Origin of the sequence: Octadecabacter algicola (assembly GCF_021532625.1) — a bacterium.
Lineage (GTDB): Bacteria > Pseudomonadota > Alphaproteobacteria > Rhodobacterales > Rhodobacteraceae > Octadecabacter > Octadecabacter algicola.
This window is the reverse complement of sequence record NZ_JAKGAR010000002.1, coordinates 511947-627031: the sequence shown is the minus strand read 5'-3', so window position 1 is coordinate 627031 and position 115085 is coordinate 511947. Positions and strand designations below refer to the sequence as shown.

The window sequence follows — 115085 nt, the reverse complement described above, 5'->3', positions numbered from 1 at the left end:
TGCGCAAAGCCTACATCGCCGGAGAATGAGAGTTCGCTGTTTGCCATATTCCCGCACACAGCGTCGCCACGATCATATAGCGCAAGCGCCCCTTCCAAGGCCGGAAGCGATGGATCCACAAAAAACGTCGTGCGTGAAAAATAACGCCCTGGGCCAGTTATCTGGGTTGTCGTGATCGCATCGCAAGTATCAGTCGCGGCGTCATATTCGGAACACTCATAGGGACGCCCTTCCGTTTCCGCCAAGACTTGCGAAAACGGGATAACTTCCTCTGGGGACGGCAGGGGCGTCATACAGGCAGTCAGTGCTGTCAGGCCGATAATTGGAAAAACGAACTTCATTACATTTACTTTCTAAAGGGAGTGAATTCTAAGTTACGCGAATTGTTCGCGGATCAGTCTTTCCTCTAACCCGTGACCGGGGTCGAAAAGGATACGGTGTTCGATCTCGGGGGCGGACCAGACATCAACCGATGCCACGTTTTTGACCGACACCCCATCGGCGTCCGCGTTCACGGGGCGCTTTTCGGGATTGGTGACTTCAAACGTCACGCGGGCAGCTTTAGGTAATAACGCTCCGCGCCATCGGCGGGGCCGGAACGGCGCCACAGCCGTCAGCGCCAAAACATCAGACCCAATCGGAACAATCGGCCCGTGAGCAGAGTAGTTATAGGCCGTGGACCCCGCTGGGGTTGACAGCAACGCACCGTCACACACGAGTTCTTCCATCCGCAAACGCCCATCTACGTGGATACGAAGTTTGGCCGCCTGTGGCCCAGCGCGCAGCAAAGACACTTCGTTGATGGCCAGCGCCTTATGTTCGGAACCATCCATGCAGGTTGCCAGCATATGCAGCGGATTTATGGTTTCTTCTTCTGCCGCAGCCAAGCGATCCCGCAAACCATTTTCTGAGTATTCGTTCATCAAGAAACCAACCGTGCCTCGGTTCATTCCATAAACGGGTGCAGGCAAATGCTGGGTGCCGTGCAATGTATGTAACATAAACCCGTCCCCGCCCAAGGCCACGATAATGTCGGCATCTTCTATGCCCACGTCACCATATTGAGCGACCAGCGCTGTCTTGGCGTCTTGTGCAATTGGCGCATCACTGGCCACAAAAGCTAGCTTGGTTTCGGCGGCCATGGCGCATCCCTTATTCAATCGACCCAATGTCCACTGCGCCCCACCAAAAGGCAAGCAAAACGCACCACCGACGTCATGAGCCGCAACACATAAAGAACATGACGCTTTTGGGCTTTATGAGCCGCAATCGAGGGCCTATGTATCGCCCAAAGTCTGCGACCAAAGGAAGACCCATGACTGATGCAACCAAAGACACAGGTTTCTTCACCGAAAGCCTGTCCACGCGTGACCCTGAAATTGCAGCCGCGATTGATGCTGAATTGGGTCGCCAACGCAAAGAAATCGAACTGATCGCGTCCGAAAACATTGTCAGCGCCGCCGTCATGGAAGCGCAAGGCAGCGTCATGACAAACAAATACGCCGAAGGTTATCCAGGTCGCCGCTACTACGGCGGGTGCCAACACGTTGATGTTGCAGAAAACCTTGCCATTGATCGCGCAAAACAGTTGTTCGATTGCGGCTTTGCCAACGTGCAGCCGAACTCTGGTTCTCAGGCCAACCAAGGTGTGTTCCAAGCGCTGTTGCAGCCTGGTGATTCAATCTTGGGCATGAACCTTGCGTCCGGTGGTCACCTGACACACGGTGCCCCGCCAAACCAATCCGGCAAGTGGTTCAACGCTGTTCAGTATGGAGTGCGCCGTCAGGACAACCTGCTTGATTATGACGAAGTGCAAGCGCTCGCGACAGAACATAAGCCAAAAATGATCATCGCAGGCGGATCCGCCATCCCACGTGTCATCGATTTTGCGAAAATGCGCGAAATCGCGGACAGCGTTGGCGCAATCCTGCACGTTGATATGGCTCACTTTGCTGGTCTGGTTGCTGCTGGGGAACACCCTTCACCGTTCCCACACGCCCATGTTGCAACAACGACAACACATAAAACATTGCGCGGCCCACGTGGCGGCATGATCCTGACCAACGATGAAGCCATCGCCAAGAAGGTTAACTCGGCTATCTTCCCCGGTATTCAGGGCGGCCCATTGATGCATGTGATCGCCGGTAAGGCTGTAGCCTTTGGCGAAGCCCTGCGTCCCGAGTTCAAAACCTACATGCGTCAGGTGCGGGCCAATGCGGACGCATTAGCCGATCAGCTGATCAAAGGTGGCTTGGATATCGTGACGGGCGGGACTGATACGCACGTGATGCTGGTTGATCTGCGCCCTAAAGGTGTAACAGGCAACATCACAGACGCTGCCCTTGGCCGCGCGCATATCACCACCAACAAAAACGGCATCCCGTTTGACCCAGAAAAGCCAACTGTGACGTCAGGCATTCGCCTTGGCACACCAGCAGGCACGACACGCGGGTTTGGTGAAGACGACTTCCGCCAGATTGCCGATTGGATCGTTGAGGTCGTAGACGGCCTTGCGGCAAATGGCCCTGACGGCAACGACGAAGTCGAAGCCAAAGTGCGCGGCGAAGTTGAAGCCTTCTGCGACAGGTTCCCGATGTATCCGAACCTGTAAGTCAGGTCGAATTCTTTGCAAAGGGCGTGCCATTTGGTGCGCCCTTTTGCGTTTGCAAATGTCCTGCACAAACCTGCAGTGGACTTTGCAGCCGCATTTGGCGCATTTAGCCCCATGACCAGCACACCAAGCTTCGAGACATCCTTTGCCCCTATCGTGCAGCGCGCTCTGCCCGCACCTTTGTCAGGCGTGGTGCTGTTTGTACTCAAACACCTTTGGGCAGCATTGTTTGCGGTGCTCATACTTGGCTCAGTGATTTTCACAAATGCAATCTGGAACGATGCGTGGCCCGTGGCCCGATATGACGCACTGTTTGCCATCGCCGTGTTAACGCAGGTCGCCATGCTGTTCTTTAAGCTGGAAACATGGGACGAGGCCAAGGTCATCCTGCTGTTCCACCTCACCGGCACCTGCATGGAATGGTTCAAGGTGAACGCCGGATCATGGGGCTACCCCGAAGATGCTGTTTTCATGGTCTTCAATGTACCGCTGTTTAGCGGATTCATGTATGCCTCTGTGGGCAGTTACATCGCGCGGGTGATCCGCCTGTTTGATTTACGGTTTACGCCCTATCCACCCTACTGGACCACAGTGGTTCTGGCCGTGGCGATCTATGTGAACTTCTTTTTGCACCACTACTGGTACGATATCCGGCTGGTCCTATTCGCGGCCACGTTGGTCTTATTCTGGCGCACTCAGGTCCGTTTTACCGTGGGGCGCAGACTGTCTGTACGATTGCCTTTGGCCGCGCTTTGCGCGAGCTTCGCACTCTGGATCGCTGAGAACATCGGCACACTAACGGGCACATGGGTCTACGCGGGCGGAGCCGAGTTCGACTGGACGCCAATTTCAAAAATGGGAAGCTGGTATCTGTTGATCTACGTGGCCTTCGTTACGGTAACACTGGTCATACGCGCGCCGCTGGACATCAAAGATAGCCACGATACCACATATAAAAAATAAACGCGCCAAGAACGATAATCAGATTGAAGCTCACCGCGCCAGCCAATTGAAGAAGTCGCGTTTTGCGGCGTTCCTTTGGATCAATAGATTTTAGGTGTTCCACTAATGTTTGATGTGCTTTAGCGACCTTTGCCTCATCGATCATCAAACGCAGCTTTGGGTGGCCCAAATATTGTTCTGCGTGGACCAGATAGGTGCCTTCACGTTGCGCCCATTTCGGCAACAACCGCCCTGCCTTGGCCAATGCCTTTTCCAAGGTTCGCCCTTTAACCCTGAGGCGTTCCTCGATAAGGGTGCGGACTTCATCGCTTTGCCTATGTATCGTAGCACTCGTCATACTACATGTAGTAGCGCGAGCCGATCTGGCTTTCAATTCTCCTTTGGGTGGTCTAGTCAAAAACGATGCTGAATATCCTCACTCACGGTGACCCTGCGGCACCAAAACTTCTCATCGCTCATGGGCTTTTTGGGTCTGGTCGGAACTGGAACGTGATCGCCAAAAGACTGTCAGACCAATACTTTGTGGTGTGTCCAGACATGCGAAACCACGGGTCCAGCCCACGGTTCGACACGCACAGCTATTTCGATATGGCCGATGATCTTGCGGAACTGTTGGACGGTCCGTCCTATGTTGTTGGTCATTCCATGGGCGGCAAGGCGGCAATGGTGTTAGCGCTGCGCCATCCAGAACTGGTGAAACGCCTGATCGTCGCTGACATCGCGCCGGTAACTTACAGACACACGCAATCCCAGCACATCAATGCCATGCGCTCTGTGGACCTGAGCGCGATAGAACGGCGTTCTGAGGCTGGCAAAAACCTAGACCCAGAGGTGCGAGACTTTCTATTGCAATCCCTTGATGTCAAAGAAAAACGCTGGCTGTTGAACTTGGATACCCTTGAGGCAGAGATGCCCAAGATCCTGAGTTTCCCAGAAGTAAGCGGCAGCTATGACGGTCCGGCGCTCTTCCTGTCCGGGGCTGACAGCGATTACGTGCAGCCCGAACACCGCCCCGCCATCAAAAACCTGTTCCCGAACGCCCATTTCGCCAAACTGCGCGACGCGGGCCACTGGTTGCACGCACAAAAACCGCGCGAATTCGAAGCCGCGGTGCGGGCGTTCTGCGTCTAATTCATCGAAGACGTGAGAAAGACCAACAAGCTCGCGCCACCGACGAGCGCCAGAAAGATGTGCGGAAGATAGGCCATGTCACAGTCCTTAGAATGAGTTTCTAAGGGTGATACGCACGAGCACGGACATTCCGTCGCTCTCACTAGAAATCATTTAGCCTAACGCCCCATCGCGCGGCTGATGAACCAGACGGCGGGCAGCGCCAACACCGCCCCGAAAGCCGCAACGCCCAAAAGCGGCCAAAGCCCAGAGACGCCGCTTACAAGTGCGACGACCACGAAGGTGCCTGCAAGGGTCGACGCAATGACGCCAAACAGCGCCAAAGCAACGGGGTTCACCCGCGCTCCACGATGGCCTTGGCGATGAACCACGACGCCGGAATGGACACGAGGAACCCAAGGGTCACTGCGATAACGATCGGCTGCGCGGTGTCATAACCCATGACCAGTGATGCGATCATGAATGTGCCGGCAAGTGTGGTGCCGATAACGAAGAAAAGAATGCCTGCGAGTCGTGCCATTGGGGCCTCCGGAAATGTGAATGATCCGAGATTGCCATGAGTCGATCCCTCATGCGTTGATTTGGGTCAAACCACCGCGCGATCAGGCCATACAGTTCTTACACAGCGGAGCAGCAGGCAACAGTTCAAGCCGCTCATCCGAAATCGGGTCACCGCATTTCGCGCACTCGCCATAGGTGCCCGCATCAACCCGTGCCAAGGCCGCATCGATCCGCTTCAGCTCAGCAGCCTCGGTGTTGCCCAAAGCCTCAAGAACCTCGTCCCCCTGCCGCTCTGACGCGCGGTCCTCCCAATCGGCGGGTGGCGTATCATCCAACTGATCCTCGACTTCCGTGAGGTGCTGCATGATCTCTGCGCGCTGCGCGAGAAGGATTTGCTTTTGAGTATCGACGTTCATTCCGGCTCTCCCTTTAGGTGGGACGAGCATGACGCAGCGTGTTGGGACGCGCTTTGATTTGGGTCAAGTGGTGGGGGAGCGTCTGTGACGAGGTCGCGCCCGAGCCGAGGGGACGGTGCGAAGCGCCCGCCCCGTGGAGGCGGATCGGGCGCTGACAAATCGAAGATTTGGCAGCAGCCGCTTTCGTTTCTTCAATAAACGCTATTCACTCTGATTCAAAACAAGTGGCCAAGATTGAAAAAAGAAACCCGTTTCGCTCGAGTAGAACACAATTCCATTTGAAGTTGCTGCGATAATAGATGCGTCTCTACTAACCGAACCGACCTCTTGGACTAGTTCATTTTTCAATTGTCCCACCTTTAAATAGCCCGATGTTGCAGACGCAATTGCTAGACTTGAAACCAAAAGTAAGACATCATCGAGATCGACTTTGCTAACTGATCCATTTGAATCGCTTCGCCAGAAGCCCCAGGATAAATCAAAGCGGAACCTAGTATTCACGTTAGAATAGTTAATCGACGCCAAGGCAAAAATTGACGTCGCGAGACAAACGATCAAGCCTCGCCAAACACCTAAATATGCGATTGAAAAAAGGGCAATCCCGGAAAAAGCCGTGAATGCTGCCCTATTTTCTTCATAGAAAACAACGCCACTGCGTGCTTGAAATAACTTCTTTTTTAGGTTCGCCAGACGGGCTTCGTTTCTTCCGAATATTGAAGCTTTTCTAAAGTGCTCCGCGACGCTGCCGTCGTTCTTAAAGCTGCGCCCGTTCTTTCCAAGTCCAGTAAAGCCAACATAAGCGCGGCGATATCCACGTTGAAAGTAAGACGCCTCAATCGACATTGAGTGCCACCAAGCAGCCAGTCCGAATATCGCCTGGGGTAGATACCTAGCTACGAAAGCAACCAAGACAGCTACCACTGTAAAGTTTCCGGAAAAGGATACTTTAAAGGATGCATCTAACAAACTTCGAAATGGTGAAGGTATTCCAATTGCAAAGGCTGCTAAGTGAAGGGGAATAATCGCTAAAATCGCTAAAGCTACGAAAAGGGATTTCTTCGTATCAATACTTGCGAAATCAAAACCCATGCCACTTCTCCCCAATCTAATAGCTTTGTGCAACTCAAGGAAAAAGCTTAGCTGTCCATTTTAAGTGCGGAAATAAACGCCTCTTGCGGGATATCCACCTTACCGAACTGGCGCATCTTCTTCTTACCCGCTTTCTGCTTGTCCAACAGTTTGCGTTTCCGTGACGCGTCGCCGCCGTAACACTTCGCCGTCACGTCTTTGCGCATGGCGGACAGGGTTTCGCGGGCGATGACTTTGCCGCCGATGGCCGCTTGGATCGGAATTTTGAACATGTGGCGCGGGATCAGCTCTTTCAATTTCTCAACCATAGCGCGGCCACGGGCCTCTGCGCGGTCGCGGTGCACCATCATGGACAGCGCGTCGACCGGTTCTTCGTTCACCAGCACGGACATCTTGACCAGATTATCCTCGCGGTAGCCCGTCAGTTGGTAGTCAAACGACGCATAGCCCTTGGTGACGGATTTCAGACGGTCGTAAAAGTCGAACACCACTTCGTTGAGCGGCAGGTCGTAAACGGCCATGGCGCGCGACCCTGCATAAGTCAGGTCTTCTTGGATGCCGCGGCGGTCTTGGCAAAGTTTCAGAACCTCGCCCAAGTATTCATCCGGCACAAGGATCGTCGCCTTGATGCGCGGTTCGGCCACGTGATCGACCGTCGTGATGTCGGGCATGTCGGCAGGGTTGTGCAGGTCGATCTGCGTGCCGTCCTTCATGTGGATGTGGTAGATCACCGACGGCGCCGTGGTGATGAGTTCGATATCAAACTCACGTTCGATCCGGTCGCGGATCACTTCGAGGTGGAGCAAGCCAAGGAAGCCACAGCGGAAACCAAATCCAAGTGCTGCTGAGGATTCCATTTCGAAAGAGAAGCTCGCGTCGTTCAGGGCCAGCTTGTCGATGGACTCCCGAAGGTCTTCGAACTGGGCGGAATCCACGGGGAACAAACCACAGAAAACCACGGGCTGTGCGGGCTTAAAGCCGGGGAGTGGTTCGACCTCATCGCGCTGATGGGTGATCGTGTCGCCTACCCGCGTATCGCGCACCTGTTTGATCGAAGCGGTGAGGAAGCCGATCTCACCGGGGCCAAGCTCATCCACGGGGGTCATTTCAGGGCGGAAGACGCCGATGCGGTCCACGTGGTGGATCGTGCCGTTAGAGATGAATTTGACCTTTTCACCCTTCTTCAGCTTACCGTCGATGATGCGCACCAGAACGATCACGCCAAGGTAACTGTCATACCAAGAATCCACCAACATCGCCTTAAGCGGCGCGTTGATATCGCCCTTGGGCGCGGGGAGTTGGGTGACGATAGCTTCGAGCGTTTCTTCAATGCCCTGCCCTGTTTTGGCAGAGACTGCGATGGCGCCGGAAGCATCAATACCGATAACGTCTTCGACCTGTTCTGCAACACGGTCAATGTCAGACGCCGGAAGATCGATCTTATTGAAAACAGGGACCAATTCGTGATCGGCCTCAATGGCGTGATAGACGTTGGCCAGCGTCTGCGCCTCCACCCCTTGGGTGCTGTCCACGACCAGCAAAGACCCTTCAACCGCACGCATGGAGCGGGAGACCTCATAGGCGAAATCGACGTGCCCGGGGGTATCGATCAGGTTGAGCACATAGGTCTCACCGTCTTTGGCGGTGTAATCGATGCGCACCGTGTTGGCCTTGATGGTAATACCGCGCTCGCGCTCGATATCCATGGAGTCCAACATTTGCGCCTTCATATCGCGCTCCGCCACCGTATTGGTGGACTGGATCAAGCGATCAGCGAGGGTGGATTTACCATGGTCAATGTGCGCGACGATGGAGAAATTGCGGATTTTGTTCAGGTCGGTCATGGTAAGGGGATATGGTAGGATTTATGGGGTTTGTCGAGGGGGTTTGACAGGCCATTTGTTAGGGATGATGTGAATGACGGATGTAGATATTTCGGATTTTGAGAGTCCCGAAAGATGGCTTCGGTCTCAGACCGATGAAACACGCTTTGCATTGGCCAGCCGGGGAGCATTGCGCGTAGTCGCAAACTTTCGCCCCGGATTAGATGGACCACTAAACGATCTTGATCTAGGGCTGTTTCGTGCAATCCTAACGTCTGCAGTTTATTCTCAACGCCACTCGTCAGACGTGAATTGGCGTTCTATTCTTCGTTCCGCACATTCCGCCGCTGATTCCGCCGCCACGGTAGCAGAAGACGCCTTTGGGGACTCTCATCCCGCCGCACTCTACGCCCGAGATTCCGTTGGTTCCATATCCAATATCTTTTCTGGCTATGGCGTTGATCCCTCCTCCGGTATTGCTGCTCAATGGGACGCCTCACATCTCGACGGGCTTTTCCGGCACCCAGTTTGGAAAGGGTCCAAGGTGCCTCAAATGATTGCTGAGAACCACACGACGCTTTTGGCCAAACTAAAGGCCGGCGCGGAATGGGTCTTTTGGCAACGGTTTTACGAAGGTATGTGGAACGGCACATTCGACGAGTGGGATTTGGCGCTTGAAGTGATCCAGATTGATAACGAGATCTGGAAGGAAGGCGTTGAGGCGGTTGCGGATGAGATTGCGAAGATTGAGGCGCGATTGAAGCCTGACCCGCTACCCGATGCAGAAGCGGTTAGGCTTGCACAGAAGATCGTCGCGAAGCCAGAAACCGCGATACTGGCTGCTGACGGCCTGGCTCAACTCATCGAAATGGCGACGCAAGAGTATAAGCGAGAGGTTTCCAATGCTCTTCCCGAAGAGTTGGAGCCGCTTGATAGCCTTCCAGCGATCCTAAACGACTTATCGCTCATTTTGACTAGTTCAAAGCCGAACACCGATAAAGAAGCCCAGCTTCAAGCCGCATTGAAGTTAACGGCAAGCACCGTTTTCGACCTAAACCGACGATTGAAAGCGGCGGCGACGGAACTCGAGAGCCTGCGGCGAAATGGAAAAGGGCGTAGGTTATTTGCAGACGCATTCTACGAGAAAGCGGGCGAGCGAACCGCTGAACTGATTACATCCAAAGTTCTTTGGGGCGGTCTGATGACAGGCGCTGGCTTTTTGCTTGGAGGCGGTTCTGCTGAGGCGCTGACGAATGGAGTTCAGGAATGTTTTCAGGGGATCATTCAGCCTGAAGCGAATGAAGCGGTGAAGCCCAGCATAAAACCAAAATAGGATTTTCGCACTGAACCTTCAGAAATTTCGCGCCCGAACCGAGGGGTGGGCGAGAAGCGCCCTCCCCGTGGGGGAGGTTCGGGCGCCGCCAAATCTTTGATTTGGCTGGGCTGACTGCATGGGGCGAGCATCTAGACATTGAGGGTCGGGGCGCGGTCCGGCCTTGCCGTCCCAAGGGGACGTGCGCCAAACCGTCGCAAAAGTGATCATCCTCCCCCTTCCCCAGCCCCCTGCTTTCCTTCATAATCACCCCAGCAGATAAACAGCCCAAGCCAAAATCGGCGGGCGATATGAGGTGGTAGTGATGCGGGTAATTCTTGCGATGACGTGTATTTTGGCTCTGACGGCCTGTGGTGGGAACCGCAATTCGGGGTCGACCCGTGGGGCGACGGGTGATATCAGCCGTGCCTGCCTTGCTGCTGACAGATCAGCCGCGACGACGTCTCTGTGCTCTTGTGTGCAGCGTGTCGCTAACAATGAGCTGAGCTCCAGTGATCGCAGCCGTGTTGCGCGGTTCTTTGGTGATCCTGAATTCGCCCACTCGATCCGCATTTCGGACACCACGGCGAATGATGCGTTCTGGCGTCGCTATCAGTCCTACGTGAGCAAAGCGCGCAGCCAGTGTGGTTAACGCGTTAACCCCGCGATAAGCCCATCCGCGCAAGCTTCGATCAAATCCAAACATCCATTGAAATCCCGCGTGTAATACGGGTCGGGAACGGCTGTGCCGTCTTGCCCGATGTGATCCGTGAAAAGTACGACAGGCGTAGGTGAGTGCGTGGGCCGCAGGGCTTCGATGTCGTCGGCGTTTTCGGCATCCATAGCGATGATTACGTCAAAATTGTCGAAGTCATCCGCCGTGAACTGGCGCGCGCGCAGCGGCGAAAGATCGTATCCACGCCCCCTCGCAGCCTGCTGCATCGGGCCATAGGGCGGGTCGCCGACGTGGTAGCCAGCGGTTCCGGCACTGTCCAATTGGAGATGCGGGGCCTTGGCGCGGGTCACGGCCTCGGCTGTGGGGGACCGGCAGATATTACCGAGACAGACAAAAAGAATACGTTGCATGAGGGAAGTATAGCTGGGCGCGTTAAAAGGCCCACTGTGATTTTGTCGGGCACATGAGAATGCGCCCGACAAGTATTGGTCTTAGTGATCTGAATGGTCAGAACCGTGATCCATCGTCCCGTGATCCATGCGCTCTTGATCGACTGGAATTTCGACGACAACGTCGCCGGCTTCTTCGAAGGTCAAGGTGATAGTGACGGTCTGATCATCCGCGAAGGGTTCGTTGAGCCCCATGAACATCACGTGATTGCCACCGCGTTCCATGGTGATGTCACCGCCTGCGGGAAGCTCAAAACCCTCTTCGACATGTATCATCTGCATCACGCCTTCGGCGTTCTCGATGTGAGTGTGCAGTTCTGTGCGTGCAGCCACATCAGAGGTGACAGCAATTAGGCGGTCATCAGTATCGCCATGATTGTGGATCAACATAAACGCGGCACCTGCCATCGCATTGGATGAACGTGCGTATTGATCGTGAACTTCAACCTCAGCAAAAGCCGCAGTTGCGAGGGGCAGTGCCATTGCGGCACCAAGAAGGATGGATTTGAAGGACATGATGTCTCTCCTGAATAGAAGTCTGAATGTTGGATAAGTGAAAGTCGGTATTCAGACCATCAGAGGAGGCGCGCGCGCAGGGTGTCCTTTGAGGAGTGACAGCCTAAATGCAGCCGTAACAGGGACCTGCACAAGTGTCTGCATGTGGATAAGCTGAGGATCAGCAAGGGTGGGTGGCGTGGACGTCTCAGCGAGCGTTAAGGCGCAATCAACGCAAGTATGTGCAATTTCGATCGGGTTGCCGTTGATGTCCAACGTGATGATTTCGCTGTCTTGGCCGGAGCACAGAACAAACTGCCCCATCGCGGACGCCATGATGCCACGCGCCTGCGCCATCTGAAGCGAGGTCATCGCAATCAGTATCGCAAGCGTCAGAGTCAAAAGGCGAGTCATCTTCGTCATCTCGGGAAGGATACCAGTGCCAGCGCGGGGCAAAAAGAGCAGAATGGTCGCAGCCCTAATCGTTTGAGATTTCTTCAAAGGTCAGGCGGTCATGCTTGGCAGAATTGATGGGGCGCCCCTGCCAGTTGATCTGACACTGTGTTTCGGTTTCGCTGAGTATTTGGCAATCCCGTGTCCATCCGATTGCGTATCCGTCTTGATAACTGGACACGTTGGAACACACGTATTCTTGCGTCGTGATATCACAAACACCGTCATAACAAATCCGAAAAACAGGTGGGGACAGTTCGCCTGAAAAGCTTCTCGTGAAATCAACACAACCCGCCCAAGCCGATTGGCTGATCAGCCCCTGAAACGTTGCTAGGATGAATTTCATAGACCAGTCCCTCATTACGTGAAAACACATCGCCATCTTACACCGTAGCCCAACCGCTAAACACAAAAAAACCCGAGCACTGAGGCTCGGGCTTTTCTAAATCAGTCAGGTAGAACGACTTATGCTTCGGCTGTTGCCTTGGCGATGTCTTTCTTGACCTTCAACGCGGCTGGGGACAGCTCAGCGTCTTTGGATTTTGCGAAGAACGCATCCAGACCACCACGGTGATCAACGGTGCGCAAAGCAGCGTTAGAGATGCGGAATTTGAAGCTACGGCCCAAAGTTTCAGACGCCAAAGAGACGTCCTGAAGGTTTGGCAAAAACCGACGGCGTGTACGGTTCTTAGCGTGGCTCACGTTGTTGCCCGTCATTGGGCCTTTTCCGGTCAGTTCGCAACGGCGAGACATGGCGTTTTCCTTGTTTATCAAGGGCCAGCTACATCGTGCGCGACCCGTTCTATCAAACCTGTTAGGCCCCGCACGCAGCAAGGCCTGAATTCATTTGGCGGGAATTAGGAGGATTCCTTGCCCCCGTCAACCCGTTTCCCCCAAAATGACGCCTATGCCGTGGCGTTTTCAGCGCGACTTGGGTGCGGATTGCGCAAATAGCTGAGCAATCAGGGTGTCGGCAGCCTGCGCAGGTCCAATTTTACCATTAGAAACATCTTCTTCCAATGTCGAAAGTTGCTGTTTCACGCTGGCATCGGATGTCAGGCGAGACAGAAGCCCCGCGCGGACTTCTTCTTGGAACCAGAACCGTGCTTGCTGCGTGCGGCGTGCGTCCCAAACGCCATTGTCTTTGCGCCATTTAGCAAGCGTTTGCATTTCCTCCCAAGCAGCCGTGATTCCGTTCTCTTCAAGGGCGGAAACAGCTACAGCCTTGGGGAAATCATCGGGATCTTGCGGGCGTTTACGCATAAGCCGCAAGGCACCGGCATAGTCAGCACAAGTGCGCGTCGCTTGTGATTTCAAATCGCCATCGGCCTTATTCACAAGGATCATATCGCAGGTTTCCATAATCCCCCGTTTGACGCCCTGCAGTTCATCCCCGCCAGCGGGCGCAAGCAAGAGCAAGAAAATATCAGACATTTCCGCCACTGCCGTTTCAGACTGCCCAACCCCAACCGTCTCAATCAGCACCACATCAAATTTCGCCGCTTCGCATAGGGCGATCGCTTCACGGGTGCGCCGCGCAACGCCGCCCAATTGCGACTGGCTCGGGGATGGCCGGATAAAGGCATTCGGATCGCGCGACAGCAAATCCATGCGGGTCTTATCCCCCAAGATCGATCCGCCAGATCGGGTTGAGCTTGGGTCCACAGCCAGAACGGCGACGCGTAGCCCCTGCCCTGTCAGCATTCGGCCAAAGGATTCGATAAATGTGGACTTACCAACACCCGGCGTGCCGGACAGCCCGATGCGCAGGGCTTGGGTTTTAGTCCCCAACTCCGAAAGCAATTCAGCGGCAACATCCCGATCTTGCGAACGGGTGCTCTCGACCAAAGTGATGGCACGGGCCAGCGCACGGCGATCTCCAGCGCGGATTTTCTGGGCGGTTTCGGCAATATCCATAGTCGCTTTATGCGCAGACTGTTGGCTCTCGTCCAGACAGGGCGGTTGTGTTTGGGGTTATTTGGCCAGATGAAGGGCGGATGAGTGATGCTTTGCCCATTGATGACGTCATTGACGACCTGCTCGCGGCGTTGCGGGGGCGTGGATGCGTCGTACTGCAAGCGCCGCCCGGTGCCGGTAAGACCAGCCGTGTGCCTTTGGCCATTCGGCGTGACATCACGGGCAAGATCGTGATGCTGGAACCGCGCCGACTGGCAGCCCGTGCCGCCGCCGAAAGACTGGCCCAGCAATTGGGCGAACCGATAGGTCAGACCGTCGGTTACCGGATGCGCGGCGATAGCATCGCAGGCACCAAGATCGAAGTCGTCACTGAAGGCATCCTAACCCGCATGATCCAAAGCGACCCCGAGTTGACGGGCATCGGGGCGGTGATCTTTGACGAATTCCACGAAAGATCACTGAATGCCGATCTTGGCCTGGCGCTCACCCTTGAAATCCGCGAAGCGTTGCGACCTGATCTGGCGCTTATTGTCATGTCTGCCACACTAGATGCTGGCCCCGTGGCGGAACTGATCAACGCAGACGTCGTCACGTCTCAAGGGCGTGCGTTTCCGGTAGACGTAAAATGGTTGGACAGACCACTACGCAAAGAAGTGCGGTATGAAACCGCCGTGGCGGATTTGGTCACAGAGGCGGTCGGTGAAACAGGCGGTGGTGTGTTGGTTTTCCTCCCTGGAGAAGGTGAAATTCGCCGTGTGCAGGGTTTGCTAGATGGCCGATTACCAGCAGATTGTACCGTACGCCCCCTGTTCGGGGCCTTGCCGTTCAAAGATCAACGCGCGGCGATTGCACCTGTGTCGTCTGGCCGCAAAGTGGTCTTATCCACCTCGATCGCAGAAACGTCGTTAACGATCGAAGACATACGAGTCGTTGTCGATGGGGGCCGCGCACGACGAGCACGATTTGATGCCGGTTCGGGCATGTCCAGATTGGTGACAGAACGCGTCACTCGCGCCGAAGCGACCCAACGCGCGGGTCGTGCAGGCCGTGTCGCAGAAGGGGTCGCTTATAAACTGTGGTCCAAAGGTGAAGATGGCGCCCTGATCGGGTTTGCCCCAGCCGAGATCGAGGCGGCCGATCTAACAGGGCTAGCGCTTGAACTGGCCGTGTGGGGCAGCGAAACCCTCCCCTTCTTGACGCCCCCGCCCGAAGGCACACTTCGAGAGGCACAAGAGTTGCTAGGCGCACTCGGCGCGCTGAAAGACGGCCGCATCACAAAGCACGGACGCGCCCTCGCAAAACTACCCGTGCATCCGCGCTTGGGCCATATGGTGGTGACGGGCGGAAAATCTGCCGCCCCCCTCGCTGCATTGCTGTCGGAACGGGACATCCTAAAGGGCGCACCCGCTGATTTATCTTGGCGGGTCAAAGCGCTAAACGGCGAACGCACCCCCTACACGTTACACCAAGGCGCCCTCGCACGGGTACGCCAAGAGGCAAAGCGCCTTGCCAAATCGGTGCCACAGCTCCCCACTGAACCACCCGAAATCTACGCGGCCTTCGCCTACCCTGACCGCGTCGCCCAGCGCCGCAAGGGCGAGGCTCCAAGGTTTGTCCTATCAAGCGGCAAAGGGGCCGTAATGGATGCAGCCGATCCCTTGGCAGGGCAGCCCTATCTTGTGGTGACAGACACAGACGGAAACCCGCGCGAGGCCAAAATTCGTGCCGCCCTTCCGATTTCGGAAAGCGATGTGCGCCGCGTAGCAGCCGACAGGATCGAGACCATAAACACTTGCCATTGGTCCAAACGCGACGGCCGTGTTCAGGCGCGGACCCAAGACCGTATAGGCTCGGTTATCCTGTCCGACATCCGCTGGAACGATGCCCCTGATGAGGCCATCGCCACCGCAATGCTGGCCGGCATCCGAGAGGTTGGCCTAAAGTTCAACGCCGCTGCTGAACGCTTCCGCGCCCGCGTCGCACTCGTGCGTGCCGTGCAACCGGAACTGCCGGACCTAAACGACGAAACCCTACTGAACACCCTTGAAGACTGGCTTCTCCCGCACCTCACTAAAGTACAAACAACTGCGCAATGGAAAGCCTTTGACGCCCTGCCCGCTCTGCGTGCGATCCTGACTTGGGATCAAATGCAAGCCGTTGACGCCCAAGCCCCGGCACAATTCACCACCCCTTTGGGCCGTCAGACTCCGATTGACTACAGCAGCGAAGCCCCTGAAATCACGCTGCGTTTACAGGAAATGTTTGGCACCATACGTCATCCGGTGGTCGCAGGTCGCCCCCTGCGCGTCACCTTCCTGTCCCCGGGTCAAAAACCAATCCAAACCACCATGGATGTGCCGGGTTTCTGGGCCTCGAGCTACGCAGACGTCCGTAAAGACATGCGCGGTCGCTACCCGCGCCACCCGTGGCCTGAAGACCCAACACAGGAAGATCCAACACTTCGCGCAAAGCCCAGATCGAAACCACGTAAATGATGTTGCGATTGCGCCCCGCAGGGGCGCCCGCCGCCCGCTGCAAGCGCTGATCGTCAGATCATCCGACCTACTTCAATCCCACCACGGCCCATGTTGACCGACACGTCCATCCAAGCGTTCAAACCCGTGACGCCCAAAGAAATCACGTTGCGCTTGAACCAAATCCGTCGTCCCGCGCTTAGTGCGCATTGTGTCAAAGAACGTCAGTGCAGATGTCAGTGCTGGCACCGCGTGGCCTGCCGTTAAGGCCGCTGACACGACCCGCCGCAAGCTTGGCGCTGCAGCCTTCAAAAGTGATACGAACCTTGGCGCAAAGATCAATTCCCCTTCAGGCAGGCCACTTCGGAACGCGGCTGCGATGTCGTCAAGCATGGCAGAACGAATGATACATCCCGCCCGCCAAACTTCAGCCACCCTCGCGTGATCGACCGACCAATCAAATTCCTGACTGGCCGCATCCAGAATGGAAAACCCCTGCGCGTAAGACATGATCCGACCACACAATAGAGCAACTTCCAGATCTTCTTCGGAAACTCCAAACGCTTCGTTCTGAGCACCAAAGAGTTCAGCACCCACGCTGCGCTTGTGCACCTGTGTTGACCAAGCGCGTGCTGCAACAGCCGCTTCGATGACATTGGCAGACCGCCCCAATTGGATCGCTTCAATCGCCGTCCAGCGGCCCGTTCCTTTTTGACCGGCGGAATCGAGGATGACATCCACAGCAGGCTTGCCCGTTTCAGAATCCTTTGCTTGCAGCACTTTGCCAGAAATCTCGACCAGATAGCTTTTCAGGCGGCCCTCATTCCAGCGCTCAAAGACTTGACCGATCTCATCGGGGGACTGGCCGCATCCATACCGCATCAGGCCATAGACCTCCGCGATAAGCTGCATATCTGCGTATTCGATGCCGTTGTGTACGGTCTTGACGAAATGCCCTGCCCCGTCTGGACCAAGGTGGTCGGCACAAGGCGCGCCTTGAAACTTGGCCGCGATCGCTTCGATCACGGGCCGGATCGCACCCCAAGCGGCAGGTGTTCCCCCAACCATCATGGATGGGCCATGACGCGCACCATTCTCGCCGCCGGAAACGCCCATACCGATATAAGTCAGGCCCGCTTTTTCGGCCGCCAAAGTACGACGTCGGGTCTCGCGGTAATCGGAATTTCCGGCATCGATGATCGTGTCCCCCTGCGCCAACAGCGGCGTTAGGGTTGCGATGGTGTCATCCACGGGCGCACCTGCAGGGATCATCATGATAATGGCACGGGGCACGGGCATCGCGGCGACCATCTCAACAAGGGTGTCGCTTGCGATTAAGGTACCGCTTAGGTCTTCGGCGGCGGCCTCAACCACAAAATCCTGTGTCATCTCGATCTCTCGGTTCGAAACGTGCAGCGTAAAGCCTTTCTCGAGGATGTTCAGCGACAGCGCGCTGCCCATCGTCCCAAGGCCAAACAGGCCTAGTGTTGCGGTGTCCGACATGATGGGTCCTTCCCCAGAAATGGCTACTTGCTAGAACGGACGGACGCATGCCGCCATGTGACACCAAACACTACTTATTGAGACAGAAACGCATAATTGCCTTTTGCGCGTGTAAACGGTTCTCAGCCTCGTCCCAGATCACCGAATTGGGACCATCCATAACTTCGGACGTAGCTTCGTCGTCGCGGTGAGCAGGCAAGCAGTGCATGAACAGCGCATCAGATTTGGCTTGCCCCATCAGGTCTGCATTCACCTGATAGCCACGCAGCTGGTTGTGACGGCGTTCGCGGGCAGATTGTGGATCGTGCATGGAAACCCAAGTGTCTGTGACCACAAGGTCAGCACCTTGCACCGCTTCGTTGGGGTCACGCACTGTCGTGTATAACCCGTCCAGCGCGGCCTCTGGCTGCAGCGTTTCTGGGCCCGTAAACACGAGATCAAAGTCGAATTGTTTTGCAGCGTGGGCAAAGCTGGCAAAGACGTTGTTGCCGTCACCTGACCAGACGACTTTCTTGCCTTTGATAGGGCCGTTGTGTTCTTCGAACGTCATGATGTCCGCCATGATCTGGCAGGGGTGCGTGCGGTCCGTCAGACCATTGATCACAGGCACAGACGCATATTCTGCCATTTCCAGAAGAGTTTGTTCTTCGAATGTGCGGATCATGATCAGGTCAACGTAACGCGATAAGACACGTGCCGTATCCGCGATGGTCTCGCCGTGGCCCAACTGCATGTCAGAGCCGGACAGAACCATGGTTTCGCCACCCATTTGGCGCACACCGACATCAAACGAAATGCGCGTCCGCGTCGATGGTTTTTCAAAGATCAACGCAACCATATGCCCCGCGAGCGGCTGGTCAGCGTCTGGCGTGCCCTTGGGCTGGCCTTGGCGGGCAGATTTCATTGCGGTGGCATTGTCGATTATGCCGCGTAGATCGTCGGCGTCTGTTTTGTGAATATCAAGAAAGTGGGTCATAGGTTTCGCTTTTGATTGGTGCAGATGGGGGCTGGCCCCGTCTTGCGTAAACCCCTGAAGTCTTTGTGAAACAAAGGCTGGGGCAAAAAGGGTTTGAAAAGATTTCGTTAAATTGCCGAGGCGACCTCTGTGGCGGCTCGTTCAAGGCGGGCGACGGCATCATCAATTTCAGCGTCCGTCAGATTGAGCGGCGGCAAAAGGCGGATCGCATTGTCTGCCGCTGGTACGGTAAGCAGTTCTTGGCCGTAGGCAGCGGTAACAACGTCCATGTTGGTCGCATGGCACTTGATGCCAAGCATTAGGCCAGCGCCTCGCACCTGTTCAAACACTGTCGGATGGCCTGCAACCAGCCCTTCAAGTTTTTGGCGCAGCAAACCGGCCTTGCGGTTTACCTCAGTAAGGAAGGCGGGGTCGGAAACGATCTCCATCACTTTACATCCAACGGCACAGGCCAACGGGTTACCGCCATAAGTCGACCCATGTGTGCCTGCAGTCATGCCTGAGCTTGCGTCCTCAGTCGCAAGAACCGCACCAAGAGGAAAGCCACCGCCAATACCTTTGGCGACCATCATGATATCTGGCGTCACCCCTGCCCATTCATGGGCAAACAGTTTGCCAGTGCGACCAACGCCACATTGAACTTCGTCCAAGATCATCAGGATACCGTGTTCATCGCACAGATCGCGCAGCCCCTTAAGGCAAGCATCCGGAAGCGGGATGATGCCACCTTCGCCCAAGATCGGTTCAACCAAAATCGCACCCACCGTAGGCGATTTTGCAGCCTCAGTCAGGGCGTCATGGTCCCCGAACGGCAAGTGGATGAAATCCGGCAAAAGCGGACCGAACCCCTTGGTCATCTTTTCGGACCCAGCAGCGGCGATCCCCGCAGCGGAGCGGCCATGAAACGAACCATCAAAAGTGATGATGTCGGTGCGGTCCGGTACGCCTTTGTCAAAGTGGTATTTCCGCGCCATTTTCACAGCCAACTCACAGGCTTCCGTCCCAGAATTGGTAAAGAAAACGGTATCGGCAAACGTATGTTCAACCAACATATCCGCCAACTTTTGCTGGGGTTCGATGTGATAAAGATTGGACGTGTGCCAAAGCTTGCCCGCTTGATCCGTCAATGCCGCGACCAGTTCAGGGTTTGCATGGCCCAGCGAATTCACAGCAATACCAGCGCCGAAATCCAGAAAACGTCGGCCATCTGCCTCAACCAGCCAAGTGCCTTCACCACTGACAAAGGTCAGCGGGGCGCGGTTATAGGTCGGAAGGACAGAATTGATCATGGGATCACCCTTTTCAAAATGAAGGCCCTTAGGTGCGTGAGCGCGGGCCAAAAGTCAACGATGTGAGGAATGTAGAAGGAATTTAGACAACAGAGGTCGCGAAACGGATCAATAGATCAGCGTCGGCGTCGGTTTTCTGTCTGTGTCAAATTCATCTTCATGGGGCCGTTTTAGGGGAAAAGGCGCAAGCTTGGCAAGAGCGGATACCAGCCAAATTGGTTTAACCGTCAGCCCGCAAACAGGCACGAATCCATTTCGCTGCTGATCGATAGTGCGATGGCCCAGCGGCCTCTGCCCAGCGCCCGGTTGTCCACGCATTATTGCCGCCCTTCATTGGGGCGCCATAAAGATCATCGCAGGGAAGAGAATTGATAAATTGGACAAGTTTGGTGTGGTTTGCGTCCAACTGATCGCAAGCTTGCGCCCAAGTCATGCCGCTTTGAACTTCACGTAGTGCCGCATTGTAGGCTTTGAGTTGGTTCCATTTGTACCCTTTGGCCGGGATTTGAACGTCGACGCCCGCTTGTCCCTCCCGATACCACCTCAGAAACAACGCAATCCAATGAGCGCGGTGACCAACGATGTCCTTAATAGACGTATCATCCCCGCGCTTGCGCATCGCCTGATCTGGCGTAACCTTGGCCATGACGGCGCGCAGCTTGGCATAGTCCTTTTCGGTTACTTCGATGAGGTCGGCTTTGTTCGTTGCGGCAGGCATTTGGAACTCCTTCAACTTCCGGTATCACGCCCCCAAGACTCGTGCCTTGATCCAAGACAAGAGCCGTGACATTGCAAGATATGTCTCACAAAGAAGCACCCCTTACCGCCGTTCTGTTGATGGTCACTGCGACCCTATTCATTGCAGGAACGACTTTGGCCGCCAAGGCTTTGGGCACGGACACGTTGGGGCCAAAACTTCATCCGCTTCAGGTCACGCAAGGGAGGTTCATTTTTGCCTTTCTGGGACTGCTTGTTGTCGCCGCCGTCATGCGGCCAAAAATCTCAAACCCGAATTTGAAACTGCACGGCGCGCGAACGTTTTGCGGTGCGATCGGTGTGACGTTGATGTTTTCAGCGGTGGCATTTATCCCGCTGGCAGACGCGACCGCGATTAGTTTTCTAAACCCCGTCTTTGGGATGATCTTTGCCATTCCGTTCTTGGGCGAAAAGGTAGGACCATGGCGATGGCTGGCCGCTGGATTGGCCTTCCTTGGCGCGGTAATCTTGTTGCGGCCGGGGCCTGAAACATTTCAGATTGCGGCCCTGCTGGCACTTGGCGCGGCGGTGATGTTGGGGCTGGAACTTATCTTTATCAAAAAACTGGCCAATCGGGAACCGCCGATGCAAATTCTGCTGATCAACAACCTGATTGGCTGCATCCTAATTTCCATCGCGGCGGTTGCGGTTTGGGCCCAGCCCACGTTGGCACAGTGGGGCGCACTGGCGGCGCTGGGATTGATGATGGCCGCCGCACAAACCTGTTTCGTCAACGCGATGGCGCGGGCGGATGCGTCGTTTGTGACCCCGTTCAGCTATCTGACCCTGATCTTTGCCGCCCTTTATGACTGGGCCATCTTCAGCGCGGTTCCCGACCGGGTTAGCATCTTGGGTGCGGTTATCATTGTCTCTGGTGCCGCGCTTTTGGCTTGGCGCGAGACTGTGAACCGCAATCGGTTGCGGCGCGTGCCCCATTCAGGTGGCGGGCGAATATAGGTGTCAAAAAGTTGCCATGAAGAACAGATTCAATCTGGGGATGGCAGAAGACTATGAACATCAGCTAAGCGGACGCCGACCCGTCATGTGGTTGGTCTTAATGGGCGTGTTGGGCTTTATCGGTGTTGCGTGGGGCGAACCTGCGCCGATCTTTTTTTGGGTCATTTTGGCCGCAACCCTCGGGTTGGTGCTGTGGTCGCTGATCGCAAACCCGATCTCAGGTCTGCGGATTTCGGGAGACCGTTTGATCATTGCCCCACAGCAGCAAAACAACGAAATCTCACTCGCCAACGTTGATTATCTGAAAATTGACAATCGCAGCGACAGCACGGAATTTGTTCTGTACCTCAAGGACGGGGGTGGTCTCGCCGTGCACGAGAACAACTTCCCCTCGATCAAAGAAACCACACGCGTGTTCGAAGAACGCGGCATCAAGGTGGCGCGCCTTTAGGCCTTTAGTCGATACCCGATCTTCAGCCAATACCAGACCAACCCCAGTACTCCTGCCGCGCAGAGGGACACAACTCCCAAGCCCAACCAAGGGCTGCTGTCACTGACGCCGAGTGTACCAAAACGCACCCCGTCGATGATGTAAAAGAACGGGTTCCAGTGGGACAGAGTTTGCAAGACCGGTGGCAATGCCTCAATCGAGTAGAACGTGCCGGACAGGAACGCGAGCGGCGTAATGATAAAGTTCGTCATCGCCGAGAGCTGGTCAAATTTATTCGCAAACACTCCGGCGATCATTCCCAAACCGCCCATAAAAACAGACCCAAGCAGAACAAATGTCAGCGCCCAAACGGGATGGTGAATGGGCATGCCGATCAGCCAAACTGCCCCAATGGCAATTACAGCGGCAACAATCATCCCACGGGCCACGGCCCCGCCGATATAACCTATTAGCAGTTCAAGCGCAGAAAGCGGCGGCATCAGGGTATCAACAATATTGCCACCAACCTTGGCTGAAGCCAGAGAACTTGATGTATTGGCAAACGCGTTCTGGATCACTGTCATCGTCAAAATGCCCGGAGCAAGGAACTGCATGAACGGCACCCCCATCACGTCACCTCGGTTCGGGCCAATCGCAATCGTAAAGATCAACAAAAACAGGCCTGCGTTCACCAATGGGCCCATGATGGTCTGGCTCCAGACGTTCATAAACCGCAGGATTTCACGGCGGATCAGGGTATACGTCCCCAGCCAATTCACCGCGCCAAAACGGCGAACGCCCATATCTGTCTTGTTGCTGTGCATCGCAGTGATTCCTTTTTATCGGTGCAGTGGTTGTATCCCCCGCGTGGGTGCTTAGAATAGGGGATTGAATGAATTCTCAACCCCATACACCAAATGGGGTCTGACCCTTAGCCAGATAAGTGGAACAAATATGTCTTGGACCGACGAACGCGTCGAAGTGTTGAAGAAGATGTGGGGCGAAGGTCAATCCGCCAGCCAGATCGCCAAAGAGCTTGGCGGCGTAACCCGCAACGCCGTTATCGGCAAAGTGCATCGCTTGGGGCTCAGCAATCGTGCGGGCTCTGGCGGCGGTAGCAAAGCTGCTGCACCAAAGGCAGATGCGAAACCAAAGGCACCCGCAAAGCCTAAGGCGCCGCCTAAAAAGGCCGTGGCCAAAAAGGTCGAAGAGGAAGTGCAAGAACCACGCACTGAATCCGCATCCCCGCCGCCTCAACCGAAAGTGCCACACGCACGCCGCCAGATCATTCCAGCTGGCCAGCCGTTGCCACCGCAACCATCGGCCAATGAAATCAGCCCAGAGGCTTTGGCGAAGGTCAACGAAGTTGAGAAAACCGCCAAGAAAATCAGCTTGATGGAACTGACCGAAAAAACTTGTAAATGGCCTGTTGGCGACCCTGCGACAGACCAGTTCTGGTTCTGTGGTTTGGAAGTCAAACCAGGAAAACCATATTGCGAAGCACACGTTGGCGTGGCGTTCCAGCCAATGTCATCACGCCGCGATCGCCGCCGGTAATCCGGTTACAACGACTTAGACAAAGGGCTAGAAACGCATGATCTTAAAAGCGTTTCTAGCCCTTTATCGTTTGGCGTGGGTTCTTCTAACGCCGTTGGTGCTGATTTACCTTTGGCGCCGTGGCCGCCGCGACCCGGTCTACAAAGCGCATATTCGCGAACGCTTTGGCAGTTATGCCGCCCTTCCGCAAAATCCGATCTGGATACACGCCGTTAGCCTTGGCGAAACACGATCCGCCGTGCCTTTGGCCCGCGATCTGTTGGCCGCAGGTGAGACGATTGTTTTCACCCATTTCACCCCCGCAGGGCGCAAAGAAGCACATCGCGCCTTCGAAGCTGAAATCGCCGAAGGCCGCGTCGCGAGCGTTTGGGTCCCTTTGGATATGTTCTGGACATTCAGTCGGTTCTTTCGCGCTTGCCGCCCCAAGATGGGATTAAGCATGGAGATCGAAATCTGGCCGGCCATGGTCTTTGCCGCCAAGAAAAACGGTGTGCCGTTTTATATGTGCAATGCTCAGTACCCCAGCAAATCGCTGACCCGTGATTCTGGCGGCCTACGATTGCGTCAAAAAATTATGACAGGATTTGCGGGCGCCTTCGTGAAATCACAATTACAGGCGGATCGATTTGCCAGTGTTGGCGTGCCAAACATCCATATCACCGGTGAATTACGCTTTGATCAACCTATCGCCCCAGCGCTTCTGGCGGCAGCAGCGGCAGCGAAGCCCCACCTAATGGGCCGCCAAGTGGTAACCCTAGCCAGCGCGGTCGAGGGCGAGGACGACATTTACATCCAATTGATCAAAGACGTGTTAGCCCATGATCCGAGCACTTTGTTCATCTATGTTCCTCGCGCACCTGAACGTTTTGATGACGTGGCAAAGATGCTAATCTCGGCAGGTCTGCCCCCTGCGCGTCGCTCTGAGATGTTTAGTGATGCTCTCGACATGGCAATCCCAGGTCACGATTGGATCGACGAGGTTCAGGTGCTCCTCGGGGACAGTTTAGGCGAAATGTATTTCTACCTTTCACTCGCGGATCGTGTGATCGTCGGTGGCGGGTTTCATAGCCACGGGGCACATAACATTATTGAACCCTTGGCCTTGGCAAAGCCCGTTGTCACGGGCCCGACCACATATACAATCGAGTACCCCTTCGTTGAGGCCGAGGCCGCAGGTGTCGCTCAATCGGTTGAAGACGGCAATCAGATGGCCGAACTCCTGTCCGGCCCGACGTGGACCACAGAGGCAGACATCGAAGCATTCATCGCGGCCCATTCTGGCGCAAGTGCGCGCACCTGTGCCGCGATCAAATCGGAACTCGCCCACGCTTAGTGAGCAGGCTTGATAAACGTACCATTGCGAAGGTCACGGATCGCCGTTTGCAGTTCTTCCTTAGTGTTCATCACGATTGGGCCATGCCACGCGACAGGTTCTTCTATCGGGGCACCTGAAATCAACAGGAAACGTACGCCCCGTTCACCGGCCTGCACCGTAACCTCGTCGCCTTTGCCAAAGCGTATCAAAGTGCGATCACCGGACATGTCGCGAATGTTAACCTCTTCGCCCATAACCTCTTTCTCAAGCAACACACCTGTCGGGGCACTGGCATCGGCAAAAGCGGCCTGACCGTCAAACACATAGGCAAAGGCACGGCGATACGTGTCGATCTTGAAGGTCTTCTTAACACCAGCAGGCATCGACACATCAAGGTATTGCGGATCGGCAGCGATCCCATCCACAGGGCCACGTTTGCCCCAGAATTCACCCGTTATAACGCGCACTACAGTGCCATCATCATCCGTGATCTCGGGAATTTCCTTGGCTTCGACATCTTGATAGCGCGGGTCTGTCATCTTTTGTGCGGCGGGCAAATTCCCCCACAACTGGAACCCGTGCATCTGACCTTGTGCGTTTCCGGCGGGCATCTCTTGGTGCATGATGCCCGATCCTGCGGTCATCCATTGCACATCCCCAGCACCAAGCGTGCCGCGATTGCCAAGGCTATCGCCATGTTCAACCGTCCCGTTCAGCACATAGGTAATGGTTTCGATGCCGCGATGCGGATGCCATGGAAACCCCTTTTCGAAATGCGCGGGGGTATCGTTTCGAAAGTCATCAAACAATAGGAACGGGTCAAGCTCGGTCGGGTCTTGGAACCCGAACGCGCGGTGCAGGTGAACGCCTGCTCCCTCCATGGTGGCTTGCGCCTTGCGTGTTTCTAGAACAGGTCGGATCGACATGGTGGTCTCCTGTGAAAAAGGTGTCTCCAACCTAAGGTGATGCAAGGATGCAAGCAATCTTCGCCACATCACCCTTTATGTGCGGAAACGCACAGCACTTGCAGGGGCGCGCGTGCACGCCTAAACCGCCCCTATGCGCACGTTTGAAACCGCCACAAAGACTGACTGGATCGTTGATCGCGCCTTGCGGGGCATTATCGGGTCTGCCCTTGCCTTGCCCTACGCAACCCGCGTGCGCTGGTTTGGTGCCGTCATCGAAAAGGTCATTGCGCCTTTAGCAGGCTATCGCAAACGGGCCGAGGACCAACTAGCGTTCATCTGGCCTGACATGCCAAAGGCCGAACGCCGCACCATGGCCAAGGCCGTGTGCAACAACTTCGGCCGCACGATGATCGAAAATTATTCCGGCGCGGACTTTGCCAAACAGATTGAAACCGCCAAGGTCAGCGGCGAAGGGCTGGCGGCACTGGCGCGGGCCAAAGAAGAAGGCCGCCCCGTTTTGTTTGTTACCGGACATTTCGGAAACCACGAGGCGCCCCGTCAGGCTTTGGTGCAGCGCGGATACACGATCGGCGGATTATACCGACCAATCGCCAACCCCTATTTCAACGCCCACTACGAGAAGAACATGCTGGACATGTCGGGCGCCGTATTCCCGCAAGGCCGCAAAGGCACAGTTGGCTTTGTGCGGATGCTGCGAGACGGCGGTATGGGCACATTGTTGTTTGACGTGCGCGCAACGCTCCACCCGAAAATCCCATTCATGGGGCAGCCGGCCCACACGGCCACGTCGGTGGCCGATATTGCGTTAAAATTGAACGCATTGGTCATCCCCTATTTCGGCATTCGACAATCAGACGGGCTGTCGTTTGAAGTTGCCATAGAAGCACCTATTGCCCTTACGGATGCGGACCAAATGATGGCTGAAATCACGGCCCGCCTTGAGGCCCGTATCAATGAAAACCCGGAACAATGGTTTTGGGTCCATCGCCGCTGGGGTTAAGCGCTGGGGTGATCGCAAACGACCGGGTTTAAGCCCTTCAATCCAATCCGACTTGGTGAACGAAGTTCTTCTAACCATTTCTTGCGGCGAAAAAGGCCTTATAGTCCTCGATCCAACGTTCCTCGCACCACGCCTTTTCTCCATTTTTGATAATTTGGGATAGCTCACTTTCTTCCGTAATTGAGTTCACCCAAGGCAAGACCCTTTTCTCGACCAATTTTCTCAACTTATTAAGGTCATTTTTCAATGCGGCAGGGGACTTGTCCATGTAATTTAGCTCGCTAGCTGACCACCGGCCGGAATTTTCAGGATGATATTTCAGCCGAGGCGCCAACCACCCACTGAAGTCTTCAAAAGTTAGTTTTCTTGGAAAATCGTCGACGATTAGGTTCGCGTGGTTGGGATCATCGCTGCTAACTGGTCTCAAAAAACAGTGCCTAAAGCAGATTACTGTTCGAGCGACACCTGGGTGCGGCCACTTTCCTTGAATGCGTTTTATCCAAAGATCACGCGTACCATTCTGATATCGCAGTGACTTGGTCTTTCTAACAGGAACAAACCCTGCTCCAGTCAACGGATGCGCGAACACATCGTCGAACAAACCATTGAACTCTGTATGATCCAACTGAAGGCTGCTCCGCACTTTGTATCGGATTTATCTTAGCAGACATACACCGACGAGCAACGAATGATAGCAAAGCCCGCACAACCGACATCTAGCGTTTCCACGAAGTGCGTGGCACAAGGGCGGTAACAAAATGGAGACCTCCCATGAAAATCGCCAACCGTGAAATCGGCCCTGAACATCCGCCGCTTGTGATTGCTGAAATCGGCATTAACCATGGTGGAGATTTGAACGTCGCCAAAGAAATGGCCCGACTGGCCGCACTTTCGGGTTGTGAAATGGTCAAGCACCAGACGCATATCGTCGAAGATGAAATGACCGACGAGGCCAAGCAAATCTTTCCGCCAAACGCGGATGTTTCGATCTGGGACGTGATGGCGCAATGCGCCCTAAGTCGCGATGACGAAGCACAGCTAAAGACCTATGTCGAAGACTTGGGAATGATTTTCATCTCAACCCCGTTTAGCCGTGCCGCTTGTGATTTCCTCGAAACCCTTGACGTGCCCGCCTATAAAATCGGGTCCGGCGAGGCAGACAACCTACCGCTCATCCGCCACATCGCGGCAAAGGGTAAACCGGTGATCATGTCCACAGGCATGCAGACAATCGAAACGGTCCGCGCGTCGGTGAAAATCCTTGAAGATGCGGGCGTGGAATATGCTTTGTTGGAGTGCACCAACCTCTACCCCTCGCCGCCTGAGATCGTATCCTTGCAGGGCGTGACCGACCTGAAAGAAGCATTCCCCAACGCCGTCGTGGGTTTTTCGGACCACTCTATCGGGCCGGAAATGGCACTGGCATCGGTGGCGCTTGGCGCGTGCATTCTTGAACGTCATTATACTGACACGCGCTACCGCAAGGGACCCGATATCATTTGTTCAATGGACCCGTCCGAGCTGCGTCACTTGATAGATCGCTCTGCTGAAATTCACACTGCCCTGCACAACCCTAAACAGCGCACCGCCGCCGAAGAAGACGTTTACCGTTTCGCGCGCGCCTCCGTTGTTGCGGACGCCGATCTTCCATCAGGTCACACCATCACTGAAGCAGATATCTGGGCCCGCCGGCCGGGGTCCGGCGCTATTGCGGGTTACGATTTCGACAAGGTTCTCGGCAAAACCTTGAAGGTCGCGGTCACTAAAAACCAGCAACTGACGTGGGAAGATTTTGAGTGAGCCTACCCGAACGCAAAGGTCACGGCCCGTTTGGCCTGCTCACACGCATTCATGACTGGCAGTCCCAAACCACAGCGTTCCGCGGCCGCCCCGGCTCGGGAATGAAAACCGACCTTATGCGAGGCGACCTTCCGGTCATATTCCTGCATTCCCCGAAAACCGCGGGAATTTCGTTATCTCGCCTGCTTGGCGTTGAGCGGTTGTCACACAGTTGGGCGCGCAACAGGCTGAGCGAACGGCACTGGCTGCAAAGCTATTCGGTGACCATCGTGCGCCACCCGTTTGAACGGTTCCTGTCGGGCTACTACGATCATATTCTGAAACCAAACCGAAATGGTCTCGTCAAAATGTACGGCTGGGATATCAAAAACATCACGGCTCACGACTATCTTGATGTGCTGGCGGCGAACCCAAAGTACGGGGGATCGCAGTTATTTTGGACGGACTATCCGTCGAAGGTTAAACCGCGCGCTGACCTCGTTCTACGGTTTGAAAAAATCAAAAACTGGAAAGACGTCCTACTGACAGCAGGCATCGACGTCAGCAGTCGGGACCTTTCGCACAGAAACAAGAGTGAACGCGGAACATCTAATCATCTGGAACGGTTAGGACTGTCGGCGGACGGTTTTAAACAGCTGGAACGGGACGTTCAGGCGTTTTTTGCAGCAGACTACAAAGCCTTCGGTTATGAATGAGCGAGCCGACCGCCCGAAACCGTAGGCTTAGCCTGCTGAACGCTTTTCGCTAAGACCAGAAAAACCCGCTGGAGACCCCATGCAATCTGCTTCTCGATTAACCTGTATCTGCATCAAATGGGGAACGCTCTATCCGACCGAGCATGTGAACCGTTTGTATCGTGCAGTCTTGCGCAACACCAATCGCGAGGTCGATTTTTACTGCATGACGGAACTGGCGGACGGGTTGGACGACGGCATAACAGCCCTTCCGTTGGAAGAGCAGCCCTATGAAGCCCGAATGACCGCCACACAAAAGACGGTGAAAAAACAAGGCGCACTGCGTAAGATCGCTATGTTTAACCCTGCACTGTTTTCAAAAGACGTGGGGCCCGTGCTGGCGCTGGATTTGGACATCCTAATAACAGGGGATCTAGACAAATTGTCCGATTTTGCCCCGGGTCAGGTCACGATGCGTGGCCCCTTTGCGCCCGAAAGCGAACCGCGCACCTATGGCGAGGGGTCGTTCATCAAATTCGAACCAAAGCATCATGATTTTTTATACACCACAATGGCAGAGGCACCCGAAGAGTCCGTCGTGATGTGCAAGGGATCCGAGCAAACCTACACTTCCACGCTGGCGCACCAAAACGGGATGTTTACGCCCTACCCGTCAGAATGGATCGTGAGTTTTAAATACCATTGCCGCCCGAAACGCCCGATGAACCTCTTTGTGCCGCCAAAGTTGCCCGAAAATGCGCATATCGTTTGTTTTCACGGGCGGCCAAACGTGGACGAGGCGATGAACGGATTTAAATCTGACCCATTCCATACAACACGACCTGCTAAGTGGATTGCCGATAACTGGCGTTAACCAATTGGTAGGGTCAGCAGCTTTCCTGCCTCGCGGTCAAACTCGGGGCCGCCTGCTGTGTTGAACCCCGAGTCAGGAAAGAATGTGAGTTCGTTCAAAGCATAGCGCGTTGGCGTCGATAGGAAATCGACACGCACACAGTCAAAGTGCTGCCCTAGTTCCAATGCGACATCGCGCATTTTGTCCCACCCATAAACCTTTTCGACCGGATCCCCTGCCCCAGACGGAAACGGTGTCCAGTCTTCGGTCATATAGTTACGGGTCAACGTGCCATGGCGATCTTTGACCAGCAGCACAAAACCGATCTTGCCGTTCACCATGTGGATTTTAACATCGTCCGCACCCAAAGCATTGGGCGTCGGCAACAGTTCTTCGACCATTATGCGCGGCTTGATCTGCAGATACGGCCATTCGAATTGTCTATGCCCGTATTTGCGGCGCAGCCATCGGGCGCATTGATCCTGAAGGTCTGCCGCGTCAGCTGGATGCTCGGATGTCACGATCCGAAGCCAACCGGATCCATGGGTCGGCTTGATGACATAAGACGTAGGCAGCGCCTGATAGTCGATCCCGTCTGCTGTTTCAGATTGCTGCCAAATTTTAGCAAACAATCCATCGCAGGCGTCAGCCCCCATCAGTTCTTCTACAAGAATAGGCATTTCAAGTTTATCAGCCGCACGCACTAAGTCTTCACCACTAGAGTTAAGCTTCAGCCATTGAATTTTTTCATTCCAAGTTTGCGGGTTCTCGAGGTTCAACTCGTATCCACAAGTCTTGCGAAATTTCGCCTTAAGAAACGGAAAACCCAATCGCCGGTCTAAGCCAGACTTCAATCGGTCAAATCCGGTTTCTAGGAATTCGACTGGAATATGGACCATTTCGCACCTTGATCTTAGCCTGACGCAAGTGTTGCGACAGGTCACCCAATAATCTAGTCACATTCAAATGGAAACACATCGCTCTTTCTCCAAAACGATCCTCTTCGTAACCGGCACTCGTGCGGATTTCGGTAAAATGGAACCGCTGGCGATTGCCGCTCGGGATGCAGGGCATGACGTGCATTTTTGGGTCACAGGCATGCATATGATGGAGCGCTATGGCCTCACCAAGGTTGAGGTCGCCCGCACGCAAGGCGTCGGCGTGCATGAATTCGTCAACCAAGAAGAAGGCGACCCGCAGGATCAGATATTGGCCAAAACGGTCATGGGGTTTTCGGAATTTGTAGCACAGATGAAACCTGACCTTGTCGTGGTTCATGGTGACCGCATTGAAGCTTTAGCTTGTGCCCTAGTCGCCGCAACGAACTACATTCGCAGCGCCCACATTGAGGGCGGCGAAGTCAGCGGCACCATCGATGAGATTTTCCGCCACTGTAATTCCAAGCTCGCCAGCCACCATTTTGTCAGTTCCGTTGATGCCAAAAAACGGGTCATGGCCATGGGCGAACCCGCCGACGAAATCTTCGTGATCGGCTCGCCTGAGTTAGATTTCCATTCCGGCCCATCTGGCGTGACCATTGCTGACGTGCGCGCGCATTATGATCTGCCACAGGGTGATTATGGCATCGTGGTCTTCCACCCTGTGACCTCTGAGGCGGACACAATGGGGCAGCAAGCACAGGATTTGTTTGCGGCACTCGATACGTCAGGCAAACCGTTCGTCGTGATTGCACCCAACAATGATCCGGGGTCAGCTGACATCTTCACGGTTCTTGACCAACTGCCGAAGGATCAGTTCCGTATCCTGCCTTCTATGCGGTTCGCACACTTTTCCGAACTTATGAAAAACGCGGCTTGCATGATCGGAAACTCCAGCGCGGGCGTACGCGAGGCACCGTTCCTTGGCACACCGTCGCTTGACGTCGGCACGCGCCAAACCAACCGCGCACAGGCACCGTCTTTGCGCTCTGTTAATGCGGCCGATGGTGACGCAATTGCGGCGTTCCTTACTGAAGAATGGGGCAAACGCTACGAGCGCCATGATGCCTTTGGGCAGGGTGACGCAGCGAAACGGTTCGCCGATATCGTCAGTGACGATGCGTTCTGGCAGGGCGATTTACAGAAACGGTTCCATGACCTCTAAGCCACGCATCGGACCCATGCTCCGGCTCGTTCTCGGGGTGGGTTGGCTCCTCGCGCCATTCGCGCGCCCGCTCTTGAAACGGCGGTTGGCAAAAGGCAAAGAAGATCCCGCTCGTTGGAGTGAAAAGCTCGGCGAGGCGACGATGGCGCGCCCAGACGGGCCATTGGTCTGGATGCACGGCGTCGGCGTTGGTGAGGTCATGGCCCTACGTGGGTTGATTGATCAACTGGCCGAAACCCGCCCCGATCTGCAATTCCTTGTGACGTCCTCGGCACGGTCTTCTGGCGAAGTCTTTGCCAAAAACCTGCCTGCCAACACGCGCCACCAGTATTTACCGCTCGACCTCCCGAAACCCGTGAATGATTTCTTGGATCACTGGAAACCCGACCTCGCGATTTGGTCAGATCAGGAAATCTGGCCGCGTATGGCTGTGACCTGCGCCCGCCGCGGTATTCCCCAAGCCTATGTCGCCGCTCGCATCACCAAGGCCAGCGCCAAGGCCAAGTCTAGGTTCGGTTCGGCTTACGGTGACCTGTTCCGCCTGCTCGACACGCGCCATGCGCAAGACGCCGGAACAGCGGCGCATATGGCTGCACTAATGGCGGATGACACCCCTGTTAAGGTATCGGGATCCCTCAAGGCGGCGGGTGCGGCTTTGGTAGACGATCCAGCCGCGCGCGCTGCGTTTGAGGCAGCCGTCGGGCGCCGCTCGGTTTGGGTCGCAGCGTCTGCCCATCCAGCTGACATCGAACGTGTTTTAGAGGTGCAGTACGATGTTCGTCGAGAGGGAGGAAAGGATTGGCTTCTGGTGATTGCCCCCCGCAGGCTTGAAGATGCTGCCTTGGTCGAAAATGGCTGCCGCGACTTTCACCTGTCGTTTTGTCATCGCAGTCATGGCGTGTTGCCGGATGAGACGACCGACGTCTATATCGCAGATACCTTTTCTGAATTAGGCCTTTGGTATCGCAGCAGTTTTGTTACGCTCATTGGAGGCACATTTGAACCCATAAATGGCCACAACCCATGGGAGGCCGTGGCGCTCGATTGCCCAGTGTTGCACGGCCCCTATGTTGAGAATTTTCGCGCTGATTTTTCAATTCTAGATGAGGCAAACGCGGCAGTTGAGATCGGGAGGTATGGCAGCGATATCGGCGAAGATGTTGGAGACATGATTTCCGTTTTGAACAGTTTCGACTTGGCTGGATATGCCAAGCGTGCGCATGCTGTTAGATCAGTTGCAACAGATGGGTTAACGCAAATTGTAGCAGACCTGTTGGGCCTATTAAGAGGTTAAAACGCCATCTCAGCGGAGCCCGTAAACACCCGCTGTCCCCACGCATCCGCAATCAAGTCGCTCGATGTACGCATGTCGCTAAGGCGCGGCGCGAGCGGCGACAATGCTGCGTTTTCGTCTTCGATCAGCGCTAGCCAATCGCGCGTGATCGCTTGGAACATATCGTTTCGATCATATTCAAAGGTCAGCGTTTTCGGCCCACCACCGCTGTCCGTCGTGATCACGGCCGCCAGCATATCAAGACTACGTGCGGCGCGGGTTCCCGCCAGATCAGATCGGCGCAAACTGACAGGGGACAGATAATCCATCGCCACGGTCCCCATGCGCCCAATGCTGTCCGCCAACGCGATACGGCTGGCAAAATCGACGCCCGCAAATTCCGCATGGCCTACGCTTGCCACCGATTGCACTGCCAGATCAGGGAACAACGCCTTAGCAAGGTCAAGCTCGTGACACAGGTCCAGCAAAACGCCCCCGCCATCCGCTTTGGCGGCATAGCTTTCGGGGAAAGACCAGTTCTGCCGCCACTGGCGCACATCATGGCCGATCTCAAACGAAAACCCGTAGACATCTGACAGATCTTGTTCGGCCAGCGCCTGTACCACGGGATGATAGCGTGCCATGAACCCCAACATAGATCGACGCGCCAAATCCCCAGCAACGCTGTAAATCTCTGCGACCCCTTCGGACGTCCAATGTAGTGGTTTTTCAACGTAGAACGGCCAATTCTTTGCTGCGCACAATTGCACCAGTTCAAGCCGCACTTGCGTCGCTGTCGCGATCACCAAGCCTTTTACGTCGCTGCGTTTTTCCAGCGTTGCGCGGTCGTACTCCCGCCACGGGATCAACTCTGCATCCTCGCCCAGCGCTTGTAAATTCGCCACATGGCGGCGCCCGATAGACCCCGCCCCTATGACAAGGATCACCACGCGCTAAAGCCCCCGTCGACGTTGATCATCTGGCCTGTCATGTATCCCGATTGCTTGGACGCAAGGAACAACATCGCATCCGCGATTTCATCGGGTTCACACATGCGGCCCGCCATAATCAGTTCGCCCACACGCTTCTGGAATTCGTCCGAATGGCCATTAAACACCGCCCCCGGCGCAATGGTATTCACCGTCGCATCCCGCTTTGCCCAATAACCAGCAAGCCAAACTGTCAGGCCGTGAATACCAGCTTTGGTCACACCATAGGCACTGAAATTCTTGAACGGCATGCCATCGTAAATCGGATGGTGCGCCCCATTCAAAGCATACATAGACGCCACATTGATCAGCGTCGCCTTACGTTTCCCGACGATGTCACGATCCATCTGACGTGCGACTAAGAAGGCCCCCGTCAGGTTGGTCTTCATGGTCTTTTCCCAGTCCTCAAGAGTCGTATCCGCGAAATCAGGGAAAGTTCCACCTGCGCCCATCAACATCTCACCTGTGATTGCGGCGTTGTTAAGCACCACATCAGGTTCCCAACCATCCGCATGCACGGTCTTGAAAATCTCAACGATCTCGTCTTCCTCTGACACGTTCAACGGGTAGATCGCAAAGTCAGGATTATCGCCGTGCGCGTCTTTCAACCCGTCAAAACGGTGCCCTGGCAAATCCGTTGCCACGACCTTTGCACCCTGATCCAACATACGCCGCACATAGGTACTGCCCAACACGCCGCCCGATCCAGTGATAAAAACGGTCCGTCTTTCAAGCTGTTTCATTCAAGCGATCCTTCATCAAAAATTCTACAATCTTCCAATCCAACGGGTCATCCACATCCATGCAGCGATCGGCTGGCATAACAAACGGGATCACATGCCCCTCATAGATGGTCGACGCTTTGCGCAAATACTCCGGCGCAAGCACATAAGTGGACGCCGCATGTTCATAGACCACAGGTGCGTTTTGCCGTGCCCAAACACCCCCTGGAAGAGGCTTTGAAACACGCAAAGACCCTTCTTCATTCAGCTCGACCATGTTGAAATACGGATTCTTGTTGGCATGACAGCACGACATCACCATGTCCGGCGTTTCCGCTTGAAACAAATCAACCGCGCCATCGATGTCTTCCATCAAACGCAGCGGCGAAGTGCAGTCCAGATCAACAAAGGCTGTGGCTTTGCCCGCCAGAGCCTCAGAGGCCTCTAACGCATGCTGCCACACACCCCACTTGGGCGCGTCATCCGTGGCCAAATGAGCAGGCCGCAACCCGATAGCAAGCGCACCCTTGGCGACCGCATGATCATAGATATCTTGGCTGTCTGTGCTCACGACCACCGCATCAATGCGGCTGCTCTCAAGGAGCTGATCCAGCGACCAGTCAATCAGTGGCTTGCCGCACATGTCGCGAAAATTCTTATTCGGCACGCCCTTGCTGCCTTTACGTGCCCCGATATGCCCAATGATCACTTATGCTCACCTCTCAACGCTAGCGCGCCAGTGTTGTTATCTATTTCCGTCGCCTGCGCGAATATAGCCTGCGTCTAGCCAATCCCGAAAGCCAATTCCACGCTAAACCTCATTGTGGTTCACCGTGCTGTCCCACTTCCCGCCGCCGCAGAATCCCGCTACACGCCACTCATGTCTCAGAACCCACCCAATCTCCGCCCCGACTTGGCCCCAAAGGTCAAAATCCAAGAACCCACACGTAGCGGCCAGCCGACCATCGGTATGGTTTCGCTCGGGTGCCCCAAGGCCTTGGTGGACAGCGAACGCATTCTGACGCGCTTGCGGGCCGAGGGGTATGCGATCAGCCCCGATTACACGGGTGCCGAAGCGGTAATCGTAAACACCTGTGGGTTCCTTGATAGCGCCAAGGCCGAAAGCCTTGATGCGATTGGCGAGGCCCTGCAAGAAAACGGCAAGGTCATCGTCACGGGCTGTCTGGGGGCCGAGCCTGATTATATCCGCGAACATCATCCACAGATCCTCGCCGTGACGGGGCCGCACCAATACGAACAGGTGCTGGATGCAGTGCACGCAAATGTGCCGCCGAGCCCTGATCCGTTTATCGACCTGCTGCCTGCTAGCGGTGTATCCCTAACCCCACGCCATTACAGCTACCTGAAGATTTCCGAGGGCTGTAACCACAAGTGTAAGTTCTGCATCATCCCCGACATGCGCGGCCGCCTGACGTCACGCCCTGCCAAAGCCGTTTTGCGTGAGGCGGAAAAGCTGGTCGAAAATGGGGTGAAGGAACTCTTGGTGATTTCGCAGGATACATCTGCCTACGGCACCGACTGGCCGTCCGATCAGCGCCGTGGCCTGACAGAACAACCCATCACCACACTGGCCCGCGATCTGGGTGCCTTGGGGGCATGGGTGCGTCTGCACTACGTCTATCCCTACCCGAATGTGCGCGAACTTATCCCGCTGATGTCAGACGGTCTGATCCTGCCGTATCTGGATATCCCGTTCCAACACGCCCATCCCGAAACCCTGCGCCGCATGGCCCGCCCTGCCCACGCCGAACGCACTCTGGACCGCATCAACGAATGGCGAGCGGGATGCCCAGACATCACCCTGCGCTCAACCTTTATCGTCGGCTACCCGGGCGAAACAGAGGAAGAATTCCAAACCCTGCTCGATTGGATGGACGAAGCGCAACTGGATCGCGTGGGGTGTTTTCAGTACGAAAACGTAGATGGCGCCCGTAGCAATGCGCTGCCCGACCACGTGCCCGCTGAAGTAAAGCAGGACCGTTGGGACCGCTTCATGGAAAAGGCACAGGCCATCTCCGAGGCAAAATTGGCTGCAAAGGTCGGCCAAGTCATGGACGTGATCATTGACGATATTGATGAGGACGGCATCGCCACCTGCCGCACCAAATCCGACGCCCCAGAGATCGACGGGAACTTGTTTATCGACGAGGGAACGGACGGGTTGAAAGTTGGGGAGATCGTGAGTGTTGAGGTCGATGAGGCTGGCGAGTATGATCTGTGGGGATGTTTGGCCAAATGAGCGCCCATTTGCCTTATACTTTTCGGTCGGTGCATGCTTTAGGCTCAGGTTTCGCGCGAGAGGCGCGAAAACAAATTGCCCGCACAATTAATAGATGTATTCTGAACTCAATTAAGGATTTTAATTAAGAGAGTTTACGTGCCGTTCATCAAAAAATTCCTACGAGAACAGATCATTTTTCTCGTCGTCTCCTTCGTTTCCTTTTCAAGCGTTCCCGCTATTGTCTCAGCGCAGGAATATAACCCGATCCCTTTTGTCGAACCCCTGAACGTGTCACGCGGAAAGTTCATTCCGAATGGCCAAGAGGCCTACTCTTTTAGCAAAGCCGAATTATGTGCAATTTCGCGAGAGGAATGGGGTTGGGATGATTGTTCACATGTGGACGTCTACATAGAATACGCCGAGGGCGATCTTGGTAGTGTCATGATCGAATTTCCTGATTCATCGGGCTACGTAGAGTACGATGACTGGAGCTCCGAGGAGCGCGAAATTGTAATCCGCGAAATCGAAGAGAGCACACGGCTGGGAATTGCCGCACAAAGTGAGCAGCTGGGAATACCGATCAGCTTCACCGGCTGGTCCGTTTATCCTACACTCGATCAAGAAAAGAACATTTTATACTATGCGATTGAGCTTGATTGGAACGGCGACCGCACCATCAACGTTGACGCCAGTGTTTTTGACCGACGCGGGTATGTGACTGTTTCGATGGTTCCATATTTGGCCGAAGTGACCGAAGAAGAAATCAGACAAATGATTGTCGGTGTTCTTGGTCAATATGAGTCTTTTGAAAGCCAGTCCTATGCTTCCTTTGTTAGCGGAGACAAAGTCGCCGCTATCGGCTCTGTTGGTGTTCTGGCGGCTCTTGCTGGCATCCAGTATGGCAAGGGGACATCGGTAGGAATCTTTGCAGCAATCGCGCTATTCCTGAAGAAAGCTTGGTTTCTCCTGCTCTTGCCGTTCATCTGGGTGAAGAAGTTTTTTAGTCGTCGAAAAGATGACTGAGTTGTTTCTTAGTGTTCAGAAGGCCTTGGACTTGATCAGGCAGCTCTGTCAATGTTCATAAGACACCAAAGCAAGCTCTAAGCCGTCTCAATAGCAACAGCTTTTCGCGACGACCAGAAGGCTCGACTTGACGCCGTTACCCTTTGGGCTGCGGCAGCTCGGCGTCCATCAACGCCAAGAACCGATTGAGCCTTTCATTCACAACCGGGTTATCCGCAACGAAGGCCTGCTTTTGCGTTGTGCAAGCGGCGTCAGCGTTGCCTTCTCCACGAAAGTGAACAGGGCCGGTCGGCATTGAGGTGTTTGACATATTTTTCATACCCCTAACCTACCCACGAACGTCGCGCCGAATTAGGGGAAAACCCGATCGGACGCGTCAAACATGCGGCAGAACGCCATGACGTTGGGGAACACAAACCTCACCTACACCAAGTGGTTTCAGTCAGTCAGCCTGATCAAACCAAACCCGCACCGCATCCTGCACTCGGCGAAACCGATCCCCGCCCAGATGCACGCCACCAAACCAGCGGGTGACGACAACGATCTCACCCACGCGGCCTTCTCGTTCGAGCATCCGCAAGATTACCATTCCTGCGCCGGACTCTCCGTCGTCGTTCTTTAACGGGGTGCCGTCGGGCAAGATCACGGCCCATGTATTGTGCGTGGCCTTGGCGAATTTCTTGCGCTTACACAGAGCTTTGATAAAGGCCTTGGCTTCGGCGGATGAGGCGCATGGCCCACCGGACACCGCATATTTCGACCCGCGGTCGGTAAATATTCCTTCAAGCACTTGCATAGGGCCACCGTGGCGCAGCGCTGAGGCAAAGACAATTGTAACTATGCCGATGGACCCTGCCCCTAAAGACATACTGACGTGACGGCATCATTTTTCTGTAACGTTTCTGTCCTATCATCAGGTCATGAGCCACGAGGACCCATATCCTGACTTCACCAAAGGCGAGCGGATTGCCGATGCGGCTATGCATATCGCAGGCGTCGGTTTTGCAATTGCCGGAACGGTTGCGTTGGTCATTTGGGCGGTTGGCCAAACGGATGGCAACACCATCGCCAGCCTATCGATATATGGCGCGGCTCTTATCGCGTCGTTCATTGCCTCAGCCTGCTATCACTTCACCCCATGGGAAGCCCCACGCCACACCTTGCGCCGCATCGATCACGCGGCAATATACGTCAAAATTGCAGGCACCTACACGCCTTTGGTGGTGATGATTGGATCTGCGTTTGCGTACGGCGTGCTGGCGATCGTCTGGGGGTTGGCGATATTGGGCGCCGTTGCAAAACTGTTCTTTTGGGCGCGGCCTGGGCGGTTTGGTGCAGGGCTTTATCTTGGGCTCGGCTGGATGAGCGTCGCCCTCCTGACCTCTCTAGTCGCCGTTGTGCCGACAATCACACTTGTGCTGATCGTGATCGGCGGATTGGTCTATTCCATTGGCGCCGTGTTGTTCAGCTTTGATGAATGGCGGTTTCAGAACGCGGTTTGGCACGGGTTCGTGCTGGCAGCTTCTATCTGTTTCTTTGCGGCCATAACGCTAGGCGTCACCAGCGTTTGATTAGCCCGATGGGGCGGGATTTTGTGAGTAAGGAAACTCTGACCTGACGGCTCGAACGCTGTGATCTAGGGTGATCTTATTCAAACGATCATACCACTCAACTTTTTCAAAACCGACGGTCTGACAGGCAATTTCCGCCTGATTTCATCAGCCGTCACCTAATTTCAGGATCAATTTAATGCCCCCAGTCAATCTCACAATCCCGCCCGTTCTTTTCGATATTGTCGGCGTCGTTGGTTTTGCCCTCTACGTAATTAACTACGCCCTTTTGACGTTTCACCGCGTCACATCTAGTTCAAAGGTCTACTTTGTGATCAATATGTTTGCGGCCATTTTCGTCCTGATTGGGCTGACATATTCCTTCAACTTGGCGTCGGCTCTTATTCAAGCTTTCTGGATCGTTATGTCGATCACAGCGATCATCAGACGGCACCGATATTCAAAAACGTTGGACGGCCAGTTGGCCTAAAGGTTCGAAGCGGTCTGCAGGACCATCTGAACCCGTTCCGCATTGGGGGGATGGGTACCCAGGAATTGATCGCCAGGATCAGGCACACGGAAAAAGAACTCCGCGCCGCGCACAGGGTCATAACCTGCTTGCGCGGTGATGATCGTGCCGAGCCGATCTGCCTCTAACTCAAAGTCCTTGGAATAGCTGCGTGCACCAAGGGCAGCACCCAATTCCTGCGCTGAACGCACTGATTCCGCGCCGCCGCCAGTTACATCGGCCAATTGACCGAATACCGCAGCACCCAAAGTTGCATTGCGATGCTGTCGCTCAAGATGGTTTTCGATGTGATGGGCGGCTTCATGGGCCATAACAAAAGCAATCTCATCTTCATTTTGTGCATCCGCGATCAAAGCAATTGTGAATGCAATGATCGGGCGGCCATTGTCGTCAACGGTTTGAAACGCATTTGCGGGTTGGTCCGCGCGATCATCGACCACAATCAGGAAATCACAATTCATGTTATTGGTCCGACGACGGCATTCTCGTTCGGCGACGGGCTCAAGTTGGTTAACAACGCTTACGAATGAACGCGCCATTGCCCGCTGTTCCCTTGGTATTTGTACCGCCGGGCCTGCCACGGGGGTCGAGGCTTGCGAGGGCGTGGCGATTTTGTCGCTCGGCTGCACAACCGTTGCATCACAGCCCGCAAGCGCCAACATAACTACGGCCAGCCCCGTCAGAACGCGAAATTTTAAGATTTGCATCATGTATTCCTTGCCTCACCGACGCCTTGTCAGCGTGGTCTTTCACCCAATCTAGCAGGGAACGGCCTAGGGGCCATCCCACTAACGCGATTGTGCGCACTATTTCGCTACTTAGCGGTCCCTTGACGAAACGACAGTGCGAAAGGCAGGATAAACTGAACCAAGGGGGCCAAATGTTTACAATCGAACACGAATTTGACGCGACAGTGGTGACACTGGTGGACGAAGGCAGCGCCCCTTTGGGTGAAGACGTTGTCATTTCCGGATTTGAAGATTGCGTGACGGTCACACAAATCGACACCCGCACAGACATGCCAGTCACGGTTCAACTGTCGATGTCCCAATTGCGTGACTTGTCTATGGCGCTAGATTTACCCGAAGGGTCATACCGGCTTCGCCCAGAAAGGGACCCGACATGAGCACTGGTTTCTTTTGGGATGAGCGGTGTTTCTGGCATGGCGGCGGCAATTATGCAGGCACTCTGCCCGTGGGCGGATTGGTGCAACCCATGGCGAGCGGCGGCCTGCCAGAAAGCCCCGAAAGTAAACGCCGGCTCAAGAACCTGATGGACATTACGGGGCTGTCCGCAGAACTGGACCTGCGCAGCGCTGATGAGGCCAGTACCGAGGACCTGTTGCGCGTGCACCCTCAATCTTATCTGGATGAGTTCAAGGCAACATCGGACGTAGGAGGCGGGGAACTGGGCCGCCGCACCCCCTTTGGCCCCGGTGGCTATGAATTGGCCGCGCTATCGGCAGGCCTCAGCATCGCCGCGCTTGAGGCCGTGTTGAAAGGAGACCTTACGAATGCATACGCCCTGTCTCGCCCACCCGGTCATCACTGCTTGCCCGACTTTCCCAACGGTTTTTGCCTATTGGCCAATCTTGCGCTCGCCATTCAAGCCGCCCGCGCAAAGGGACTGGCGGAGCGGGTCGTTGTACTGGATTGGGACGTACACCACGGCAACGGTACAGAAGCGATTTTTTATGACGACCCAAATGTGCTCACGATTTCGATCCACCAAGAACGAAATTACCCAATGGACACAGGCGATTTTAGCGATCGTGGCACAGGTCGGGGCACTGGGTTCAACCTCAACATCCCGCTGCCACCGGGCGTCGGACACATCGGGTACCTTGCTACAATGGACCGCATCGCGGTTCCACAGATTCAAGCTTTCAAGCCAGACGTCATTGTCATTGCCTGTGGCTATGATGCCGCCGCGAACGACCCTTTGGGCCGCATGCTGGCAACCGCCGAAACGTTCCAAATGATGACGCGGCAGGTGAAGGCGCTCGCGCAGGACTTGTGCAAAGGCCGCCTTATGATGGCACACGAAGGTGGGTATTCAGAGGTCTACGTCCCTTTCTGCGGTCACCATGTGCTGCAAGAAATGTCAGGCAGCTCAATCACCGCCCCCGATCCATTCGCCGAAGTCTTCCCGCTGCGCCAACCCAACGCTGCCTTTGATCGGTTTGTCGATGGGGTATTGGATGACATGGTCGCGGCGCTTTAGGGCACTGCGACACCTGTCAGCCGCACGGGCTTTTCAAACTTGAACTGGCGCAACTTCACCTCGTTGCCCTGAATATAAATGCCCTTGCGCCACAAATCACCTTTCATGACACTCGGATAGCGTCTTGCGTAATCACGAAACAGATCATTGGTCACAGCAAACGAAGTCGGCAAATGCTTTAGACAACTCAGTACATACCCGTCCGCTTGTACGCCGCTGGGCACAATATAGATTTCATCGCGATCCAGTCCAAACAGCTCCATGATCACATGCAAAGAGTGCACTTGTCCCTGCGCAAACAGCCCGTTGTCTCTCAAACTGTAAAAGATGTTATTGTCGAAAAAGCATACAATTCTGTAGCCTTCAAATCGCAATTGTCGTGCAACCATACGCAATGGTAAAACCGATACGTCATTATCGAGGCCAAAGTGAAAGATATTGTTGCCATCAAACACTGCCGTCTTGGTGTCCAGCCTCAACCTTTCCATAAAACCTTGTTTGTCATTCTCCAGTAAGAAGTGCGGAGCGACTTTGTGTGGTTTTGGTCCAGTATCGGGCACAGCAATTCGCCATGACCAGATCAACGCGCCAACCATCCAGATCAGCAAGAGAAACACGAACACCAACCCGACACCTGCGAATTGCACCGGGTCATGAGACAACCAAACGATCGGCCCCGCGGTCAGCGCAGTCAAAACAATGACATTCGCCAATCGATAAGAAAGCGGCGCGGTTCCACGCGGTTCTCTGGCCTCTCTGGGCCGTTGGGTGGGGGCATTGGGCGACGTTATCACATCCCCTAAGAATATCGGCGTCTGGTCCATCTAATTAGCTGTTCCTGAAAAGAAAAATACTCAAACTCTTCCGCAAAATGGGTCAAAGTAACCCAACGTTCAAGGCGCCGCAGAACCGACTTTACACCCCACGGTTGTTGTGCGCTTTGCAAGTAACACCGCGCATGCCAACTCAACGCCCCAGCTAACTCAACAGCCCTTGCGGGATCGGCACTGGAACCCGCCCACGTGAGCACTTATGTCTTTCTCAACAAAAGGACACCGTTATGACCACCCGCAACCAAGCCGCCCTCGACTTTCTGCTATCCCGCAGATCCAGACCGGCCAAGACATTGACGACGCCGGTACCGACGCGTGATGAATTGGGTGACATCCTGACCGCCGCCGCCCGCACGCCCGATCACGGAAAACTAGAACCTTGGCGTTTCATCGTGCTGGAGAAACCTGCCCTATCCCGGCTCGCGAAAATGATCCCAGACCGTGCCGCAGCCCTAGACATCCCCGATGACAAGCTGGTCAAAGCCGTTGCGCAATACGCAAATGCGGACCTCGCAATTGTTGTGGTCGAATGCCCTGTGATTTCCGACAAAGTACCCGAAATTGAACAAACCTATTCAGCCGGTGCTGTCTGCCTGTCTTTGCTTAACGCTGCGTTGGCGTCTGGTTGGGGGGCAAACTGGCTATCAGGATGGGCTTCTCATGATACCACTTTCTGTCGCGACGGTTTGGGGCTCGCCGCTCATGAACGTGTTGCAGGCTTGATTCATATCGGGACCGAAACAAACGCCCCACCAGAACGCCCTCGCCCTGACCTTACCGCCAAAACGACTTGGGTAATCACTTGATCTTAAACGATTTTTTCAAAGCGGTCGCGCAATTGAACGACAGCGCATTCAAGCGCGTGTTATTCCTCGGCCTTGGCCTGACGATCGCGTTATTGATCGGCATCTACGCAGGCTGGCTCTGGCTTATTGAGACGTTCGCGGATGGTCCTTTGACCCTTCCGTTTGTAGGTGAAATAACGTGGATCGGCAATCTGGCGGGCTGGGGTGGACTAGCCTTGATCCTTTTGATGTCAGTCTTTCTGATGATCCCCGTCGCATCTGCAATCACGTCGTTTTTCCTCGAGGATGTGGCCGACGCGGTTGAGGCAAAACACTATCCGCTGTTGATGCCCGCGCCCAAGGTGCCCTTCGTGGATGCCGTTCGCGATACCATTATGTTCTTTGGCGTGTTGATTGGAGCGAACCTTTTGGCATTCGTCGCCTACGCGATAATGCCGTTTTTTGCGGTCCCGATCTTCTTTGCATTGAACGGGTATCTGCTGGGTCGAGAGTATTTCACCATCGCGGCCATGCGCCGAGAAGGTCGCGCAGGGGCGCGTGCGATGTATCGCCAGAATACTGCTGAAATTTGGATGGCCGGATTGCTAATGGCGGTTCCGCTTACGATCCCGCTCCTTAACTTGTTTGTTCCGATCCTTGGGGCGGCGACGTTCACCCACTTGTATCACCGCATTTCTGCGCGAAGCGGGGCTATTGGGTCGCGGTAACTTCGACTGGGTCCATCCGGCCGAACCAATCCAGATCACGTACGGAAACCCAGCCTGACAAGATTACAAAAGTCAGCACCGCCCAAATAGGTAACGCAAAATAGGTCGTGATCCGCGCTTTGCGTGCAACCTGAGCATCTGCCGGCGCGGATTTATGAGTGCCAGGAACGACGTCACCCGCTTCTTCTTGTGTGGTCATCCGAAGCGGTAGAACGATGAAAAACGTCATGAACCAGACGACCGCAAATAAGACGATAGCGGATGTAATGCCCATCAGACTTCTTCCAGTTCAATCAAGCAGCCGTTGAAATCTTTCGGGTGCAGAAACAAGACTGGTTTGCCATGGGCGCCGATTTTCGGATCGCCAGTGCCCAGAACCCGTGCACCTTCAGCTTGTAGTTTGTCGCGTGCGGCAAGGATGTCATCGACTTCATAGCAGATGTGATGGATGCCACCGGCTGGGTTCTTCTCGAGGAACCCGTTGATCGGGCTGTTGTCACCCAAAGGATAAAGGAATTCGATCTTGGTGTTAGGTAGCTCAATAAAAACGACCGTAACACCATGGTCCGGCTCATCCTGTGGTTCTCCAACCTTGGCACCCAAAGCGCCGCGATACTGCGCACATGCTGCGTCCAAATCCGGAACCGCAATCGCTACGTGATTCAATCGACCAATCATTGTCTACCCTTCCAATTCGTTGCTCGTCTTATCATGCAGGTCCGAACGCGGCGCAATGCCCCCCTTTGTCGCGGCATGGTTACTAAACCGTTTTCGTTAACCAAAGATTCACGACGAAACCGTTTACTGAGTCGCAACACATCACCGAAGGGGACATTCATGGACAGCTTGGACGACTTTATGCAAACCCGCCCTCCGACCTTGGCGCGGCCCCTTTTGGGGCTAACAGTGCTGGTGGTCGAAGACAGCCGCTTTGCGTCCGAGGCAATGCGACTGTTGTGCCTTCGTTCAGGCGCCCGCATTCGACGTGCTGACAGCCTGTTTCACGCCCATAAACATCTTGCCGTCTATCGCCCTTCCGCGGTGATCGTAGATATCGGTCTTCCCGATGGCTCAGGCGTAGACCTGATAAGAGAACTCACCAGCGTTCGCCCTCGTGTTGACGTTGTGCTTGGCACATCCGGCGACCCCGATGGTGAGGCGAAATCAATCAAGGCGGGGGCAGACGGGTTCCTTGCCAAACCATTGGCCAACATCGCCGAATTTCAGGCTGCTATCCTGACACATCTTCCGAGCGATCGGCAGCCCAAAGGTATTCGCCCCGTGACAGACGAAATCATCGTGCCTGATGTTGTTGCGCTGCGTGACGATCTATCTGCGGCAGCCGTTGCCCTTGAAGACACAACTGATCAACGCACCCTGCGCTATCTCACACAATTCTTGGGCGGATTGGCACGCAGTATTGATGACGACCAGTTAGAACAAGAAACGCACGTGCTGGCGGCGCTCCAAACCCAAGGCGACGCCGTCCACGGCCAAGTGGCGCGCATTGCAGGAATGGTCCAAGAGCGGATTTCCAACACAGCGCCAATTTAAGGGTTACGCAACCGGTTCTTGGGCGGGGTCGCGGTTTACCAACACCCGATCCGTTAGATCGCGCAAAGCCTGATATTGCTGGCCAGCACCATCAAAGTTATCCGGGGCAAGCCATGTTTCAAATGCACAACGCAGATCCGACCAATCCCCATCTGTTATCGCAAGCCATGCAGTGTCGCGATTACGACCTTTCACAATAAGATGCTGGCGAAAAATGCCTTCCCACGAGAAACCATAGCGCTGCGCGGCTCGCCGAGACGGTAAATTCAACGCATTGCATTTCCACTCATAACGACGATAGCCCGCTTCAAAGGCAGCACGCATCATCAGGAACATTGCCTCGGTTGCTGCCACCGTGCGCTGCAAGACAGGGGCAAAGTTAATGTTGCCGACCTCAATGCTACCCATCCCTGGAACGATGTTAAGGTAAAATGCATAGCCGACAGGGCCCAAATCCGGCAAGCAAATCGCGAAACCTTGCCAATCAGGTTTAGCCTTCGCGGCTTCAAGGATAGAAACAAGGCCCGCTTCGTCCAAGGGCGGTTCTTCATAAAGGTAGTCCCAGATGTAATCATGGCCATCCATATGCGACCAAATGGCGGGACCATGGCGTACAGGATCGATGGGTTCCAAACGCACGCTGCGCCCTTCCAAAACAGCATCTCCAACCTGTTTTGCCTCAACAAAATCGACGGATGGCCCCACGGGCCGCTCTTCGCCATTCATGAACATTCCCCTAAATCCACCCAAGCCGGACACAAGTCTGGCAGAAAGTTGCCCCATTTTCTGACCATACCATTGTCATGGGCATTGCCCACAGCAAGAGGAAAAACACCATGGAACGTTTCGTTAAGAAATTCTGGACCGAAGAAGACGGCAACGCCACTCTTGACTGGATGGTTCTGACGGCTGGACTGGTCCTGTTTGGTGCCGCGATCATGGCGACTATCGGATCCTAACCTCGGTCCCTTTTTGACAAAGCATACCGCATCGCACTGAGAGCGCTTTAGCTATCGCTTACAAAACCAGTCCTGGGTTTGCGCCGAGTTCTAATCCAGGGAAAACTGCCTGTTCCAGCACATCGCGCTGTAACCCCATGAGATCATGCATGACCCAAGCCGCATAAGCCCGAACGTCTCGTGTGGGCAAGAGATCGCGCCCATCATATAGGTCACCCTCGCCCAAACCCGGCCATTGGCCCAACACCTGTCCCCCACGCAATGCACCGCCTGCAAACAGCATTGCACCGCCAGTCCCATGATCCGTGCCCAAGCTGCCATTCTCATGCGCCGTACGCCCAAACTCCGTTACGCACAGCACCGCTGTCTTGTTCCAAACTGGCCCCAACCCAGCGCGCAAGGTCAAAATCGTATCCGTCAAAGCGGACGCGCCGCGTTGCATAGTGTTGCGTTGCCGCGCGTGGGTGTCCCAACCATTGATCGAAAACGATGCGATACGCGTATCGCCACGCAGACGTGACGCAGCAAATTCAGCGATTTCGATGTGTTCGCCAGACCCTTGGACAGCCTCCATCATTGGGCTGTTCGCCATCATCATTTCTGTTTCTTCTGCTAGTTCGCCTTGCATCGAGATTTGCTCCGCGATCTCAATCGCGTCCTCTGATGCATCTCGAAACAGCGGATCATCGTGATGCACTACATTCAAAAGAGCACGTGCATTGGGGGAAATCTGCAACCGGGCATCTGGCGACCAACGCGACGCGGGTGCTTGCCCTGACAACACCAACATCTGTTCGCGGCCAATTGCAAAAGCCACCTCGGCCTCAAGTCCGGGAACCACTTGCAGCATCCGGTTCAACCAACCATCGCGAAGTCCACCGTTGTCTAGGTCAGGGATACCGGCCTCTAGAATGTCTTGCCCGTCAAAGTGGCTTCGTTTGTCGCGATATGGTGTGGACACGGCATGTGCCGCGCCAAACTGACCAGCCCGCCACAATGGCATCAACGACGAAAAAAGCGGGTTAAGCGCATAAAAACCATCCAGATCGATGGCACCACCAGCTTCTCCGGTAAGTAAGCTCGGCCGCAATCCGGCCAACGCAGGATCACCGTAGGGTTGGATGACATCCAAACCATCCATCGCCCCGCGCAAAATCACCACAACCAAACGTGTATCCCAAGGCGCTGCCGCCATAGCTACGGGTGTCACAAACGGAGAGGCCGCAGCCGAACAGCCCAAGGCCGTACCACCTATCAGGAAATTTCTGCGATCCATCCTCTATCTCCTCTGAAACGCGGCAGAGGCGAGTACAATCCCCACGCCATCGGATACGGTTTCGGCAGCTCCGGCAGCGAAAATCACCTCATCTGCTGGCGTCGGTCCCAAGGCATCAAACACGAACTCGCGGGGATCTGGTAAATCCTGCAACATGTCTCGGGGCGCCTGCATCGACCAAGTGATCCGCCCAGCCATCCCTTGCGGTGTGATCCAGTTGTCTTCTTCTTCGGGCCAGCCGTCGGGGCCGACAGGGCTCTGCCAATCTTGCCCCATGACCGACAAAGGACGTTGAATCAAACGGCGGGTTTGCTGCAACGTTGCGCCTTGTATCACCTCCAATGGGATCCCCAGTGCGCGGACGGCAGAGCTAATAAAATCGAATGGTTGTTTGACCTTTTCCAGCTGGGCGCCCCACGCCGAGTCCGAACGCAACATCTCGTCGTACAAAGCCGTCAACTCGCCGTTAGCTGCCAGATAGGCGTCGGCCATCTCCTCGATCATGGCGGCGTCTGGTTCTGGTGCGATGAAATGCACCGCCAGCTTGCGGGCCAAATGACGCGCGGTGTCTGGATGCACCGCCAAATCCCGCAGGACCTCAACGACATGATCCATGGATTCCTCTCTACCGCCGTAAGTGATACCCAAAACGGTTTCGCTCCCGGGCTCCGCCATTTGCGAGCGATAGTACGCACCACGGCGGGCCGATGCGGTCAGACCGGTCAAAAGCTCGGCAAACTCACGCACATCGTTTTGTGAATAACGCCCCCCCACACCGAGGGTATGTAGCTCGAGGATTTCTCGCGCGAGGTTTTCGTTCAACCCAAGGCCATTTGATTGCGCTGCACGGCTGTTCGGTCCCATTGAGCGGTGTTGGTCCAGATACAGGATCATCATCGGGCTGCTGACGGCGGCCACAAGCATATCCGCGAAATTACCCGCCAAATAGGGGCGGATCGCCGTTTCGACATAAGGTGAAATCAGATTACGGCTGATCGCGTTCGACGCCCGGACGGTGAAATGATCGCCCCAAAACCGCACCAAACGTTCACGAAATCCGTCTGTGGTATGCGCGCTGCGTGCCAGCTCGGCTCGCAAGTATGCCCCGACGGCCTCGCGCCCTTCCGCGCGCATCGTCAAACGATGCTCTTCGGCAGCGGCCTCACCGTCAGTTCCGCGCACCTCGTTCAGAGCGATGGAAGCGAGGCGGTGGTCATTTGCAGAGGGGTAAACATCGGCGCTGGTCGGGATCTTCACCAGCGCGCCAATCTCGTCAGGTCCGCGCAATCGGTCCATCATTGCGTCAACAGACGACGGCGGTGCGATGTTTGGCGACAGGCCCACACCGAAACGAATTGCTGCAAGGGTTGGATCAAATGGCACGTGATTGCTCCGGTTTCATAGCCCTTATTTGGACCATATCGAGAGACAAACAAGCCAAAACAAGTGTTTTAAACGAAAATGGGCGGGGAATTGCCCCACCCATCTCTCATATCTTCGCAGAAGTCTTACGCTTCTGGTGGTAAGACCCGAAGACCCAATTCGCGCAACTGTTCGTTTGTCGGATCGCTTGGCGCATCCATCATCAAATCTTCGGCACGTTGGTTCATCGGGAACATCATCACATCGCGCAGGTTGTCGGCATCTGCCAGCAACATCACGATACGGTCCACACCCGCGGCACAGCCACCGTGTGGCGGGGCACCGTATTGGAACGCATTAACCATACCGCCGAAACGCTTTTCGACTTCATCTTTGCCGTAACCCGCAATTTCAAATGCCTTAAACATGATTTCGGGGCGGTGGTTCCGGATCGCGCCGGACACCAGTTCATAGCCGTTACACGCAAGGTCATATTGGTAGCCCAAAACGTCTTCTGGATTGCCTTCCAGCGCCGCCATCCCGCCTTGCGGCATTGAGAACGGGTTGTGTTCAAAGTCGATCTTACCGGATTCTTCGTCGCGTTCGTAGATTGGGAAATCAACGATCCAAGCAAATGCAAAACGGTTCGTGTCGGTTAGGCCCAACTCATCGCCGATAACCTGACGCGCCTTGCCCGCCACGCCTTCAAACGCCTTCGGCTTGCCGCCAAGGAAGAACGCCGCATCGCCGACGTTCAGACCCAGCTGTTGGCGGATCGCTTCTGTGCGCTCTGGTCCGATGTTCTTGGCCAGTGGCCCTGCGGCTTCTTCGCCCAAAGTAATCTCACCGGATTTGATCATCGCGTTCACTTCTTTGACGGTGATCCCGCGTTCTTGGGCAATGCTGTCCGCAGATTGCTTGCGCCAGAAGATGTAGCCCATGCCGGGCAGACCTTCTTTTTGCGCGAAGGCATTCATGCGGTCACAGAACTTACGGCTACCGCCTGTTGGCGCTGGAATAGCCCGTACTTCGGTGCCTTCGTTTTCAAGCAGTTTGGCGAAGATCGCAAAACCGGAGCCTTTAAAGTGCTCAGACACAACCTGCATCTTGATCGGGTTACGCAAATCGGGCTTGTCAGAACCATACCAAAGAGCGGCATCACGGTAGGAAATCTGTTCCCACGTCTGGTCTACTTTGCGGCCTTTACCGAATTCTTCGAAGATTCCCGTGATCACTGGTTGGATCGTGTCGAACACGTCCTGTTGTTCAACAAAGGACATCTCAAGGTCGAGCTGGTAGAAATCAGTTGGTGATCGGTCAGCCCGCGGGTCTTCGTCACGGAAGCACGGCGCGATTTGGAAATACTTGTCGTAGCCAGACACCATGATCAACTGTTTGAACTGCTGCGGCGCCTGTGGAAGGGCGTAGAACTTACCGGGGTGCAAACGAGACGGCACAAGGAAGTCACGCGCGCCTTCAGGGCTGGACGCTGTGATGATTGGCGTCTGGTATTCACGGAAGCCGCCATCCCACATGCGTTTACGCATGGACGCCACAACATCTGAACGCAGTTTCATGTTGTCTTGCATCTTTTCGCGACGCAGATCGAGGTATCGGTACTTAAGCCGCGTCTCTTCGGGGTATTCTTGATCGCCAAACACCATCAAAGGCAGTTCTTCTGACGCACCCAGCACTTCGATGTCACGAACGAACACTTCGATCTCGCCTGTCGGCAGGTTCGGGTTCACCAGGCTTTTGTCGCGGGCAAGTACGTTTCCATCAATGCGGATACACCATTCAGAACGCACTTTTTCCAGTTCGGCGAACACTGGGCTGTCAGAATCGGCGATCACCTGTGTTACGCCATAGTGGTCGCGCAGGTCGATAAACAAAACGCCACCATGATCTCGAACGCGGTGCACCCAACCGGATAGACGAACAGTGTCGCCTACGTTTGCTTTGGTAAGGTCGGCGCAAGTGTGGCTGCGATAGGCGTGCATGGGTCAATTCCTGCTAAATAAGGTTCGGGCTGATCAACCGCGCCACGCGGTCAAAGTCAAGTCCAACAGCCCCCATTTAGCGCATCTGTCATGCAACTTGACCTGCTTGGGCCAATATCCGACGGGGTGCCGCTGCGCGGCGGCGCATAAACGCCCAAGCGCCCCAAAGAACGATAATCGAAACATAGCCGTCCAGCGCATAGTGATATCCGGAATAGACCGACAAAAACATGATCACGGCCACAAAGCCTACGCCAATCAGACCCAGCAGGCGGGAACGGTCCCAAAGATAAAGCGCCGTAACCATCGCCATGGAGAGATGGACACTCGGGAATGCGGAGATGCCGAACCCAATGGATTGATCCGTTTGAGTATAGGCGATCCAAAGGCTCTCTTGGATATTGCCGAAATAATCGTTGATTGCGGGGGTCTGTGCGATGGCCGTTGTCAACGCCGCAAAATCATCTCCGCCATATAAGCGATCATAAAACACAGGACCTGCGGACATGCCCGCAAGCGCCAGCACGTTACCAATGAATATCCACCCAATCCCATACATCAACATCGTGCGTTTGATACGTTCTGCATCACGATCCGTTGCTGCAATAAAGAGCGGCAAACAAATCGAAGGCCAAACCCAAACATGCAGATAGAACGGAATAAATAGGTTCATCGGCAGGTGATCGGCCACCTTATGGGTCCAGACCCAAGGATCAACCCCGCCATGCAACGCGCGGTCCCAGCCCGCAAATGCGACATCCGCATAAAAAGGAATGATGTAGGGCATCGACGTTTTAAACAGAAAGAAACCGCCTTGCAGGAAAATTGACCCGAGAAAAGCCACCAAGACGGCCCATATAACCGCCCTTTGCGCCCCCGTTTTTGTCGTCAAAGCGACCATAACTCCAAGAAACACCATCAAACCCGCAACCCAACCGAAGACTTCGATCATCTCGCCTGATTTTACGGCAACGGTTTGCAATGCTTCAAATCCGTTGTCCCGTGTCACCAACACGACGACGACGGACATGCAAAAATATGCGATCGACAGCATTAGAAAGTTTTTCATAGGCCTGCTTTGGGTCTGACACTGCATTTGCCCCTCTTATTCTACGAGGCGTTAACGCAAAGCTCCCATAAAAATGTGGCGTAATTGGGAAATGACTAGGCCGATTATCTAATATTCCACCTATTTTGGACCATCTAAGAGCGTCAAAACGCAATCACCATGCCAAAACGCAGCCGCCCCCCCTTGCACCTGTCTGGACTCGCCCTATAACCCGCGAAGATTTGAACATAGGGGGCCGTCATGCCAAAAAGAACCGACATCCAATCGATCATGATTATTGGAGCGGGCCCTATTGTTATCGGCCAAGCCTGCGAGTTCGATTATTCCGGTGCTCAAGCCTGTAAAGCGTTGCGCGAAGAAGGCTACCGCGTCGTACTGGTCAACTCGAACCCAGCGACGATTATGACCGACCCGAACATGGCCGACGCCACCTATATCGAGCCTATCACACCGTCCGTCGTCGCAAAAATCATCCTGAAAGAACGCCCTGACGCGTTGCTGCCAACGATGGGCGGTCAAACAGGTTTGAACACAGCGCTTGCTGCGGACGAGATGACAATCTCTCAATTGTTTGAGGGCGCGGAGCTCGAAGCCGTTTTGGAAGAGTTCGGCGCAGATGCGGCCAACAAATCCATCCTTGAAGTTGCCGGCGTTGAAATGATCGGCGCAAAGCGCGAAGCCATTGAAATGGCTGAAGATCGCCAGCTCTTCCGCGAAGCCATGGACCGCCTCGGTATCGAAAATCCGAAGGCAACAATTGTTACCGCCCCGACCAAAGACAAAAACGCGCCGCGAGTAACCGACAAGTTCGATATTCCAGCAGGCATCGCGCTTGCGATGGAGGCCCTCGAAGAAATCGGTCTGCCAGCAATCATCCGCCCTGCCTTTACAATGGGCGGCACAGGCGGCGGCGTGGCGTACAACCGCGAAGAATACGAACACTTTTGCCGCACAGGTATGGAAGCATCCCCAGTCGCGCAAATCCTCGTTGATCAATCCTTGCTGGGTTGGAAAGAATACGAGATGGAAGTCGTGCGAGACACCGCCGACAACGCCATCATCGTTTGCTCCATCGAAAACGTAGACCCAATGGGCGTGCATACAGGTGATTCTATCACCGTGGCCCCAGCCCTGACGTTGACGGACAAAGAATACCAACTGATGCGGACGCATTCGATCAACGTTCTGCGTGAAATCGGCGTTGAAACAGGTGGCTCCAACGTTCAGTGGGCCGTGAATCCCGCAGACGGCCGCATGGTTGTCATTGAAATGAACCCACGTGTGTCGCGGTCCTCAGCGCTGGCGTCCAAGGCGACAGGTTTCCCGATTGCCAAGATCGCCGCGAAGCTTGCCGTAGGCTTTACACTCGATGAATTGGACAACGACATCACGGGCGTCACGCCTGCGTCGTTCGAACCTTCGATCGACTATGTTGTCACCAAGATCCCGCGTTTTGCATTTGAAAAGTTCCCGGGCTCTGAACCTTACCTCACCACGGCGATGAAATCCGTCGGCGAAGTGATGGCGATCGGCCGCACCTTCCATGAGTCCATGCAAAAAGCCTTGGCCTCTATGGAAAACGACCTGACAGGTTTTGACGAGATCGAAATCGAAGGTGCCCCAGACAAAGCGGCCATTACAAAAGCCCTCGCCAAACAAACGCCGGACCGCATTCGTGTGATTGCCCAGGCCATGCGCCACGGGTTGAGCAACGAAGATATTCGTGCCGTGACTGCATTCGACCCTTGGTTCCTTGATCGTTTCCGCGAAATTATCGACGCAGAAAACCGCGTAAAGAAAGATGGTTTGCCTAAGAACGAAACCGATCTTCGGGCCCTAAAGATGCTCGGCTTCTCGGACGCACGTCTTGCCCTACTTAGTGGCCGCGACGAAGATAATGTTCGCCGTGCTCGTCACAACCTTGGCGTCAAAGCATCCTTTAAACGCATCGACACATGTGCCGCCGAATTTGAGGCGCAAACCCCGTACATGTATTCCACATACGAAGCCCCGATGATGGGCGAAGTGGAATGCGAAGCCCGCCCGTCTGACCGCAAGAAGGTCGTCATCTTGGGTGGCGGTCCAAACCGGATCGGCCAAGGGATCGAATTCGATTACTGCTGCTGTCACGCCTGTTATGCGCTGACCGACCAAGGTTACGAGACCATCATGGTCAACTGTAACCCAGAGACCGTGTCCACCGACTACGACACGTCTGATCGTTTGTACTTTGAACCACTGACGTTCGAATCCGTCATGGAAATCCTGCGGGTTGAGCAAGAAAACGGCACGCTACACGGCGTCATCGTTCAGTTCGGCGGCCAAACACCATTGAAGATCGCTCAGGCCCTCGAAGACGAAGGCATCCCGATCCTTGGTACGACGCCAGACAGCATCGATTGGGCCGAGGACCGTGAACGGTTCCAAGCCCTTGTCAATGACCTAGACCTGCTTCAGCCAAAGAATGGCATCGCATCAACAGACGCAGAGGCCCTTGAAATCGCTGAAAGCATCGGCTTCCCGTTGGTCATCCGCCCATCCTATGTTTTGGGTGGTCGCGCCATGGAAATCGTACGCGACATGGGTCAACTTGAACGCTACATCTCCACAGCCGTGGTGGTTTCCGGTGACAGCCCTGTCCTGCTCGACAGCTACCTCTCTGGCGCTGTGGAAGTCGACGTTGACTGCTTGTCAGATGGCACAGACACCCATGTCGCGGGCATCATGCAGCACATCGAAGAAGCCGGTGTTCACTCCGGCGATAGCGCGTGCTGCCTGCCACCCCACACTCTGTCTGCCGAAATCATCACTGAGATCAAACGCCAAACCCGCGAACTCGCGCTTGCGCTGAAGGTCGTTGGCTTGATGAACATCCAGTTCGCGGTCAAAGACGGCGACGTTTACCTGATCGAGGTCAACCCACGCGCATCACGGACCGTACCATTCGTGGCCAAAGCAACGGATTCTGCCGTGGCCTCTATCGCGGCGCGCCTCATGGCTGGCGAACCTCTGTCCAACTTCCCACTGCGCGCGCCTTACGAAGCCGCTGAGGATCCGATGGACGTTATGCCGTTGGGCGATGCCTTCACATTGGCGGACCCGAACACACCATGGTTCTCCGTCAAAGAAGCCGTGCTGCCATTCAACCGTTTCCCGGGCGTCGACACGATCCTTGGACCAGAGATGCGCTCAACAGGTGAAGTCATGGGCTGGGCCCGAAACTTTGGCCGCGCATTCCTTAAGGCACAGATGGGCGCTGGCGTTGATCTTCCGACAACTGGCACGGTGTTCTTCTCCATCAAAGACAGCGACAAGACCCCACAGCTGCTTGAAACAGCGCAACTCGTCGTCGGCCTCGGCATGGACATCTGTGCAACACGCGGCACGGCCACGTGGCTCGCTGAACAGGGGATCGAAACAACTGTCGTCAATAAAGTCTATGAAGGCGGGCGTACGGTCGCTGACCTTTTGAAGGACGGCGAAATCGTACTGGTCTTTAACTCCACCGAAGGCACAGCCGCCGTGGAAGACAGCCGCTCAATCCGCGCCGTCGCGCTAAACGACCGCATCCCGTACTATACAACGCTTTCGGGATCACACGCAGCGGCACTGGCGATGAAAGCAAAGGTTGACGGCGAAGTGAACGTTCGGGCTTTGCAAGGCTAATTTTACTCTAAGAACCGATCCGGACCAGTGATCTACCCCAGAAATCGTTTTGCTTTCAAAACGGTTTCTGGGGCAAATGGCGGATGCTCAACAGGCTGGCGCAACCGCAACCGTTCAAGCGGTGTACTTGACAACGCTACAAGAAACTTGTCGTTTACTCGGATTAAACGATAACTTTTTGAACGGATAATTTGATGAAAACTATATTAAGCGCCCTCGCGGCGGGCATTCTGGTTGCGAGCGCAGCCCAATCTGCAACGTTTGACCTAACTGATAAAACCTTTGTTTCTGGTTCTGTCACATACGATACCTACAACCCAATAAATGGCTTTCAGGAGGAAGCAGACGGCGTCACCTTTACTTTTGCGACAGCAGGTCAATTTCGCAGTATCGGTGAATGGCTGGGCGGGGCAATCAACCCTACGGACGCCGCACTCTCATTTGGTGGCGGCGCAGGCAACCCAACCTCATTCACGATGTCGGTAGATACTGATGTGACGCTAAATGCCTTTCTTGGCTTTGACCAACTGTACAATACTGGTGCAATCTTCGATGTCGTCGGCGATGGCGTATCTTCTATCGGAAATACGTTTTCAACGGCGGCATTCCTGTCCTCTGGCGTGCCGGTCGCAGAGAACTTCGTTGGAGGCGGTCTGTCTTTGACAGCTGGAAGCATTTACTCGTTCACCGCCTCTAACGCCGGCGCCTTAACTCGGAGTTACTTCACCGGGTTTGATTTCACAAAGGCTGCTGTGACGCCCGCGCCTTCACCCGTTCCACTGCCGGCAGGCTTGCCGCTGCTGTTGGCGGGTTTGGGCGCGTTCAGTTTCGTAAAACGGCGCAAAACAGCCTGACCCTCAAGGTCTAGATTTGACGACAGACACGCGCGGCTCCTTCTCAAGGGCCGCGCGTTTTGCGTTTCATCTCCGCGGTTTGCTGGGGTGCTGTGCATAGTCAGCCGCCCAGCCAGATTCCGCGTTATCCCAACGCTGCGTCTTACTTGCATTTTGGCGCTCTTTAGGTCCCTATAACCGAAATTTGAATAGGGAATTACAGATGTTCAGCGCAGCGATTACCGGTACCGGTGTTTTTACCCCTGAGCACACCATCACAAACGATGAATTGGTGGTGGCATTCAATGCCCACGCCGATCTGTTTAACGCCGAGAATGCCGATGCTATTGCGGCCGGAACGGTGACTGCGAAACCCCATTCCAGTAGTGAGTTTATCCTCGCAGCATCTGGTATTGAACGGCGTTATGTTTTGGATAAGTCGGGCGTTCTGGACCCAACACGCATGTGCCCGAACCTGCCGTCGCGCAACGATGACGAACCCAGCCTAATGGCTGAAATGGCCGTTGACGCGGCATTGCAAGCCATGGCGCAAGCGGGCCGTGGCGCGGACGACATTGATGCTGTGATCTGCGCCGCGTCGAACCACGAACGTGCATACCCCGCGATTGCGGTCGAAATCCAAGACATGTTGGAAATCAACGGTTTCGCCTTCGATATGAACGTCGCCTGTTCTTCCGCGACATTTGGTATTCAAACCGCCTGCGATATGATCAAATCCGGCAGCATCAAAAGCGCGCTTGTTGTCTGCCCCGAGATTTGTTCGGCCCATTTGGAATGGCGCGACCGCGACTGCCATTTCATTTTTGGCGATGTGGCAACTGCTGTACTGGTTGAACGCGACGAAGACCTGCAAGGCCCACATTTCAAAGTGAAATCAACGCGACTTGCGACACAATTTTCCAACAACATTCGAAACAACAACGGCTTCTTACGCCGCACCCGCGATCAGATGGAAGACCGCCGCGATATGCAGTTCATGCAGAACGGCCGCAAGGTTTTCAAAGAAGTCTTGCCATTGGTGAGCAAACACATCGCCGACCACATGAGCGACGAAGATGTTCAAGCCAGCGAATTAAAACGGATGTGGCTACACCAAGCCAACAAAACCATGAACGACTACATTGGCAAAAAGGTTCTTGGGCGTGTCCCTGAAGAGGGCGAGCAACCCAATATCTTGCAAGACTATGCCAACACATCCTCAGCTGGCTCGATCATTGCGTTCTCGCAGTACTCGGCGGATTTAGAATCTGGTGATGTTGGACTAATCTGTTCGTTCGGAGCCGGTTATTCGGTCGGGTCTGTCCTTGTTGAACGCGCGTAAGGAAACATCATGAAAATCGCATTTGCCATTCTAGCCTTGACCAGCCTGACCGCCTGCGGTGTCCCATTCGTCCCGTTTATCTAACGAGACTTAATGGTTCTCTTCTTCGAGGTGCAGTTTCATGTCGATCAGCACCTTCTGAAGCTCTAGCGTTTCGCGCAGCAGGCGTTTGGCTTCGTTGACTGTGATAATGCCGTCTTCAATGGACTGCTGATATTCCGTCATCAACATCGCAAACCGCTGGCTCAGTGCAATGACATCAGAGTTGATTCCACCTTCGGAGTTCTTGATCGCCGCGTCCTTGTTCAAAGTCGCGCCATGCAGTTCTGCCAAGGCAGATGTTACATGTGGATAGCTGGCTGCGGCTTCAAGCTGGGCAACGGCATCAACTGGAATAAACCGATCAGAATGTTCTTCAGAATCAGAGTAGTATCGGCCGAGCGTCGCTTTAGATTTGCCAGTTAGCTCACACGCTGGCTCAATACCAACGTCCTTCACGAGCGCTTCTGTATGCTTCTTTAAGTAGCTGCCCATGCCAGCCATAATCTATTCCCCTGTTCCGATCGCGAGGGGAATGTCCTTAGACTTTTCCCATAACCCGCAACATCCATTCCTGACAGATATAACGTCAAAGGGAAGTTGAAAAGACAAATAACTTTCAAAGAGATCGGCGTCCCCAACGCCGAAGAGCCAAGGGACTGGACCCCATCCAAGGTCGAATGGTCTTCCATTTGCATCCCGGACCCTTGGCTCGTTGTTTCGTACGGGTGTGTTTGCCGCCCTCCCGCTCACGGGCGAAACTAAAAAGACTGCCGTCCGAGGCCTTGCAACAGCCTCGGCGGCGGTTCATTTTCCGCCACTATGGCTAAACTATATTTCAATTACTCAACGATGAACGCCGGCAAGTCGACAGTGCTTTTGCAGGCAGCGCACAACTACGTTGAACGCGGCATGAAACCTTACCTTCTGACCGCCCAGTTCGACAATCGTGCGGGCGAAGGTCGAATCGCCAGCCGAATCGGCATTGGCGAAGATGCGGATACGTTCAACATGAATGATGATCTGTTTCGTAAGATCGAAGCGAGATTAGAGGACGGCCCTTGTGCCTGTATCTTTATCGACGAAGCCCAGTTCCTGAGCAAAGAACAGGTCTGGCAACTGGCCCGTGTGGTTGATGATCTGAACGTTCCCGTAATGGCATTTGGATTGCGCGTCGATTTCTTGGGTGAACTGTTTCCCGGATCAGCGGCCCTGTTGGCGCTGGCAGATGAGATGCGCGAAGTGCGCACGATCTGCCACTGCGGCAAGAAGGCGACGATGGTCGTGCGCAAAGACGCGCAAGGTCAGGTCGTGACGGGCGGCAACCAAGTGCAGATTGGTGGCAATGAAACTTACGTCAGCCTATGCCGCCGCCATTGGCGCGAAGCGGTCGAAGACAGTGACGACACGTTAGTGTAAAGTTACGCCCTAGATGACACCGACTGCACTTCCTAACTAGTTCACTTGTTGAGGCGGTGTTTTGCCTTCTGACCACGCGATGATGTTATCCAGCGCCATTTGCCCCATCGCTTGACGGGTTTCTTGTGTGGCGGAACCGAGGTGCGGCAGCAGCACGCAGTTTTCCAACGCAATCAAGCGTTCTGGCACGTGGGGTTCGTTTTCGTAAACATCCAATCCCGCACCGGTGATTGCCCCTTTTTCAAGCACGTCAATCAACGCCGTTTCATCAACGACCTCACCACGGGAAATATTGATGAAAATGCCCGTGGGCTTCATCTCAGCAAGGGCCGCCGCGTCGATGAGCTTGGTCGTGCCAGCACCACCGGGGGTCGCGACAACCACAAAGTCAGCAGTTTCCATAACGGCCTGTAGGCTTTCCAATTGGCGCGCAGGGACCTCTGTCACCTTTGGGGACCGGTTATGAAACACAACATCCATGCCAAACCCGTAATGGCACCGCGCTGCAATTGCTTGGCCGATCCGCCCCATGCCGATCACGCCGAGGGTCTTGCCTGTCACGTGGGTGCCAAGCAGGCCTTTCACATCAAAGCCACCCCAAGCGCCAGACCGAACCATTCGTTCGCCCTCACCTGCACGGCGTGCAGTAGCCAAAAGCAGCGTCAGCGCGATATCGGCTGTCGCATCTGTCAAAACGTCAGGCGTGTTGGAAACGATGACCCCTGCCGCCGCGGCGGCAGCATCGTCGATATGATTGTAACCAACACCAAAATTCCCCAACATTTTGCAACGGATATCGCCCGCAAAGCTGGCCGCAGTAAAGGCATCGCCTAAAGTCGGCAGAATGCAGTCATACGACGCCAAGGCCGCAACGCACTCAGCTTCAGTCAGTGTACCACCTTCGTTAACCGTCACGTCAAACTTAGCGCGCGCCTGGTCCAACACAGCGTCCGCAATAGGGCGGGTAATCAAAAGCGTTTTCATGTCTTTTTTCCTTTTGTGTCAGCACATACGTTCCCCGACGGGGACTTCTTTGTCAGGCGCAACGAGGACAACACCACTAGCATCATAAGCCCCAAGCACCAGCACTTCGGACATGAACTTGCCAATCTGGCGAGGTGGGAAATTCACCACCCCCATGACTTGCCGCCCGATAAGTGTCTCGGGTGTGTAATGGTCCGTGACTTGCGCCGACGTTTTACGCTCGCCGATCTCGGGACCGAAATCGATCCACATTTTGATCGCGGGTTTGCGGGCTTCTGGATAGGGCTCTGCACGGATCACGCGGCCCACGCGGATATCAACCTTCATAAAATCATCAAAGGATATCTCGTTCATTTGGAAAGTTCCTTACTGCGATCCGTGGCGGCTTTGACGGCGCGGCGCAGAAGCGGCGGAAAGCCATTCCCCTCATCCATCAAGACCTCAAGGGCAGCCTGCGTCGTACCATTCGGCGACGTCACGTTGACGCGCAATTGGCTGGGTGTTTCATCCGCGTCTTCGGCCAGTTGCCCTGCCCCGCCAACGGTCGCCTTCGCCAGCTTCATCGCTAACTCGGCAGGCAACCCTTCGGCAACGCCAGCTGCCGCAAGGGTTTCAATAAGATGGAACACATAGGCCGGCCCAGATCCAGAAACCCCGGTCACAGCATCCATCTGGTCTTCGTCATCAAGACGCACCACCTGTCCCACGGCCTTCAGTAACGTTTCGGCCATATCCAACTGCATGTTTGTAGTATGGGTATTGCCGACAATCGCCGTGATGCCCCGCCCAACTGCGGCGGGTGTATTGGGCATGGCGCGAATGATCGGGCTTTGAGCACCAAGCGCGTTTTCAAAACTCGCGATAGATGTGCCTGCAGCAACAGATAGGAAAACTGTGCTGCCATTGCCAAGCGCCTGCATTGACGGAAGCGCCTCGCCCATCATTTGCGGTTTCACAGCAATCAACGCGAGCGCTGGATCCTTCGGTAGACCTGCATTCACGTGCACGCCCGTCGCCAAAAGCCAGTCGGATGGATATGGGTCCAGCACCCAAACCGCATCCGGCGCTAATCCACCGGACAGCCAGCCAGCCAACATTGCCGACCCCATTTTGCCGCAGCCTAGCAGCACCATGCCACGTGTTTCGATTTGCTCTAAAGACATGAAAACCCCCGCCTTGTTAGGCGCAGGTTATGGCGCACAAGACGGGGGTTCAAGCTGTTGTAGTTCCTGTATGAAACCGTCGCTTATGCGCGGCCGTATGCCTCCGAGATTGCGACCTGCAACGCCTCTTGTGGTGTGCGTTCGGCCCATGTCACCAACTGGAACGCTGGGTAGAAACGTTCTGCTGACAAAACTGCCGCGTTGATCATTGTGTCGATTTGGTCAGGTCCAGCAACCTGTTCACCCGCCAAAACCAACCCATAGCGATAAACCATCAGCTGCTGTTCGGCCCAGTAGGTAAACGCACCTGCCCAGCACATATCGTTAGTACGGTTCAGACATTCATAGAGCGCAGGCATCCGTTCGGCTGGCGGTTCCATCTCAAATGTGCAGATCAATCGCAGCGTCTGGTCATACGCAGACCATGCCAAAGTGATGGAATAGGTGCGCCACTGCCCCTCGATAGAAAACGCAATCTGGTCATCATGGATACGGTCGAAATCCCATTCGTGATGCTCTGCAATGTGTTCGCAAAGATCAATCGGATGAATATCATCGACGTTGTCGAAATGCTCGGTGAGTGCCATAGGCCTGCGCCTCCTGTCCAATCCAGACGGCCCTGGCAGGGGCTATATCTGGTGTCCCGCTCGATCGGGGCGAATACATAGTCCGTCCCTTGCTACATATCGTGCGCCGAGCGAACCACACCTGTAAAGACATTTCTTGGGGATAAGGTTCGCCAAACCGGAAATACACGGGGATAAGCCTAAATTTTCAGAGGTTTGTTAACCATTGCCAGTCTTAACCCGACGCCTAGCGGGACTCACCCTCTAAAAAGGCGGATTAGCTCCCGTTCGACCCCATTCCGAAAAGACCCGTCAGGCTGCGCTTTACGAGGCTGGTCACAGATGGTCGCCGCTCAGTGTTAAATGGCAGAGGGCGACAAACTTCCATCGCGGCAACGCCAACACGGGCGGTCAGCGCGCCATTGATCACACCTTCACCGAACCGACGCGACACTTTGGACAACACACCGCCCCCCGCAACCGACCCGATGAGATCATCCCCAACCGCAACGGCTCCAGTGGCCACCAAATGGGTCAGCACCTGTTTGGTCAAACGCCATGTCCCCAACGTCCCGGCGCGGCCCTCATAGATCTCGGCGATACGGCGGATCATCCGCATATTGGATGTCAGCGCAGTAAATACATCGGCCAGTGCCAGCGGCACAATCGCCGTTACGGTGGCAACTTGACGAGCTGCGGCCTCGACTTCCAGTCGCGCACGGGCATCGAGCGGCGCAAGGATTGTTGTCTCGGCCAACCCTAGTAATCCATCGGCGTCCAATATGTCCGCTTGCTTGCTGTTAAACTCCTCGCGGCCCCAACTGGTGTCATCTCTATTGCGATACAACGTTGTGATTTGACCGGTCACGCTGCGTGCACGGGTCAAATTGTTATCCGCCAACGCCTCAGCCGCGCCAGTCTGAATGCGGTCCACGCGACGCAAGCGCGCAAACGCCGCAAACTCGCGCACAGCAATCAACAACAGCACGCCGCAAAACAGCCCCATCAGGCCGATCGCGATCCACCCCAAGAAGGGTGAGCGCTCCAGCAGCCCCATGATGAAATCCCACGCGGCAACACCTACAAAGAACCCAACGAGAGAGACCAAAAGCCCCCAGAACCAACGCGCCAAACGGTTCGGGCGCGCAGCGGCAAGGCTGGCGACCCGTTGCATCGCGGCAGGTGTCGGTGGCAGGTCAACGTCAGGCACCGCGGGGGCATCCGCGGGCGACGTGCTGATAGGTTCATCAAGGTCAAACAAGACCGGACCCGTTTTTGGTGTGTCCGTCATAACTTATCCCCCAACAGGAACTGCACCGCTTTATCGAGCCGAATATGCGGCGGACCATCGCCGGGATTAAGGGTCAGTGGCGCTGGGGCAAAGCTCATGACTTGGTAATCGGCGTTCAGCCATTTATCCGCACCCGCGCGGGCGGGGCCCAGCAGATGTGCAGGGTCATCAGGCAAGGCACCGGGATAGAATGCCGCGTGCTTATCACTCCCCAGCAATTGTCCACGCACCACCCCCAATGCCGCGCCGTTGTGGTTACGGGTGTCTTCGACAGTGGTGCGAAGGGCTGCAATTGACATCGCTTGTGTGATTGCACCCGAGAATTCTGCGCGGTCTTTCGCATCGCGCAGCAAGGCCTGCGTGATGGCCGTCAGTTGTGGATGTTGTTGATGATGCAAATGGTCAGCTTTGGTCGCCGCGAACAGGACTTTATCGATGCGCCGCCCCTGAAACAATCGCGTCAGGAACGAGTTCTGCCCCGGACGGAACGCCGACAAAATATCGGCCATCGCGCCGCGCATGTCTTCGACGGCTTGCGGCCCTGCATGGATGGCGCCCAAAACGTCGACTAATACAATCTGACGATCCAAACGCGCGAAATGGTCCCGAAAGAACGGGCGCACGACATTACGTTTATAACTGTCATATCGACGTTCGAATTCTCGCCACAACGATTTGCGCGACGGGTTATTGACCAAAGGCAAAGGCGCGAACGTCAACACCGGCGATCCTTCCAGATCACCGGGCATGAGAAAACGACCGGGCGTGCAATCTGAAAACCCAGCCTCGCGCGCAGCGGTTAGGTGCGCGGTATATGCTGTTGCGATGTCTTGCGCTTGCGGTTCCTCAAACCCCTCTGACGGGTCGCAAGCGGCGAGTGCATTGGTGAACCCTTCAGCGGCAGGTCGGCCCGTGACACGGCCCAGCGCTTCAGTTGACCATGTGGCAAAATCTTTATCCATCAAGGACAAATCCAGCAGCCATTCGCCGGGGTAGTCGACAATATCCAGATGTATGGTGCGTGGCCCTTGGAAAGACCCGAGTAACCCAGTCGGTTGGACCTTCATCGACAGGCGCAATTCTGAAATCCGCTCTGTTCCTTTGGGCCAATGCGGTTCTTTCGCTGTTAGCGCGGCAAGGTGGTTTTCGTAATCAAACCGAGGGATCGTATCATCTGGCTGGGGCTGCAGATACGCCGCCTTAATTGCACCATTGGTTGCCGCCTGAAACTGCGTCATTCGCCCACGATTCAACAAGTTTGCGACCAAAGACGTGATAAACACGGTCTTGCCCGCGCGGCTTAACCCCGTGACTCCCAACCTAATGACCTGATCGCCAAACGGTGCTGTCAGCCGGTCTGTAATGTCGGCAATCACCACGACAGCCCCTTTCCCAATCCAATTCACAACAAGATAGGCGCGGCTTCCTGTGATGTGTAGGGATTGAATTAGTTCAAATCTCCCCCTAAGCCGCAAGTATGGCACGTTTTGCGTTGAAAATTGAATATGATGGCGTGCCATTCTCTGGATGGCAGCGCCAAAACGATGTGCCGTCGGTTCAGGGCGCGGTTGAGGACGCTTTGGCCAAATTGGAAAAGCGCGATCACAAAATCGCCGCGGCTGGCCGCACGGATGCAGGGGTGCATGCCTTGGGTCAAGTCGCACACTGCGACATGGAAAAACCGTGGGACCCATTTCGCCTGTCAGAGGCGTTGAACTATCATCTCAAACCGTCGCCTGTGGCCATTGTTGCATGTGTGCAGGTCGATGATGAATGGCACGCCCGCTTTTCCGCGGTTGAGCGGCGCTATTTGTTTCGGTTGGTGTGCCGCCGTGCGCCTCTTGTGCTTGAGGCCGGTAAGGTCTGGCAAGTGAGCCAGCTTTTGGATGGCGAGGCAATGCAGGCTGGGGCGGATCGCCTACTGGGGCGGCATGATTTCACGACATTCCGGTCTTCAATTTGTCAGGCCAACAGCCCGTTGCGTACCTTGGATGAATTGCGTGTTGAACAGGTCGCGCGCCGTGATGGGGCGTTGGAATTCAACTTCCACGTCAGGGCGCGGTCATTCCTGCACAACCAAGTGCGCAGTTTTGTTGGCACCTTGGAACGCGTCGGTGTGGGCGCTTGGACGCCCGATGATGTGAGTGCTGCACTTGAGGCCAAGGATCGCAGCAAATGTGGTCCCGTTTGCCCGCCCCAAGGCCTGTATCTGGCAGACGTCACTTACCCCAACGCGCCGTTCGCCTAATCATTGTCCGTCAGCCCAGCCCCCGCACCGCCCGCACGTGAACTTTCGGTTTCAGGCACGAGGATTTTAGCCGCTAAACTTTCTAGGTGTTTCAACAGCTCTTCCGGCATTCTGCGTCGCCCAAGGGGCGCGTGGCTTGCTGGCAACGCGTGATGAAACCTTTCAAATGCCGCGCCAGTCTCGGTTACCTGCCAATGCAACGTTTTGGCGAGACGTGTTTCGTAGGCTGTAACATAGGCTTGGATCACCGCGTGTTCAGCAACGACCGTGCGTGGCCCCCGTCCTGCCAATACCAAGTCCAGCGCCACCGGCACGTTCATTGCCGCGCTGTCCAAAATCGGGCAACGGGTCAGTACATCAAGGTTCATAAACTGTGCGGCTTCGGCCAAGTCCTCGCAATAGCCCAGCGGCACAGAACCACCACGCGCAGCCTTTAGGAAAAGGGTCGTGATCTCGTTTGCAGAAAGCTCCATCAGCTGCTTCCTGCGAAAGTGGGTAGCCACCAATCATCGGCGTTGCCAGCCGTCAATTCGTCCGCCAAGGGCGCGCCCTGACACAAGGTAACTCGTGTCCAGCGATCTGACTTTGGGTCGAATTTCGCGGCGCCAAAAAATGCCAACTTGCAGCGCAGCATATCAATTGGAAGACATTCCTCACCAATTAGATTGTCGCGAATTTCGCTGTAAGGTGCATGTGCGTGCGATTGAACGCGCCGCACGGCAGATCGGTGATGGGGATGGATCGCCAAAAAATCCGCGACGGTCCCTTTATGGGACAAGTCCTTAGTCAAACGACTGACCTGCCGTGCAATATCTAAGGGGCTTTCAAGTTCAGCGCCAGGATCTTCGTGGCGCAATCCAAAGCGCGGTTCAGCTTTGGCTTGGGACACGTACCAGAACTGTGAACAGGCCTCTTTTGCGTCGAAATCCCGCTCCGCCCATGCCCAATCACGCGTCAAGATTACGTGAAGTTCGGCGCAAGTCATCGCTGGGGCGAGTTCCGCGATTTGGTCGGTCGCCATCTCGTCAGTAAGATCATCCACCAACGCCCCAAAGGGCTCGATCAACAACGCGGCAAGCAGTTCTTGTGTGTCGATGGAAACGCCCGCCGCCGATTGCCACAGATGTTCCAAAGGATCTGCCCCCGACATTGCGTCCGGTGTCATGAGCGCCGCTACCTGTGGCCATTCACGGCGCAGCACATCGATTCTGGATTGGCCTATTGCGTCAGGCACGTCCCACTGTGCCAAGTGTTCGGCAGCACGAACGGTAAGTGTATAAATCCGTTCAACTTGATCGGATGATAACGCTGGGATCGCTCTTACCCGCGCCAATGCTGTTTCACGGGCCGTAACCCATGCGTTCAGCAATATCGGGTGCGACACAAGGAACGGCGCCATGCCCAACCCTGTCGAATTTCCGATCCCAAGGTGTCGCTTCAGGTTGGGGGCAAGCGTTGCGCCTCCGATATGTTCGACCAGATCATGGGTGAACTCGCGGATCAACCAAACGGTCAGCATTTCGGCCATGAACGGTCCGCTCAGCCCTGGCCTATCGGCGATGACGCTGCGGTCAGCGATGCCAAACTTGCCGTTTCCGTAAACAGCTGTGGTGCGCATGAGATAGCCTGTTTGCCGGACCAAATCCGCGTCAGGTTGCTTGCCGGCTTGCAGCCGTTCAATCACATGCGCAAACAGCCTAACCGATTTGTTGGCACGGCTCAGGACAAGGTCGCGTTCTGTAAAACGCGCGGCTTCTTGTTTCGGGGCGCGCGCGACGATCCGCGCAATTTCAGCGGGATCTGGCACCCCATCATATAGAACATAGGTCGTGTCCCATGCGGTCGCGATTACGCGGTCTGTGCGTTGCTCGGGCGGCAAATCTGTTGAGACCGCGACCAGAGAATACGTAAATCCGCCCAGTTCGACGCAATAGACCGCATGGCCAAACCCCTCAGCGTCGATATTCCAAACAGGACGCTTAATTTTAGCCTGCTCGGCGGCCAAACGCCGCAACAAGGTTCGCAGGAATGACAGTCGCGTCGGAAATGATGCTCCCATACGGCGCAGGCGCATTACGTCCGATGGAGGACGTAATTCAACTATTGCGGCCCCGCACGTCATCCTACCTCTGGGCCGAAATTCTCGGCGTAAAAGCGATGCCAGTTGTCACCCATGATCCCATCGATATCCGCTTGGGACAGGCCCACATCCAACAACCCCTTGGTCACGTTTCCAAAATCACGATTGTCATTGAACCACGCCGGCATAGGCGGGAACCCGGGAGCAGCAGCAGATCCTTCGCCATAATCCATCGCCTTGGACCACCGCCCAACTCGCATCCATTCAACGACGCTGTCTGGTTGATCTTGGCACAAGTCAGTGCCGATCCCGAGATTTTGAGCGCCGTAACGGTCAGCCGCTTCCGCGATCATCTGACAGAAACTGTCCAGAGTGCAGTCCGACCCACCTGCTAGGTGATGCGGATAGACCGAAAACCCCAGCATACCGCCGCGAGCGACAAGCGCTTTTAAAACGGTGTCATCAAAGTTGCGCAGCGCGGGGTGCCACCAACTGGGATTGGCGTGGGTAATGGCGATCGGTCGCGACGACGCATCTATGGCCTCCAGTGTAGATCTGTCGCCAGAATGGCTCATGTCGATGACCAGACCAACGCGATTCATTTCAGTGACAGCTTGACGACCAAATCTAGTTAGGCCCGTGTCGTCATCCTCATAACAACCAGACGCGAGAAGCGATTGATTATTATAGGTTAACTGCATGAACCGCACGCCCATTTGATGGACGATTTCAATCAGGCCGATGTCATCCTCAATTGGGCTAGGGTTCTGAAACCCAAAGAAAATTGCAGTGCGCCCCGTTGCACGCGCCGTTTCGACATCCGCCGCCGTGGTGGCGCGCATGATCAGGTTGGGGAATTGCTCGAACCGCTTGTTCCATGCCTCAAGCTGCAAGACCATTTCACGAAAGCTTTCGTGGTAGACGATCGTGACATGCACTGCGTCCACACCGCCCTCACGCATTTGGCGGAAAACTTTTTCGGACCAGTTCGCGTATTGCAGATTATCAATCAAATATCCCATGCCACCACCCTGCCCCCGACCGCGATGCAGGTAAAGAGCATGGGCGACGTCAAAACGCACGGAATCGTCATCATTGTGATCGGCAATGCGACGCTTATGGCTGCTTTGTCGTTTCACAGCCCGACACAGTGCGATAGGTAAGAACTAACAAACAAGTCAGGCGCGAGCGGAACATGCGCAGTTCACACAGAATATTAGCACTTTGCCTCCTGATCGCCCCTTCGGCGCTCGTGGCGCAGGATGTGACGTTAGAACTTCCGGACAATGCGGCCGATTTACGGTCGACGCTGCGCACCGCATCATTAACGATGACACTGGAAGACGAAGGCACTGAATCACCGCAGGATTATGTAGCCGCCGCCCGTGCTGACTATCGCCGTCTGTTAACCGGGCTTTACGCCGAAGGGTATTACGGCGGCACGATCTCGATCCTTGTGGACGGTGTTGAGGCCGCAAATCTTGATCCATTAATCACACGCAGTTCGGTTTCCACAGTTGTCTTGAAGGTTGACCCTGGCCCGCGGTTCACGTTTGGACGCACCGATATTGCCCCCCTCGCCAGCGGCACCGAATTGCCCGAAGCGTTTAGCACGGGCAGCACCGCACGGTCCGACACCATTGGCGACGCGGCTAGCGATGCTGTTGCCGCATGGCGCAGTAACGGTCACGCTTTGGCGCGAACATCTGGACAATCCATCACCGCACGCCACCCTGATCGTCAACTTGATGTCACCGTCACAATCGATCCCGGACCAGAGCTGACCTTTGGAACAATCGAAGTTGAGGGCAACTCGGCGGTGCGCACGGAACGTGTCCTTGCGATTGCAGGCATTCCTAAGAACGGTTTCGATCCTGCAATGATTGATCGCGCCGAAGACAACCTGCGCCGCGCGGGGGCGTTTAACTCTGCAGCCGTTATCGAAAGCGACACCGCGGTAGACGGCACCTTGCCACTAACCATATCAGTGGTTGAACAAACGCCGCGCCGTATCGGGTTTGGTGCAGAGTATTCTTCTGTATCGGGGCTAACACTGTCGAGCTACTGGCTGCACCGAAACTTGTTGGGCGGGGCCGAAAGGTTGCGCATCGATGGCGAAATCACGGGGTTGTCTGGCGGTACAGGCGGTATTGATTACAGCCTTGGGGCAACATTCCTGCGGCCCGCTACATTTCGACAAGATACAGATTTCTATATCAACGCGACGGCGGAACAGCTGGACGAACCCACCTACTTTGCCCGCGACGTCAGCGTCGAAGCCGGCATCATACGCCGCATCCGCGATGATGTGATCTTGGAGTACGGTCTAGGCTTCGAGGTCGGTGAGATTTCGGACGACTTGGGCGATCGCAACTACGAACTTATCTACCTGCCGATCGCAGGAACGCTTGATCGCCGCAACGACGCCTTTGATGCCACGTCAGGATTTTATGCCAATCTGTCCATCACACCATTTGCCGGTTTCAATGACACCGACAGCGGCGCGCGCGTCGTGGGGGATGGCCGCATTTATCGCAGCTTCGGACAAGACGACCGATTTACCCTTGCCGCACGGGGGCAGCTGGGTGCGATTATTGGCGCTGACGCCGAGAACGTCCCATCAAGTTACCTCTTCTACTCAGGTGGCGGCGGCACGGTTCGCGGGCAATCCTACCAGTCCTTGGCCGTTGATTTGGGAAATGGCGATGAAATCGGCGGCACCGCTTTTATCGGGACCCAACTGGAAGCACGGGTCAGCGTAACCGACACCATCGGATTGGTCGGTTTCTATGACGCCGGATATATCGGGGCAGACCCGCTAAACCTCGGGGACGGAGATTGGCACAGCGGTGCAGGTATAGGTGTAAGATACGACACAGGCATCGGACCAATACGGCTTGATCTTGCGACGCCCACCAGTGGGGACGATGCAGGCAAACAACTCGAAGTTTATATCGGTATCGGGCAGGCATTCTGATGCGCAGACTGCTGGCAGTTCCCGTGGTCATTTGTGTTGGCATCGCGCCAGACTTTGCCGCATCTCAGACCAATGAAGATGATCGTGATTTCATTACCGGACTGATTGAAGACACCGTTTCAAGCGATGACCTCACGGTTCGCCTGGACAACTTTCAGGGCGCGCTAAGTTCCCAAGCGACGGCTGACGCAATCACTTTGGCCGACGCTGACGGCGTATGGTTGCGCCTTGATGGGCTTACGATCACATGGGACCGATCCGCGCTTTTGTCTGGACGCGTCGAAATCGAAGAACTAAGCGCTGACCGCATCGAATTGTTCCGAATTCCGGTATCCGACAACGAAACGGATCTCTCGTCTGCCGCAGCAGAACCATTCACCCTTCCGGATTTGCCCGTCTCCATCGACATTGATGCGGTAACGGCGGATGAGATTATCCTGACAGAGGACCTTTTAGGTGAAGCCATTGCTGCTCGGTTTTCGGGCGAGATGGTTCTTGCGGGTGGCGCGGGAAGTGCGAAACTCCAATTGGAACGAATTGATGACAAAGTTGGCGCTTTTGAAATCGACGTCGCTTATGAAGATGAAAACCGCCAACTGGCCCTCTTTTTAGATGCCCAAGAAGGCGAAGATGGGATCGCGGCGCGAATGCTAGGGCTTCCGGACCGCCCCTCTGTGAGGTTGGATATCGCCGGCGATGCCCCACTCGATGATTTTCAGGCCGACATTGCGCTTGCCACGGATGACGTTGATCGGGTGACGGGCACCGTTGCCCTGTCGCGCGAAAGCGGATCAGTTGATCAGGATTTTGCAATCGACTTGAGCGGTGACGTGCGGCCACTTTTGGAGTCCCAATACGATCCGTTCTTTGGCACCAACTCCGTTTTACGACTTGAAGGCACGCAGTTTGGCGGCGGCGGTGTCGACCTATCTGACCTCACGATTGCTGCGGATCAGATTGCCCTACGCGGCACGGCCAGCTTTGATGCATCTGGGTGGCCAGAAGCAATTGATCTGCGTGGGCAAGTCGGGTCTGGCACCCAAGAACCCGTCCTTTTACCTATCGCAGGAAGCGAAACCGAAGTCCGCAGCATGTCACTGGACGTGACCTATGACGTCGAAGCCGGAAACGAATGGACTGGCGCATTTGATATCGTTTCGCTGGAACAAGACGGTTTATCTATCGATACTTTGGCACTTTCCGGAGGTGGCATAATCATCCCAGGTGCGGACGAAACGCGCGGGCGATTCACTGCTGACCTGAATTACGCGGCACGAGGGTTCGCGCTTGCGGACCCTGCATTATCAGAAGCGCTCGGGCAGGATATTTCCGGCACGCTGACGATGGGACGACTTGAACAGGAACCTTTCGTGATCAACGCCATCACTCTTGAGGGTGCGGGGCTTTTGGTAAGTGGCAATGCAATTGTCAAAGGGCCTGATGATCGGTTCTGGACGCGCGCACAAATGACTGTGGATGCCGCTGATCTGTCACGATTTTCGGAGCTTACGACCCTTGATCTTTCGGGTGCAGGACAGATCGAATTGTCCGGTGACGTACAGCCTTTTGATGGAATTTTTGAACTGTACATTGGCGGTCAGACGACGGACCTTGCATTTGGGATTGATCAGGTTGACCCATTACTGACGGGCGCATCGACGGTGGCGTTGCAAGTTGATCGCGACACCACCGGTACGCGGTTGCGGAACGTGCAAGTTCAATCACAAGGGGTCGAGGCATCAGGACGTGGCGAGATAACCCCAGAGAGCGCTACCGCGACACTTCAAGCCGCTCTAACGGAGCTGTCGTTGATTAGTCCGTCTTTGTCTGGCCCTGCGACGCTGAACCTAGAAGTTGAAACCGACCAAAATGGCGTCATCATCCTGGACACGTCGGCCTCCGCACCGCGGGTTGATGCGGCCTTTCGGGGCATCGCAACACCGCAAGACGAAGGTTACGTCGTTCGCGGTGATGGTACCGTTTCCGCCACAGACCTGAGCGCCTATAGCGCGGTCGTCGGGCAACGTATGGCGGGCGGGCTATCAGTTGATCTGGAGGGAACATACGTCACGCAAACTGGCGTGTTGGATGCGGATGTGACCGCCCAAACGCAAAATATTAAACTGGCGTCGACCGCGCTTGATCCCGTTTTTGCGGGGCTTGGCCGGATCAGCGCTGGCGTGAGCCTATCGCAGGCCCGTCGTTTGCGCATTGATGCTTTGGATGTGGTGTTCCCGAACTTAACGGCGCAAGGCGCGATCACGACAACAGGCAGCGATACAGTGGCGAACTTATCCGCCAGATTGCGCGACATTTCTTTGTTTGTGTCCGACTTTTCAGGACCAGTCGTGGCCGAAATCGCCGCCCAACAAGATAGCGCTGGTTGGCAAGTATCTGGCGACGCGACCGGTCCCAATAATACATCCGCGCGCGCAACGGGACGAGTTTCAAACGCGGGCATATTCGATATGTCTGTAGCGGGATCGGCTCTTATGGCACTGGCAAACATCTATATCGCGCCACGCCAAGTCAGTGGGTTGGCACAATATGATTTGACCATTCAAGGTCCTGCACAATTAAGCTCGGTTCGCGGCCCTATTCGCATTCAGAACGCACGCTTTATTGCACCTAACTTTCGACAAACCCTCGAGGACATCAATGGTACTTTGACGCTGGCGGGCGGAACCGCACGCTTTGAATTCAGCGGGCAAGGTGCCACAGGCGGCGATCTTAGCATCACTGGCCCCATCGATCTTTCCGCCCCCTACCAAGCGGCAATTACGGTCGGAATCTCGGACTATGTTCTGCAAGATTCAACGCTATACCGTGCGACCGCACAGGGGCAGATCGGCCTAAACGGCCCATTGGCAGGCGGGGCGACAATCTCGGGTCTGATTGATCTCGGGGATGTTGAAGTGCAAGTCCCATCAACCGGTGTCAGTGCTTTGGGCAGTCTTCCCGCAGTCACCCATCTAGGCGTTCCGATGGACGTTCAACGAACGCTTGCCCGCGCGAGCGTCGGCGTAACGGCATCGGATAGCGAAACGGCCCAAGGCGGCACGGACTATCCAATCGACCTTCTAATCCGCGCACCTTCGCGCATTTTTGTGCGGGGGCGCGGTTTGGATGCCGAACTTGGCGGGCAGCTTCGCTTGACCGGAAGCACTAGCAACATTGTTCCAATCGGTAGGTTTGAACTCGAGCGAGGGCGGCTGAATATTCTTGGGCAGCGTTTCGATCTGGATGAAGGCTACGCCGAACTTCAGGGTGATTTCTCGCCCTACCTACGGCTTGTCGCGACGACTGAAGCCGCAACAGGAACCACCATCAGCATCATCGTAGAAGGCACGGCGGATGACATCGAAGTGCTCTTCGAAAGTTCACCAGAACTGCCGCAAGACGAAGTTCTCGCACAGCTATTATTTGGCCGCGACCTATCATCAATCTCGCCGTTGCAGGCGGTGCAACTGGCGTCCGCTGTGGCTACGCTGGCCGGCAACGGCAATGGTGGGGTGATCAATAACCTGCGTGAGGGGCTTGATCTGGACGATTTCGACATTGTCACCGACGAGGATGGCAACGCCGCCGTCCGCGCGGGGAAATACATCTCGGACAATGTTTACACCGATGTAACCGTGGGCGCGGATGGTACGTCTGAAATCAACCTTAACATTGATATCGACCGCAATTTTACGGCTCGAGGATCGGTGGCCAATGATGGTGAAACCAGCGTCGGCATCTTTTTTGAACGCGACTACTAAGACCAGCCTTCGCACCTTTCTTATAGTAACGCTCGACACCTGTTCGGCTTTGAGGTTGAATCACTGTGTCATCGATCCCCAACAAGGCGCACTAGAACGAATGCAACATTCCACAAATAAGGGCCCTGCATATCTGGTCGCATTCGCCTGTCTTGAGGCTGCGAAATGAACGCAATTGGGCTCGATCTTGGCGGCACAAAAATCGAAGCGCAGGTTTTTGATGCGAATTGGCAGGCCGCAGCCAAACGGCGGGTTGAAACGCCAAAGGACTATGCTGCCTTACTGACCGTTGTAACCGATTTGATTGCATGGGCGGACGACACTGCAGGGGCAATCCTACCCATCGGGATCGGTGCGGCTGGCTTGATCAACCCGCACACAGGCAATGCCCTGACCGCAAATGTCTGCGCCAATGGGCAATCAATCCCCAAGGACATCGAACATATACTTGGACGGGATATAACCTATATCAATGACAGCCGCGCTCTCACCTTGTCAGAGGCTGTGTTCGGCGTTGGCAAGAACCATGCGACAGTTATGGCCGTGATCCTTGGCACGGGGGTTGGCGGCGGAATCGCGGTTGATGGCAAACTGCGATCCGGAGCGACCCAAACCGGCGGCGAATTCGGCCATACGTCCCTGTCCGCAAACATAGTGGCAAAACACGGGTTGCCACTGGTGCCTTGCGGTTGCGGCGCTGTCGGTTGTGTTGAAACTTATGTATCGGGTCCGGGCATGGAACGCCTGGCCTTGGCCTTATCAGGGACCGCAATGACCGCCCGCGAGGTCGCCGCAAAAGGCACACCTGATGCTGAGCGGATCTGGCAGGTTTGGCTCACATTGGTTGCTGATCTTTTGCGAAATCTTATCCTGACCGCTGATCCTGATGTCATAGTTTTGGCAGGCGGGCTTAGTAATATTGCATGCATCACAGATGATCTGGCACGCGTCACCCGTGATGCCCAAATCGGTGATTTTGTAGTCCCCCCCATCGTTCTCGCCCAAGGCGGGGACGCCAGCGGCGCAAGAGGAGCGGCCTATGCCGCATGGCAAAACGGAAATGACTGATACATGGATCGCCCCTGACCAACTTTTTGATGGAACAACGTTGCACGATGGTTTGGCCGTGCGTGTGCAGGATCGAAAAGTGACTGAAATCGCGCCCGTACCAAGGTCGGCACTGGCGTTTCGCGGCACCCTGACCCCCGGTTTCGTCGACCTTCAAGTGAATGGCGGTGGCGGCGTCATGGTCAACAGCACCCCTACCCCAGACGGGCTAAAGTCCATCGCGGCGGCCCATCGTGGACTTGGCACAGTCGCCATTCTGCCGACTGTCATCACCGATCACCCAGATGTTTTGGACCAAGCTGCCAGTGCTGCAGTTGCAGCCTTTGGACAAGATGGCATCATCGGATTGCATATCGAAGGGCCGCATATTTCATTGGCTCGTCGCGGAACGCACTCTGCCGATTTCATTCGCGATCTGGATGATCGCACTATTGATGTCATTGCAGGTTTGCACGCAGCAGGCATGCCCGTGAAGATTACTCTCGCGCCAGAGGCTGCACAGATGGCCCAGATTTCAGCGCTGGTCACAATGGGAGCCATAGTCTCCTTGGGCCACACCGATGCTTCGGCGCAAACGATCACTAATGCTATTAAAGCAGGCGCCACCTGCGGTACCCATTTGTTCAATGCCATGTCCCAGATGACGGGCCGCGCGCCCGGCGCGGTGGGGGCCTTGATCAATTCGGATTGCCACATCGGCGTCATTTGCGATGGGCATCATGTATCGAACGAAATGCTAGCATTGGCGATCCGCGCGCGTCCCTGCCCTGACCGCATGTTCCTAGTCTCGGATGCTATGGCGACGGTTGGAGGGCCAGATCATTTCGATCTCTACGGCGACACGATCACCGTTATGGACGGCAAACTCGTCAATTCCGAGGGCAACCTAGCAGGCGCACATGTATCCCAAGCCCAAGGGGTTCAGCGGTTGGTGCGCGATGTCGGGTTAGGCCTGCAAGCCGCGTTGCGGATGGCAGTAACGACACCTGCGACATTCATCGGCAGACCTGACCTTGCGACGATAATCGGTCGCGAGATCGGAGACGTAATACTGTTGTCACCGAGCCTCGATTTCCAAGGTCCGTTGAGCGCGGTCACTTAGCCGCGGTCTTCGATCATCTGGCGCGACACGATCAGGTGCATGATTTCATTGGTGCCTTCAAGAATTTGATGAACCCGCAAATCACGTAGGATTTTTTCTATCCCGTAGTCTGCCAGATAGCCGTACCCGCCATGCAGCTGCAGCGCGTCGTTGGTCACTTCAAACGCAACATCGGTAACAAAAGTTTTCGCCATGGCGCAGTGTTTCACGCGGTCGTGGGCGCTTGTGTCCAGCTTCCACGCGGCCTGACGCAGGAACACCCGCGCCGCCTGTAGTTTAATCTCCATCTCGGCAAGTTTGAACTGTAAGGCTTGGAACTGATCAATCGTCTTGCCGAACGCCTTGCGCTCACCGGTATAATTCAACGCCGCATCCAAAGCCGCCTGCGCCCCCCCCAATGCCGACGCGGCGATGTTCAGTCGTCCACCATCAAGACCCGCCATGGCATAGCTAAAACCACGGCCTTCTTCGCCAACCAAATTGGCGGCGGGCACAGCACAGGCATCGAACTGCACTTGTCGTGTCGGTTGCGCCCGCCAACCCATTTTTTCTTCTAGTGCACCAAACGATAGACCATCGGTGCCGTCTTCGACCAAGACTGCGGAAATACCACGCGGGCCGTTCTCGCCCGTGCGCACCATGGTAAGATAGACATCAGAATAACCGCCGCCAGAAATGAACGCTTTGGTGCCTGACAGCACATATCCCCCATCACTCTTTTCCGCCTTTGTGCGCAATGCCGCCGCATCTGACCCGGACCCCGGTTCTGTCAAACAATAGGACGCGACCTTTTCCATGCTGCATAACTTAGGAAGCCATTCGGATTTCATGCCTTCGGACCCGAATTTGTCGATCATCCCTGCACACATGTTGTGAATCGAAATGAACGAGGCGACCGACGGACAAGCCATAGAAAGGGCTTCAAACACCATCGTTGCATCCAGTCGGGACAGACCGGATCCGCCGAACTCCTCAGAGACGTAGCACCCAGCAAGACCCAAGGCCGCAACCTCGGACCAAAGCTCTTTCGGGATAGTACCTTGTTTTTCCCATTCCGCCGCGAAGGGCGCGATGTGCTCTTGGCCAAACTGATAGGCCATGTCGAATATCGCAGTCTGTTCTTCAGTTAATGCAAAGTCCATGACGCCCTCCTTTTGGTTCTTATTCCATCACTGGGATAGAAAATTCGCCGCCTTCTTTGATGCCCGATGGCCAACGCGCGGTGACAGTTTTGGTGCGTGTGTAGAACTTAAACGCGTCCGGCCCGTGCTGGTTCAAATCGCCGAACACGGATTTCTTCCAGCCGCCAAAGGTGTGATAAGCCAGCGGCACTGGGATCGGTACGTTGATCCCGACCATGCCAACATTGATCCGGTTCGCGAAATCGCGTGCCGCATCGCCATCCCGCGTATAGATCGCGGTGCCATTGCCGTATTCATGATCCATCGCAAGGCCGATTGCCTCTTCATAGGATTGGGCGCGAACACATGTCAGCACAGGTCCGAAAATCTCGTGCTTATAGATGTCCATGTCTTTGGTGGCTTTATCGAAAAGGTGCGGCCCAATAAAATAGCCGTCCTCATAACCCTGCAGCTTGAAGTCACGCCCATCAACGACCAGTTCCGCACCTTGATCTATGCCCGTCTGCACAAGACGTTCGATGTTGGCTTTGGCAGCGCCAGTAACGACTGGGCCGTAATCCACATCCGCACCGGACGTATAAGGGCCGACTTTCAGTGCTTCGATACGTGGCACCAATTTTTCAATCAAGCGATCCGCGGTTTCGTCGCCCACTGGAACCGCGACGGAAATCGCCATGCAGCGTTCACCAGCTGCACCGTACCCAGCACCAACCAGTGCGTCAGCAGCCTGATCCATGTCCGCATCCGGCATAATGATCATGTGGTTTTTCGCACCACCGAAACACTGGACGCGTTTGCCGTTAGCACAGCCCGTTGAATAGATGTATTCGGCGATCGGTGTTGAACCAACAAAGCCGACAGACTGGATTACGTCGTGATGCAGGATTGCATCCACGGCTTCTTTGTCCCCGTTTACGACCTGCAGGATGCCTTTTGGCAGACCTGCTTCTTCCATCAATTCGGCCAGCATCAGTGGCACGGACGGATCACGTTCGGACGGTTTCAGGATAAACGCATTGCCACACGCAATGGCTGGCGCGAACATCCACATCGGGATCATCGCAGGGAAGTTGAATGGCGTAATACCAGCCGTGACACCCAAAGCCTGACGCATAGAATACATATCAATACCGGGGCCAGCGCTGTCGGTAAAATCCCCCTTAAGCAGTTCTGGTGCGCCGATGCAGTACTCAACCACTTCAAGGCCACGCTGCACATCGCCAGCCGCATCCGGCAGGGTCTTGCCGTGCTCGCGGCTCAGGGCTTCTGCAAGCTTGTCCATGTTGTCGTTCAATAGCCCGACGAATTTCATTAGAACACGGGCGCGGCGCTGTGGGTTGGTCGCGGCCCACGCTGGTTGTGCAGCCTGCGCGAACTTCACCGCTTGGTCCATCTCTTCTACGCTGGCCAGCGGGCATTTTGCCTGCACTTCACCAGTTGCGGGGTTCATAACATCAGAAAAACGACCAGAAGTCCCTTTGACGTGGGCGCCGTTCATATAGTGCGTGAGTTCTTGCATTGCCGTGCTCCTATCAGATTTGGCACAACGATACCCTTGCAAAAAGGCCTGCGAAAGAGGCAAGATTTCAAAATAGCTTTGCATTTCTGCAAAGCCTTACTGGTATAGAATTGGAAACCGACGTGGCACACAACTGGGATGATCTAAGGCTGTTTCTGGCCGTGGCCCGCGAACAGGGGTTGTCAGGGGCGGGTAAGGTGGTTCGACTAGACCCCGCAACATTAGGCCGGCGTGTGGCTAGGCTGGAAAAGGCACTGCAGGTCGCGTTGTTTGTTAAATCACCGCAGGGTTACGCACTGACCGCCGCAGGTGAACAACTGTTCGCCCGCGCCGAAGCTGCCGAACAGGCGATGATCCTCGCGACAGCGGACGTCGCGGACCAAAGCGACCACCTAAGCGGGCAAATCCGGATCGGCGCGCCTGATGGCTGCGCGAACTTCGTCTTACCGCAGGTCTGCGCGCACATCGTAGAAGACAACCCAGAACTCGACATCCAGATTGTCGCCCTGCCCCGTGTTTTTAACCTGTCCCGTCGCGAAGCCGATATGGCCATCGGCGTAAGCGCCCCGACGGCCGGCCGGTTGGTTGTGCAAAAAATTACCGACTACAAACTGCACCTGGCCGCATCGGCCCGCTACCTTGCGACCCGCTCGCCGATTTCCAATATCGCGGATCTCAAATCTCATCGGATGGTCGGCTATATCCCCGATATGATTTTTGACCGTGAATTGGATTATCTTGCTGAAATTGGTCAAAGCCGAGTGCCGATGGCATCCAACTCTGTGTCCGTGCAAGTTAACATGATTCAACAAGCAGGTGGCGTCGGAGTCATGCATGACTTTTCGCTCCCCGCGACACAGGACGTGCGGCGTATCTTGACCGATCACGTCAGCCTTACCCGATCGTTCTATCTAATCCGCCACGCGGATGATCAACGAAACCAGCGCTTGGCGCGATTTGCCAAGGCGCTCGTGAGCGGGGTGCGAAGCGAAGTCGAACGGCTTGAGGCGCAGGCAGTATAGATCCGCAGCTACCTCATGTTCCTTGCATTGCCGTTCTCTGCGTCCCAGAAAGATAGGAACACGAAACACGAGCACCTGAGGATCCCATGAAGTTATTGCGCTATGGCCCGGTCGGCCAAGAAAAACCCGGTTGCCTAGATGTGGACGGTCGTGTGCGTGATCTATCCGGGCATGTCGATGACATCGCAGGCGACACGTTGCTGCCAGAAACTATCGACCGCCTGAAGGGGGTGGATGTTTCAACTTTGCCTGTCGTGGCTGGCACCCCACAAGATGATCTGCGCCTTGGGGCCTGTGTGGGCCACTCTGGAAAGTTCGTTTGTATCGGTCTGAACTACGCCGATCACGCCGCTGAAAGCGGTCTAGAAGTACCACCCGAGCCAGTGATCTTCAGCAAATGGACGTCGTCTATTGTTGGCCCTGACGATGATGTCGTCATTCCGCGTGGGTCTGAAAAGACAGACTGGGAAGTAGAGCTAGGCATCGTAATCGGTAAGGGCGGATCCTACATCGACGAGGCCGACGCGATGGACCACGTGGCAGGGTTCTGTGTCATCAATGACGTGTCAGAGCGCGCCTACCAAATTGAACGTTCGGGCACGTGGGACAAGGGTAAGGGCTGCGACACATTCGGCCCTATCGGCCCTTGGCTTGTGACGCCGGATGAAGCTGGCAACTACGACGACCTCGCGATGTGGCTAGAAGTGGACGGCACCCGCCACCAAAACGGATCCACGGCGACGATGGTCTACAAAGTCCCGCACCTAATTGCTTATTGTTCACAGTTCATGAGCCTACAACCGGGTGACCTGATTTCAACAGGCACGCCCCCCGGCGTTGGGATGGGCCTGACGCCACAGAAATACCTGAAGGGCGGCGAAACGATGCGCCTTGGCATCGATGGTCTGGGTGTTCAAACGCAATCAGTGCGCAATGCGGACTGATCAGACGTTCGCCCCCGTCGATCACATGAGCCACGCCCGTTTTGTGTCTGCTTTTATCTCAGGCCAGATAGGTCACCAACACGGCGATTTCTCAGACTGAAGTGGTGCGACCAAAGCGGTTTTCTTTAAATGTCTTACCATCTCTTCACTCCCTTAGCTCAAGGGGAGCCTTAGTGAAGCGGCAAACAACCTCAATCGCACTTTGAAGAATGAGCGCACAAAAAAGGCCGCGCGTTCGATGTGAACGCGCGGCCTAGATTAAGTGTCTAACGACTTAGCCGATAATGGCGTTCAGCGTTGCAGACGGGCGCATAACTGCTTCTGTTTTTGCTGTGTCTGTACGGTAGTAGCCGCCCAGATCAGCTGCGCCGCCCTGTGCTGCAGCAAGTTCGGCGAGGATCGCAGTTTCGCCGTCAGCCAGCGCCGTTGCGATTGGTGCGAAATGCGCAGCCATGTCAGCGTCGCTGTTCTGCGCCGCAAGGGCTTCGGCCCAGTAGCGTGCAAACCAGTAGTGGCTGTCACGGTTGTCAGGCTCACCCACCTTGCGGGACGGTGAACGGCTATTGTCGAGGATGCCCTGCGTCGCAGCATCAACCGCCTGCCCCAAAACACGGGCCTTTTCGTTGCCCTTGGCATCTGCCAAGAACTGAAGGCTTTCGCCCAGCGCACAGAATTCGCCAAGGCTGTCCCAACGCAGGTGGCTTTCTTCGACCAGCTGCTGAACGTGCTTAGGTGCGGAACCACCAGCGCCGGTTTCAAAAAGGCCGCCGCCGTTCATCAATTTCACGATAGAAAGCATCTTTGCGGATGTCGCCAGTTCTAGGATCGGGAACAGATCGGTCAGGTAGTCGCGCAGAACGTTGCCTGTGATCGCAATGGAATTCTTACCCGCTGTGATAGTTTCGAGCGAGGCGCGCGTTGCTTCGCGTGGTGCCATGATGGTGAATTTATCTGCAACGCCTTTGGCCTCAAGGATTGGCGTAACGTATTTGATCAGTTCAGCATCGTGGGCGCGGTTCGCGTCCAGCCAGAAGATCGCTTCGCAGCCTTCGGCCTTTTGACGGTCAATCGCAAGGTTTACCCAGTCTTCGATCGGCGCTTTGCGCGCAGACGCAGAACGCCAGATATCGTTTGCTTCAACTTTGTGCTCGTGCAGGACTGTGCCGTCATCAAGGATCATCTTGACTGTGCCAGCCTCTGGCATTTCGAACGTTGTCGGGTGGGAGCCGTACTCTTCCGCTTTTTGCGCCATCAGACCAATGTTCTGAACTGTGCCTGCAGTAGCAGGGTTCAGCTTGCCGTTCTCTTTGAAGAACTTGATGGTCTCGTCGTATACAGGTGCATAGGAATTGTCTGGGATCACGCAGTTGCTGTCCCCTTCTTTGCCATCTGGGCCCCAGCCTTTGCCGCCTGCGCGGATCAGGGCTGGCATGGATGCATCGATGATAACGTCAGAAGAGACGTGCAGGTTGGTGATGCCTTTGTCGGAATCAACCATGTACATCGGTGGGCGGGCTGCCATGCAAGCTTCGATGTCTGCTTTGATGTCTGCATTACCGTCAATACGCGCCAACAGATCACCCAAACCGGCGTTTGGGTTCACCCCCAGATCGGCCATCGCTGCGCCGTGCTTTTCAAAGACAGGCGCGAGGAATGCTTTCACTGCGTGGCCGAAGATGATCGGGTCAGAGACCTTCATCATCGTTGCCTTCATGTGGAGCGAAAACAACGTGCCGTCTTTGGCTGTGTCTTCAATCTGCTCGGCCAAGAACGCGTCAAGCGCTGCAGCAGACATGAATGTTGCGTCAACGACGGTGCCTGCAGGGTAGGAAACGCCTTCTTTTAGAACAGTTTCGCCTGCGTCTGTGACCAGAACGATTTTCGCTGTCGCTTCTTTATCAAGTGTCGCAGACACTTCGTTGGAGAAGAAATCATTGCCGGACATAGACGACACCTTGGTCTTGCTGTCGGCTGTCCACTCACCCATGCGGTGCGGGTTGTTTTGTGCGAATGTCTTAACAGCCTTGGCCGCGCGACGATCCGAGTTCCCTTCGCGCAGAACAGGGTTCACAGCGGAACCCTTCATGCCGTCGTAACGGGCCTGAATGTCTTTTTCTTCTGCAGTTGTCGGCGCATCTGGATAATCAGGAACGTCAAAACCGTTGGCCTGAAGTTCAGCAATCGCCGCTTTCAGCTGTGGAACAGATGCAGAGATATTCGGGAGCTTGATGACGTTTGCTTCTGGTGTTTTCACCAGACGGCCCAGTTCAGCCAGGTCATCGGATTGAAACTGCTCTTTGGTCAACTTCTCGGGGAACGTTGCCAGGACGCGGCCAGCAAGGCTGATGTCTTTGGTGCCAACTGTCACGCCAGCAGCCGCGGCGAATTTTTGAATGATTGGCAGGAACGACGCGGATGCCAGTTCTGGCGCTTCGTCGACTTTGGTGTAGATGATATCTGACATAGGAATCCCCTTGCATGACGTTTGACGGCTTATTAGCCGAAGCAATTGCAAAGGTCGATAGTATACCGTTGTATACGGATGCCGCGCGGCAATTTGCGTCACCCCACTGCGAAACGCGGCCGGACCCCACAAAAATTACCGCGCTAGGGTGCCGTTACCGCAGCCGCGCTTCTGTCTTACGATCAAACAACATCGTGCGTTCTGCGGGGAATGTGATGCCAACGCGCCCACCCGCAAGCGAGCGATCATCCCCATGTTCTTCGACGATAATCTTTTCGCCAGTCGAAGACATCAGGTAGGCGTAGGACGTACCCCCCAGCGCTTCTGTCAGGTCAATACTGTGCGTATCACCGGCAGGATCAATCGTGATGTGTTCAGGACGGACACCCAAGGTCACCTCAGTTCCTTCGGCTGGAAGCGTAACGGGAACGCTGACACTGGCCTGCAAGCCAGGCACCTCAACTTGACCGTTCTTCACCACGCCGTCCAAGAAGTTCATTGCAGGTGAGCCGATAAATCCTGCAACGAATTTGTTGTCGGGATCCCGATAAAGGTCCAGCGGTGCGCCGACCTGTTCGATCCGACCGCTGCGCAGCACTACAATCTTATCCGCCAAGGTCATTGCCTCAACTTGATCGTGCGTCACGTAGATCATGGTCGCGCCGATCTCTTTGTGAAGCCGCGCAATCTCGACCCGCATTTCAACACGCAGTTCGGCATCGAGGTTGGACAACGGTTCGTCGAACAAGAACACCTCCGGGCCGCGAACAATCGCACGCCCGATAGAAACACGCTGGCGTTGGCCGCCGGACAAAGCAGCCGGTTTACGGTCGAGGTATTCTTCAAGCTTTAGGATACGGGTAGCTTCAGCAACTTTTTCGGCGATCTCGGCTTTCGGGTGACCGTTCATTTTCAACCCGAACCCCATATTTTCCTTAACCGTCATATGCGGATAAAGCGCGTACGTCTGGAAAACCATCGCAACACCACGTTCGGCAGGGTCCATCGCGGTAACGTCTCTCTCACCGATCGTCATTGCGCCTGCTGTGGTTTCCTCAAGGCCCGCAACCATGCGCAACAATGTCGACTTGCCACAGCCCGATGGCCCTACAAAGACGCAGAACTCACCATCCTTGATTTCCAGATCGATCCCATGGATCACCTGAACATCGCCATAGCGTTTGATTACGTTCTGAAGTGTTACACCAGACATGATCGTTTTCCTTTATTAAAGATAGTTAAGACGGGAACTGCCAGGACGAAGCCTCAGCGCCTATCTTTTGAGTGACATCGAGGAGAGGCTCACGAAATTCGCAAAGCGTCTCGAGAGAATGTTGGGATGTGGACGTCGCAATAGAGACCGCCCCCAACATCCTGCCGTTCTCAGATAAAATAGGGGCCGCAATAGAAATTGTGCCCTGCTCATGTTCTTCGCGGTCAAACGAAATGCCTTCCGCCCTAATCTGTTCCAATTCTTGAAGAAGCGTCTCGGCGGATCCGTGGGTCGCAGACGTGTATTTGAAGTAAGCTTGTTGTTGCAAAGCAAGCTCCAACCGCTTTGGAGCCATGAATGCCAGCATCGCTTTGCCGACGCCCGTGCAATAAGCAGGCGCCACCTTACCAGCCCGCGCGAGGGTCTCAGGGCTCTCGGCCAACCTGATCTTGTCGATGAACAAAACCTGCCCGTGATCGACTTGAGCCACGTGAATTGTTTCACCCACCTGCGCTGCCAGCGATTCGATAAAAGGTCTGGCAATCGGTGCAAGTGAAGCGTTCTTCCATGCTGCATGTGCAAGCCGAATGAGGCGAACACCAAGGCTGTATGTCTGATCTTCGGCGTCAAACGACAACATCGATTGCTCCACCAAAGACTTCATCAACCTATAGAGAGTTCCCTTGGGAAATTCAGACATTTCAAGGACTTCAGGAAAGCGTACAGGCCTCTCGAACGAGGCCACAAGCTCGAGAACCTCGAGTGCTTTTTTGACCGTTCCGCTTCCGGCTGTCCCAGTCGACATATGTCCAACCCCTCCCCTTCACCCAGCTCCCGATGGGCAATGTTGCTGTTGACAAAACTAGGGCAATTATGCTCATGTTGCAACATGCAAACTTGCATTTCACTATTTGAAACGTGTCGGGGAGGACACCATGAGCAAAACATTCAAGGGAACAATAGCAGCGCTATCTGCTGCAACCATTCTGGCGGGCAGCGCGTCCGCCCAGTCGCTTTCTGGCGATCTTCGCATCGTCTCTGACATGTCCAACCCTGCGCCACGCGCGGTGATGGAAGGCCTTGCTGCTGACTTTGGCGCAATGCACCCTGATCTTAACATTGAGCTCGAGATCGTTGATCGTGAAGCTTGGAAAACTCAAATTCGCAACGCGTTGACAGCCAATGCGCCAGACGTTGTTAACTGGTACGCAGCAACACGTATGACACCATACGTCGACGCGGGTCTGTTCATGGACATTTCTGATTTGTGGGAAGATCCTGCAATGGCAGATCTCGCATCAACAAAAGGTGCGATGACGTTGAACGGCGCTCAGTGGGGCGTTCCGTACACATACTACCAATGGGGCGTCTACTACCGCAAAGATATCTTTGAGGAGCTTGGCCTTTCCGAACCCACAACTTGGGATGAAGAGATTGCCAACTGTCAGGTGATCGTCGATTCCGGCCGCGCGTGTTACACCATCGGATCCAAATACCTTTGGACTGCTGGCGGTTGGTTCGACTACATCAACTCGCGCACCAACGGGTACGAGTTCCACATCCAGCTCGCCAACGGCGAAGTTGAATGGACCGATGATCGTGTTCGCGAAACATTCGCCAACTGGCGTACCCTTATCGATATGGGCGCATTCATCGAAGACCACCAAGCATACAGCTGGCAAGAAGCATTGCCCTTCATGGTAGACGGTGAAGCCGCATCCTATCTGATGGGTAACTTTGCAGTTGCTGCGATGCGCGACGGCGGCCTGACAGATGATCAGTTGGACTTTTACCAGTTCCCACAGATCAACCCTGATGTTGCACCAGCTGAGGATGCGCCAACAGATACGTTCCACATCCCAAGTGGTGCACAGAACGTTGAAGCGGCCAAAGCGTTCCTGCTTTATGTGACTTCACCTGACGTTCAGTCCGCGATCAATGGCGGCGACGCACTTGGTCAGCTACCTGTGAACGCAGCAGCAGCCGTTTCTGATGACAAGTTCATTCAGGAAGGCTTTGACATGCTGTCCAACAACGCATCTGGCGGCATCATGCAGTTCTTCGATCGCGATTTCCCAGCGGAAATGGCATCGGTCGGCATGGAAGGCCTGCAGGAATTCATGGTGTTCCCCGACAATCTGGACGACATCCTTGAACGCCTCGAAGACACGCGTCAGCGCGTCTACCAGTAAGCGGCATTCGGGCGGGCCCAAGTGGCCCGCCCACACCATCTACATCACATCCAATCCCAACCTATCTGTAAGCCGCGCTTTGCGTCTTTCACATGCGTTGACGCGTCAGGAGACTCCCAATGGCAACGGCCACCACTCAGAACAGAAGCTGGTATAGACGAAATGAAATAGCGGTGACGCCGTGGCTCTTTCTTTTGCCCGGTATTCTCTTTTTCGCGCTTTATGTAATTATCCCAATTTTTCAGTCGGTCTGGATTTCCTTCCATGAATGGGATGGCTTAGGCGAAAAAACATGGGTGGGTACCGCAAACTATGAACGCCTGTTGGGCGGGGATCGCAAATTCGAGACCTCATTCTGGAACAACCTCAAGTGGTTGGTTCTTTATTTGCTAGCCATTCCGATGGGCCTGTCGATCTCGTTATTTCTCAACCAAACCGTGCGCGGCATCCGGCTTTATAAATCGCTGTTCTTCTTCCCCTTTGTGATTTCACAAGTGGTCGTCGGCTTGGTGTTTTCTTGGTTTTACCTGCCCAATGACGGGCTATTTGACGTGATCACCGGTCTTGTGGGGATCGACATTAAAGGTGGTGTTTTGGGCAACCCGAACACGGCGACCTATGGCATCATCGCTGCAGGGCTTTGGCCGCAAACTGCATATTGTATGATCCTGTACCTCACTGGCTTGAATGCCGTTGACCCCGAACAAGTCGAAGCCGCCCGATTGGACGGCGCAAAAGGCCTCAAAATGCTTTGGTATGTGATCATCCCACAGCTAAAACCTGCAACGTTCATTGCCTTTGTTGTAACGATCATCGGTGCTTTGCGGTCCTTTGACTTTATTGCCGTTATGACCAATGGCGGACCGTTCGGGTCAACCCGCGTCTTGTCGTTCTACATGTTCGAAGAATCCCTTTCTGAATTCGGGTTCCGCATGGGCTATGGCGCGGCCATCGCTGTTGTCTTGTTCTTCATTATGCTCATCTTCATCGGCTACTTCTTGTGGTCGATGTACCAAGACGAAAAGGGCGTGCGCTGATGTTTCCCAAACCTTTAGAAAAGTCATCACGCAACTGGCAGATCAGCTATCAGGTTTTGTTGCCGCTAACGCTTATTGTCTGGCTTTTGCCATTGATCGCAGTCGCAGTTTTTTCGATCAAACCGGAGGCAGATTTCGTCAACGGTAACTATTGGGGCCTCCCATCGTCGTTCGAGTTCTTCACCAATTACGGTAAGGTCTTCTTTGAATCCGACATGCCACGATACTTGTGGAACTCTGTGTTGATCACCGTTCCAACCGTGATCGGCTGCATCATCTTATCATCGATGACTGGGTTTGCCCTTGGTGTATATAAGTTCCGCGGCAACCTGTTGATCTTCTTCATGTTCATTGCCGGCAATTTCGTGCCCTTCCAAATCTTGATGGTACCTGTGCGCGACCTGACGCTGTCGTTGAACCTTTACGACACAAAACTGGGTCTAATCTTGTTCCATGTGGCCTTTCAGACAGGGTTTTGTACGCTGTTTATGCGCAACTTCATTCGCGCCTTGCCGTTCCCTCTGATCGAAGCCGCCCGTGTTGAGGGCGTGAGAGAATGGCGCATCTTCCTTTTCGTAGTCTTGCCGCTGATGAAACCTGCGCTCGCCGCCCTTGCAGTCTTGATCTTTACGTTCATCTGGAACGACTATTTCTGGGCGATCGTTTTGACCCAAGGACCAGACAGCCAACCTGTAACTGCCGGTATTACGTCATTTAACAGTCAGTTTCGCGCAGCCTATCATTTGATGTCTGCAGGCAGCATCGTCGCTGCCCTGCCACCTGTGGCGATGTTCTTTCTCATGCAGAAGCACTTCATCGCAGGCCTAACTCTCGGAGCCGTAAAATGATCCAATGCTGGCGACTGGATGACAGCCGTCAATCGCTGGTGCTCGGATCCCACAAAGACCGCCTCGCTGAGGTGGTCTATTGGGGCCCGCGCCTGCCGGATGACGAAGACCTGACAACTCTGTACGACGCGCACGCGATTGATGTGACGGGCGGCATGCTGGACAGCAATCCGGAACTGTCCTTGTGCCCCGAAGCGACCCGCAGTTTCCCCGGCCAGCCAGGATTGATCGTGCGGGCAACTGATGGCACCCCCATGTTGCCAAAGTTTTGCTTTGCTGAGGCGCAGGAAACCACCAATGGTCTGTCGCTGGTGTATACGGACACCACAAATGCGCTGACCTATAGTGCGCGATTTTCGATCCACCCGCGTACGCACATGATCGAGGCGCAAGCCACACTTGAGGCATCCGCGCCCGTCCATCTTCACTGGCTCAGTGCGCCAGTTTTTCCGGGTTCGCAGCAATCTGACGAAATGATCGATGTCGCGGGCCGCTGGTGCGGTGAGTTTCAATTGAACCGCACGCCGTGGTCTGCAGGCATTCGGTATCGTGAAAACCGAACTGGACGCACAGGGCATGAACACTTTCCGGGACTGATCGTGCCATGTCGTGGGGCGACCAACACGCAAGGCCACGCATACGCATTCCACTACGGTTGGTCCGGTGGGCACCGAATGGTGGCCGAAGAATTACCCGATGGGCGTCGCCAAATTCAGTTCGGTCACGCAGCACGCATGGAAACCGAACCTAAGACGCGTTTCGAAACCGCGCCACTTTATGCTGTGTTTTCGGACGACGGAATCAACGGCTGCGGGGTAGCTTTTCAACGTCACCTGCGCGATGAAATCGTTACCTTCCCTAACACCGAACGCCCCCGTCCTGTACATTACAACTGCTGGGAAGCGATCTATTTCAATCACAACCTTCCAGAACTGAAAGACATTGCTGACCGTGCAGCAGGGCTTGGCGCTGAAAGGTTCGTGTTGGACGATGGCTGGTTTGGAAACCGCGATGACGACACCCAAGCCTTGTCGGATTGGGAAGTCGACCCACGTAAATACCCTGATGGTCTAACACCACTGATTGATCACGTTCACGGCCTCGGCATGACGTTTGGCATCTGGTTCGAACCAGAAATGATCAACCCAGACTCCGACGTGTTCCGCGCCAATCCGCATTGGGCTCTCGGCAGCGAAGATCAAATTCTTGGCCGTCAACAAATGGCTTTGAACATGGCATTGCCAGATGTGCGGGATTTTTTGTTTGATCGGATCAGTGCCGTTCTGCGCGACAACGACATCGAATACATTAAATGGGACCACAACCGCGTTCTCCCTATGCCCGACGCAGCTCAAACGCGGGGGTCATATGAATTGATCGACCGGCTTCGCGCTGCGTTTCCTGATGTTGAGATCGAAAGCTGTGCCTCGGGCGGCGGGCGGATCGACTTTGGCATTCTATCCCGCACCCACCGCGTTTGGCTCAGCGATAGCAACGATGCTTTGGAGCGGTTGAAGATGCAGCACAACGCCGCGATTTTCTTGCCCATGGCCGTGACAGGCAGCCATGTTGGTCCGCGCAAATGCCATACCTCGGGGCGCATCATGGATATTCGGTTCCGTGCTTGGGTCGCCGCCCAGCGCCATATGGGTTTTGAAATGGATCCTCGGGAGTTGACCGATGAAGAAGCCGGTGTTCTGAAAGACGTCACCAGCTGGTGGAAGACCAACCGCGATTGGACATACCGTGCTGATATTTTGCGCCTCGACAGTCCAGATGACGCCATAGTTGCAGAACAGCATTTGTCTGAGGGCGGCGAGAAGTTCGTTGTCTTTGCTGGCAAGGCCGCCACATCGGATCAGATTTCCCCGCGGCCACTGCCCCTCACGCGCCTGACGCCTGACGCCAAGTACCGTATTGAATTGGTCAACCGCGCCGATGCCGAAGCCTTATCACGCGGCGACCAAGCCCTTAAATCCGGCCCTCTGGTTCTCAGTGGCGGCTATCTGATGGCCCACGGCCTAACACTGCCATGGTCCTTCCCTGATACCATGTGGGTCATTGAAGGAACCTTGGTATGACCAATGATCGCCGCAACCGCGCATGGTATGGAATGCTCGACAAGGACGGGTTCATTCGTCGTTCTTGGATGAAGAACCAAGGGTTTCCTGACCATGCCTTTGATGGGAGGCCTGTCATTGGCATCTGCAACACATGGTCGGAACTGACACCCTGCAATTCCGGTCTGCGCGAACTGGCCGAAGGGGTGAAACGCGGCGTATGGGAAGCCGGCGGGTTCCCCGTGGAATTTCCTGTGATGAGCCTTGGTGAAACACAGATGAAACCGACCGCCATGCTGTTTCGCAATCTGTTGGCAATGGACGTCGAAGAATCCATCCGCGCCTATGGAATGGACGGGGTGGTTTTGCTTGGCGGCTGTGACAAGACAACTCCGGGGCAATTAATGGGGGCGGCGTCCGTCGATCTGCCCACCATCGTGGTAAGTTCAGGCCCTATGCTGAACGGCAAATGGAAAGGCCGCGATCTTGGATCGGGAACCGACGTACGCAAATTCGCGATGGACGTGAAAGCGGGCGATATGACGCTTAAGGATTTCATGGCAACCGAAGCAGGCATGAGCCGATCCAAGGGCGTTTGCATGACCATGGGCACGGCCTCGACGATGTCGTCTTTGACCGAAGCGATGGGGCTGGCGTTACCGATGAACGGCTCCCTCCCCGCTGTTGATGCCCGCCGCATGGCATTGGCGCACCTTACCGGAAAACGTATCGTCGAGATGGTCGAAGAAGACGTAAAGCTATCGGACGTTGTAACCAAAGAAAGCTTCGAGAACGCCATCCTAGCCAACGCAGCACTTGGTGGGTCAACCAATGCGGTTATTCACCTTTTGGCGCTGGCAGGTCGTGTCGGCATCGATCTGACACTGGAAGATTTCGAAATCGGCGGTGAAATCCCCCTGCTCGTCAATTGCATGCCATCGGGCAAGTATTTGATGGAGGACTTCTGTTATGCTGGCGGCGTGCCTGTGGTTCTAAAAGAATTATCCGCAAAGATTCGGCCAGCGAATACAGTCATGTCCAAAGACATCTCAACCTATTACGAAGATGCCGAATGTTTTAATCGCGATGTGATCTTTGCTTATGACGACCCGCTAAAACCCGCTGCGGGTCTGCGCGTTTTGCGCGGCAACCTTGCCCCAAATGGCGCAATCGTCAAACCGTCTGCTGCGTCTGATCACTTGCTCGAACACGAAGCCGAAGCCTATGTATTTGAAACAATAGAAGACCTGAAAGCCAACATCGATCGTGACGATTTACCTGTGGATGAAAACACCATTCTCGTCTTGAAAAACTGCGGGCCAAAGGGATACCCAGGGATGCCTGAAGTCGGCGATATGCCAGTGCCGGCGAAGCTGGTTAAAAAAGGTGTCCGCGACATTATCCGAGTGTCTGACGCCCGCATGTCCGGCACCGCATTTGGCACAGTCATTTTGCACGTTGCCCCCGAAGCAACGGCAGGTGGGCCGCTTGCGTTGGTGCAAACAGGCGATCGCATCCGCATTTCAGCCAAAGGCGGTGTCCTCGAACTTCTCGTGTCTGACGCAGAGATGGCAGAACGTCACGCCGCTTGGACACCACCAGACCCGCATTACACACGTGGCTATGCCAAGATGTATGTTGATCATGTATTGCAAGCCGACCAAGGCGCAGACCTTGATTTCCTCGTCGGCAAAGACACGCGCCCCGTCACAAGAGAGAGCCACTAATGACCCAAACAGCGACCTTCCATGACCTAAAGGGTCAAAGTGTTTTCATCACCGGCGGCGGTTCAGGCATTGGTGCGTTTCTAACGGACGGGCTAATGGCGCAAGGTGCCAAGGTGGCTTTTGTTCAGCGATCTGATGCGACCGAATTCGCCGATGAGATGGAGCAGAAACACGGCGTGCGCCCGTTGTTTATGCAGTGCGACATCACAGACATTTCACGTTTGAAATCCTGCATCGCACAGGCCGCCGAGGCCCATGGCCCCGTTACCGTTCTGGTCAACAACGCTGCCAATGACAAACGCCATACGACAGCAGAAGTCGACGAAGATTTCTGGGATTGGTCGCAAGCCGTCAATCTCAAGGCATACTTCTTTGCCTGTCAGGCCGTGATAGATGCTATGCGCGCGGCGGGTGGTGGATCTATCATCAACTTTACCTCGATCAGTTACATGATGGGCAACACGGGCTACCCGTCTTACACCACAGCGAATTCCGGCATCAACGGAATGACTCGTTCGCTCGCGCGGGAATTCGGCCCTGACAAAATCCGTGTCAATGCGCTCGCGCCGGGGTGGGTTTTGACGGACAAACAAAAGGAAATGTGGGTTACACCCGAAGCGCTCGCTGGGCACCTTGATCGCCAGTGTCTTAAAGACACGCTTGCGCCGCAGGATATGGTGGATGCCGTTCTGTTTTTGGCGTCTAATACCAGCCGAATGATGACAGGTCAGTCGCTTGTTGTTGACGGCGGCGTTGTGACAACGGGGTAAAACACATGACAGAGACGGCAACATGGATTGCGGTGGATTGGGGAACCTCCAATCTGCGCGCTTGGGTGTTTGGCGCGGGCGACGCTTTGATTACGCAACTGGGCTCAGACCAAGGTATGGGAAGCTTGGCACCCGATCAGTTTGAACCTGCCCTCTTGGACCTAATCGCACCCTATTTGGGCGATGCCCCGACGCCCGTGATTTGCTGCGGCATGGTTGGTGCGCGACAAGGTTGGCAAGAGGCGGCATATGTCTCAGTTCCGGCTGTCCCGCCGTCCGTCACTAACGCGACAAAAGTACCAGCCAAAGACCCACGCCTTGTGCCTGTGATCCTCCCGGGAATGATGCAGGCCAATCCTGCCGACGTAATGCGCGGAGAGGAAACACAAATTGCGGGGTTCCTATCCCAGCGCCCCGATTTTGACGGGGTCCTGTGCCTTCCTGGCACGCACACAAAATGGGTCCGTATCAGCGCTGGTGAGGTCGTCAGTTTTTCTACCTACATGAGTGGTGAGATGTTTGCGCTGTTGTCCGAGCAATCTGTCTTGCGCCATTCTGCCCAAAGCGACGGCTGGGACAACGATAGCTTCTTAAACGCTTTGGACGACACACTCAGCAGACCACAGAACCTTGCGTCGCGACTGTTTGGTTTACGTGCGGAAACGCTGCTCAATGACATGTCATCGACCATTGCAAAATCACGTTTGTCCGGCTTTTTGATTGGCCTCGAACTCGCAGGTGCGAAACCCTATTGGCTCGGCCAAGAGATTGCATTGATCGGCGATCCCAAGTTGGCCCAGCTTTATAAAACCGCCCTTGATCAACAGGGCGCACCCTCTGAAATTCATACCGGCGACGACATGACGCTCCTTGGCCTCAAAGCCGCATATGCCAGCTGGAAGGACTCCTAAACATGACCCGCAACATCGTCGCGATCCTACGCGGAATCAAACCAAACGAAGCTTTGGAAATCGCTGAAACTCTTATCGACTGCGGCATCACCAAGATCGAAGTGCCGCTCAATTCTCCCGACCCGTTCAACAGCATTGAGCAAATGGCTCGCGCTTACGGCGATGATGCGCTGATCGGGGCTGGCACTGTGCTGACAACGGATGACGTCACCCGATTGAAAAACTCAGGCGGTGAACTCGTGGTTTCGCCCGATTGTAATCCTCAGGTGATCGAGGCAACCAAAGCCGCCAGCATGTTGTCGTTTCCAGGGGTTTTGACACCGACCGAATGTTTTACCGCTTTGCGTCATGGCGCTGATGGATTGAAGTTCTTTCCCGGGACCTTGATCGGACCTGATGGTGTCAAAGCGATCCGCGCAGTGTTGCCAACGGGCACCGAAGTTCTTGCCGTTGGCGGCGCAGGGCCTGAAAACTTCGCTGATTGGAAAGCGGCAGGCGCCGATGGGTTTGGTATTGGCAGCGCGCTTTACAAGCCGGGCTTTACGGCTGCCGAGGTTCGCGAGCGCGCTATGCACATGGTTAAGACCTATGACGAAGTTTTTGGCGCATGACCGCAACGGTCTATGATCCACGCACCTGTTCGCTGGGTGAAGGGCCACTTTGGCACCCAGAACGCAGCCAGCTGTTTTGGTTTGATATCAACAATAAGCGGCTTCTGAGCCGGGTCGATGACCGTGAGATGGTTTGGCAATTTGACCGCCATGTGTCCGCTGCCGGCTGGATTGACCACGATACCCTTCTGATCGCCAGCGAAGTCGAGCTTTTTGAATTCAACGTTGAAACCGGCACGTCCAAGCCACGCTGCCCGCTAGAACCCGAAAACCCGCTGACACGTTCAAACGATGGCCGCGCTGACCCGTGGGGCGGGTTTTGGATCGGAACGATGGGCAAGCAAGCCCAACCCAAGGCTGGCGCAATCTATCGTTGGTACAATGGCGAACTTCGCACGTTGTTTGATGGTCTAACGATCCCGAATGCGATCTGCTTTTCGCCAGATCGTGAATTTGCATATTTTGCTGACACCCCCACCCGCCAAATCATGCGCCAACCGCTTGGGACTGATGGTTGGCCCAACGGAAAACCGTCCCTGCATGTCGACTTGGTAACCCAAGGCCGCAATCCGGACGGGGCCGTCGTTGATGCCGATGGCAACTTGTGGAACGCTCAATGGGGCGCATCCCGCATCACATGTTATGACACGCGGGGGCGAGAATTGATGCATGTCGACATGCCTGCAGAGCAAGTCTCATGCCCTGCATTCGGCGGAACAGATTGTACGACGCTCTTTGCCACGACTGCGGCCGAGGGCATGCACGCCCCTTCCGATACTCAGGGCCAAACCTTTTTCACAAAGCTCGACCAGAAAGGTCAGCCAGAACATCGCGTGATACTGACATGAAACGAACTCTAGGCACTTGCTATTACCCAGAACATTGGTCCCGCGACATCTGGGAAGACGACGCACGGCGCATGGTCGAGGCCGGCCTCAAGTGGGTTCGTATCGGCGAATTTGCGTGGTCACGGCTCGAACCTGTCGCGGGCCAGTATGATTTCAACTGGCTCGATGACGCGATTGAGGTTCTTGGTGCCGTTGGCCTGAAGGTTGTACTTGGCACACCAACAGCTACCCCGCCGCGTTGGATGATCGACCGTCACCCTGACATGATTGCCGTTGATGTTGACGGACGCCCTCGCAAATTCGGATCGCGCCGCCACTACTGTTTCAGCCACGAAGGTTACAAGAAAGACTGCGCATCAATCGTGTCAAAACTGGCAGAACGATACGGTAAGAACCCACATGTCGCAGCATGGCAGACGGACAACGAATACGGTTGCCACGACACCACCATTTCATACAGCGATGCCGCCCGTGTTGCGTTTCAAGGATGGCTTCAGATGCAGTTCGACGGCGACATCGCTGCGCTTAATTCGGCTTGGGGCAATGTGTTCTGGTCGATGGACTACGACAGGTTTGACCAAATCGATCTGCCCAACCTTACCGTCACTGAACCCAACCCGTCCCATACGCTGGCTTTCCGGCGGTTTAGCTCCGATCAAGTTGTGGCGTTCAATCGGATACAAACCGATATCATTCACGCTCATTCTGGCGCTCCAATTTCACATAACTACATGGGCCGGATCACAGATTTCGACCATTTCAAAGTCGGGGACGACCTCGAGATCGCGACATGGGACAGCTATCCTTTGGGATTTCTGGAAGACCGCGTCGGCGCGGATGCGGAACGTCAACGGACTTTCGCCCGCCAAGGCGACCCAGACTTTCAAGCGTTGCACCACGACCTATACCGCGCTGTTGGTAAGGGGCGTTGGTGGGTCATGGAACAGCAACCCGGCCCCGTAAACTGGGCGCCTTACAACCCAGCCCCGCTGCCAGGCATGGTCCGCCTGTGGTCATGGGAGGCCTTTGCTCACGGTGCCGAAGCGGTCTGCTATTTCCGCTGGCGTCAGGCCCCCTTTGCACAGGAACAGATGCATGCGGGGATGTTGCGCCCTGATAGTGCGGATGCACCAGCAATGGGCGAGGCTATGCAGGTCGCCGCCGAGTTGAAAGACGCGCCTGACGTAGTCCAAGCCCAAGCCCAAGTAGCGCTGATCTTTGACTATGACGCCGATTTCGCTTGGGCAACCCAACCCCACGGTGAGGGGCTCAGCTATTTCGGGCTGGTTTTTGACACCTACCGCGCCCTACGCAGCCTTGGCCTATCGGTGGATATCCAACGCGCCGATAGCTCTGACTTTGAAGGGTATAAGGTAGTTATCGCGCCAGGCTTGATGCACATGAGCGAAGACGTGAAAGCGGCCCTAACGGCATCAAGCGCACAAGTCCTGATAGGGCCGCGCAGTGGTGCGCGCGATGCCAACATGGCAATTCCAATCCCCCTGCCGCCCGCTATTCCTGATTTGGACGTCACCGTCTCCTACGTCGAAAGCCTGCGCCCCGACCTGCCAATCCCGTTGAAAGGCGGCGGAATGGTTCACCAGTACATGGAAGCCTTGGAAGGAACCGCAAGCATCGTCGAAACCACTGAAAACGGCGCGGCAGTTGCAATGTCCAGCGGTACCGTGACGTACCTCGGTGCGTGGTTGGACCTCGCTGGCCTTCAGCGGGTGATTGGCAATGCTTGCGCAGCCGCTGGCGTTACAACAGTTACCCTGCCTGACGGCGTGCGGATCCGTGATTGCGGCGCTGAACGGTTCTGGTTCAATTACAACGCTAACCCCGTCACAATTGACGGTATGTCCATTGAAGCCGCAGGGGTTGTGCGACAGTCCGCACCGAAACAACTATGACCAACGTTGAGGTCTTTGGCCTCGCGGCCGACGGGTCGGATGTGAACCGTATCACGATCGAACGCGACGGGCTTCGCGCCTGTCTGATATCACAAGGTGCAACGTTGCAAGATTTGCGGCTTGCCGGGCACAACAGGCCGTTGGTGCTTGGGTACCCAATCCTGCAACCTTACCTGAAAAACCCGAATAACTTTGGCGCAACAGTTGGCCGGTTTGCCAATCGTCTAAAGGGCGGCGTGGCCAATATCGCAGGTCGGCCTCACCAAATGGACCGCAATACTGCCGAGGGCCATCACATTCACGGTGGCCATGATGGAACGGCAACCCTGAATTGGGAAGTCGCGGAACACTCGTTGACCCATGTGCAATTTAAGACCCGCCTTGCAGATGGCCACATGGGTTTTCCGGGAACGATGGACGTGCAAGCGACCTACCGAATTCTAACCGCCCAAACCCTTGAGATCGAAATCACAGCGACCACAACCGCAACGACCCTGTGCAGCTTTGCTCATCACAGTTACTTCAATCTGGATGGCAGCAGAACCATCGACGACCATCGGCTCCGCGTTTTTGCGGACAAATATTTACCCATTGAACGAGATGGTATTCCCACGGGAGACATCGCGGACGTCACCGACACACGCTTTGACTTCAGGGCATACAGGCCGCTTGAAGCCTCGAATAGGTTAGACCACAATTTTTGCTTATCGAGCCAAAGGCGTGACCTCCAACCAGCAGCCGAGCTGACAGGGGCAGACGGACGGGTTACAATGCAGGTGGCGACAACCGAGCCCGGAATCCAGATCTATGATGGGCAAGGCATTGGCGGCGCCAATGCAGCTGGCTTAATTGGGACAACCTACGGCCCGCGTTCAGGCTTAGCGATTGAGCCGCAGTTATGGCCCGATGCGCCGCACAACCCGTCATTTCCGCCTGCAGAACTGCATCCAAACGAAGTCTACCGGCAAGTGTCACAGTTTAGCTTTACCCAATCGACTTAACGCTACGGGGCTCTAGCCTGCAACGACGACCTGCGTACCCCATTCATCGCATTTGCGTTTCAGCACTCCGGGCAGCGGGCGGTCTGTATAACAGGCATCAATTTCGCGCATTGATCCGATACGTGCTGGTGCGCTGCGCAGGATTTTACTGTGATCTGCAACGAGCAGCACCTTGCGTGCATGTCTAATGATGGTTTGGCTGACGGTGACTTCTTGCATGTCAAAATCTAATAGATCGCCATCCTCATCCACGGCTGAGCACCCGATCACCGCATAATCAAATTTGAATTGCTCAATCGTTCGCGTTGCCAACGCCCCGACCAATCCGCCATCGGTTCGCCGCAGCGATCCCCCCGTGACGACGACTTCGCTATCGGGGTTTTTCGTCAGCCTATTCGCCACATTCAGATTGTTCGTCACCACCAGAAGATTGCTGTGTGACAAGAGTTCGTTTGCGACCGCTTCAGTGCTGGTGCCAATGTTGATGAACACCGAAACACCATCCGGTATTGCCCGCGCACAGGCCCGCGCCATTCTAGACTTTGCGTCTTGGTTCAGATCGCGGCGTTCCTCATATTCGATGTTGGAAACACCTGATGGGTACAAAGCCCCGCCGTGGACACGATCCAATGTTCCTTCATCGGCCATATCTGTCAAATCTCGACGGATAGTCTGCACCGTCACCCCAAAATGCGCTGCAAGGTCTTCGACGATCACCTTTCCGTCTCGTCTGGCGATCTCTTGAATTTCTTGCTGGCGGAAAGACTGGGACATTGGTGATCCAAAACTAGAGATTCTAATGTTCGTTTTTGCACCCAAGAGCAATAAAAACGTTCGCTTTCACCGCGATTAACCTGAATTGACAGCTATCAAAGCCTAAACGAACAAATTCGCAAGCATTTTCTTGACCGTTTGGCGCGGAAATGTTCCTTTCCCGCGACTCAAGCTCTAGGAACGTGCTATGCCTGACACCAACAACACCCTCCCCGCATTTGACCTCTTTGTCATTGGCGGTGGCATCAACGGATGCGGGATCGCACGAGACGCGGCCGGACGGGGCCTGGCTGTCGGCTTGGCTGAGATGAATGACCTCGCTTCCGCGACCTCATCTGCATCGACAAAACTGTTTCATGGTGGCTTGCGCTATCTTGAGTTCTTTGAATTTGGTCTCGTTGCCAAGGCGCTAAAAGAACGTGAAACCCTATTAAAAGCTATGCCGCATATTAGCTGGCCGATGCGCTTCGTGTTGCCCGTCCATAGAGACATGCGCTTTGAAGGCGAAACGCCGACGTCCAAGCTTCTCAACGCCTTTATGCCATGGATGAAAGGCCGCCGACCTGCATGGCTTATTCGGTTCGGGTTGTTCCTTTATGACACCCTTGGAGGGCGGCAAATCCTTCCCGGCACAAGCTCAATAAACCTAAGGAGCGACGCCACCGGCTTGCCGCTTCAAGACAAGTTCGAAAAGGCTTACGAGTATTCGGACTGCTGGATAGAAGACTCGCGGCTCGTCGTGTTGAATGCGCGCGATGCCGAAGCCCGCGGTGCGAAGATCATGACGCGAACAGAAGTCATCACCGCGGATCGGGTCGACGGTCTCTGGAAAATATCGTTACTTGATCACCAAACGGGCAACACTTTCGAAGTCACGGCCAAAGCTCTCGTTAATGCTAGCGGACCGTGGGTTGGTGATGTGATTGATCAATCGCTGGACATAACCAGTTCGGAAGGCGTGCGATTGGTGCGCGGCAGCCATATCGTCACCAAGCGGCTGTTTGATCATGACAAGGCCTACTTCTTTCAGGGGGAAGACGGGCGCATCATCTTTGCAATCCCCTACGAGACGGATTTCACCCTGATCGGCACCACCGACGCGGAACACGGTTCAGCATTTGATGAACCAGACTGCACGGACGCAGAAGCCGATTACCTTTGTGCCTTTGCGTCCAATTATTTCGAGAAACCAATCACAAGAAATGACATCGTCTGGAGTTATTCCGGTGTTCGCCCACTTTATGACGATGGTGCGAAATCAGCCACCGCTGCGACCCGTGACTACGTTTTGTCTTTGAACGACGCAGACGGCGGCGCACCAGTGGTCAACGTCTTTGGCGGTAAGATCACAACGTTCCGCAAGCTGGCTGAAAATGTCTTGTCTAAATTCGAACCCTACTTCCCGAAGGCATCTGAAAAATGGACCGCTGGCGTAGCTCTCCCCGGCGGAGACTTCCCCGTCGACGGTGTTGAGACATTAATTGCGGCTCTTCGAACGGAATATCCGTTCTTGGATGCCGCTTGGGCGCAGCGGCTGATTAAGGCCTATGGCACCGACGCGCGCGTCCTGTTGGGCAACGCCACTTCGGCCGCTGATCTGGGGAAACCTTTTGGCGCCACGTTGACCGCGCAAGAGGTCGAATGGCTCATGGATCACGAATACGCGCAGCAAGCTGCAGACGTCGTATGGCGGCGGACCCGACTGGGGCTGCGTATGACCATCGATCAAATTGATGCCCTCGATCAGTGGATGAAATTAAAGAAGGCGACCTAACAACCTTCAAAAATTTCTTTTACGGCGGCCTTAACGTGCCGTAACACCACCCTCTCCCTTGATTTACCACCTACGCTGTGGTGGCCTTGCAGCCTTACGGCCTTGGGAGGGGATCATGGATATTCTTGTAAACGTTGTTTTGCCGCTTTCTCTGGCGATCATCATGTTCAGTCTCGGTATCGGGCTAACGATGGCTGACTTTCGTCGCGTGGCGGAACGGGGATGGGTCTTTGCCGTTGGGGCGTTATGTCAGCTCGTGTTGCTCCCGGTTGTGGCCTATCTCGTTATCCTCACGTTTGGATTGACCGGTGCACTGGCGACAGGTGTGATGCTCATTGCACTCTGTCCGGGCGGCGTGACGTCCAATGTCGTGACGCGGCTTGCGAAGGGGGATGTTGCCCTGTCTGTGTCACTGACAGCCCTGATATCTTTGGTGTCTATTTTCACTGTACCCGTAATGATAGGTTGGGCGGTCGTGCATTTCATGGGGGAAGATGCCCCCGATATTTCCGTAACGACGCTGGCCTTGGCTATGTTTTTGCTGACCATGCTACCGGTTATTTTGGGTATGGTGCTGCGTCATTTCGCGACGCCACTTGCGGATCGTATCGAACCGGTTTTGATCAAACTTGCCTCGGCCCTGTTCGTCCTGATCATCCTTGCCGCCATCGCGTCGAACTGGACTCTGCTTACCGAAAACGTAGCTAAGCTGGGGCCAGCACTGTTGTCGTTGAACGTGGTGACGATGCTTGCTGGGTTGTTGATCGCGGGGGCCTTGGGACTGACTTGGGCTGAACGCAAAACAATATCCATCGAGGTCGGCATTCAGAACGGCAGCCTTGGTATCACCCTCGCCCCGCTTATCGTTGGTGTATCAGGGGGCATCCCCACTATAGGGCTGCCGTCCGCACTTTACGGTGTCATCATGTATGTCACCGCAATTCCATTCGTCCTTTGGCTTCGGAGCCGTAAATCATGAAAACAGATGTTGTAATCGTCGGTGGGGGCCTATCAGGTCTAGCTGCCGCTGCTGAACTTGGGGATCGCGGCAAACAGGTCGTGATTGTGGACCAAGAAGGCCCCCAAAACCTAGGCGGTCAGGCGCATTGGTCCCTTGGCGGGTTGTTCATGATCGACACGCCCGAACAGCGGCGAATGGGCATCAAAGACAGCCACGATCTGGCGTTGAACGACTGGATGGGCTCGGCGCAGTTTGACCGACCCGAGGATGATTACCCCCGCCAATGGGCCTCCGCCTATCTGGACTTTGCCGCTGGTGAAATGCGCCCGTGGCTGCACAAGATGGGCCTACGTTGGTTTCCAGTTGTAGGTTGGGCCGAACGTGGCGGATCAGACGCGATGGGGCATGGCAATTCCGTGCCGCGTTTCCACATCACCTGGGGTACTGGCCCAGGTGTTCTTGAACACTTCATCCGACGCTGCAATGAACATGCCGCAGCAGGTCGCCTGACCTATCTGTATCGTCATCAAGTTGATCGTTTGGAAATGCAAAACGGGGCGGCTGTTGGCGTCACTGGCACCACATTGGCCCCCGACGACGCACAGCAAGGTGCGCAAACCAATCGGGACATTGTCGGAGAGTTCCGCGTCGATGCAGATGCAGTGATCGTCGCCTCTGGTGGTATCGGGGGCAACTTTGACCTCATCCGCAAAGTCTGGCCAACCGAGCGCCTTGGCCCCGCCCCTAAAAACATGCTGTCTGGCGTGCCAGCGCATGTAGACGGCCGCATGATCGGCATTGCGGAGGACGCAGGTGGCCACGTAATCAACCGCGATAGGCTTTGGTTTTATACCGAAGGTGTCAAAAACTGGGATCCGATCTGGCCAGCCCATGGTATCCGCATTTTACCCGGGCCGTCGTCCATGTGGTTCGATGCACGCGGCAACCGGTTTGCGCCGCCTGCCATGCCCGGCTTTGACACCAATGGCACCTTCAAGGCGATCCTAGATACGGGATATGATTACAGCTGGTTCGTCCTGACCCAAAAGGTGATCAAAAAAGAATTCGCGCTGTCTGGTTCAGAACAGAACCCAGATCTGACATCGGCCAAATGGTCCAAGGTTCTTAAAGAACGTATCCTCTCAGGCAAATCTGCCACTGCTCCGGTTGAAGCCTTTAAGGAGCACGGTGCGGATTTCGTCGTTGCCGATACTCTGGCCGATCTCGTCAAAGGCATGAACGGGTTGACCGAGGATGCCCTGATTGACGAAGCACACCTACGTGCCCAGATCGAAGCCCGCGATGCCCAAGTGGACAACCCGTTTTCCAAGGACCCACAGATCACCGCCATTCAAGCGGCGCGCCATTATCGAGGCGACAAACTCATCCGCACCGCCAAACCGCATAAATTCCTTGATGGGGAAAATGGCCCGCTGATCGCTGTTCGTCTAAACCTCATCACGCGCAAGACCTTGGGCGGTTTGCAAACCAACCTAGACAGTCAAATGATCGACGCGGCAGGCAAACCGATTGCCGGTCTTTACGCTGCAGGCGAAGCCGCAGGTTTTGGTGGGGGCGGTTACCACGGATACAACTCGCTTGAGGGCACATTCTTGGGCGGCTGCATCTTCTCTGGCCGGGCGGCAGGGCGCAGCGCAGGTTAACGGCGAGGTTTGATTAGGTTACTTGCCATTGATCGTCGGAAGTGTTGGCGCATATCCGTCGGTCGGCAGGTCACGCAGTTGCCCCAGCATCTCAACAAAACCCGCGACTTGAAGCTCACAAACGGTTGCGCCCTTTTGAGCTGTAGCAAGGTGCGCTTCACCGACGGTGCCCGCCTCATTTAGGTCCTTAGACACCCACGCCAAGTTCACCGGACCAATCGGCGAAATAGGCGCGGTCTCTGCGCTCGACCGGAAATCTTTGGCTTGAGTCATGTCCACAAGATGCGGCTTGAAATGCAACATGAGCGAGGTTTCATAGTCGCCGCCATGAATGCCGAAAGCGTTTTCCTGTTCAGAGAACATGCCCTCAGGTTTGCCGAAATTGCCCCACTGGCATTTCACGACCATCATGCCAGCATGCACTCGCAACTCACGCCCCAGAATAGAGATCAGATCCAGATTTCCGCCATGTGAATTGACGATAACCATCTTCTTAAGGCCTGCACGGGCCACCGACAGCCCAATTTCTGTCCACGCATCAAGGGCAGTCTTGGCGGTATATGTCAGCGTGCCTTTGGCGTGGATATGTTCGTTGGACTTACCAACCGCCTGAACCGGCAGGATCAGCACTGTGATATCATTAGGAAGGGTCGCGCGCAGCTGCGCCAACATGCCTTCGTTGATGAAAGTGTCCACCCCAACAGGAAGGTGCGGTCCATGCTGTTCAATCGCCGCAGTGGGCAGGATGACGATGGTTTTCTCTGGGTCGAAATCGGAAAATTCAGTTGTTCGATACTCAGACCAATCAAGTCGTCTCATGAGGTCGGCTCCGGTGTGTAGGTCGCATCAAGGCGGGATCGCAGATAATCGGCTCCGGTGATCGGGGCATACTTGGCCGTTCCCGTTCCCGGCAATGCAGTGATGATGCTCTCGGGATTGGGATCAAGGAAAAATGCAATAGATCGGCGGGCGGTTTTCGGGGGCAAAACGCGGTGCGGGGTCGAGACATAGAGGTCATTTGACCACCGCATCAGGCAATCGCCGATGTTCACGACAAAAGCCCCTTTAATGTGGGGCACGTCCATCCAATCCCCACCGCGTGGCTTGACTTGGAGCCCAGCGACACCGTCCGTCATGAGCAACGTTACCGATCCGTAGTCGGTATGCGCCCCTGCCCCGATCCCTTCGCCATCCGGCGCGGCGGGATAGGACAGCACGCGCAAAGTCGCCATCGGTTCCGTGAAGTGCGGCTCAAAATACTCTTGCGGCAAGCCAAGGTCAGCCTCAAACGCGCGGTGTAATCCCCTGCCAAGATTGAGCGCGCGTTCGTAATAGTCGAGCATGATTTTCTGGAACCCCTCGAGGTCCGGCCATACGTTAACGCCGCGAAACGGCTCGCCCGCGATTACACGCGGGTCATCGGCTAGCAAATCAAGCCCGACGTTAAAGGCCTCCTTGCGATCCTTGAGCCCCGACGCCTCATCGAGGGCTTCACTGCCTTGTTGCGCCCAACCGCGATTGTGCGGGTTCTTGGAAATGGCGATTTCGGCTTTTTCTTCCGGTGGCAGCGCAAAGAAACGATCCGCGACGGTAAAGACATCGGCGATCAGATCTTTGGAAATCCCGTGCCCAGTTAGAACAAAGAAACCTGTCTCACGGCACGCTTTCCCAAGGTCAGCAGCAAAGCCCTCAGCGTCATCTCCACTGGTGAAGCGGTTCCAATCCAATACAGGAATATCCATGTCACGGGTCCTCTGGTTTAGGCGGTTATAAGCTTATCGAGACGGGTTTTGACCAGATCAAGATGCGCGGCGCGGCTTTCAGGCGTGGAACTATCCATCAAGAAATGAGCCGCGAACTTTGTTTTGGCGCGTTTGGCCAGCAACAGACGGACGCCGCGCATAAGAGTGCGTTTGCCCGGTGAGCCGACGAAAAACGTCAACAAACGAGACGCACCACAGGTCGTGAAAACGCCCAACTTGTTGATATGGGTCAGCCCGGGTTTGATGTCCCCACCAACTGTTTCAGGCAGGATAAATGACACACCAGGCACCATTACGCGGTCCAACCAGCCCTTAAGCATCGCGGGCATACCATACCACCATGTCGGGTAGACAAAGATCAACGCATCGCACCATTCCAGATCGGTGCAATCGCGATCAACAAGCGCGCGGTTTTCTGGCACGGTTTCGTAAACCTCGTGATCGTGGGCTGACATCGTTGGATCGAACCCTTCGGCGTAAAGATCACGAAGACGGTACTCGACGCCGTGTTCTTCCAGCCGCGAAATCACCAAATCACGGATCGCCGCATTAAAGGACCCTTCACGGGGGTGACTGTAAACAACGAGTGCCTTCATTGCCTAAAATGCCTCCATCTCACGACGGACGCGTTCAAGATGCGCAGTTAGCTTCGCCTCGGTGTTGCGGTTCATATCGTAAAGACCAATGTATTTCTTCTTAGGCATCCCGCAGGCATACCAAACCGCCCGTGTTACCGTCTTACGTGGTGGATCGGCGTTCTGGATCGCCCGCCAACGGGTCCCACCGTAGGTCGTGCACGCATAGAGCCTTTTGATATTGGTGAGTCCTGGGCGTACCTTTCCATCGATAAGTTTGAACGAAATCCCGGGGAGGAAAACGCGGTCCAAAAACCCCTTGAGGATCGCAGGGTACCCAAAGTTCCACACGGGAAAGACCATCACAATGGCATCCGCTGCTTTGACGCGTTCAACATAAGGCCGCACGGGTTCTATGTTTTCAGGCTCTTCGTGATAACCACGCCGTTCGACCTCGGTCAGGACAGGTTGAAATCCCTCTTTGTTGAGGTCGCAATCGTCGACCTCCCAACCCGATTTAGTCAGGGTTTGGACGACCACATTATGCACCGCCGCATTAAAGCTTTCGGGGCACGGGTGGGCGAACAGAACCATAACCCGCCCTTTGCTTGAGGGGCTGATCATTCGGCAGCCTCAGGTTTTGGGCGGATGCCCTTGTAGGAATACATATCAGCGTAATCGAAGTCAGGCTCGTCCCATGCAATCATTTTACCCGGGTTCAAAAGGCCCTTGGGGTCAGACTCGCGCTTGAAATCAAGCTGACGTGCGTCCGTGGCTTGCCGCCCGCCTTCTTCGAGTGTGTAGCGGTGAGGGTTGAAGATCATGCAGTCCATGGCCTCATGCTCGGCGACCAATTCATCAAGCGCATCTTTGTCCATCGGTTCTACAATCGGCAGACCTGCAAACGACAGCCCCGCCTCTTCGCGCATGACTTCTAGGTGCATATGCAGTTTGCCCTTAAAGGCCTCATAGGCGGCCATGACCTTTTCGATGTCGCCGCCATAACGCACCTGCAGATACGTCAGGCCTTTGTTAAACTTCATGGCCCGCAACGTTGTGTGGTTCCAGCCGAATTCATACATCGGACCAGGGTTGCGTTCCCATGTGTTGTCATCTGAGCGATAAATTACTTCGCTGCCTTCAAAGCGTTCCAGCAAAGTCAACAAGCCGTCCATGTTGTGCGGCGCTGCCATCAACCCAACAAGATGGTCGTCCTCTGTGACATGGGGCTTTACGCGCTGGAAATACGCGTGCGCGATGGGTGCGGCATAAACCGACGCAAGCTTAATCAGGATGCCCGGCTCCGCGGTAACTGCCCCTGCAAACTCGGTCGCTGCGCGGAAGGTATCGAAGCGCACAAACAGTTCTGTCCACTCGTAAGCTGGCGCGAGGGGCAGTTCCAATTCTGTGATGATACCGTTGGTGCCATAAGCATGAGAGACACGGTGCAATTCCTCACCGGTGAATTCCAGAACGCGCGGCTCGGCTTCCATTGTGATGACACGCAGGCGTTTGATATTGCCGATATCACGCAACGCGCCCCAGTTTGCCGACCCGACACCGCCAGACCCACCAGCGATAAAGCCGCCGATTGTGGCTTGCGAATAGGTGGACGGGAACATGCGCAATTCTTGTCCACTTTTTTCCTTCAGTTCATCGTCGAGCTCTTTGATGATCGCGCCCGGTTCAACCACGACAAAACCCGCGCCGATCTCCTTAATCTTGTTCATCTTGGTGACGTGGATCACGCAGCCACCCGCAAGCGGCATCGCTTGACCGTAGTTCCCCGTTCCGCCGCCGCGCATGGTGACTGGGACATCGTGGGCATAACAAACCCGCAAGATTTCAATGATCTCGTCTTCGGACTTCGCGTTGATGACGAAATCCGCCTCAAGGTGATCCATCGCATCCTTGAGAACCGGTGAGTACCAAAAGAAATCGCGTGATTTGTTGCGCACGGTGGCTGGGTTTGCCTCCATATCGAGATGGGACAACTTGGCTTTGGCTTCGGCAATATTAGGGGTCATGGCTTGCTCTCAATCGGGTCGAGTTCGGAATAAGAAGGCAGTGTGCGGTCGATCGGGTCACCGTTTCGCAACACGATGCGGTCCGATTGTGGGCGCGAGAAAAACTCGGTCCAGGATCGCGCGTTACATAGGATCAGGTCAGCGGGCGCACCGACATTCAGGCTTGTGTCATCGAAACCGCAGGCCGCGGCAGGATTGGTCACAAATGACGCGGGCCAATCGGTCAGCCCGTGATCTAGATGACAAATACGCGTAGCTTCACGCATGACTTCGATCATATCGAGATCACCGTAGGCGTAGAACGGGTCGCGGGTGTTGTCGGACGCAAATGACACGTTGACGCCCGCCGCCTTAAGCTCATGAGCCATCGTTACGCCGCGCCAGCGCGGGGTGCGCCCTGCCTCGCGGTCTTGCAGGTACATGTTGCACATCGGCAAAGACACGACATGCAGACCAGCCTTGGCGACCAACGCGATTATCTCAGCAGCGACATTGTCGGGCATGACGGAAATCGAACAGCAGTGGCCAACGGTGACCTTGTTCTTGAAGCCCAAAGCCAGAACCGTTTCAGCAATCGTGCGCAGGGTATCAGAGGTCGGATCGTTCGTTTCATCGACGTGGAAATCAACGTCCAGATCATAGGTTTGAGCGAAATGGAAAAAGTCGTTCAATCGGTCCTGAAGGTCAGGCACCGGATAAGTCACAGCGCCTAGGATGTTTCCAGTATCCGCAACGATTTTAGCAATATCGGGAAAGATACCGTCATCGCGAAACACGCGATCAATCGCCACGAGGCAGGACGCCTGAAGGGTGATCTTACCGGCCCACTGTTCCTGCAACTTTGCGACCACGCCAAAAGACGATGCTGCAAGATCATCGGCGCTATCGATATGAGTACGGATAGCCTTTGTGCCGTGGGCAAAGGCACACCGAAGGGCGAAATCCATCCGCGCTTCGACGTCGTCAGCTGTCCAGTTCACGTGGTCTGCATGGACGGTCGTCAACGCTCCCATAAAGGACCCGTCCGGGTTGGACGCACGCGGCCAAATGTGCCCCTTGTCCAGATGCGTATGCATATCGACAAAGCACGGCAGAGCAATTGCGCCTTTCATATTGATTACAGTTTCGGCCGGTTGCCCAGCGTCCGTTGATGTAATCAAACCATCTGTGATGGTCAGGTCTGTGGTTATTAGGTCACCGTCTCGCCCGATCAAGCAGGCTGGGACAGTAACATTTCGAAGGGTCTTCGCGCCGCTGGGCAAAACGCAAAATTCCATTAATTCTCCCGTTTGATGGCGCTTTCATGCCATTTGTGCAAAAGCGCGTGACTAAGTAACGAAGCAAAAGTGAAGATCACCACACCTGTTGCCGCGATCAGAATGAGTGCCGCAAACATACGCGGAATATTGAGACGATAGCCTGCCTCCAAGATACGAAACGCAAGGCCAGATCCGATCCCGCCGGTACCTGCAACGTACTCGGCAACAACGGCCCCGATCAGGGATAGCCCCCCCGCAATCCGCAAACCGCCAAGGAAATATGGCAGTGCGGTCGGCAGTTGCAGATACCGCAAGCGTTGCCAGCGGGTCGCCCCATAAATCTTATAAAGGTCGCGCAAGTTATGGTCCGTCGAGTTCAGACCAAGCGTTGTGTTGGACAGGATTGGAAAAAACGCCACGATCCACGCACACAACAATAGCCCCGCAAGGCGGCTGTCGACATAGATGAAGATCAACGGAGCAATCGACACCACAGGCGTTACCTGCAAGATGACCGCAAAAGGGTAAAATGCCATTTCAAAGTAGCGCGATTGGGTGAACAGAACGGCCAAGCCGACACCCCCAACAACGGCCACACCAAGGGCCATCAGCGTAATCTTGAGAGTGACCCAAAGCGCATCCGACAACATGCCCCAATCTTCAATCAAGGTCCGAATAACAAGTCCCGGCCCCGGTAGGATGTAGTGCGGAATATCGTTCCAGACGACAATCCTGTCCCATAGGAAAATCGCAAGCGCGAGCATCAGAATAGGCAACGACCACTTCGCGATTTTGTCGCGGCGCTGCGCGCGGGCATGCTGTAGTTCTTCTTGATCCACCACAGGGGCCTGTGCTGCGTGCATCTCTGGGGCGCTCATGCGGATGCCCTTTCGCCATGTTGGTTCATCGCGCCATGCAAGGCATCCGACGCCTTGCGGCACAGTTCGGCGTATTGCGCCGACGTGCGGAACTCTTCTGTTCGCGGATAAGGAGCATCAACAGAAACTTCTGCCGAAACCCGTCCCGGACGCGCGGCCATCACGACGATGCGGTCAGACAGGAAAACCGATTCAAAAACGGAATGGGTCACGAAAATGACGGTGCACTTAAGCTTGTCGCGCAGCATCAGAAGGTCGTTATTCAGCTTGTGACGCGTGATTTCATCGAGCGCGGCAAAGGGCTCATCCATCAGGATCAACCGTGGCTGTGTCACGAGGGCACGGGCAATTGACACCCGCATTTTCATGCCGCCAGACAGTTCGCGCGGGTAGGATTTTTGGAACTTTTCAAGCCCCACCATCTTGAGCGCCCACATGATATCGCCGCGCACATCGTCAAGGGACTTGCCGCGCAAGCGGTGTGGCAGCCAGACGTTCTGCTCTACTGTCGCCCACGGCATCAAGGTGGGTTCTTGAAACACGACACCAAGGTCACCTTCGTTCAAACCACCGTTCCATTTTATCTGCCCAGAGGTCTGACGCATCAGCCCCGCAATAAGGCGCAGTGCTGTGGATTTGCCGCAACCAGATGGTCCGAGGAGCGAAATAAAATCACCCTGATTGACGGTCAGGTTCAAATTCTTGAGCGCTTCGACGTTGCCATTAAAGACCTTGTCGACGTCGGTCATGCTAAGCAGTTCGTCGCGCTGCCCCATCGGCGGTATTATGGAATGGTCTGACATGTCTTGCTTTCTCGATCGGTAGCAAGGGCGAAAAATCCCGCCCCTGCTCGCATCATCTTCAGTTCAACGACTTATCTAAGGTCCATGCCCAGCATCGCGTTCACGAACTGAGTTGTGTAGGTAGCGGAGTAATCCAGACCAGCCTCAATCACGCCAGCTGCGACCATCTTGTTGTAGAAGTCTTCGATCTTCTCATCGGTCATGGCACCGATCCCGAGCTCAAGTGCGTCGCCGCTGTCCACGATACCTTCAGACAACATTTTCGAGATAGCATACTCGATCTTGTCTGCGGTCATGTCAGGGTTGGCCTCCATGATCATGGCATCCGCGGCGGAGTGATCGTTGTATAGGTAGTTGTACCAGCCAGTGATCGACCCGTCGACGAAACAGGCAACTTGCTCGGGGTTTTCAGCAATGGTGTCGGCCATGGTTTCAACTGTTGTGGCGTAGGTCGAATACCCGGCATCAGCGATCAGAAACGTGTCTGGGACGAAACCCGCTTCGTTTTCGATCACATAGGGTTCGGACGAAAGGTAGCCCTGCATGGCTTTGGTTTCATCGGCTACGAAAGGCGCTGGGTTAAACGTGTACGGCTCGCGTTGTTCAGCCGTGAAGCCATACTCAGCCATCATCCATTGGTAATAGGACGTGAAACCGTTGTCGCCGATCAAAAGCGTTAGGTCGCGCAAGTCTTCAAAAGTCTCAGCTTGGCCAGGGTGTGAAAGGATGACCTGCGGGTGTTTTTGGAACGTGGCCATTACGGCAACTACAGGGATGCCCTCCTTGGCAGCGTTGAACGCCTGCAACAGATCGCCGCCCATGTGGTAGTCAATGCGACCAGCCAACATCAGCGCACGATTGTTAACCTGCGGGCCACCAGACACGATTGTTACGTCCAAGCCGCATTCAGCATAGGTGCCGTCAGCCACGGCCTGATAGAAACCACCGTGTTCGGCTTGGGCAAGCCAGTTGGTCCCAAATGTAACGGGCGTCAGGTCTTGAGCGAACGCGCTGCTTGCTGTCATAGCTGCCAGCGAAGCGACAGTGATTGTTTGCTTAAGGGTCATTGAAAATCTCCATGGGTGAAAGGTCACGGATAAAGCTAACGAGGCGTCGCGCGGGATCGCACGAACCAAAGGACTGCTTTTGTAATGAGATACTAAGAATAGGTTAATTCTTGAGCGCTTCGCCCTTCACTGTGCAAAAAACGAGCGCCATCTACTTAGGAGTGCTGTGTTTAGAGGCACACCCTATGCTTGTATCCGCCCAAAATGGCATCACATGCCGATTCTAAGTCAAACCTAGAGGCGCCCAAATCATGACACAGGCCATAAACCCGATCACAATTGCCCCACCGTTTGGCGACTACAACCACGGGATCAAAACCGGGCCAGTCAGCCATTTAGTAGTCACGTCAGGGCAGCTCGGGCTTGCGCCGGATGGCAGCTGTGCCGACGACGTGCGCGCACAGGCCGAACAGTGCTTTGCTAACATTTCCGCCATCCTAAAAGACGCAGGGTGCGGCCCCAAAGATGTTATTCGTCTCAGCGCTTTCGTCACCGATCGTTCTTATTTCGCAGACTATATGGCGGTTCGTGATGCATGGCTCGACGGGGTCACTGTTCGACCCGCATCAACCCTCTTGATCGTATGCGGCTTCACTCGCGAAGAATTTAAGGTCGAAGTCGAAGCAACTGCCATCTTTGGGGCCTAAACCCAGCCACAATCCGATCCATGGCGCCCGCAGTTTGTCACATCGTCGGCTCCGTTTTGGAGGCAACGCACAAAGAATACTCTCTTAACATTTAGCCCCATTTGGTACCGTCAATACTGTGATCGGCTGCGCCTGCTGACGGCACCTGCCACTACCGGGGCCCTTTCGTCTCCTTTTCGGAACGCTTTTTCGGCCGTCCCGCCCCAAAACTGCAACCGGTTGCAAAAATTTCCATCCGAACTAAACTGGGTCCCGAATCAAAGGGCTGCCACTGAATGTTTCCTATCGGTCTAAACCATCAAACTATGCCTCACGCCGCGACGCTCGCGACTATGGATGCGGCTGTTGAAATGGGATGCGTCGGGATTGAGCTGCGCAATGACTTGGCGACGCCTTTGTTTGATAATAATGCGCCGGAAGTGATACGCGACGCCGCTGCCAGCAGAGCATTACGCATTCTGGCTTTGGCTGAAGTCTATGGCTTCAACGATAACGACACACAAAGCCACGACAAGGTTCGCGCCTTGATCGATATTGCAAAAAACTGCGGCGCAGAGGCCATC

At 55.1% G+C, this 115085-nt stretch carries 113 protein-coding genes (2 of these 113 cut by a window edge); 53 read left to right on the top strand and 60 right to left on the bottom strand.

Going from position 1 to position 115085, the window contains the following annotated elements; translation table 11 throughout:
* Positions 1-341, bottom strand: partial view of a hypothetical protein gene (locus L0666_RS09895; protein WP_235261149.1) — the 5' portion only. 184 nt of this gene lie to the left of the window's left edge; 341 of the gene's 525 nt are visible here — the first part of the coding sequence; its start codon is at positions 339-341; its stop codon lies beyond the left edge, outside the window.
* Between the two features lie 33 nt (positions 342-374).
* Positions 375-1142, bottom strand: coding sequence for an NAD kinase (locus L0666_RS09890; protein ID WP_235261148.1), 768 nt, complete (start codon positions 1140-1142; stop codon positions 375-377).
* Between the two features lie 173 nt (positions 1143-1315).
* On the opposite strand from L0666_RS09890, the gene glyA reads away from it, so the two are divergent.
* Both glyA and L0666_RS09880 read left to right on the top strand, forming a co-directional pair.
* Complete coding sequence (glyA, locus tag L0666_RS09885; RefSeq protein WP_235261147.1) at positions 1316-2611, top strand: serine hydroxymethyltransferase; 1296 nt, start codon at positions 1316-1318, stop codon at positions 2609-2611.
* A gap of 114 nt (positions 2612-2725) precedes the next feature.
* The gene (locus tag L0666_RS09880; RefSeq protein ID WP_235261146.1) at positions 2726-3574 is read left to right on the top strand and encodes a DUF817 domain-containing protein; all 849 of its coding nucleotides are present in this window, start codon (positions 2726-2728) and stop codon (positions 3572-3574) included.
* On the opposite strand, the gene L0666_RS09875 is transcribed toward L0666_RS09880, so the two are convergent.
* The gene (locus L0666_RS09875) at positions 3540-3911 is read right to left on the bottom strand and encodes a hypothetical protein (RefSeq protein ID WP_235261145.1); all 372 of its coding nucleotides are present in this window, start codon (positions 3909-3911) and stop codon (positions 3540-3542) included. The two genes, L0666_RS09880 and L0666_RS09875, sit on opposite strands and share 35 nt — an antisense overlap.
* 65 nt (positions 3912-3976) lie before the next feature.
* On the opposite strand from L0666_RS09875, the gene L0666_RS09870 reads away from it, so the two are divergent.
* Positions 3977-4705, top strand: a complete 729-nt coding sequence (locus L0666_RS09870) for an alpha/beta fold hydrolase (RefSeq protein ID WP_235261144.1) — start codon at positions 3977-3979, stop codon at positions 4703-4705.
* 158 nt (positions 4706-4863) lie between these two features.
* Here the strand turns inward: L0666_RS09870 and L0666_RS09865 are convergent, their stop codons facing one another.
* The 5 genes from L0666_RS09865 to lepA all read right to left on the bottom strand — a co-directional run bounded on the left by L0666_RS09865 (position 4864) and on the right by lepA (position 8555).
* A complete protein-coding gene (locus L0666_RS09865; RefSeq protein ID WP_235261143.1) occupies positions 4864-5043 on the bottom strand; it encodes a CTP synthetase in 180 nt (59 codons plus the stop codon).
* Positions 5040-5225: a CTP synthetase gene (locus tag L0666_RS09860; protein ID WP_235261142.1), complete on the bottom strand. Its 186-nt coding sequence runs from the start codon at positions 5223-5225 to the stop codon at positions 5040-5042. Before L0666_RS09860 ends, L0666_RS09865 begins: the two co-directional genes overlap by 4 nt.
* Before the next feature lie 82 nt (positions 5226-5307).
* On the bottom strand, positions 5308-5622 hold the full coding sequence (locus tag L0666_RS09855) for a TraR/DksA family transcriptional regulator (RefSeq protein ID WP_235261141.1): 315 nt from the start codon (positions 5620-5622) through the stop codon (positions 5308-5310).
* A 201-nt stretch (positions 5623-5823) separates the two neighbouring features.
* The gene (locus L0666_RS09850; RefSeq protein WP_235261140.1) at positions 5824-6711 is read right to left on the bottom strand and encodes a hypothetical protein; all 888 of its coding nucleotides are present in this window, start codon (positions 6709-6711) and stop codon (positions 5824-5826) included.
* A 47-nt stretch (positions 6712-6758) separates the two neighbouring features.
* Complete coding sequence (gene lepA, locus L0666_RS09845) at positions 6759-8555, bottom strand: translation elongation factor 4 (RefSeq protein ID WP_235261139.1); 1797 nt, start codon at positions 8553-8555, stop codon at positions 6759-6761.
* 73 nt (positions 8556-8628) lie between these two features.
* On the opposite strand from lepA, the gene L0666_RS09840 reads away from it, so the two are divergent.
* Positions 8629-9867 (top strand): hypothetical protein, encoded by a 1239-nt coding sequence (locus tag L0666_RS09840; RefSeq protein WP_235261138.1) that lies wholly within the window; start codon positions 8629-8631, stop codon positions 9865-9867.
* Between the two features lie 304 nt (positions 9868-10171).
* Entirely contained in the window at positions 10172-10498 is a 327-nt protein-coding gene (locus tag L0666_RS09835; protein ID WP_235261137.1) for an arginine transporter, read from the top strand.
* On the opposite strand, the gene L0666_RS09830 is transcribed toward L0666_RS09835, so the two are convergent.
* The 6 genes from L0666_RS09830 to meaB form a co-directional block, all read right to left on the bottom strand.
* Positions 10495-10932 (bottom strand): low molecular weight protein-tyrosine-phosphatase, encoded by a 438-nt coding sequence (locus L0666_RS09830; protein WP_235261136.1) that lies wholly within the window; start codon positions 10930-10932, stop codon positions 10495-10497. The two genes, L0666_RS09835 and L0666_RS09830, sit on opposite strands and share 4 nt — an antisense overlap.
* 81 nt (positions 10933-11013) lie before the next feature.
* Complete coding sequence (locus tag L0666_RS09825) at positions 11014-11487, bottom strand: copper chaperone PCu(A)C (RefSeq protein WP_235261135.1); 474 nt, start codon at positions 11485-11487, stop codon at positions 11014-11016.
* 51 nt (positions 11488-11538) lie between these two features.
* Positions 11539-11889, bottom strand: a complete 351-nt coding sequence (locus L0666_RS09820) for a hypothetical protein (protein ID WP_235261134.1) — start codon at positions 11887-11889, stop codon at positions 11539-11541.
* Between the two features lie 55 nt (positions 11890-11944).
* Complete coding sequence (locus L0666_RS09815) at positions 11945-12265, bottom strand: hypothetical protein (RefSeq protein WP_235261133.1); 321 nt, start codon at positions 12263-12265, stop codon at positions 11945-11947.
* Positions 12266-12384: 119 nt separating this feature from the next.
* Positions 12385-12672, bottom strand: a complete 288-nt coding sequence (gene rpmB, locus L0666_RS09810; RefSeq protein ID WP_216038250.1) for a 50S ribosomal protein L28 — start codon at positions 12670-12672, stop codon at positions 12385-12387.
* A 168-nt stretch (positions 12673-12840) separates the two neighbouring features.
* Positions 12841-13836, bottom strand: coding sequence for a methylmalonyl Co-A mutase-associated GTPase MeaB (meaB, locus tag L0666_RS09805; protein ID WP_235261132.1), 996 nt, complete (start codon positions 13834-13836; stop codon positions 12841-12843).
* A gap of 80 nt (positions 13837-13916) precedes the next feature.
* Between meaB and hrpB the strand changes: the two genes are divergently transcribed.
* On the top strand, positions 13917-16331 hold the full coding sequence (gene hrpB, locus L0666_RS09800) for an ATP-dependent helicase HrpB (protein ID WP_235261131.1): 2415 nt from the start codon (positions 13917-13919) through the stop codon (positions 16329-16331).
* Positions 16332-16403: 72 nt separating this feature from the next.
* Here hrpB and gndA read toward each other — a convergent pair whose 3' ends face one another.
* The 4 genes from gndA to L0666_RS09780 form a co-directional block, all read right to left on the bottom strand.
* A complete protein-coding gene (gene gndA, locus L0666_RS09795) occupies positions 16404-17813 on the bottom strand; it encodes an NADP-dependent phosphogluconate dehydrogenase (protein WP_235261130.1) in 1410 nt (469 codons plus the stop codon).
* 70 nt (positions 17814-17883) lie between these two features.
* The gene (gene argF / locus L0666_RS09790) at positions 17884-18789 is read right to left on the bottom strand and encodes an ornithine carbamoyltransferase (RefSeq protein ID WP_235261129.1); all 906 of its coding nucleotides are present in this window, start codon (positions 18787-18789) and stop codon (positions 17884-17886) included.
* Between the two features lie 107 nt (positions 18790-18896).
* The gene (locus tag L0666_RS09785) at positions 18897-20078 is read right to left on the bottom strand and encodes an aspartate aminotransferase family protein (protein WP_235261128.1); all 1182 of its coding nucleotides are present in this window, start codon (positions 20076-20078) and stop codon (positions 18897-18899) included.
* A 220-nt stretch (positions 20079-20298) separates the two neighbouring features.
* The gene (locus L0666_RS09780) at positions 20299-20796 is read right to left on the bottom strand and encodes a ClbS/DfsB family four-helix bundle protein (protein ID WP_235261127.1); all 498 of its coding nucleotides are present in this window, start codon (positions 20794-20796) and stop codon (positions 20299-20301) included.
* 80 nt (positions 20797-20876) lie between these two features.
* Between L0666_RS09780 and L0666_RS09775 the strand changes: the two genes are divergently transcribed.
* On the top strand, positions 20877-21791 hold the full coding sequence (locus tag L0666_RS09775) for a DMT family transporter (RefSeq protein ID WP_235261126.1): 915 nt from the start codon (positions 20877-20879) through the stop codon (positions 21789-21791).
* 16 nt (positions 21792-21807) lie between these two features.
* Entirely contained in the window at positions 21808-22242 is a 435-nt protein-coding gene (locus L0666_RS09770; RefSeq protein WP_235261125.1) for a hypothetical protein, read from the top strand.
* Here the strand turns inward: L0666_RS09770 and L0666_RS09765 are convergent.
* Complete coding sequence (locus L0666_RS09765) at positions 22239-23045, bottom strand: ABC transporter permease (protein WP_235261124.1); 807 nt, start codon at positions 23043-23045, stop codon at positions 22239-22241. The two genes, L0666_RS09770 and L0666_RS09765, sit on opposite strands and share 4 nt — an antisense overlap.
* Before the next feature lie 130 nt (positions 23046-23175).
* Between L0666_RS09765 and L0666_RS09760 the strand changes: the two genes are divergently transcribed.
* Positions 23176-23778, top strand: a complete 603-nt coding sequence (locus L0666_RS09760; protein ID WP_235261123.1) for a GcrA family cell cycle regulator — start codon at positions 23176-23178, stop codon at positions 23776-23778.
* Positions 23779-23815: 37 nt separating this feature from the next.
* On the top strand, positions 23816-25111 hold the full coding sequence (locus tag L0666_RS09755; protein WP_235261122.1) for a 3-deoxy-D-manno-octulosonic acid transferase: 1296 nt from the start codon (positions 23816-23818) through the stop codon (positions 25109-25111).
* On the opposite strand, the gene L0666_RS09750 is transcribed toward L0666_RS09755, so the two are convergent.
* Positions 25108-26019: a pirin family protein gene (locus L0666_RS09750; protein ID WP_235261121.1), complete on the bottom strand. Its 912-nt coding sequence runs from the start codon at positions 26017-26019 to the stop codon at positions 25108-25110. The two genes, L0666_RS09755 and L0666_RS09750, sit on opposite strands and share 4 nt — an antisense overlap.
* 133 nt (positions 26020-26152) lie before the next feature.
* Between L0666_RS09750 and L0666_RS09745 the strand changes: the two genes are divergently transcribed.
* The 4 genes from L0666_RS09745 to L0666_RS09730 all read left to right on the top strand — a co-directional run bounded on the left by L0666_RS09745 (position 26153) and on the right by L0666_RS09730 (position 30370).
* Complete coding sequence (locus L0666_RS09745) at positions 26153-27022, top strand: lysophospholipid acyltransferase family protein (RefSeq protein WP_235261120.1); 870 nt, start codon at positions 26153-26155, stop codon at positions 27020-27022.
* 771 nt (positions 27023-27793) lie between these two features.
* Complete coding sequence (locus tag L0666_RS09740; RefSeq protein WP_235261119.1) at positions 27794-28822, top strand: N-acetylneuraminate synthase family protein; 1029 nt, start codon at positions 27794-27796, stop codon at positions 28820-28822.
* The gene (locus tag L0666_RS09735) at positions 28819-29517 is read left to right on the top strand and encodes a sulfotransferase family 2 domain-containing protein (protein WP_235261118.1); all 699 of its coding nucleotides are present in this window, start codon (positions 28819-28821) and stop codon (positions 29515-29517) included. Before L0666_RS09740 ends, L0666_RS09735 begins: the two co-directional genes overlap by 4 nt.
* A gap of 79 nt (positions 29518-29596) precedes the next feature.
* On the top strand, positions 29597-30370 hold the full coding sequence (locus tag L0666_RS09730) for a glycosyl transferase (RefSeq protein WP_235261117.1): 774 nt from the start codon (positions 29597-29599) through the stop codon (positions 30368-30370).
* On the opposite strand, the gene L0666_RS09725 is transcribed toward L0666_RS09730, so the two are convergent.
* Positions 30367-31248, bottom strand: a complete 882-nt coding sequence (locus L0666_RS09725) for an ATP-grasp fold amidoligase family protein (RefSeq protein WP_235261116.1) — start codon at positions 31246-31248, stop codon at positions 30367-30369. The two genes, L0666_RS09730 and L0666_RS09725, sit on opposite strands and share 4 nt — an antisense overlap.
* A 67-nt stretch (positions 31249-31315) precedes the next feature.
* Between L0666_RS09725 and neuC the strand changes: the two genes are divergently transcribed.
* On the top strand, positions 31316-32452 hold the full coding sequence (neuC, locus tag L0666_RS09720) for a UDP-N-acetylglucosamine 2-epimerase (RefSeq protein WP_235261115.1): 1137 nt from the start codon (positions 31316-31318) through the stop codon (positions 32450-32452).
* Positions 32442-33746, top strand: a complete 1305-nt coding sequence (locus L0666_RS09715) for a 3-deoxy-D-manno-octulosonic acid transferase (RefSeq protein WP_235261114.1) — start codon at positions 32442-32444, stop codon at positions 33744-33746. Before neuC ends, L0666_RS09715 begins: the two co-directional genes overlap by 11 nt.
* Here the strand turns inward: L0666_RS09715 and L0666_RS09710 are convergent.
* Genes L0666_RS09710 through L0666_RS09700 form a run of 3 tightly spaced genes read right to left on the bottom strand, consistent with a single transcriptional unit; the run spans position 33743 to position 36145 of the window.
* Positions 33743-34672 (bottom strand): Gfo/Idh/MocA family protein, encoded by a 930-nt coding sequence (locus L0666_RS09710; RefSeq protein WP_235261113.1) that lies wholly within the window; start codon positions 34670-34672, stop codon positions 33743-33745. The two genes, L0666_RS09715 and L0666_RS09710, sit on opposite strands and share 4 nt — an antisense overlap.
* Positions 34669-35457, bottom strand: coding sequence for an SDR family NAD(P)-dependent oxidoreductase (locus L0666_RS09705; RefSeq protein WP_235261112.1), 789 nt, complete (start codon positions 35455-35457; stop codon positions 34669-34671). The genes L0666_RS09710 and L0666_RS09705 overlap by 4 nt, the downstream gene beginning before the upstream one ends.
* Positions 35444-36145 (bottom strand): acylneuraminate cytidylyltransferase family protein, encoded by a 702-nt coding sequence (locus tag L0666_RS09700; RefSeq protein WP_336246276.1) that lies wholly within the window; start codon positions 36143-36145, stop codon positions 35444-35446. Before L0666_RS09700 ends, L0666_RS09705 begins: the two co-directional genes overlap by 14 nt.
* 171 nt (positions 36146-36316) lie before the next feature.
* On the opposite strand from L0666_RS09700, the gene rimO reads away from it, so the two are divergent.
* Positions 36317-37696, top strand: a complete 1380-nt coding sequence (rimO, locus tag L0666_RS09695) for a 30S ribosomal protein S12 methylthiotransferase RimO (RefSeq protein ID WP_235261110.1) — start codon at positions 36317-36319, stop codon at positions 37694-37696.
* A 138-nt stretch (positions 37697-37834) separates the two neighbouring features.
* Positions 37835-38701: a DUF2167 domain-containing protein gene (locus tag L0666_RS09690; RefSeq protein WP_235261109.1), complete on the top strand. Its 867-nt coding sequence runs from the start codon at positions 37835-37837 to the stop codon at positions 38699-38701.
* Positions 38702-38837: 136 nt separating this feature from the next.
* Here the strand turns inward: L0666_RS09690 and L0666_RS09685 are convergent, their stop codons facing one another.
* Together L0666_RS09685 and L0666_RS09680 are read right to left on the bottom strand one after the other, a co-directional pair.
* Positions 38838-39020, bottom strand: a complete 183-nt coding sequence (locus L0666_RS09685; protein WP_235261108.1) for a hypothetical protein — start codon at positions 39018-39020, stop codon at positions 38838-38840.
* 123 nt (positions 39021-39143) lie between these two features.
* Positions 39144-39497, bottom strand: coding sequence for a YigZ family protein (locus L0666_RS09680; protein WP_235261423.1), 354 nt, complete (start codon positions 39495-39497; stop codon positions 39144-39146).
* A gap of 124 nt (positions 39498-39621) precedes the next feature.
* Here L0666_RS09680 and trhA point away from each other — a divergent pair, with 124 nt between their 5' ends.
* Entirely contained in the window at positions 39622-40272 is a 651-nt protein-coding gene (gene trhA, locus L0666_RS09675) for a PAQR family membrane homeostasis protein TrhA (RefSeq protein ID WP_235261107.1), read from the top strand.
* Between the two features lie 178 nt (positions 40273-40450).
* Positions 40451-40741: a CBU_0592 family membrane protein gene (locus L0666_RS09670; RefSeq protein ID WP_235261106.1), complete on the top strand. Its 291-nt coding sequence runs from the start codon at positions 40451-40453 to the stop codon at positions 40739-40741.
* Here L0666_RS09670 and L0666_RS09665 read toward each other — a convergent pair.
* Positions 40738-41487, bottom strand: coding sequence for a M48 family metallopeptidase (locus tag L0666_RS09665; protein WP_235261105.1), 750 nt, complete (start codon positions 41485-41487; stop codon positions 40738-40740). The two genes, L0666_RS09670 and L0666_RS09665, sit on opposite strands and share 4 nt — an antisense overlap.
* Before the next feature lie 173 nt (positions 41488-41660).
* Here L0666_RS09665 and L0666_RS09660 point away from each other — a divergent pair, with 173 nt between their 5' ends.
* On the top strand, positions 41661-41906 hold the full coding sequence (locus L0666_RS09660) for a hypothetical protein (protein ID WP_235261104.1): 246 nt from the start codon (positions 41661-41663) through the stop codon (positions 41904-41906).
* Positions 41903-43003, top strand: coding sequence for a class II histone deacetylase (locus tag L0666_RS09655; protein WP_235261103.1), 1101 nt, complete (start codon positions 41903-41905; stop codon positions 43001-43003). Before L0666_RS09660 ends, L0666_RS09655 begins: the two co-directional genes overlap by 4 nt.
* Here L0666_RS09655 and L0666_RS09650 read toward each other — a convergent pair.
* Entirely contained in the window at positions 43000-43716 is a 717-nt protein-coding gene (locus L0666_RS09650; RefSeq protein ID WP_235261102.1) for a hypothetical protein, read from the bottom strand. The genes L0666_RS09655 and L0666_RS09650 overlap by 4 nt on opposite strands.
* A 347-nt stretch (positions 43717-44063) precedes the next feature.
* On the opposite strand from L0666_RS09650, the gene L0666_RS09645 reads away from it, so the two are divergent.
* Positions 44064-44642 (top strand): nitroreductase family protein, encoded by a 579-nt coding sequence (locus tag L0666_RS09645; protein WP_235261101.1) that lies wholly within the window; start codon positions 44064-44066, stop codon positions 44640-44642.
* Complete coding sequence (locus L0666_RS09640) at positions 44639-45349, top strand: EI24 domain-containing protein (protein ID WP_235261100.1); 711 nt, start codon at positions 44639-44641, stop codon at positions 45347-45349. Before L0666_RS09645 ends, L0666_RS09640 begins: the two co-directional genes overlap by 4 nt.
* On the opposite strand, the gene L0666_RS09635 is transcribed toward L0666_RS09640, so the two are convergent.
* Together L0666_RS09635 and mce are read right to left on the bottom strand one after the other, a co-directional pair.
* Positions 45333-45623, bottom strand: coding sequence for a DUF1467 family protein (locus L0666_RS09635; protein ID WP_235261099.1), 291 nt, complete (start codon positions 45621-45623; stop codon positions 45333-45335). The genes L0666_RS09640 and L0666_RS09635 overlap by 17 nt on opposite strands.
* Positions 45623-46027 (bottom strand): methylmalonyl-CoA epimerase, encoded by a 405-nt coding sequence (gene mce / locus L0666_RS09630; RefSeq protein WP_235261098.1) that lies wholly within the window; start codon positions 46025-46027, stop codon positions 45623-45625. Before mce ends, L0666_RS09635 begins: the two co-directional genes overlap by 1 nt.
* A 159-nt stretch (positions 46028-46186) precedes the next feature.
* Here mce and L0666_RS09625 point away from each other — a divergent pair, with 159 nt between their 5' ends.
* The gene (locus L0666_RS09625; RefSeq protein ID WP_235261097.1) at positions 46187-46903 is read left to right on the top strand and encodes a response regulator; all 717 of its coding nucleotides are present in this window, start codon (positions 46187-46189) and stop codon (positions 46901-46903) included.
* 3 nt (positions 46904-46906) lie between these two features.
* On the opposite strand, the gene L0666_RS09620 is transcribed toward L0666_RS09625, so the two are convergent.
* Positions 46907-47629 carry a GNAT family N-acetyltransferase gene (locus L0666_RS09620; RefSeq protein ID WP_235261096.1) on the bottom strand — a complete coding sequence of 241 codons (723 nt, stop codon included), beginning with the start codon at positions 47627-47629 and terminating at the stop codon, positions 46907-46909.
* Between the two features lie 110 nt (positions 47630-47739).
* Between L0666_RS09620 and L0666_RS17280 the strand changes: the two genes are divergently transcribed.
* Positions 47740-47862, top strand: coding sequence for a hypothetical protein (locus L0666_RS17280; RefSeq protein ID WP_272492169.1), 123 nt, complete (start codon positions 47740-47742; stop codon positions 47860-47862).
* 58 nt (positions 47863-47920) lie between these two features.
* On the opposite strand, the gene L0666_RS09615 is transcribed toward L0666_RS17280, so the two are convergent.
* The 4 genes from L0666_RS09615 to L0666_RS09600 form a co-directional block, all read right to left on the bottom strand.
* Complete coding sequence (locus L0666_RS09615; protein ID WP_235261095.1) at positions 47921-49138, bottom strand: DUF1501 domain-containing protein; 1218 nt, start codon at positions 49136-49138, stop codon at positions 47921-47923.
* Between the two features lie 3 nt (positions 49139-49141).
* Positions 49142-50521: a DUF1800 domain-containing protein gene (locus L0666_RS09610; RefSeq protein WP_235261094.1), complete on the bottom strand. Its 1380-nt coding sequence runs from the start codon at positions 50519-50521 to the stop codon at positions 49142-49144.
* Between the two features lie 125 nt (positions 50522-50646).
* Positions 50647-52500: an aspartate--tRNA ligase gene (gene aspS, locus L0666_RS09605; RefSeq protein WP_235261093.1), complete on the bottom strand. Its 1854-nt coding sequence runs from the start codon at positions 52498-52500 to the stop codon at positions 50647-50649.
* Between the two features lie 88 nt (positions 52501-52588).
* Entirely contained in the window at positions 52589-53569 is a 981-nt protein-coding gene (locus tag L0666_RS09600; RefSeq protein WP_235261092.1) for a phosphatase PAP2 family protein, read from the bottom strand.
* Between the two features lie 240 nt (positions 53570-53809).
* On the opposite strand from L0666_RS09600, the gene carB reads away from it, so the two are divergent.
* The 3 genes from carB (at position 53810) to L0666_RS09585 (ending at position 59410) form a co-directional block, all read left to right on the top strand.
* Positions 53810-57235 (top strand): carbamoyl-phosphate synthase large subunit, encoded by a 3426-nt coding sequence (carB, locus tag L0666_RS09595; protein WP_235261091.1) that lies wholly within the window; start codon positions 53810-53812, stop codon positions 57233-57235.
* Positions 57236-57429: 194 nt separating this feature from the next.
* Positions 57430-58089: a VPLPA-CTERM sorting domain-containing protein gene (locus L0666_RS09590; protein ID WP_235261090.1), complete on the top strand. Its 660-nt coding sequence runs from the start codon at positions 57430-57432 to the stop codon at positions 58087-58089.
* Between the two features lie 202 nt (positions 58090-58291).
* Positions 58292-59410, top strand: a complete 1119-nt coding sequence (locus L0666_RS09585) for a beta-ketoacyl-ACP synthase III (protein WP_235261089.1) — start codon at positions 58292-58294, stop codon at positions 59408-59410.
* A 90-nt stretch (positions 59411-59500) separates the two neighbouring features.
* Here L0666_RS09585 and L0666_RS09580 read toward each other — a convergent pair whose 3' ends face one another.
* Entirely contained in the window at positions 59501-59953 is a 453-nt protein-coding gene (locus tag L0666_RS09580; protein ID WP_235261088.1) for a hypothetical protein, read from the bottom strand.
* Between the two features lie 318 nt (positions 59954-60271).
* On the opposite strand from L0666_RS09580, the gene L0666_RS09575 reads away from it, so the two are divergent.
* Entirely contained in the window at positions 60272-60868 is a 597-nt protein-coding gene (locus tag L0666_RS09575) for a thymidine kinase (RefSeq protein WP_235261087.1), read from the top strand.
* Positions 60869-60904: 36 nt separating this feature from the next.
* Here L0666_RS09575 and L0666_RS09570 read toward each other — a convergent pair whose 3' ends face one another.
* The 6 genes from L0666_RS09570 to L0666_RS09545 all read right to left on the bottom strand — a co-directional run bounded on the left by L0666_RS09570 (position 60905) and on the right by L0666_RS09545 (position 66248).
* Positions 60905-61852, bottom strand: a complete 948-nt coding sequence (locus L0666_RS09570) for a 2-hydroxyacid dehydrogenase (protein WP_235261086.1) — start codon at positions 61850-61852, stop codon at positions 60905-60907.
* A gap of 18 nt (positions 61853-61870) precedes the next feature.
* A complete protein-coding gene (locus L0666_RS09565) occupies positions 61871-62206 on the bottom strand; it encodes a tRNA-binding protein (RefSeq protein WP_235261085.1) in 336 nt (111 codons plus the stop codon).
* Complete coding sequence (gene proC, locus L0666_RS09560) at positions 62203-63015, bottom strand: pyrroline-5-carboxylate reductase (RefSeq protein WP_235261084.1); 813 nt, start codon at positions 63013-63015, stop codon at positions 62203-62205. The genes L0666_RS09565 and proC overlap by 4 nt, the downstream gene beginning before the upstream one ends.
* An 83-nt stretch (positions 63016-63098) precedes the next feature.
* Positions 63099-63602: a type III secretion system chaperone family protein gene (locus L0666_RS09555; protein WP_235261083.1), complete on the bottom strand. Its 504-nt coding sequence runs from the start codon at positions 63600-63602 to the stop codon at positions 63099-63101.
* A gap of 256 nt (positions 63603-63858) precedes the next feature.
* Positions 63859-64872, bottom strand: a complete 1014-nt coding sequence (locus L0666_RS09550) for a YcjF family protein (RefSeq protein WP_235261082.1) — start codon at positions 64870-64872, stop codon at positions 63859-63861.
* A complete protein-coding gene (locus tag L0666_RS09545; RefSeq protein WP_235261081.1) occupies positions 64869-66248 on the bottom strand; it encodes a YcjX family GTP-binding protein in 1380 nt (459 codons plus the stop codon). The genes L0666_RS09550 and L0666_RS09545 overlap by 4 nt, the downstream gene beginning before the upstream one ends.
* Before the next feature lie 101 nt (positions 66249-66349).
* Here L0666_RS09545 and truA point away from each other — a divergent pair, with 101 nt between their 5' ends.
* Positions 66350-67120 (top strand): tRNA pseudouridine(38-40) synthase TruA, encoded by a 771-nt coding sequence (gene truA / locus L0666_RS09540; protein ID WP_235261080.1) that lies wholly within the window; start codon positions 66350-66352, stop codon positions 67118-67120.
* Here truA and L0666_RS09535 read toward each other — a convergent pair.
* The 3 genes from L0666_RS09535 to L0666_RS09525 are packed head-to-tail and all read right to left on the bottom strand — an operon-like array spanning position 67117 to position 70222.
* A complete protein-coding gene (locus L0666_RS09535) occupies positions 67117-67593 on the bottom strand; it encodes a DUF3726 domain-containing protein (protein WP_235261079.1) in 477 nt (158 codons plus the stop codon). The two genes, truA and L0666_RS09535, sit on opposite strands and share 4 nt — an antisense overlap.
* Complete coding sequence (locus tag L0666_RS09530) at positions 67593-69179, bottom strand: hypothetical protein (protein ID WP_235261078.1); 1587 nt, start codon at positions 69177-69179, stop codon at positions 67593-67595. The genes L0666_RS09535 and L0666_RS09530 overlap by 1 nt, the downstream gene beginning before the upstream one ends.
* 59 nt (positions 69180-69238) lie before the next feature.
* Positions 69239-70222 carry a membrane dipeptidase gene (locus tag L0666_RS09525; protein ID WP_235261422.1) on the bottom strand — a complete coding sequence of 328 codons (984 nt, stop codon included), beginning with the start codon at positions 70220-70222 and terminating at the stop codon, positions 69239-69241.
* 173 nt (positions 70223-70395) lie between these two features.
* On the opposite strand from L0666_RS09525, the gene L0666_RS09520 reads away from it, so the two are divergent.
* The 4 genes from L0666_RS09520 to L0666_RS09505 all read left to right on the top strand — a co-directional run bounded on the left by L0666_RS09520 (position 70396) and on the right by L0666_RS09505 (position 78108).
* Positions 70396-72177, top strand: coding sequence for an autotransporter assembly complex protein TamA (locus L0666_RS09520; protein ID WP_235261077.1), 1782 nt, complete (start codon positions 70396-70398; stop codon positions 72175-72177).
* Entirely contained in the window at positions 72177-75938 is a 3762-nt protein-coding gene (locus L0666_RS09515; RefSeq protein ID WP_235261076.1) for a translocation/assembly module TamB domain-containing protein, read from the top strand. Before L0666_RS09520 ends, L0666_RS09515 begins: the two co-directional genes overlap by 1 nt.
* A gap of 165 nt (positions 75939-76103) precedes the next feature.
* Complete coding sequence (locus tag L0666_RS09510; protein ID WP_235261075.1) at positions 76104-77006, top strand: ROK family protein; 903 nt, start codon at positions 76104-76106, stop codon at positions 77004-77006.
* Complete coding sequence (locus tag L0666_RS09505) at positions 76999-78108, top strand: N-acetylglucosamine-6-phosphate deacetylase (RefSeq protein ID WP_235261074.1); 1110 nt, start codon at positions 76999-77001, stop codon at positions 78106-78108. Before L0666_RS09510 ends, L0666_RS09505 begins: the two co-directional genes overlap by 8 nt.
* Here L0666_RS09505 and L0666_RS09500 read toward each other — a convergent pair.
* Both L0666_RS09500 and L0666_RS09495 read right to left on the bottom strand, forming a co-directional pair.
* Entirely contained in the window at positions 78105-79250 is a 1146-nt protein-coding gene (locus L0666_RS09500; protein ID WP_235261073.1) for an acyl-CoA dehydrogenase family protein, read from the bottom strand. The two genes, L0666_RS09505 and L0666_RS09500, sit on opposite strands and share 4 nt — an antisense overlap.
* Before the next feature lie 19 nt (positions 79251-79269).
* Positions 79270-80769 carry a CoA-acylating methylmalonate-semialdehyde dehydrogenase gene (locus tag L0666_RS09495; protein ID WP_235261072.1) on the bottom strand — a complete coding sequence of 500 codons (1500 nt, stop codon included), beginning with the start codon at positions 80767-80769 and terminating at the stop codon, positions 79270-79272.
* 122 nt (positions 80770-80891) lie between these two features.
* Here L0666_RS09495 and L0666_RS09490 point away from each other — a divergent pair, with 122 nt between their 5' ends.
* Both L0666_RS09490 and L0666_RS09485 read left to right on the top strand, forming a co-directional pair.
* Positions 80892-81791: a LysR family transcriptional regulator gene (locus tag L0666_RS09490; protein ID WP_235261071.1), complete on the top strand. Its 900-nt coding sequence runs from the start codon at positions 80892-80894 to the stop codon at positions 81789-81791.
* Positions 81792-81877: 86 nt separating this feature from the next.
* A complete protein-coding gene (locus L0666_RS09485; protein ID WP_235261070.1) occupies positions 81878-82735 on the top strand; it encodes a fumarylacetoacetate hydrolase family protein in 858 nt (285 codons plus the stop codon).
* A gap of 274 nt (positions 82736-83009) precedes the next feature.
* Here L0666_RS09485 and L0666_RS09480 read toward each other — a convergent pair whose 3' ends face one another.
* The 3 genes from L0666_RS09480 to L0666_RS09470 all read right to left on the bottom strand — a co-directional run bounded on the left by L0666_RS09480 (position 83010) and on the right by L0666_RS09470 (position 87217).
* Complete coding sequence (locus L0666_RS09480) at positions 83010-85199, bottom strand: NADP-dependent isocitrate dehydrogenase (protein WP_235261069.1); 2190 nt, start codon at positions 85197-85199, stop codon at positions 83010-83012.
* A gap of 154 nt (positions 85200-85353) precedes the next feature.
* Positions 85354-86412, bottom strand: coding sequence for an ABC transporter ATP-binding protein (locus tag L0666_RS09475; protein ID WP_235261068.1), 1059 nt, complete (start codon positions 86410-86412; stop codon positions 85354-85356).
* 25 nt (positions 86413-86437) lie between these two features.
* The gene (locus tag L0666_RS09470) at positions 86438-87217 is read right to left on the bottom strand and encodes an IclR family transcriptional regulator (RefSeq protein WP_235261067.1); all 780 of its coding nucleotides are present in this window, start codon (positions 87215-87217) and stop codon (positions 86438-86440) included.
* Positions 87218-87347: 130 nt separating this feature from the next.
* Here L0666_RS09470 and L0666_RS09465 point away from each other — a divergent pair, with 130 nt between their 5' ends.
* The 11 genes from L0666_RS09465 (at position 87348) to L0666_RS09415 (ending at position 100330) form a co-directional block, all read left to right on the top strand.
* On the top strand, positions 87348-88604 hold the full coding sequence (locus L0666_RS09465) for an ABC transporter substrate-binding protein (protein WP_235261066.1): 1257 nt from the start codon (positions 87348-87350) through the stop codon (positions 88602-88604).
* 119 nt (positions 88605-88723) lie between these two features.
* Positions 88724-89641 (top strand): carbohydrate ABC transporter permease, encoded by a 918-nt coding sequence (locus L0666_RS09460; protein WP_235261065.1) that lies wholly within the window; start codon positions 88724-88726, stop codon positions 89639-89641.
* Positions 89641-90489, top strand: coding sequence for a carbohydrate ABC transporter permease (locus L0666_RS09455; protein WP_235261064.1), 849 nt, complete (start codon positions 89641-89643; stop codon positions 90487-90489). The genes L0666_RS09460 and L0666_RS09455 overlap by 1 nt, the downstream gene beginning before the upstream one ends.
* Entirely contained in the window at positions 90486-92570 is a 2085-nt protein-coding gene (locus tag L0666_RS09450) for an alpha-galactosidase (RefSeq protein WP_235261063.1), read from the top strand. The genes L0666_RS09455 and L0666_RS09450 overlap by 4 nt, the downstream gene beginning before the upstream one ends.
* Positions 92567-94276, top strand: a complete 1710-nt coding sequence (locus L0666_RS09445; protein ID WP_235261062.1) for an IlvD/Edd family dehydratase — start codon at positions 92567-92569, stop codon at positions 94274-94276. Before L0666_RS09450 ends, L0666_RS09445 begins: the two co-directional genes overlap by 4 nt.
* On the top strand, positions 94276-95046 hold the full coding sequence (locus tag L0666_RS09440; RefSeq protein ID WP_235261061.1) for an SDR family NAD(P)-dependent oxidoreductase: 771 nt from the start codon (positions 94276-94278) through the stop codon (positions 95044-95046). Before L0666_RS09445 ends, L0666_RS09440 begins: the two co-directional genes overlap by 1 nt.
* Positions 95047-95051: 5 nt before the next feature.
* Entirely contained in the window at positions 95052-95957 is a 906-nt protein-coding gene (locus L0666_RS09435; protein ID WP_235261060.1) for a 2-dehydro-3-deoxygalactonokinase, read from the top strand.
* Positions 95958-95959: 2 nt separating this feature from the next.
* Positions 95960-96568: a 2-dehydro-3-deoxy-6-phosphogalactonate aldolase gene (locus L0666_RS09430; RefSeq protein ID WP_235261059.1), complete on the top strand. Its 609-nt coding sequence runs from the start codon at positions 95960-95962 to the stop codon at positions 96566-96568.
* Complete coding sequence (locus L0666_RS09425) at positions 96565-97416, top strand: SMP-30/gluconolactonase/LRE family protein (protein ID WP_235261058.1); 852 nt, start codon at positions 96565-96567, stop codon at positions 97414-97416. Before L0666_RS09430 ends, L0666_RS09425 begins: the two co-directional genes overlap by 4 nt.
* Complete coding sequence (locus L0666_RS09420) at positions 97413-99329, top strand: beta-galactosidase (protein WP_235261057.1); 1917 nt, start codon at positions 97413-97415, stop codon at positions 99327-99329. Before L0666_RS09425 ends, L0666_RS09420 begins: the two co-directional genes overlap by 4 nt.
* Positions 99326-100330 (top strand): aldose epimerase family protein, encoded by a 1005-nt coding sequence (locus L0666_RS09415; protein ID WP_235261056.1) that lies wholly within the window; start codon positions 99326-99328, stop codon positions 100328-100330. The genes L0666_RS09420 and L0666_RS09415 overlap by 4 nt, the downstream gene beginning before the upstream one ends.
* 12 nt (positions 100331-100342) lie before the next feature.
* Here the strand turns inward: L0666_RS09415 and L0666_RS09410 are convergent, their stop codons facing one another.
* Positions 100343-101104 (bottom strand): DeoR/GlpR family DNA-binding transcription regulator, encoded by a 762-nt coding sequence (locus tag L0666_RS09410; RefSeq protein WP_235261055.1) that lies wholly within the window; start codon positions 101102-101104, stop codon positions 100343-100345.
* A 187-nt stretch (positions 101105-101291) separates the two neighbouring features.
* On the opposite strand from L0666_RS09410, the gene glpD reads away from it, so the two are divergent.
* From glpD to L0666_RS09395, 3 genes are read left to right on the top strand one after another with little or no spacing between them, the layout of a single operon-like run.
* Entirely contained in the window at positions 101292-102878 is a 1587-nt protein-coding gene (gene glpD / locus L0666_RS09405; protein ID WP_235261054.1) for a glycerol-3-phosphate dehydrogenase, read from the top strand.
* 58 nt (positions 102879-102936) lie between these two features.
* Positions 102937-103857: a bile acid:sodium symporter family protein gene (locus L0666_RS09400; RefSeq protein ID WP_272492168.1), complete on the top strand. Its 921-nt coding sequence runs from the start codon at positions 102937-102939 to the stop codon at positions 103855-103857.
* The gene (locus L0666_RS09395; RefSeq protein WP_235261052.1) at positions 103854-105503 is read left to right on the top strand and encodes an FAD-binding dehydrogenase; all 1650 of its coding nucleotides are present in this window, start codon (positions 103854-103856) and stop codon (positions 105501-105503) included. Before L0666_RS09400 ends, L0666_RS09395 begins: the two co-directional genes overlap by 4 nt.
* Before the next feature lie 18 nt (positions 105504-105521).
* Here L0666_RS09395 and L0666_RS09390 read toward each other — a convergent pair whose 3' ends face one another.
* From L0666_RS09390 to L0666_RS09350, 9 genes are all read right to left on the bottom strand, one after another.
* Positions 105522-106322 (bottom strand): creatininase family protein, encoded by an 801-nt coding sequence (locus tag L0666_RS09390; RefSeq protein WP_235261051.1) that lies wholly within the window; start codon positions 106320-106322, stop codon positions 105522-105524.
* Positions 106319-107245 (bottom strand): isopenicillin N synthase family dioxygenase, encoded by a 927-nt coding sequence (locus tag L0666_RS09385; protein ID WP_235261050.1) that lies wholly within the window; start codon positions 107243-107245, stop codon positions 106319-106321. Before L0666_RS09385 ends, L0666_RS09390 begins: the two co-directional genes overlap by 4 nt.
* 17 nt (positions 107246-107262) lie before the next feature.
* Positions 107263-107862 (bottom strand): NAD(P)H-dependent oxidoreductase, encoded by a 600-nt coding sequence (locus L0666_RS09380; protein ID WP_235261049.1) that lies wholly within the window; start codon positions 107860-107862, stop codon positions 107263-107265.
* 3 nt (positions 107863-107865) lie between these two features.
* Entirely contained in the window at positions 107866-108465 is a 600-nt protein-coding gene (locus L0666_RS09375) for an NAD(P)H-dependent oxidoreductase (protein ID WP_235261048.1), read from the bottom strand.
* The gene (locus L0666_RS09370; protein WP_235261046.1) at positions 108462-109868 is read right to left on the bottom strand and encodes an FAD-binding oxidoreductase; all 1407 of its coding nucleotides are present in this window, start codon (positions 109866-109868) and stop codon (positions 108462-108464) included. The genes L0666_RS09375 and L0666_RS09370 overlap by 4 nt, the downstream gene beginning before the upstream one ends.
* Complete coding sequence (locus L0666_RS09365; RefSeq protein WP_235261044.1) at positions 109865-111145, bottom strand: cytosine deaminase; 1281 nt, start codon at positions 111143-111145, stop codon at positions 109865-109867. Before L0666_RS09365 ends, L0666_RS09370 begins: the two co-directional genes overlap by 4 nt.
* Positions 111145-112005, bottom strand: coding sequence for an ABC transporter permease (locus L0666_RS09360; RefSeq protein WP_235261042.1), 861 nt, complete (start codon positions 112003-112005; stop codon positions 111145-111147). The genes L0666_RS09365 and L0666_RS09360 overlap by 1 nt, the downstream gene beginning before the upstream one ends.
* Complete coding sequence (locus L0666_RS09355) at positions 112002-112808, bottom strand: ABC transporter ATP-binding protein (protein ID WP_235261028.1); 807 nt, start codon at positions 112806-112808, stop codon at positions 112002-112004. Before L0666_RS09355 ends, L0666_RS09360 begins: the two co-directional genes overlap by 4 nt.
* 71 nt (positions 112809-112879) lie before the next feature.
* On the bottom strand, positions 112880-113875 hold the full coding sequence (locus L0666_RS09350) for an ABC transporter substrate-binding protein (RefSeq protein WP_235261026.1): 996 nt from the start codon (positions 113873-113875) through the stop codon (positions 112880-112882).
* Between the two features lie 251 nt (positions 113876-114126).
* On the opposite strand from L0666_RS09350, the gene L0666_RS09345 reads away from it, so the two are divergent.
* Together L0666_RS09345 and L0666_RS09340 are read left to right on the top strand one after the other, a co-directional pair.
* Positions 114127-114522, top strand: a complete 396-nt coding sequence (locus tag L0666_RS09345) for a RidA family protein (RefSeq protein ID WP_235261024.1) — start codon at positions 114127-114129, stop codon at positions 114520-114522.
* 275 nt (positions 114523-114797) lie between these two features.
* A protein-coding gene (locus L0666_RS09340; protein ID WP_235261023.1) for a TIM barrel protein crosses the window boundary here: on the top strand, positions 114798-115085 show its start. It continues 531 nt past the right edge of the window; the window shows 288 of its 819 coding nt (coding positions 1-288); its start codon is at positions 114798-114800; the stop codon falls past the right edge of the window.

Coding starts and splice junctions, on each gene's coding strand:
- L0666_RS09495 (WP_235261072.1), bottom strand. CDS start 80,769: ATGCAAGAACTCACGCACTATATGAACGGCGCCCACGTCAAAGGGACT.
- L0666_RS09385 (WP_235261050.1), bottom strand. CDS start 107,245: ATGGATATTCCTGTATTGGATTGGAACCGCTTCACCAGTGGAGATGAC.
- glyA (WP_235261147.1), top strand. CDS start 1,316: ATGACTGATGCAACCAAAGACACAGGTTTCTTCACCGAAAGCCTGTCC.
- lepA (WP_235261139.1), bottom strand. CDS start 8,555: ATGACCGACCTGAACAAAATCCGCAATTTCTCCATCGTCGCGCACATT.
- L0666_RS09770 (WP_235261125.1), top strand. CDS start 21,808: ATGAAGAACAGATTCAATCTGGGGATGGCAGAAGACTATGAACATCAG.
- L0666_RS09465 (WP_235261066.1), top strand. CDS start 87,348: ATGAGCAAAACATTCAAGGGAACAATAGCAGCGCTATCTGCTGCAACC.
- L0666_RS09680 (WP_235261423.1), bottom strand. CDS start 39,497: ATGCAAGTGCTTGAAGGAATATTTACCGACCGCGGGTCGAAATATGCG.
- L0666_RS09420 (WP_235261057.1), top strand. CDS start 97,413: ATGAAACGAACTCTAGGCACTTGCTATTACCCAGAACATTGGTCCCGC.
- L0666_RS09860 (WP_235261142.1), bottom strand. CDS start 5,225: ATGGCACGACTCGCAGGCATTCTTTTCTTCGTTATCGGCACCACACTT.
- truA (WP_235261080.1), top strand. CDS start 66,350: ATGGCACGTTTTGCGTTGAAAATTGAATATGATGGCGTGCCATTCTCT.
- L0666_RS09775 (WP_235261126.1), top strand. CDS start 20,877: ATGTCTCACAAAGAAGCACCCCTTACCGCCGTTCTGTTGATGGTCACT.
- L0666_RS09505 (WP_235261074.1), top strand. CDS start 76,999: ATGACTGATACATGGATCGCCCCTGACCAACTTTTTGATGGAACAACG.
- L0666_RS09665 (WP_235261105.1), bottom strand. CDS start 41,487: ATGCAAATCTTAAAATTTCGCGTTCTGACGGGGCTGGCCGTAGTTATG.
- L0666_RS09765 (WP_235261124.1), bottom strand. CDS start 23,045: ATGCACAGCAACAAGACAGATATGGGCGTTCGCCGTTTTGGCGCGGTG.
- L0666_RS09510 (WP_235261075.1), top strand. CDS start 76,104: ATGAACGCAATTGGGCTCGATCTTGGCGGCACAAAAATCGAAGCGCAG.
- L0666_RS09470 (WP_235261067.1), bottom strand. CDS start 87,217: ATGTCGACTGGGACAGCCGGAAGCGGAACGGTCAAAAAAGCACTCGAG.
- gndA (WP_235261130.1), bottom strand. CDS start 17,813: ATGTCGGACACCGCAACACTAGGCCTGTTTGGCCTTGGGACGATGGGC.
- L0666_RS09820 (WP_235261134.1), bottom strand. CDS start 11,889: ATGACGAAGATGACTCGCCTTTTGACTCTGACGCTTGCGATACTGATT.
- L0666_RS09580 (WP_235261088.1), bottom strand. CDS start 59,953: ATGGCTGGCATGGGCAGCTACTTAAAGAAGCATACAGAAGCGCTCGTG.
- L0666_RS09525 (WP_235261422.1), bottom strand. CDS start 70,222: ATGGGATATTTGATTGATAATCTGCAATACGCGAACTGGTCCGAAAAA.
- proC (WP_235261084.1), bottom strand. CDS start 63,015: ATGTCTTTAGAGCAAATCGAAACACGTGGCATGGTGCTGCTAGGCTGC.
- L0666_RS09475 (WP_235261068.1), bottom strand. CDS start 86,412: ATGTCTGGTGTAACACTTCAGAACGTAATCAAACGCTATGGCGATGTT.
- L0666_RS09785 (WP_235261128.1), bottom strand. CDS start 20,078: ATGATCAATTCTGTCCTTCCGACCTATAACCGCGCCCCGCTGACCTTT.
- L0666_RS09760 (WP_235261123.1), top strand. CDS start 23,176: ATGTCTTGGACCGACGAACGCGTCGAAGTGTTGAAGAAGATGTGGGGC.
- L0666_RS09590 (WP_235261090.1), top strand. CDS start 57,430: ATGAAAACTATATTAAGCGCCCTCGCGGCGGGCATTCTGGTTGCGAGC.
- L0666_RS09530 (WP_235261078.1), bottom strand. CDS start 69,179: ATGGGAGCATCATTTCCGACGCGACTGTCATTCCTGCGAACCTTGTTG.
- L0666_RS09570 (WP_235261086.1), bottom strand. CDS start 61,852: ATGAAAACGCTTTTGATTACCCGCCCTATTGCGGACGCTGTGTTGGAC.
- trhA (WP_235261107.1), top strand. CDS start 39,622: ATGAGCCACGAGGACCCATATCCTGACTTCACCAAAGGCGAGCGGATT.
- L0666_RS09430 (WP_235261059.1), top strand. CDS start 95,960: ATGACCCGCAACATCGTCGCGATCCTACGCGGAATCAAACCAAACGAA.
- L0666_RS09585 (WP_235261089.1), top strand. CDS start 58,292: ATGTTCAGCGCAGCGATTACCGGTACCGGTGTTTTTACCCCTGAGCAC.
- L0666_RS09705 (WP_235261112.1), bottom strand. CDS start 35,457: ATGAAACAGCTTGAAAGACGGACCGTTTTTATCACTGGATCGGGCGGC.
- L0666_RS09840 (WP_235261138.1), top strand. CDS start 8,629: ATGACGGATGTAGATATTTCGGATTTTGAGAGTCCCGAAAGATGGCTT.
- L0666_RS09635 (WP_235261099.1), bottom strand. CDS start 45,623: ATGGGCATTACATCCGCTATCGTCTTATTTGCGGTCGTCTGGTTCATG.
- L0666_RS09870 (WP_235261144.1), top strand. CDS start 3,977: ATGCTGAATATCCTCACTCACGGTGACCCTGCGGCACCAAAACTTCTC.
- L0666_RS09520 (WP_235261077.1), top strand. CDS start 70,396: ATGCGCAGTTCACACAGAATATTAGCACTTTGCCTCCTGATCGCCCCT.
- L0666_RS09390 (WP_235261051.1), bottom strand. CDS start 106,322: ATGAGACGACTTGATTGGTCTGAGTATCGAACAACTGAATTTTCCGAT.
- L0666_RS09615 (WP_235261095.1), bottom strand. CDS start 49,138: ATGGATCGCAGAAATTTCCTGATAGGTGGTACGGCCTTGGGCTGTTCG.
- L0666_RS09500 (WP_235261073.1), bottom strand. CDS start 79,250: ATGGACTTTGCATTAACTGAAGAACAGACTGCGATATTCGACATGGCC.
- neuC (WP_235261115.1), top strand. CDS start 31,316: ATGGAAACACATCGCTCTTTCTCCAAAACGATCCTCTTCGTAACCGGC.
- L0666_RS09455 (WP_235261064.1), top strand. CDS start 89,641: ATGTTTCCCAAACCTTTAGAAAAGTCATCACGCAACTGGCAGATCAGC.
- L0666_RS09855 (WP_235261141.1), bottom strand. CDS start 5,622: ATGAACGTCGATACTCAAAAGCAAATCCTTCTCGCGCAGCGCGCAGAG.
- L0666_RS09725 (WP_235261116.1), bottom strand. CDS start 31,248: ATGGTCCATATTCCAGTCGAATTCCTAGAAACCGGATTTGACCGATTG.
- carB (WP_235261091.1), top strand. CDS start 53,810: ATGCCAAAAAGAACCGACATCCAATCGATCATGATTATTGGAGCGGGC.
- L0666_RS09350 (WP_235261026.1), bottom strand. CDS start 113,875: ATGACCCTTAAGCAAACAATCACTGTCGCTTCGCTGGCAGCTATGACA.
- L0666_RS09555 (WP_235261083.1), bottom strand. CDS start 63,602: ATGGCACTCACCGAGCATTTCGACAACGTCGATGATATTCATCCGATT.
- L0666_RS09415 (WP_235261056.1), top strand. CDS start 99,326: ATGACCAACGTTGAGGTCTTTGGCCTCGCGGCCGACGGGTCGGATGTG.
- L0666_RS09345 (WP_235261024.1), top strand. CDS start 114,127: ATGACACAGGCCATAAACCCGATCACAATTGCCCCACCGTTTGGCGAC.
- L0666_RS09450 (WP_235261063.1), top strand. CDS start 90,486: ATGATCCAATGCTGGCGACTGGATGACAGCCGTCAATCGCTGGTGCTC.
- L0666_RS09360 (WP_235261042.1), bottom strand. CDS start 112,005: ATGAGCGCCCCAGAGATGCACGCAGCACAGGCCCCTGTGGTGGATCAA.
- aspS (WP_235261093.1), bottom strand. CDS start 52,500: ATGCACGCCTATCGCAGCCACACTTGCGCCGACCTTACCAAAGCAAAC.
- L0666_RS09365 (WP_235261044.1), bottom strand. CDS start 111,145: ATGGAATTTTGCGTTTTGCCCAGCGGCGCGAAGACCCTTCGAAATGTT.
- L0666_RS09645 (WP_235261101.1), top strand. CDS start 44,064: ATGACCACCCGCAACCAAGCCGCCCTCGACTTTCTGCTATCCCGCAGA.
- L0666_RS09535 (WP_235261079.1), bottom strand. CDS start 67,593: ATGGAGCTTTCTGCAAACGAGATCACGACCCTTTTCCTAAAGGCTGCG.
- L0666_RS09850 (WP_235261140.1), bottom strand. CDS start 6,711: ATGGGTTTTGATTTCGCAAGTATTGATACGAAGAAATCCCTTTTCGTA.
- L0666_RS09620 (WP_235261096.1), bottom strand. CDS start 47,629: ATGAATGGCGAAGAGCGGCCCGTGGGGCCATCCGTCGATTTTGTTGAG.
- L0666_RS09355 (WP_235261028.1), bottom strand. CDS start 112,808: ATGTCAGACCATTCCATAATACCGCCGATGGGGCAGCGCGACGAACTG.
- L0666_RS09730 (WP_235261117.1), top strand. CDS start 29,597: ATGCAATCTGCTTCTCGATTAACCTGTATCTGCATCAAATGGGGAACG.
- L0666_RS09830 (WP_235261136.1), bottom strand. CDS start 10,932: ATGCAACGTATTCTTTTTGTCTGTCTCGGTAATATCTGCCGGTCCCCC.
- L0666_RS09740 (WP_235261119.1), top strand. CDS start 27,794: ATGAAAATCGCCAACCGTGAAATCGGCCCTGAACATCCGCCGCTTGTG.
- meaB (WP_235261132.1), bottom strand. CDS start 13,836: ATGGATATTGCCGAAACCGCCCAGAAAATCCGCGCTGGAGATCGCCGT.
- L0666_RS09655 (WP_235261103.1), top strand. CDS start 41,903: ATGAGCACTGGTTTCTTTTGGGATGAGCGGTGTTTCTGGCATGGCGGC.
- argF (WP_235261129.1), bottom strand. CDS start 18,789: ATGACCCACTTTCTTGATATTCACAAAACAGACGCCGACGATCTACGC.
- L0666_RS09880 (WP_235261146.1), top strand. CDS start 2,726: ATGACCAGCACACCAAGCTTCGAGACATCCTTTGCCCCTATCGTGCAG.
- L0666_RS09550 (WP_235261082.1), bottom strand. CDS start 64,872: ATGACGGACACACCAAAAACGGGTCCGGTCTTGTTTGACCTTGATGAA.
- mce (WP_235261098.1), bottom strand. CDS start 46,027: ATGATTGGTCGATTGAATCACGTAGCGATTGCGGTTCCGGATTTGGAC.
- L0666_RS09625 (WP_235261097.1), top strand. CDS start 46,187: ATGGACAGCTTGGACGACTTTATGCAAACCCGCCCTCCGACCTTGGCG.
- glpD (WP_235261054.1), top strand. CDS start 101,292: ATGCCTGACACCAACAACACCCTCCCCGCATTTGACCTCTTTGTCATT.
- L0666_RS09835 (WP_235261137.1), top strand. CDS start 10,172: ATGCGGGTAATTCTTGCGATGACGTGTATTTTGGCTCTGACGGCCTGT.
- L0666_RS09480 (WP_235261069.1), bottom strand. CDS start 85,199: ATGTCAGATATCATCTACACCAAAGTCGACGAAGCGCCAGAACTGGCA.
- L0666_RS09375 (WP_235261048.1), bottom strand. CDS start 108,465: ATGATCAGCCCCTCAAGCAAAGGGCGGGTTATGGTTCTGTTCGCCCAC.
- L0666_RS09485 (WP_235261070.1), top strand. CDS start 81,878: ATGAAGTTATTGCGCTATGGCCCGGTCGGCCAAGAAAAACCCGGTTGC.
- L0666_RS09445 (WP_235261062.1), top strand. CDS start 92,567: ATGACCAATGATCGCCGCAACCGCGCATGGTATGGAATGCTCGACAAG.
- L0666_RS09780 (WP_235261127.1), bottom strand. CDS start 20,796: ATGCCTGCCGCAACGAACAAAGCCGACCTCATCGAAGTAACCGAAAAG.
- L0666_RS09395 (WP_235261052.1), top strand. CDS start 103,854: ATGAAAACAGATGTTGTAATCGTCGGTGGGGGCCTATCAGGTCTAGCT.
- L0666_RS09410 (WP_235261055.1), bottom strand. CDS start 101,104: ATGTCCCAGTCTTTCCGCCAGCAAGAAATTCAAGAGATCGCCAGACGA.
- L0666_RS09715 (WP_235261114.1), top strand. CDS start 32,442: ATGACCTCTAAGCCACGCATCGGACCCATGCTCCGGCTCGTTCTCGGG.
- L0666_RS09565 (WP_235261085.1), bottom strand. CDS start 62,206: ATGAACGAGATATCCTTTGATGATTTTATGAAGGTTGATATCCGCGTG.
- L0666_RS09435 (WP_235261060.1), top strand. CDS start 95,052: ATGACAGAGACGGCAACATGGATTGCGGTGGATTGGGGAACCTCCAAT.
- L0666_RS09670 (WP_235261106.1), top strand. CDS start 40,451: ATGCCCCCAGTCAATCTCACAATCCCGCCCGTTCTTTTCGATATTGTC.
- L0666_RS09755 (WP_235261122.1), top strand. CDS start 23,816: ATGATCTTAAAAGCGTTTCTAGCCCTTTATCGTTTGGCGTGGGTTCTT.
- L0666_RS09890 (WP_235261148.1), bottom strand. CDS start 1,142: ATGGCCGCCGAAACCAAGCTAGCTTTTGTGGCCAGTGATGCGCCAATT.
- L0666_RS17280 (WP_272492169.1), top strand. CDS start 47,740: ATGGAACGTTTCGTTAAGAAATTCTGGACCGAAGAAGACGGCAACGCC.
- L0666_RS09575 (WP_235261087.1), top strand. CDS start 60,272: ATGGCTAAACTATATTTCAATTACTCAACGATGAACGCCGGCAAGTCG.
- L0666_RS09460 (WP_235261065.1), top strand. CDS start 88,724: ATGGCAACGGCCACCACTCAGAACAGAAGCTGGTATAGACGAAATGAA.
- L0666_RS09370 (WP_235261046.1), bottom strand. CDS start 109,868: ATGACCCCTAATATTGCCGAAGCCAAAGCCAAGTTGTCCCATCTCGAT.
- L0666_RS09825 (WP_235261135.1), bottom strand. CDS start 11,487: ATGTCCTTCAAATCCATCCTTCTTGGTGCCGCAATGGCACTGCCCCTC.
- L0666_RS09685 (WP_235261108.1), bottom strand. CDS start 39,020: ATGAAAAATATGTCAAACACCTCAATGCCGACCGGCCCTGTTCACTTT.
- L0666_RS09815 (WP_235261133.1), bottom strand. CDS start 12,265: ATGAAATTCATCCTAGCAACGTTTCAGGGGCTGATCAGCCAATCGGCT.
- rpmB (WP_216038250.1), bottom strand. CDS start 12,672: ATGTCTCGCCGTTGCGAACTGACCGGAAAAGGCCCAATGACGGGCAAC.
- L0666_RS09440 (WP_235261061.1), top strand. CDS start 94,276: ATGACCCAAACAGCGACCTTCCATGACCTAAAGGGTCAAAGTGTTTTC.
- L0666_RS09750 (WP_235261121.1), bottom strand. CDS start 26,019: ATGTCGATCCGACCTGTTCTAGAAACACGCAAGGCGCAAGCCACCATG.
- L0666_RS09745 (WP_235261120.1), top strand. CDS start 26,153: ATGCGCACGTTTGAAACCGCCACAAAGACTGACTGGATCGTTGATCGC.
- rimO (WP_235261110.1), top strand. CDS start 36,317: ATGTCTCAGAACCCACCCAATCTCCGCCCCGACTTGGCCCCAAAGGTC.
- hrpB (WP_235261131.1), top strand. CDS start 13,917: ATGAGTGATGCTTTGCCCATTGATGACGTCATTGACGACCTGCTCGCG.
- L0666_RS09425 (WP_235261058.1), top strand. CDS start 96,565: ATGACCGCAACGGTCTATGATCCACGCACCTGTTCGCTGGGTGAAGGG.
- L0666_RS09875 (WP_235261145.1), bottom strand. CDS start 3,911: ATGACGAGTGCTACGATACATAGGCAAAGCGATGAAGTCCGCACCCTT.
- L0666_RS09380 (WP_235261049.1), bottom strand. CDS start 107,862: ATGAAGGCACTCGTTGTTTACAGTCACCCCCGTGAAGGGTCCTTTAAT.
- L0666_RS09600 (WP_235261092.1), bottom strand. CDS start 53,569: ATGAAAAACTTTCTAATGCTGTCGATCGCATATTTTTGCATGTCCGTC.
- L0666_RS09660 (WP_235261104.1), top strand. CDS start 41,661: ATGTTTACAATCGAACACGAATTTGACGCGACAGTGGTGACACTGGTG.
- L0666_RS09515 (WP_235261076.1), top strand. CDS start 72,177: ATGCGCAGACTGCTGGCAGTTCCCGTGGTCATTTGTGTTGGCATCGCG.